The organism is Stenotrophomonas sp. YJH_SMC_69 (genome assembly GCF_059370495.1).
In genome coordinates, this window is the sequence record NZ_JCAFTS010000006.1 from 115,344 (window position 1) to 230,686 (window position 115,343).

Sequence of the window (115,343 nt, forward strand, 5' to 3'; positions counted from 1 at the left end):
GCGTGGGCGTGGTGGTGCGGCTGTACTTCGCCTCGCAGCTGGCCTCCGGCGAGCTGGTGCTGGATACCCCGGCGGGCGCGTCGTTGCAGCGTGTGGGCGACGACCGCACCGATGTACGCCAGGTCAACGGGCGCCGCTACAACGTGGTCGAACGGCGTTTCCTGCTGATCCCCGAGCGCAGCGGCGCGTTGCGCCTGGCCGGTGCCCGTTTCAGTGGGCGCAGTGCGGGTGGCTTCTTCGACGACTTCTTCGGCGGTGGCGATGGCCGCATGAATGCCACCGGCGCAGACCGCACGCTGCAGGTGCAGGCACAGCCGGCGCAGGCCCCGCAGCCGTGGCTGCCACTGCAGAGCCTGCAGCTGCGCTACACCAGTGCGCCGACCAGTGCCCGCACCGGTGAGGCCGCCAACGTGGTGGTCGAAGCGGTTGCCGAAGGCGCGACGCGCGCGCAGTTCACCGACCTGCCGGTGCCGGATGTCGGCACCAATGCGCAGGTGTTCGCCGAACCGACACAGTACGAAGAGACCTTCAACGGCAGCACGCCGCGCCTGAAGATCACCCGCCGCTATTCGATCGTGCCGCGCCAGCCGGGTTCGCTGGTGGTGCCGGGGCCGCGCCTGCCCTGGTGGGATGTGCGTAACGGCAAGGCGCAGGAGGCGAAGCTGCCGGACCTGACGCTGGCCGTCGCGGCCGGCACCGGCACCGGCACTGCCTCACCGGCGCCATTGCCGCCGATCGACACCGATGCCGCGCTGCCGGGCGCCGATGGCCAGGACAGCCGCATCGCCGCGACCGATCCGCGTGCCAGCGGCCTGTCCGAGCGTCCGTGGCCGTGGATGGCGGCGGCCATCGGCCTGGCGTTGCTGTGGCTGCTGACTCTCCTGTGGGGCTGGCAGCGAGGTCGTCGCCCGCGCGCAGTGGCGCCAGTAGCGGGCAAGGCCTCTGTGCCGACTGCGGCGAGCGGGCGTGCCGGCCTGGCAGAACTGCGCCGCGCGCTGGATGGCGAGGGCTTCGACCAGGTGGAAGCACAGCTGTGTGCGATGGCTGGTGTGGAACGCGTCGAGCAGGTCATCGCGCGGCTTGGGGATGCAGCCCAGCGTCAAGTGCTACAGGACCTGCAGCAGGCGCGGTGGGGCGGGCAGGGGGATCTGGCGCGGCTGCGCACGCGCCTGCGCGAGGTCTTCCGTGACGGACCGCACTGGTCGGCGCCTGCGGGCACCGCCGACACTGACCTGGCGCCGCTGTATCCGCCGCGGCGAACCTGAACCGGCGCCGCTTGCGCGCTTTGTTAGAGTGCATTCATTTTTCGAGGAAACCCGCGTATGACAGCAGCTGCTGCCGACAAGAAGAAGTTGCCCCTGCATTGGAAGATGGGCATCGGCTTTGCGATCGGCCTGGTCCTGGGACTGATCGTGCACGCCCTGGGCGGCAGCGTCGATGGTCTGCAGGCTGGTGCCAAGTGGGTAATGGACTACGTCACCACCCCGGCGTCGGGCCTGTTCCTCAACCTGATCTTCATGCTGATCGTGCCGCTGATCTTCTCGGCGCTGATCATGGGCGTGTCGGAGATGGGCGACATCCGCGCCCTCGGCCGCATCGGCTGGAAGACCCTGGCCTACACCGTGCTGCTGTCCGGCATCGCGGTGGGCATCGGCCTGGTGCTGGTCAACCTGCTCAAGCCGGGCGCGGGCGTCGATCCGCAGACTGCGGCACTGATGCTCTCGGAGAACGCCGAGCGCAGCAAGGAAATCGTCGCTGGCATCCACGGCACGCCGAAGGGCATGGACATGCTGCTGTCGATCGTGCCGAGCAACGTGCTGCAGGCCGCGTCGGACAACGGTGCGATCCTGTCGCTGATGTTCTTCGCGCTGATGTTCGGCATCGGCATGGTGCTGACCGACAATGAAAAGGTTGCCCCGCTGCGCCGCGCCATTGAAGGCGTGTTCGAAATCTCGATGACCCTGATCAACCTGGTCATCCGCCTGGCCCCTTATGCGGTGGCCTGCTTCATGTTCAACCTGGCCGCGCTGTTCGGCTTCGAGCTGATCATCCGCCTGGGTGCCTATGTGGGCGTGGTGGTGCTGGCGCTGGGTCTGCACATGATCGTGACCTACGGTACCGCGGTGTGGCTGTCCGGCCGCTCGCCGCTGTCGTTCTTCCGCGATACCCAGGAAGCAACGGTGATGGCGTTCTCCACCGCCTCCAGCAATGCCACCCTGCCGACCGCGCTGCGCGTGGCCGACCAGATGGGCTTGCCGCAGCGCGTGTCGCGCTTCGTGCTGACCGTGGGTGCCACCGCCAACCAGAACGGCACCGCGCTGTTCGAGGGTGTGACGGTGATCTTCCTGGCCCAGTTCTTCGGCGTGGACCTGAGCATCGGCCAGCAGATCATGGTGATGGCGGTCTGCATCCTCGGTGGCATCGGTACCGCCGGCGTGCCGTCGGGATCGCTGCCGGTGGTGGCGATGATCTGCGCGATGGTCGGTGTGAATCCGCTGGGCATCGGCCTGATCCTGGGCGTGAATCACTTCCTGGACATGTGCCGTACCGCGTTGAACGTGACCGGCGACCTGGCCCTGACCACGCTGGTGGCCAAGGGCGAGTCGCACGATGGCCCGGCGCTGGGTCCGCAGCAGGACTGAGTCCAACGCCACTGCTGGCGACCTGATCGGGGTCGGATTCCTTTCCTCAGGGGAAAGGGCTCCGGCCCCTTTTCACATGCGGAATCCGGCGGAGATCACGTCCTTGCGGGCCAGCGGCCGGCACGACCGGGCAAGGTGAACTGACCCCCCGCCCGGCGACTATGGGACAATAGGCCGCCCGCACGTCCGCGGCCGCCTCCCGATTCCGACAGAACCATGACGCAGCCTACCCGTCGCCAGTTGGCCAACGCCATCCGCTTCCTTGCCGCCGATGCGGTTGAAACCGCAAAGTCCGGCCACCCCGGCATGCCCATGGGCATGGCCGACATCGCCGAAGTCCTCTGGAACGACTACCTCCGCCATAACCCGAGCAACCCGCACTGGTTCAACCGCGACCGTTTCGTGCTGTCCAACGGCCACGGTTCGATGCTGCAGTACGCGCTGCTGCACCTGAGCGGCTACGACCTGCCGATCGAGCAGCTGAAGCTGTTCCGCCAGCTGGGCAGCCACACCGCCGGTCACCCGGAACGCCACGAGACCCCGGGCGTGGAGACCACCACCGGCCCGCTGGGCCAGGGTTTCGCCAACGCCGTGGGCTTCGCCCTGGCCGAGAAGCTGCTGGCACAGCGCTTCAACCGTCCGGAGCTGGAAGTGGTCGACCACCGCACCTGGGTGTTCATGGGCGATGGCTGCCTGATGGAAGGCGTGTCGCATGAAGCCGCTTCGCTGGCCGGCACCTGGGGCCTGCACAAGCTGGTCTGCTTCTGGGACAACAACCACATCTCCATCGACGGCAACGTCGAGGGCTGGTTCACCGACAACACCCCGGAGCGTTTCGAGGCCTATGGCTGGAACGTGGTCCGCGACGTCGATGGCCATGACCCGGACAGCATCAAGGCCGGCATCGAGGCCGCGCTGTCGCAGAGCGACAAGCCGACCCTGATCTGCTGCCGCACCACCATCGGGTTTGGTTCGCCGAACAAGGCGGGCAAGGAATCCAGCCACGGCGCACCGCTGGGCAAGGACGAGCTGGAAGCCACCCGCAAGCAGCTGGGCTGGGAATACGGCCCGTTCGAGATCCCGCAGGCGATCTACGACGGTTGGCGCGCCAATGGCGCCGGCACCCTGCGCCAGGCCGAGTGGGAACAGCTGTTCGACAAGTACGCCAGCCAGTACCCGGCTGAAGCAGCCGAACTGACCCGCCGCTCGCATGGCGAACTGCCGGCCGACTTCGTTGCCAAGGCCGATGCGTACATCGCCCAGGTGGCCGCGGAAGGCCCGACGATCGCCTCGCGCAAGGCCTCGCAGCTGGCCATCGAAGCCTATGCCCCGCTGCTGCCGGAAATCGTCGGCGGCTCGGCCGACCTGGCGCACTCCAACCTGACCCTCTGGAAGGGCAGCAAATCGGTTGCCAGCGACGACGCCAACGCCAACTACGTGTACTACGGCGTGCGCGAGTTCGGCATGACCGCCATTGCCAACGGCCTGGCCCTGCACGGTGGCTTCATTCCGTTCGACGCCACCTTCCTGGTGTTCAGCGATTACGCCCGCAATGGCGTGCGCATGAGCGCGCTGATCCCGGCGCACGCCATCCACGTCTACACCCACGACTCGATCGGCCTGGGCGAAGACGGCCCGACCCACCAGCCGGTGGAGCACCTGGCCTCGCTTCGCTACATCCCGAACAACGACGTGTGGCGTCCGTGCGATGCGGTCGAGTCGGCGGTGAGCTGGAAGGCCGCGATCACCCGCCAGGACGGCCCGAGCTGCCTGGTGTTCAGCCGCCAGAACCTGCCGCACCAGCCGCGCAGCGCCGAGCAGATCGCGCAGATCGAGCGCGGCGGTTACGTGCTGGCCGATGCCGCCGGTACCCCGGATGTGATCCTGATCGCCACCGGTTCGGAAGTCTCGCTGGCCACCGAAGCCAAGGCCCAGCTGGATGCGGCTGGTCTCAAGACCCGCGTGGTCTCGATGCCGTCCACCGACGTGTTCCTGCGCCAGGACGCGGCCTACCGTGAATCGGTGCTGCCGAACGCGGTGCGCAAGCGCGTGGCTGTGGAAGCCGGTGTCACCGGCTTCTGGCGCCAGTTCGTCGGCCTGGACGGTGCCGTGATCGGTATCGACACCTTCGGTGCCTCCGCCCCGGCCGACCAGCTGTACAAGCACTTCGGCATCACCACCGCGCACGTGGTGGAAGCCGCCAAGGCGCTGTAAGCAGCATCGCGACGTAATGAGGAAAGGCCGGCGCACGCCGTCCTTTTCTTTGCCGCAGGAAAAAGGGGACGGAGGGGATTAAGTCGTTTGTGCACAAACGACTTAATCCCCTCCGTCCCCTTTTCTCAGGCGGTGCGCGCCAGTGCCAGCCGCAGCAGGCGCGCGTCCAGGCGTTCGGCGAAATCCTTCGGTGCCTGCAGGCCCATGCGCTGCAGGTACACCGCATCGCCGTCGCCGGCCGGTTGCCGTAGTGCTGCCCAGACGGTACGCAGCTTGTCGCCGCGGGTCTGCGTGTTGGCCTTCAGCCAGCCCAGCGCTTTCACCAGCACCTGCTCGATCTCGTTGAAGTCACTGCCCAGCGGATAGTCCGGCAGGCTGCCATCGGCGCGGAATGGGGCCAGCGCCGCCGTCAGCGCCTGCGGCGTATTGCGCTGCTGCCGCTGTGGATCCGGTTGCGCGACCGCCAGCAGTTTGCGCGAGGCGTGCGCCTGCTGCAGCAGGCCGCCCTGGAACGGGGCCTCGGTGATTGCGGTCATCGCATGCACGCAGTCCTCGTCGGTCAGTCCGCGCAGGTCGGCAATGCCGTATTCGTTAAGGTAGATGTCGCGCAGGTGGCGCGGAATGGTGGTGTGCCCGTAGTTCCAGCGCACGTTGGATTCGCGTCGGCCCTTGTCATCGCGCGCGGCGCGGAACATCAGCACGCTGCGGGCTTCCGGCAGGGCATGTGCCATCGCCACGAAGTTGTACTGGCCGCCCACACCGGATACCACGCGTCCATCGTCCAGCGCGTCGGACACCGCCGCGCCCAGCGCGGTGGCCATCATGCAGGAGTTGAAGAAGCGCGCATGGCGGCGCTGCAGGCGTTCCAGCGTTTCGTTGCCGCCGTACAGCTGGTTGATCTCGCTGATGCGGCGCATGCCGATCGCACGGCACTCGTCCTCCGGCAGCGTGCGCAGCCACTCGTAGAATTCCGGCGAGCCCAGGTAGAACGCGCCGTGCAGGTACTCACCTTCGGCCGCCAGGGTGGCGTGGTCGATCGACAGCGTGCTGCCGTTTTCGATGCGCTGCATCAGCGCAAGGTCATCGTGTACCTTGCGCTTGATCACCCCGGTCTGCACCAGCCTGCGGAAGCCCTCGTTGAGCATCTCGCTGCAGCCGTACAGGCCCACTTCGAACGGGTCCACACCGCCGATCTCCTGCACCAGCGGGTGGCTGGCCAGCTGCGGATCCAGCGCGTGCAGCACGCGGCGGTAGCGCGCGTTGTCGGTGTGGCGCAGCACCAGCGCATGGCTGAGCGCGTCGGCCAGCGTACCGATGCCGATCTGCAGCGTGCCGCCATCGCGCACCAGCGTGCTGGCGTACAGGCCGATGGCGTAGTCGACATCGCCGACCGGCTGCCGCGGCAGCCCGAACAGCGCCGGGTACGGCGGCGGTGGGGTGATCACCAGATCGAAGAACGAGACATCGACCGTGGCCGAGCCGCCCAGGTAGGGCAACTGGGGATCGATCTCGGCAATCAGCAGCGGACGCGGCAGGCCACGTGCGGTCATCGCGTCCAGCGTGTCCTGGGTGATGTCGTTGTTGCACGACAGGGAAAGCCGGCGGTCGTTCGGGCGCATCGCCACTTTCTGCACGATCACCTGTGGCGCGCGCTGCGCCACCGCATCGGCGGCGTGGGTGTAGTTCAGGCTGGTATAGCTGGACTGCGCCTGGCGCGACCCGAGCAGGGCGCCGGACTGCATGTAGAACTCTTCCACCTGCACATGTGCAGGCAACGCGTCGCGCGCGATCGCATCGGCATAGGCCAGGCGCGGGAAGTCGTCGCCGAAATGGCGCTGCGCGAACGGTGCCAGGAAGCGGGCTTCCAGGCCGTTGCCCCGCGCCTTCGGCGGATTCAGCGACAGCGCGGTATACAGCTGCAGCGGCCGCGACGGATCGTGCTCGACGCGCGCGTAGAGGGCATTGAGCAGCCGATGCGGCTTGCCCAGTGCCAGCGGTGCCCCGATCCGCAGCGGCCCGTCCACGCGCGCAAACAACCAGTCGACGGCGGCGTCCAGGTCGGTGAGGTGTTCGGTCATGCGCGGCGGTCCTGCGTCGGGGGAGTGCGGGCATTACAGCATGTCGGGCTTGAACCGCCGTCGACGCGAGACTTCCGCGCCGGCCACCATGAACTGCCCATCGCCGCGGTAATGCACCGTGCGCGGCAGTTTCGGCCGGGGCGCAACATGGGCGTGCACGATTTCCCAGATGAACAGATTGCTCGCCGCCACCTGGCTGTCGTCGTACAGGCGGCATTCGAAGCACGAATGGCATTGGCCGACCAGTGGCGCGCCGACCTCGCGCGCGGGCAGTGCGTCGAGCCCGAAACGGGCGAACTTGTCGACCTCGCGGCCGCTGCAGTTGCCGATGTCCACAACGGTATCAAGCAGCTCCACCCCGGGCACGTTGATCACGCACTCGCCGCTGCCGCGCGCCAACGCGTGGCTGTGGTTTGCGTCCCAGAGGTAGGTGGCGACCAGCGAAGGCGAGAAGCCCATGACCATGTGCCAGCCCATCGTCATCAGGTTGCGCTGGCCGCGCCATGCCGTGCTGACCAGCACGACCGGGCCGGGTTCGAGGAAGCGGCGGGCCTGCTCGACCGGGAAATCCTTCTTCGGCAGTGCTTTCATCCGGGGCCAGGGGCGGGAGGAACCGATGCTGGCGCAGCCGGGATGAACCCGGAGTCGAGGGGCTTGACAGGCAGTTCGATTACGCGCGTAATCAATCTTTCGATTACGGATGTAAACCATGACCCCGATCAGCGAAGCCGAAGCCGTCGTGATGGAGGTGCTGTGGCAGCAGGCACCGCGTAGTGCCGATGACGTGGTGGCCGCGCTGGCCCATCGCGACTGGGCCGAGCCGACCATCAAGACCCTGCTCAACCGCCTGCTGACCAAGGGCGCGATCACTGCCGAGCGCGATGGACGGCGTTACCTGTACCGGCCGCTGCTGCAGCGACAGGCGTGGGTGGAGGCGCAGAGCCAGGACTTCATCGGCCGTGTCTTCGAAGGGCGCGTGGCGCCGCTGGTCGCGCACTTCAGCGAACGCGGCCAGCTGAGCGCGCAGGACATCGCCGAACTGAAGAAGCTGATCCAGGAGCTGGACCATGACTGAGCTGCTCGACGGACTGTGGCGGGCCAGCTTGTGGCTGGCCGTGGGTGTGGTCCTGCTGGCGGTGCTGCGACCGCTGCTGGTGCGGTTGGGGGGCGCTGGGCTGGCCTACCGCAGCTGGTGGCTGCTGCCGCTGCTGCTGGTGGCCCTGACGCTGCCATTGCCACAGGTTGCGGTGTTGCAGCAGGTACCCACGCTGCCGCTGAAAGTGATGCCCGGTGCCCTCGATGCCCTGAGCGGGCCCTCGCTGCCATGGGCCGGGCTGTTGTTCGCGCTGTGGGCATTGGGCGCGGGCATCCGCCTGTTGCGCGACCTGCGCGCACAACATCGTTTCGAACGGAGCATGGGCCCACTGACGCCGCGCACCGATGGCAGCTGGCAGGCCAGCGGCGATCCCGGCTTGCCCGCGCTGGTTGGCCTGTGGCGCCCACGCATCGTGGTTGGTCCCGACTTCGACCTGCAGTTCACCGCACAGGAACAGAGCTTGATCCTGCAGCACGAGCGCAGCCATCACCGTCATGGCGATCACTGGGCCAACGGTGCGCTGCTGCTGGTGCGCGCGGTGTTCTGGTTCCACCCGCTTCTGCCGTGGGCTGCGGGCCGCTTCCTGCGCGACCAGGAACTGGCCTGCGATGCCCGCACCATGGCCCCGCAGCCGGCGCTGCGCGGCCTCTACGCCAGCACGCTGCTGAAGGCGCAGCTGGTCCACCCGGTTGCGCCCGCGGTCTGCCATTGGCGCAGCCAACCCGTGTTGAAGGAGCGTATCGCCATGTTGAAGCAGTCCAAGCGGAAGGCATTGCCGTGGGTGTCCGGGCAGGTGCTGGTGGTCGGGTTGTGTGTGGGCATGGGGGCGGTGGCATGGGCCAGCCAGGGCGGCGCGGCCGGGAGCCCGGGGATCGGTGTCGAGCCGTACGCAACCGCGGAAGAGGGTGCGGCCAAGGCTGGGCTGGACCGTCCGATCCAGATCGACAGGATGCCACCGCCGTCCTATCCAAAATCCGCGTTCGAGCAGCGCCAGGTAGGCGTGGTGAACCTGCGCGTGGAGGTGGATGCGCAGGGGCGTCCCAGCGATGTCCGCGTGCTCAGTGCCACCAATCCGGGCGTGTTCGATGCGGTGTCGATCGCTGCGGCACGCAGCTGGACCTATCGGCCGGCGATGAAGAACGGTAAGCCGGTTGCAGCGGCGGTGAAGATTCCGATCACGTTCGCCATGGACAACACCGAGGACACCCAATGAAGTCCGCTGCGCTGATCATGGCGGCAGCGCTTCTGGTGGGGTGTGCGAGCCAGGACCGCCTGACCACGGTGGATACCCGCAGCGAAAATGTCGGCCACCAGCGCCTGCAGCCGCAGGCGGGCAGCGGCGGTGGACAGTCGCAGGTGTATTCGCTGGGTGCGACCGAAGGCTACCGGATGCCGCAGCTGTACGCGGCACCGGACCCGGAGGTTGGCGATCGTGACCCGCGCGCGGAACTGGCGCCGACCACGATCTGCCTGCAGGTGGTGGTTGATGCCAATGGCGCCGTGGAGCGAAGCCTGCCATTGACCGATCGTCCGGAGTGCGCGGCAGGTGCTGCGGGCGAGAATGCGCCCCTGCTGCAGGCTGCCCAGGAAGCCGTGGCGATGTGGAAGTACTCGTCCGCAGCGGTCTGCCACTTCGCGGCGGGCAAGGTGCCTGCCGACCGCGGTGACTGCCGGGGCGCCGAGCGCGTCGAGCCGGTAGCGGTCACCCTGCAGTACGCCTTCACGTTCGAGATCGTGAAGGGCCAGCACGTGGTGCGGATGCAGGGAAAATGAACGCTCGCGGTCCGTGATGGAAACCGATGGCGCCGGGCTCTGCCCGGCGTACGTCAGGCCCCGCCCTGGATATTGGCCTTTACCGCAGGCTGCATCAGCTTCGGTTCTTCCAACGTCGCATCGCGGGCCTGGCGCACGCTGACGAACTCCGCCTCGGCCACGCCGTCGTGCACGTGGATGTTGTGCGCGCGCTGTTCACCGATGGTGGTTTCGTTGGCGAAGTCGCGGCCGCCCGGGCCGTAGTCGTGGCAGACGAACACGCGGGTGGCATCCGGCAGGGCCAGCAGGCGCTGGATCGAGCGGTACAGCTGTGCGGCATCACCGCCGGGGAAGTCGCAGCGGGCAGTGCCGCCGTCGGGCATGAACAGCGAGTCGCCAGTGAACAGCGCATCGTCGATCAGGTAGGCGATGCTGTCGCTGGTGTGGCCGGGCACGGCGATCACCTGGCAGCGCAGTTCGCCCAAAGTGAAGGTCTCGCCGTCACTGAACAGGTGGTCGAAGATTTCATCGGCGCCCGGAAGCTGCAGGCCATAGCGTGGCGCAAACGTCGCCTGCACCGCGCGGATGCCTTCACCGATGGCCAGCGTGGCCTGCGGAAAGCGCTGCTTGAGCCGGCGCCCGGCCGACACATGGTCGGCGTGGGCATGCGTCTCCAGCAGCCAGCGCAGCTGCAGGCCCTGTTGTTCGATGGCCTGCAATGCCGCGCGCAGCGGTGATTCGCTGCTGGCGTCGGTGTCCGGGTCATAGTCCAGGACCGGATCGATCAGCGCCGCCTCGCCGCTGGCCGGGTCGCTGACCAGGTAGCTGAAGGTGTTGCTGTCACGGTGGAAGAACGACTGCACCTGGACCGGCATCGGAGCTCCCCTCAGCGCGTGCCGAGCAAGCGGTTCAGCGACTGCGCCAGGTTTTCACCGGCCAGCCGCAGCTGCGCTTCGGCCAGCGGCCGGTAGCGCTCGGTGTACTCGTCACCGATTTTACGCGAGGCCGGATAAACGCCAGCTTGCATGGAGATGCGGCAGCTGGCCTCGGCCCAGGCCTGCGGGTCGCGCTGCGGGTTGGACTGGCGCGCCAGCTTCGGTGCGCGCTGGCTCTGCAGCACCGGCAGGTAGCCGGCATCGTCCAGCTTGCGGGTGTTGAGCATGCCGCTGTCCCACAGCGAGTGCAGGTTGGTACCGCGGTTGCCGAACTGCAGCTGGAAATCATTGCCGCCCTTGTCGTGGGCGTAGCCGGCGTGCATCGGCTGGTGGATGTCGCCGACCAGGTGCACGACGAACTTCAGCGCCTGCAGGCGCTCGCCGTCAGTCAGGCTGCGGTCGCCCAGAATGGCGCTCTGCGCCTTGAGGGCTTCGACGATGCAGTTGCCGTTCCTGCAGTGCTTCGGTGCTTCGTAGTGGCAGTCGTCTTCGGCGATGTTGACGTAGTGCCAGCCGGCCGAGCTACGGCCCAGGCCCGGGTCCTTGGCGCGCAGCTGGTCGGCCCAGGGCGCGATGCTGGCCAGGGTGGCGTCCGGTTCGGTGGCCAGCAGGCGGTCCACTTCGGCGCGGGCGGCGGGGGTGAGGCGGGCGTCGGCGACTTCGGCGACAAGGCGGTGGCCTTGCGCGCCCCAGGCATGGGCAGGGGCGGAGACGGACAGCAGGGCCGGCGCCAGGGCGGCGGCGAGGAACAGGGAGTGCAGGGCTTTCATGCGCCCATTCTAGCGGGGTAGGTGGATTGAAGAGCGGCGCGTTCCTGTTCCGAAGTGGAAGCGTAGAGGGAGGGGCGGCGGGACACGCCGTAAATCCGTCCTTGGGGGCTCGATGGCGCCATCCATGGCGCCAACGGTCCCACCGCCCCTCCCTCTGCGCTCCCCTCCAAACATGGCCGCGGAGGCGGATGCAAACGTCAAATGCAACATCAAAAACAAATGCAGGATCAAAATCGGCCTCCTGCAATTACAGGCAATCACTGCGCCTCGGATGCACGGGTTCTGCTCTTGCCTTTGCTTGAGCTGGTACGCACGCGGTGATGGGAAGGGGCAAGGCGGGGAGCGGAGCCGGGACCGTTGGCGCCATGGATGGCGCCATCGAGCCCCCAGGGATGGGTTTACGGCGTGTCCCGGCTCCGCTCCCTGCCTTGCCCCAGCTCCGGAACCGCTTCAGTCCCAGGCACAAAAAAGCCCCGGCAATTACCGGGGCAACATGCTGCGAGGGCTTTGCGTGTAGCGGGGGAGCGGGGGCGAAGCCCCCGCGCCCAATACACCGCTTTAGAACTTGAAGACGTACGAAGCGCCGTAGACCAGCGGATCGATGTTGACCGTGCCGATCTTCTCGCCGTTCAACTTCACCTTGCTGTCGATGTCGATCCAGCGCATGTCCACGCGCAGGGCGCCCTTCTCGCCGATCGCGAAGTCCACGCCGGCGTGTGCGGCCAGGCCCCACGAATCCTGCAGCTTCAGCTTGCTGCCGGCCAGCGCACCCGTAGTGTCTTCGCTGAAGAAGGTGGTGTAGTTCAGGCCGGCGCCGACGAACGGCGACACCTTGCCCTTGCTGTTGAAGTGGTACTGCAGGGTGACCACCGGCGGCAGCTGCTTGGTGCTGCCGACGCGGCCCAGGCCGTTGATGTTGATGTCGTGCTTGAACGGCAGCGCGGCCAGCACTTCGATGCCCAGGTTGTCGGCGATGAAGTACTCGCCGGTGATGGTCGGCTTGACGTCATTGTCGACGTCGACCTTCAGGGTGCCGCCGGCCAGCCAGCCGTTGTTCGACTTCGGCGCCACCTGGTGCACGCCGGCCGAGACGGTCCAGTCGCCCTTGGACTGGGCCATGGCCGGGGCGGCGGCGAGCGACAGGGCGGCGGCCAGGCTGGCCACGATCAGGGGGGAGGTCTTGCGCATGGGGGTGTTCTCGTTGCTGGGTGGATGGCGACAGTCTCGGCCTCACGCCGCGCTAACGCTTTGATCCGGATCAAATCCTGTCCGTGGGCCGGCCGGCGGTCCCGGCTGACCCACGGTGGCCAGCGGCGGTTTGCTAGACTTGTGGGCCCTATCCATCCCGCCGCACCTGTCGCGGCCGCAGGAGCTTGAGAAATGGCAATCAAGGTTGGTATCAACGGTTTCGGTCGCATCGGGCGTAACGTCCTGCGCTCGGCGGTGCTGAACTTCGGCGACGACATCGAAATCGTGGCCATCAACGATCTGCTGGAGCCGGACTACCTGGCGTACATGCTCAAGTACGACTCCGTGCACGGCCGCTTCAAGGCCGACGTGGCGGTGCAGGGCAACGACCTGTTGGTCAACGGCAAGAAGATCCGCCTGACCCAGGAACGCGACCCGGCCAACCTGAAGTGGGATGAAGTCGGCGCTGATGTGGTGCTGGAAGCCACCGGCCTGTTCCTGACCAAGGAAACCGCGCAGAAGCACATCGATGCCGGCGCCAAGAAGGTCATCATGTCGGCCCCGTCGAAGGACGACACGCCGATGTTCGTGTACGGCGTGAACGACAAGACCTACGCCGGCCAGGCGATCATCTCCAACGCTTCGTGCACCACCAACTGCCTGGCCCCGCTGGCCAAGGTTATCAATGACAAGTGGGGCATCAAGCGCGGCCTGATGACCACCGTGCATGCGGCCACCGCCACCCAGAAGACCGTCGATGGCCCGTCCAACAAGGACTGGCGCGGGGGCCGTGGCATCCTGGAAAACATCATTCCCTCGTCCACCGGTGCGGCCAAGGCCGTCGGCGTGGTCATTCCGGAACTGAACAAGAAGCTGACCGGCATGAGCTTCCGCGTGCCGACCTCGGACGTGTCGGTGGTCGACCTGACCGTCGAGCTGGAAAAGGAAGCCACCTACGCCGAGATCTGCGCCGAAGTGAAGGCACAGAGCGAAGGCCCGCTGAAGGGCATCCTGGGCTACACCGAAGACAAGGTGGTGGCCACCGATTTCCGCGGCGAAACCTGCACCTCGGTGTTCGACGCCGATGCCGGCATCGCCCTGGACGGCACCTTCGTCAAGCTGGTGACCTGGTACGACAACGAGTGGGGCTACTCGAACAAGTGCCTGGAAATGGCCAAGGTCATCGCCGCCAAGTAAGGCCGGCGTAGATCGCAGACGAACCCCGGCCTGGCCGGGGTTCGTCGTTTAAGGGGCCCACCCTGTCGTAGCATGGGGCGGTCGACCGCTGCCGCTGTGGCGCGGGAACGCAATGGAAGCACGCAATGGAAGCACTGATCGCACTGGTCGTATTGGTCCTGTTGGCCATCCCCCTGCTGCTGGTGGTGGCGCTGGTGATGATCTCCGGCCTGCGCCGTCGCGTCGCGGCGCTGGAAAGCGCGATGGCCGCCGCGCCTGCCACCGCCAGGCCGGCCGCCAGCGCGCCCACGCCCGAACGGGCTGCGGCCACGCCCACGGCCAGTGCCGATCCACCGTTCCTGCGGCCGGTCGCCGCTGCTGCGCCGCACCCCCCGCAGCCACCGGTGCGCGAAGCAGCGCCGACCGAGGCGCCTGTTCCCCGACCTGCTGCGCCACCGCCGGTGCCACCGGTGCCGGTGCAGCCGCCGCTGCCTTCCGAGCCGGCACTGCCCAACGTCATCGAGCGCGGCATCAGTGCGGTCAAGCGCTGGTTCACCGAAGGCAACGTGCCGGTCAAGATCGGCATGCTGGTGCTGCTGGCCGGTGTCGCGGCGCTGCTGAAGTACGTCAGCGACCAGGGCTGGCTGGTGTTGCCGATCGAGCTGCGCTTGGCCGGCATCACCGTGGGCGCGCTGGGCCTGCTGGCCTTCGGCTGGCACCAGCGCGAGCGCCGGCGCCTGTTTGCGCTGGCCTTGCAGGGCGGTGCCATCGGCGTGCTGCTGCTGACCATCTTCGCGGCCTTCAAGCGCTTCGACCTGATTCCGCCGGGCTTCGCCTTCGCCAGCTCCATTGCCCTAGTGGCCGGGCTGTGCGTGCTGGCGGTGGTGCAGAACTCGCGCACGCTGGCCGTGCTGGGGATCCTGGCCGGCTTCATGGCACCGCTGTGGCTGTCCACCGGCAGCGGCAATCACGTGGGGCTGTTCAGCTATTACGCGGTGCTCAACGCAGGCATTTTCGCCATCGCCTCGTTCCGCCCTTGGCGCGCGCTGAACCTGCTGGGCTTCGCCTTCACTTTCGGCATCGGCACCTTCTGGGGCGTGCTGCAGTACGTACCGGACAAGTTCAGCAGCACTGAGCCGTTCCTGCTGTTGTTCTTCGTGTTCTACCTGCTGATCCCGCTGCTGTACGCGCGCCGCCAGCCGGCCGGCCGGCGCGATCTGATCGATGGCAGCCTGGTGTTCGGCGCGCCGCTGGTCGCATTCTCGTTGCAGGCAGGCATGCTGCACGAACAACCGATGACGCTGGCACTATGCGCGCTGGGCCTGGCCGCGATCTACGCGGTACTGGCACGGGCGCTGATCGCACGTGCGTCGTACACCATGCTGGCGCAGTCGCATGCCGTGCTTGCGGTGGGCTTCGCCACGCTGGCGGTGCCGCTGGCCTTGTCGGCGCGTGCCACCGGTGCCGTGTTTGCGCTGGAAGGTGCAGGCCTGGCCTGGTTGGGGCTGCGCCAGAAGCGCTGGCTGCCGCAGGTATCCGGCGCGTTGCTGCAGATCGGCGCCGCATTCGCCTTCGTTGCCGGTGGCGACCACTGGCACGAAGACCTGCGTTTCCTGATCAACCCGACCGCCATCGGCGCGCTGTTGCTGGCCCTGGCCGGCTTCGCGTCGGCGTGGAGCTACCAGCGCAGGCCACGTCATGAGGTCGCACTGGTGTACTACCTGTGGGGCCTGCTGTGGTGGCTGGGCGGCCTGGTCCATGAGATCACGCGCTTCTTCCCGTACCGCACCGAAGTGGACGCGTTGCTGGTGCTGGCCGCGGTCACTGCCTGGCTGGTGGCCGAAGTGCAGCGTCGCCAGCCGGCACGTGCACTGGGCGTGACCGCACTGGCCATGCTCGCGCTGGGCTTCCCGCTGGCCCTGGTGCAGAGCGATGCACACCACCAGCCGTTCGCCGGTTATGGCGCGCTGGCCTGGGCGGTGTTCGCGGTGCTGGGCGTGCGGACCCTGCTGTGCCTGCGCCAGGGCGGCGATACCGTGGCCCGCATCGCGCAGTTCCTGTGGTGGCTGCTGTGGCCGTCGCTGCTTTCGCTGCTGGCCCTGTGGGGCGGTGGCGAAGCCGATCTGGCGCAGGGCTGGACGACCCTGCTGGTGACCTTGCCATGGCTGCTGATGGCGGCACTGTCGCTGTGGCGCTGGAATGCGCTGCGCTGGCCGCTGGGGCAGGCTTTCGACAGCGTGCGCGCCCCGCTGCAATGCGTGCTGTTCGGCCTGCTGTCGATCGGCTGGCTGTTGGGCCAGCTGCTGCCGGGCGACGCTGCACCGCTGTTGTGGCTGCCGGTGCTGAATCCGGCCGAGATCGGCCAATGGTTGAGCCTGTTGCTGCTGGCGCGCTGGCTGTACAGCAATCAGGGTTCGCAGGCCCCGCAGGCATTGCTGAACATCCGCATGCCGCTGCTGGCACTGGCGGCCTTCGTCGCGCTGACCAGCCTGGTGCTGCATGGCGTGCACCAGTGGGGTGGGCTGGCGTGGAACGCGTCGATGATGCGCTTCAGCCTGGCCCAGACCAGCCTGACCGTGTTGTGGAGCGTGCTGGGCGTGATTGCCTGGGTGTGGGGTTCGCGTCGTGGCCAGCGTGTGCTGTGGATGGTCGGTGCCGTGCTGATGGGCGTGGTACTGGCCAAGCTGGTTATTGTCGATCGCCAGCACCTGGGCAACCTGCTGGGCATCGCATCGTTCATCGCCTACGGCCTGCTGTGCACGGTCGTGGGTTATCTGGCACCGGCTCCGCCGAGCGTGGCGCCGACCGTGGAGGAAAAGCAATGAGGAAGTGGAGCAGGGCGCTGCTGCCGGCGATGTTCGGCATGCTGGCCGCCGTCGTGGTGCAGGCGGCTGATTACCGCACGCAGTATGCCGAGCAATGGCCGCTCACATTGTCCAGCGCGCAGTCCGGTGCCTACCGCATCGTGCTGGAGCCGGCGATCTACCGCCGTGCCGTGAGCCCCGACCTCAGCGACCTGCAGGTGTTCAATGCAGCCAGCCAGCTGCTGCCGTCGGCACTGCTGGCGCCGGACCAGCCGCTGGCGCAACCGCCGGTGCAGCGTGAACTGCCGTGGTTCGTGCTGCCGCCGCTGGCCGATGCCCAGCGCAACGATCTGCAGCTGCTGACCGAGCGTGATACCGATGGGCGCGTGCGCCGGGTCGAAGCACGGGTGAGTGGCGGGGCGACGGCGAACGGGCAGGGCGGCTGGCTGATCGACGCCAGCATGCTCGACCAGCAGCCGCTGGCGGCGCTGGTGCTGGACTGGGCCGACAGCGGCCAGCCGCTGCAGGCGCAGGTTCAGCTGGATGCCAGTGATGACCTGCAGCACTGGCGATCGATGGGTCGCGACGTGCCGCTGGTGGATCTGCAGCGCGCCGGCAAGCGCCTGCTGCAGCGCCGCCTGCAGGTGGACGGCACTGCACGCTACCTGCGCATCCTGGCGCAGGGCGACTCGCGGCTGCCGACCCTGCGCGGCGTGTTGGCGGAACTGCCGCCAGCGCCGGCCACGCTGCCGTGGGAATGGCTGTCGCTGGAGCCGACGTCGAAGGGCAAGGGCGAATACACCTTCGAGATGGATGGCCGGTTCCCGGTGGCGCGCGCCGATGTGGCCAGCACCGACAACAGCCTGGTGCAATGGACGCTGTTCAGTCGTGATGACGAGAGTGCCGAGTGGCAGCGCCGCAGCGCGCCGTGGATCGCCTACCAGGTGCAACAGGGCACGCAGGGCCAGCGCCAGCAGTCGGCGGCGCAGCCGCTGGGCGGCGTGCACCGCGACCGCTACTGGAAGCTGGTGGCGAATCCGGCGGAATCTGCCACTGCGCCGACGCTGCGCCTGGGCTACCAACCGGAAGTGCTGGTGTTCCTGAGCCAGGGTGCGGCGCCCTACGCACTGGCGGTGGGCAGCGCGACCGCGCGCCGCACGGACGCGCCGATCGGGGTGTTGATCGAGGAACTTCGGCAGCGCAACGATCCGTCGTGGCAGCCGACGCTGGCGCGACTGGAAGGCAGCCCGGAACCGCTGGCGGGCGACGCGGCGCTGAAACCGCAGCATGACTGGAAGTCGTGGCTGTTGTGGGCGCTGCTGGGTCTGGGCGTGCTGGTGGTGGGTGGCCTGGCGCTCAGCCTGCTTCGGCAGAAGCCGACGCCTTCGGCGTAGGTTCCGGCGAACGGCGCAGCCCCTCGTGGGTGGCTGCAAAGCGCGATCCCGGGGATGGGCCGAGCGGGTGGGCTGGGCAGGGGACGCCGTGAATCCGTCCCTGGAGGCTTAGCCGCGCCATCCATGGCGCGGATACCCCTGCCCAGCCCACCCGCCCGGCCTCTGACAGTTTCCGTGTGCGTCCACCCACGGAAAGAAAAAAAGAAGAGCAAAAGCTGCTTGGCTGGGCGCTCTTTGTAGAGCCGAGCCCACGCTCGGCTGCTGCTCGCGGTAGACCCAGCCGAGCATGGGCTCGGCTCTACATTGGTTTCTCCGACATCAGAAACCGCTCTTGCTCCTGCCTTTGCCATCCGCTCCGCCTCATGAACCTGTCGAGGCCGGGATGGTGTGGGGTGGCAGGGGTGTGAGCCGCATGGATGCGGCGACCAAGCCCCCATGGACGGGTTTACGGCGTCCCCTGCCACCCCACAGCACCCCGGCTCACCCTCAGCACCAAGAAGCGCCAGCGCTTTGGCTGTTGCAGTTCGCTGTTGCCGTACGCCTCTGCCTGCCGCAGGCATCGCCACCCGATACAATGGCCGCCTGCCGTAGCCCGGCATCCCGTCCCTGAGCCAAAGAGTTGCCCATGTCCATCGTCCGCATGACCGACCTCGACCTCTCCGGCAAGCGCGTGCTGATCCGCCAGGATCTGAACGTGCCGATCGAGAATGGCCGCATCACTTCCGAACAGCGCATCACCGCTTCGCTGCCGACGCTCAAGCGCGCGCTGGAGCAGGGCGCGGCAGTGATGGTCACCTCGCACCTGGGGCGCCCGAAGGAAGGCGTGTGGAGCGAGGCCGACTCGCTGGCGCCGGTCGCCCAGCGCCTGTCCGAGCTGCTCGGCCGCGAGGTTCCGCTGGTGCGTGACTGGGTCGACGGCGTCGACGTGCAGCCGGGCCAGCTGGTGCTGCTGGAAAACTGCCGCATGAACGTCGGCGAGGGCAAGGACGACGAGGCCCTGTCGAAGAAGTACGCCGCCCTGTGCGACGTGTTCGTGATGGATGCCTTTGGTACCGCACACCGCGCGCAGGCCTCGACCCATGGCGTCATCCGCTTCGCCCCGGTCGCGGCCGGTGGCCCGCTGTTGATGGCCGAGCTGGACGCGCTGGCGCAGGCGCTGGACGCACCGGCCAAGCCGCTGCTGGCCATCGTTGCCGGTAGCAAGGTCAGCACCAAGCTGGAACTGCTGGCCAACCTGGTCGGCAAGGTCGACCAGCTGATCGTTGGTGGTGGCATCGCCAACACCTTCATCGCTGCCGCCGGCTACAAGGTCGGCAAGTCGCTGTATGAGCCGGACCTGCTGGACACCGCGAAGAAGATCGTGGCCGATGCCAAGGCGCGTGGCGCCGACATCCCGCTGCCGGTCGACGTGGTCACCGCCAAGCAGTTCATGCCGGACGCTGTTGCCGAAGTGAAGGCGGTCGACGCCGTCGCCGAGGACGACCTGATCCTGGATATTGGCCCGCAGACCGCTGCGCAGTACGCGCAGCTGATCGGAAAGGCCGGCACCGTGGTCTGGAACGGCCCGGTCGGCGTGTTCGAGTTCGAAGCCTTCAGCAAGGGCACCGAAGCGCTGGCCCGCGCCATCGCCAGCTCGCCGGCATTCTCCATCGCGGGCGGTGGCGACACCCTGGCGGCGGTCGACAAGTTCGATATCGCCGGGCAGGTCAGCTATATCTCCACTGGCGGTGGTGCGTTCCTGGAGTTCCTGGAAGGCAAGACCCTGCCGGCCGTCGCCGCACTCGACGCGCGCGGCGCATGAGTGCCGACCGTAGCAAGGATGTCCTGTTCTTCGACCTCGACGGCACGCTGATCGATTCGCAGGTGGGCATCACCGCCTGCATCGCCTATGCGCTGCAGAAGATGGACCATCCGGTGCCGCCGCAGGAGACGCTGCTGGGCTGGATCGGTCCGTCGCTGCGCACCACCTTCGCGCCGCTGTTCGTCGAACCGGCACGGGTGGAACAGGCGGTGGGCTACTACCGTGAGCGCTTCGACGCCGAAGGCTGGCGCGAACACACGGTGTACCCGCAGGTGGAAGACACGCTGCGCACGCTGCATGGCCGTGGCCACCGCCTGGCGGTGGTCACCGCCAAGAACGAGCCGCATGCGCGCCGCATCCTTGCGCACCTGGCGTTTGGCGGGCTGTTCGAGGAGATCATCGGTTCGACCCTGGATGGCTCGCGCAGCCACAAGCCGGAGCTGGTCGGGGAAGCTCTGCGCCGGCTGCAGGTGCAGCCCGCACAGTGCTGGATGATCGGCGACCGCCGCATGGACATCGAAGGCGCGCGTCACCACGGCCTGCGCAGCGTGGGTGTGCTGTGGGGCTTTGGCGGTGAGGCGGAACTCACCGCGGCCGGCGCTGGCCAGCTGGCACGCGAACCGGCGCAGCTGGAAACGCTGCTGGCCTAGCTTCCTGTAGCGCCGAGCCGATGCCCGGCTGCTCCGGCGAGTGGCCAGCCGGGCATGGGCTCGGCTCTACGGAATGCCCTGCGCCAGCGTATGTCCGGACAATGTCCGTTGCATGACCTGCGGAGTCAGGCAGCACAAGGCTGTAACCGTATACATGCGGCGTGAAGGATGTGCTAATTTCCGTTCTTTAACGGGAGAGGCCCATCCACCATGTTCGAGCGTCAGCGTCGCACCAAGATCCTTGCCACCCTCGGTCCGGCCACTGATCCGCCGGGCGTGCTGGAGGATCTTTTCCGCGCCGGCGTCAATGTGGTGCGCCTGAACTTCAGCCATGGCGATCCGTCCGGCCAGGCCAAGCGTGCCGCCGAAGTGCGTGCTGCTGCGGCCCGCGTAGGCGTGGAAGTGGGCATCCTGGCCGACCTGCCGGGCCCGAAGATCCGCATCGAGCGCTTCGCCGAAGGCAAGGTGCAGCTGAAGGCGGGTGACCGCTTCGACCTGATCGCCAGCGAGAACGCCGGCCCGGGCAACGCCAGCCAGGTGGGCGTGAGCTACCTCGGCCTGCCGCAGGACGTGGGCCCGGGTGATGTGCTGCTGCTCGACGACGGCCTGATGCAGCTGCAGGTGGTGGAAGTGCAGGGCGAGCGCATCGTCAACACCGTGCTCAACGATGGTGTGTTGTCCGACCGCAAGGGCCTGAACAAGCAGGGCGGTGGCCTGTCGCTGGGTGCCCTGACCGAGCGCGACAAGGAACTGATCGGCATCGTTGCCAAGATCGGCGTGGACTTCATCGCCGTGTCGTTCTGCCGCAACGCGCAGGACATGAACGACGCGCGCGACATCGCCCGCTCGCACGGCTGTGATGCCGCCCTGGTGTCGAAGATCGAGCGCACCGAGGCGATCGAGAACCTGGAAGAAATCGTCGAGGCCAGCGACGTGGTGATGGTTGCCCGTGGCGACCTTGGCGTGGAAATCGGCGATGCCGAGCTGCCGGGCCTGCAGAAGAAGATCATCAAGGCCTCGCTGGCGCAGAACAAGGTGGTGATCACCGCCACGCAGATGCTGCAGTCGATGGTGGAAAGCCCGATCCCGACCCGCGCCGAAGTGCTGGACGTGGCCAACTCGGTCATCGACGGTACCGACGCGGTGATGCTGTCGGCGGAAACCGCCGCCGGTGCCTACCCGGTCAAGGCGGTGGAAGCGATGGCACGCATCTGCCTGGGTGCCGAGCGCCAGTTCCAGACCGAGACCGATTTCAACGCCTCGCCGCGCAACCTGGAACGTGCCGACCAGGCAATTGCCATGGCCACCATGTTCCTGTCGCAGCATGTGGGCGTGCGCGCGATCGTGGCCATGACCGAATCCGGCGGCACCGCGCGTTACCTGTCGCGTTTCCGCGCCAAGGCGCCGGTGTTCGCGGTCACCCGCCACGACGGCGCGCGTCGCCAGATGGCGCTGATGCGCGATGTGTTCCCGATCAACTTCGACAGCCGCGGCCTGACCCCGCGCGAAGCGGCGCGCGGCAGCATCCGCCTGCTGGTCGAATCGGAACTGCTGCAGGCCGGTGACCGCGTTGTGTTCACCAGCGGCGAGCACATGGAAACCCATGGTGCCACCAACACCCTGCGCCTGCTGGAAGTGGGCGAGGATGGCCGCGCCATCGGCCTGGGCGATCTGTAAGCCCTGACGGTCGGGTCGGCGCTGCCGATCCGGGGTCAGAGCCTATGTGGGGATCTGACCCCGTACTGACCAGGGGTCAGATCCCTGAAAGGGCTCTGACCCCATGCCGCAGGACATCCTTTGTCCTGCGTAGACGTGGAAGCGTTTCCATCCTGTCCTCCACGGCGAGGCAACGGGCAGCAGGGCTATACTTACGTTTTTCCCGCACCCGCCACAGGAAATACATGAGCATCGAACAGCTGGCTGAAACCGCCCAGGCCATGGTCGCCCCGGGCAAGGGCATCATCGCGATCGACGAATCCACCGCTACCATCGCCAAGCGTTTCGCGGGCGTCGGTATCGAGAACACCGAGGAGAACCGTCGCGCCTACCGCGAGTTGCTGCTGACCACGCCGAAGCTCAACGAGCACATTTCCGGCGCCATCCTGTACGACGAGACCATCCGCCAGTCGACCAAGGACGGCGTGCCGTTCGCCAAGTACATGGCCGACCACGGCATGATTCCGGGCATCAAGGTGGACAAGGGTGCGCACCCGCTGGCCGGCTGCCCGGGCGAGCTGGTGACCGAAGGCCTCGACGGCCTGCGCGAGCGCCTGCAGGAGTATTACAAGCTGGGCGCGCGCTTCGCCAAGTGGCGTGCGGTCATCAACATCGGCGAGAGCATCCCGTCGGGCACCTGCATCGAGTCCAATGCCCATGCGCTGGCCCGCTATGCAGCGCTGTGCCAGGAATGCGGCCTGGTGCCGATGGTCGAGCCGGAAGTGATCATGGACGGCGACCACGACATCGAAACCTGCTACGAAGTCACCGAAGCCACCCTGCGCTCGCTGTTCGACGCGCTGTACCAGCAGAACGTGCTGCTGGAAGGCACCATCCTGAAGGCCTCGATGGTCATCTCCGGCAAGGACTGTGAAGAGCAGGCCGATGTCGAGGAAGTGGCCGAGTCGACCGTGATGTGCCTGAAGAGCACCGTGCCGGCGATCCTGCCGGGCGTGGTGTTCCTGTCCGGTGGCCAGAGCGACGAGCAGTCCACCGAGCACCTGAACGCGATGAACCAGCTGGGCAACCTGCCGTGGCCGCTGAGCTTCTCCTACGGCCGCGCCATGCAGCAGGCCGCGCTGAAGCTGTGGGCCAAGGACATGAAGGGCAACTACGCTGCTGCCCAGAAGACGGTGTACGAGCGCGCCAAGGACAACGGCCTGGCCGCGCTGGGCAAGTGGAACGGTTGATCCGTCCCATCGCCGGATGAACAAGGCAGCGCCGGCATCACGCCGGCGTTTGCTTTTGCGGGTATCTTTTCCGCCCCCGCGTGCCTGGCCGGTATGCGGGAACCACATGGAAGGCCAAGGAGAAACAACATGCGTTTGGCAGCAATCACACTGGCCGTTGCCACGGTCCTGGTCGCCAGCGGTTGCAACCGCATCGGCGGCGGCGCGGACGCGGGCAAGGCCGCGTCACTCGATTTCGACAAGCCGGTATCCGGCGAGATCACCTCGCGCAGCGGCATCAACTACAACGACGGCAGCCACCACCAGCTCTACCAGATCAAGCTGGAAGACAAGCAGCTGGTCGGGCTGAAGCTGACCGGTTCGCTGAGCGGCTCGATCGCCGTGTTCAACAACGGCAGCCTGGTGGCCAGCAGCAACACCGGCTACGAGCGCGAAGGCGACGTCTCGGTGGCCTTCCGTGCCAACGGTGGCGGCACCTACCAGGTGGCGGTCAACGCCAACGGCTCGACCGACTACGGTCCTTACCGCCTGCGCGCCGAGAAGCTGGTGCCGTACGACGGCAAGCCGCTGGCGGGCAGCGGCGAGATCGTCGACATGCTGGCCGGTGGTTCCCAGGACTACACCCTGCAGGTGGACAAGGCCGGCCTGTACGAGATCCGCCTGGTGTCGGATGTCTTCGATCCGGTGCTGAAGCTGTCGGGCCAGGGCGTTGATGCAGAGAATGACGATGGCGGCGACAGCACCAACTCGCGCCTGACCCTGTCACTGAAGCCGGGCAAGTACACCCTGACCGCGCGCGGCCTCGGCGACGGCGTCAGCGGCATGTTCACCCTGTCGGCCAACCGCATCGAGCTGCCCGGCAATCTGGTCGAGCGCGATGGCACGGCACTGCCGAAGTCGGGCAGCGTGTACACGATGCTCGACAACGATGGCCGTCGCCGCTTCCTGCTGTCGCTGGACCGCCCGGCCGATGTGCGCCTGGATGCGATTTCCAGCCAGGTTGATACCGTGCTGCGCGTGGTCGGTGGCGACGTCGAGCTGACCGACGACGATGGTGGCAACGGCACCAATTCGCGCCTGGAAGAGACCCTGCCGGCCGGTCATTACACGGTCGACGTGTCCAGCCTGAACAATGGCGCGGGCATGGTGGAAGTGCGCGTGCAGGTGGATGGCGCCAGCGCCGATGGGGCTGCGGCCTCGGCGGCACGCGCCGCAGCCGACGCAGCCGCCGTGGCCGATGACGCCGCCGCGGTGGAAGCTGCCAGCCGTTGAGCGTGACCCACGCCATGCGTGGCTGAGCACAACGGTGCAACGGAAAAGGCCGGGTACTGCCCGGCCTTTTTCTTTACGTCGCGCACCGGGATTCAGTGCGCGGCGGCAAAACCCGCATCACCCAGCGGCGGCAGCATCGACCCGCGCGGTTCGCTGTCCGCGCTTTGCCCGGCGGCGCTCAACGCCTGCTGGTAGGCCTTGGCCGTAGCGGTATTGAACGCCACCAGCACGATGCGCATCGGTTGCGCATGGCTGCGCTGCCACGCCAGTGTTTCGGTCACTGCGATCTGCGCCGCCTGGTACAGCGGATAGCCATAGACGCCGCAGCTGATCGCCGGGAACGCGATCGACTGCACGCCCAGCGACTCGGCCAGCTGCAGCGACTTCCAATAGCAGTTGGCAAGCAGCGCCGGTTCGTCGCGCTGGCCGTCATGCCAGACCGGGCCCACCGTGTGCAGTACATGGCGCGCCGGCAGCGCATGGGCGCTGGTGGCGCGCACTTCGCCCGTCGGGCAACGCACGCCCGGGCGCAGCTCCGGCAACTGCGCGCACTCGGCCAGCAATGCGGGGCCGGCCGCGCGATGGATCGCGCCGTCGACACCGCCGCCACCGAGCAGTGTTTCGTTGGCCGCGTTGACGATCGCATCCACCGCCAGGGTCGTGATGTCACCCTGCCAAACCTCGATCTTCATGCGTCCGTCTCCTGCCTGTGAGGTGATCCGCGCAGCATCTGCGCCGGCTGTTCCCACGGTAGGGGACAGGGCATCGATACTGCGTCATGACCGTCTCACGCGCTGCGATCCGACGGCCTTCACGCACGATGGCGGGCGACGCCTTCACGCAGGCTGAAGCAGAACGGGGTCGGATCCTTTCCCGCATGGGAAAGGCTCTGACCCCTGTCGCTGATCCACGCGGGTGGGGTCAGAGCCCTTTCCCTGCGGCAAAGGGATCCGACCCCGGGCGGTTTACGGCAGGCCGGCCAGCCAGTCGTCGTCGGAGCCTTCGTTGACATCGGCGAACAGCGGTGTGGAGAAATAGCGTTCACCAGTGTCCGGCAGCATCGCCAGGATCACCGAGCCGGGTTCGGCGCGGGCAGCCACGTCCAGCGCGCTGGCCACGGTGGCACCGGCAGAGATGCCGACGAAGATGCCTTCCTCGGCGGCCAGGCGGCGCGCGGTGGCGATCGCGCGGTCATCTTCGACCGAGACCAGTTCGTCCACCACATCGCGGTTGAGCACGTCCGGCACGAAGTCCGGGGTCCAACCCTGGATCTTGTGCGGCTTCCAGTCATCGCCCTTGAGCAGGGCGGCGCCGGCCGGCTCGGTGGCGATGATGCGGGTCTGCGGGCGCGCGACCTTCAGCACTTCGCCCACACCAGTGAGCGTGCCGCCGGTGCCCCAGCCGCTGACGAAATAGTCCAGCCGCTTGCCGGCGAAGTCGCGCAGGATTTCCGCGGCGGTGGTGTTGCGGTGATAGGCCGGGTTGGCCGGGTTGGCGAACTGGCTGGCCAGGAACCAGCCGTGCTGTTCGGCCAGTTCGGCTGCCTTGCGCACCATGCCGCTGCCGCGTTCGGCGGCCGGGGTCAGGATCACCTTGGCACCATAGGCACGCATCAGCTTGCGGCGCTCGACCGAGAAGGTCTCGACCATGGTCGCCACGAACTTGTAGCCGCGCGCTGCGGCGACCATCGCCAGTGCCACGCCGGTATTGCCCGAGGTGGCCTCCACGATGGTGTCGCCCGGCTTGAGCAGGCCACGCGCTTCAGCGTCGAGGATGATCGCCAAAGCCAGGCGGTCCTTGACCGAGCCGCCCGGATTGAACGACTCGACCTTGGCGTAAACGCTGACCTGCGGCGGTGCCAGACGCTGCAGCTTGACGATGGGGGTGTTGCCGACGGTGTCGAGGATGGAGTCGTACAGGGCCATGGAAGCGCTCCGGAGACGGGGCCGCGCCGGGCTTCGGCGGGCGAAGGGGGAGGGCTGGCTGTTCAGGCCAGCGGCTGCCGGCTGACCGTAGCGCCGGCATATGACGCCCGGAAATGACCAGATACCTTTCTTAAACAACCTTTGGTTATAAGCTGGTGACGGCAATTGACCCTAGAGTGGACCTCCGCCCCACGCCGCCTGCCTGCCCATGACGCTGACCCAGCTGCGCTACCTGGTTGCCATCGCCGACGCCGAGCTGAACATCACGCTGGCCGCCTCGCGCGTGCATGCCACCCAGCCCGGCTTGTCCAAGCAGCTCAAGCAGCTGGAGGACGAGCTGGGTTTCCTGTTGTTCGTGCGCAAGGGCCGCAGCCTGGAGTCGGTCACCCCGGCCGGGACCGAGGTGATCGCCCGCGCCCGCGCCGTGCTGGCCGAGGCCAACAACATCCGCACCTACGCCGCCAACCAGCGGCGCGAGAGCCAGGGCCAGCTGATCCTGACCACCACCCACACCCAGGCGCGCTTCGTGCTGCCGCCGGCGGTGGCGGCGATCAAGCAGGCTTACCCGCAGGTCAGCGTGCACCTGCAGCAGGCCGGTGAAGCCGACGCGCTGGATCGCTTGAACCAGGGTGACGCGGATATCGCCATCATCAGCACCGCTGGGGGAGAGCCCACCGATGGCATCGCGGTGCCACTGTTCCGCTGGCGACGCCTGGTGGTGGTGCCCAAGGGCCACCCGCTGGACCGCGCCGGGCGTGCACCGGACCTGGCCGCGCTGGCCCGGCAACCATTGATCAGCTACGAATCCTCGACCCGCCCGAATTCGTCGCTGCAGCGTGCGTTTGCCGCCAACGGGCTGGTGCCGGATCTGGCGCTGACCGCGCTGGATGCCGATCTGATCAAGACCTATGTGCGTACCGGCCTGGGCGTGGGCCTGCTGGCCGAAATGGCGGTCAGTTCCAACGACGAAGACCTGAGGTCGTGGCCGGCGCCGGACCCGATCAGCGAGTGCATCGCCTGGGCGGTGCTGCCGCGCGACCGCGTGCTGCGTGATTACGCGCTGGAGCTGGTGCATGTGCTGGCACCGCAGATCGATCCCCGCGACCTGCGGCGGGTGCTGGATGGCAACCAGGCGGCCGCGTGGCCGGTGCCACCGACCTGGGAATCACTGACCCAGACCATCACGGTGTGAGGGGGGGCGAGCAGGGCTTGCAGCCCTGCACCTGCCGCGGCATTCAAGCAACAGCAACAGCAACAGCAACAGCAACAGCAGAAGCGGCATTCCGTGGGTTGGCGGGGCGGTGCCGGAGTGCGGGGACGCTGCAAGTACGTCCCTGTAAGCTTGGCAGCCGCATCCATGCGGCTGACACCCCGCACTCCGACACCGCCCCACCTCTGACAGATCCCGGTGGCTGTTGGTAGGTGTCGACCTTGGTCGACACGGTAGATCCACGCCATGCGTGGATGAAAGCTGTCAGATGTCGAAATGCATCTGGGGTCAGATCCGTTTTCCTTCGGAAAACGGATCTGACCCCAAAGCCGTTCCAACAGACCGCAGGAAACTGTCGAAGGCGGGGTGGGTCCGGTTGCGGGAGTGTCCGCGGCATGGATGCCGCGGCCAAGCCCCCATGGATGGGTTTACGGCGTCTCCCGCAACCGGACCCGCCCCGCCTACCCACAGGAACCCGCTTTTGCTGTTGCTTCGGCTTTTGCCGTGGACGTGGCCTTTGCAGGTGCAGGGCGCAGCCCTGCCGATAAACCCCTCCTGCGACGGTTCGTCGCACGGGCAACCCTGGACCCGGCTCTACACTAGCGGGATGACCCGGCTGTCCCGCCCGCAGCGCCTTCTGCTCCAGCTTGCCGTCCTGGCGACGCTGCTGATGGTGCTTGCGCCGCTGGTCAGCCGCGCGCTGCATGCGCAGCCGATGGACCACGCTGCGATGGCCGGCATGGACCACGCGCACATGCAGCATGATGGTGCCGTAGCGGGCCAGAGCCCCTTGCCCGCGCACACGGATCCGACCCCACCGGCCGATCCCCACGCCATGCACGGCGAAGCCTGCGAATACTGTGTGCTGGCGATGCGCCTGCTGCCGTGGCTGGCCGTGCTGGTGCTGCTGTTGCCGCTGTTGTGGCGGCCGCGGCTGGTGTTCCCCTGGTCGCGGCAGGTGCTGCCCGCGCTGTGCTGGCCGGCGCATGCCGCGCGTGGGCCGCCGCCTTTCTCCATCGTTCGCTGATGTCCCTGTCGAATCTGCCGCACGACGCCTGACCGGGCGCCGTGCGCGCGTGCGTACCTTGGAGCTGTTCCGATGAAAATGACTTCCCGCCCCGCGGGCGCCTGTGCGCGCCTGCCGGTTGCCCTTGGCCTGGCCGTAGCTGCAACGCTCGCCCATGCCGCGCCCGCCGAAGAGGCGCGTACCCTCGACACCCTGGTGGTCACCGCTGCCGCACCGTCCTCGCCACTGCACTGGGTGACCGACCCACGCCTGCCGCGGCAGCCGGTACCCGCCAGTGATGGCGCCGATTACCTGAAGACCGTTCCCGGTTTCTCCGCCATCCGCAACGGCGGCACCAACGGTGATCCGGTGCTGCGCGGCATGTTCGGTTCGCGCCTGAACATCCTCAGCAATGACGGCAACCTGATCGGTGCCTGCCCGTCGCGCATGGACAATCCGCTGTCCTACATCGCGCCGGAAAGCTTCGACCGGCTGACCATCATCAAGGGCCCGCAGAGCGTGCGCTGGGGCGCAGGTGCCTCGGCTGGCACCGTACGCTTCGAGCGCGATACACCGCGCTTCGAAGAGCCGGGCCTGCGTGCCGATGCCAGTGCGCTGGTCGGTTCGCGCAACCGCAACGACCAGGTGCTGGACCTGACCCTGGGCAACCCGACCGGCTATGTGCGCGCCAGTGGCAACCGTTCCGAAGCCGATGACTACAAGGACGGCCACGGCGATGTGGTGCCGTCGAAGTGGCGCAAGTGGAACGGTGACGTGGCGATCGGCTGGACGCCGGATGCCGACACGCTGCTGGAAATTTCTGCCGGTGCCGGAGATGCGATCGCACGCTATGCGGGACGGGGCATGGACGGGGCCGCGTTCGAACGCACCAGCTATGCCGCGCGTTTCGAGAAGCGCAACCTGCCGGGTGCGTGGGACACGGTGCAGGCCAACGTGTACTACAACGAGGCCGATCACGTGATGGACAACTACACGCTGCGTGCGCCGAACCCGAACAGCATGATGCCGATGCCGATGGCCTCGAACGTGGATCGCCGTACCCAGGGCGGCCGGGTCAGTTCCGAGTGGCGCTGGCAGGACGTGCAGCTGGTGGCGGGCGTGGATGGCGAGGACAGCCGCCATCGTGGCCGCATGGGCATGGGCCGCGACACCTACCGCCAGGTGGCGTGGGAGACCGATGCCCACTTCCGCCGCTATGGCGTGTTCACCGAGTTGACCCTCGGCGCCGGCACCGATCAGCGTTGGATCAGCGGCCTGCGCATCGATCGCGCCAGCGTGCGCGACGAGCGGCAGTCGCTCCGCGGAATGATGGGCAACATGCCCAATCCGACTGCGGGCCAGCGTCGCAAGGAATGGCTCGGCAGTGGCTTCCTGCGCTACGAGCAGGACCTGGCCGACGGCCTGACCTGGTACGCCGGCCTCGGCCACAGTGAACGCATGCCCGACTACTGGGAGCTGTTCTCGCCCGACCACGGCCCGGCCGATGCGGTGAACGCGTTTGCCGGCATCCAGCCCGAGCGCACCACCCAGCTCGACGCTGGCCTGCAGTACAAGGGACCGCGCGTGCAGGCCTGGGTCTCGGCGTACGCCGGGCAGATCCAGGACTACGTCCTGTTCACCTACCACCGCAGCGGCGCGATGGGGATGAGCCAGGCCAGCAACGTCGATGCGCGCATCGCCGGTGCCGAGGCGGGGCTGGAAGTGAGCGTGGCCGAACAGTGGAAGCTGGGTGGCACGCTGGCCTATGCCTGGGGCGAGAACCGCGACCAGCAGCGTCCGCTGCCGCAGATGCCGCCGCTGGAAGCGCGCCTGAGTGCGAACTGGGAAGGCCAGCGCTGGAGCGCCGGTGCGCTGCTGCGCGCGGTGACCCACCAGCATCGTGTCGCAGATGGCCAGGGCAACGTGGTCGCGCAGGATCTCGGGCCGAGCGCGGGCTTTGCCACCTTCGCGCTCAACGCGGCGTACCGTTTCGGTTCGCAACTGCAGCTCAGCGCAGGCGTCGACAACCTGTTCGACCGCGCCTACAGCGAGCACCTGAACCTGGCCGGCAGCGCCGACTTCGGCTTCCCGGCCGACCCGGTGCGCATCAACGAGCCGGGGCGCAGCGTGTGGATGAAGCTGAACTACCGGTATTGATCCGCCGGGTGTAAAAAAAAACGGGGCCGGATCCCCGCCAGGATCCGTCCCCGCCCGACGCCCTCCGTCGGGCAGCTTCGACTCTACGATGACTGACCCGGTGGTGCACGACGGGATACACCCCGATACACGCCGACACTGCCCATGGCAGCCTTGCACGGAATGGGTTCAAGGCGCTATCGCAGCCCTGGTTCCACGCTGGTAAACGCTTGGCACATACCGCTTTCAGGGGCACTTGCCTACACTCGGCGGCCGTGGATCAATTTGGACCGTTCATGTTGGCTCGTATCGCTTCGACCCTGGCCCTTGGCCTCAGCCTGGCCGTGCTGGCCGGGTGCGCAGGCAAACAGGAGGCCGCCGCGCGTCGGCAGGGAGAAGCGGTGCCGGTCACTGCGCAGGTCGTGCAGTCCCGTCAGTGGAGCGACACCCTGCAGGCGCTTGGCACGGCCAAGGCGCGCGAATCGATCAGCGTGACCGCCAAGGTCAGTGAGATCGTCGAGAAAGTGCATTTCGAAAGCGGCCAGCACATTGCTGCCGGTGCGCCGATCGTGACCCTGCGTGGGCAGGCCCAGGAGGCCGCACTGGTGCAGGCGCAGGCGACCTTCCATGAAGCCGATCAGCTGTACAAGCGCCAGCGCGAGCTGGCCGCCCAGCGGCTGGTGTCCAGCGCCACGCTGGATACGCAGAAGTCGATCCGCGATGCCGCCGAAGCGCGCGTGATGCAGATGCAGGCAGACATCGGTGATCGCCGTGTGCGCGCGCCGTTCGCCGGCGTGCTCGGCATCCGCCAGGTCAGCCCTGGCTCGCTGGTGACTCCGACCACGGTCATCGCCACGCTCGATGACATCGAGCACATGCACATCGATTTCCAGGTGCCTGAAGTGGAACTGGCTGCGCTGGGCGTCGGTGACAAGGTCAGCGCCACCAGCGTGGCCTGGCCGGGCCGCACCTTCGAGGGCGTGGTCAGCACCATCGATGCGCGCATCGACCCGGCCACCCGTGCCGTGACCGTGCGCGCCGACTTTGCCAACGGCGACCATGCGCTGCGTCCTGGCATGCTGCTGGACGTGCGCCTGTTCCGCCCCGAGCGCCCGGCGCTGGTGATTCCGGAAATCGCCGTGGTGCAGGTCGGTCGCGATACCTTCGTGTACCGCATCAAGGCTGACGACAGCGTCGAGCGTGTGGACGTGGTAACTGGCGCGCGCCGTGCCGGCGTGGTCGAGATCAGGCAGGGTCTGGAAGCGGGCCAGCGCATCGTGGTCGATGGCACCGGCAAGCTGCGTCCGGGCCTGAAGGTTGCCGCCAAGGACGCAGCGCCCGCCAGTGGTGCAAAGCCCGCTGAAGACGCTGCGCCGGCCGCGGCCGAGGGCCACGGCGGATGAAGCTGTCCGACATCTCCATCCAGCGGCCGGTGTTCGCCGTGGTGATGAGCCTGTTGCTGCTGGTGCTGGGCGTGATGTCCTTCACCCGCCTGACCCTGCGCGAACTGCCGGCCATCGACCCGCCGATCGTCTCGGTCTCGGTGGACTACACCGGCGCCTCGGCGGCGGTCATTGAAAGCCGCATCACCCAGGTGCTGGAAGATGCGCTGGCCGGCATCGAAGGCATCGATACGATCAACGCGCGCAGCACCAACGGCCGCTCGCAGGTCAGCATCGAGTTCACCTCCAACCGCGATATCGAAGCGGCGGCCAACGACGTGCGCGATGCGGTCAGCCGCGTGGCCGACCGCATGCCGGAAGAGGCGCGGCCACCGGAGATCGCCAAGGTCGAAAGCGATGCCGACCCCATCATCTGGTTCAACATGGTCTCCTCGACCATGGACACGCTGGAGCTGAGCGACTACGCCGACCGTTACGTGGTCGATCGCTTTTCCAGCCTCGATGGCGTGGCCCAGGTCCGCATCGGCGGCCGCCAGCGCTATGCGATGCGGATCTGGCTGGACCGGGACCAGCTGGCCGCACGCGGGCTGACCACCGGCGACGTGGAAACCGCGCTGCGCAACGAGAACGTGGAGCTGCCGGCCGGCCGCATCGAGTCGACCGACCGTGATTTCACCCTGCGCGTGGAGCGCAACTACATCAAGCCCGAAGATTTCGCGACCATCCCGCTGGGCAAGGGCCGCGACGGTTACGTGGTGCGCATGGGCGACGTGGCGAAGATCGAGCTGGCCTCGGCCGAACGCCGCGCGTACTACCGCAGCAATGGCGAGCCCGGCATCGGTCTGGGCATCGTCAAGACCTCCACCGCCAACTCGCTGGACGTGGCGCGTACCGCGCGCGCTGAAGCCGAGCGGGTGGCGCTGACCCTGCCCAAGGGCACGCAGATCTTCGTCGCCTTCGACAACACCACCTTCATCGAAGCGGCGGTGGACCGCGTCTACGCCACGCTGGTGGAAGCGATGATCCTGGTGCTGGCGGTGATCTGGCTGTTCCTCGGCAGTTTCCGCGCCGCGTTGATCCCGGCGGTGACGGTGCCGGTCTGCTTGGTCGCGGCGTTCATCGCGCTGTACGCGTTCGATTTCTCGATCAACCTGCTGACCCTGCTGGCGCTGGTGCTGTGCATCGGCCTGGTGGTGGACGATGCGATCGTGGTGGTGGAGAACGTGCAGCGCCGCATCGACCTGGGTGAGCCACCGCTGGTGGCCTCCAAGCGCGGCACCGCGCAGGTCGCCTTCGCGGTGATCGCCACCACCGCCGTGCTGGTGGCAGTGTTCCTGCCGGTCGGCTTCCTGGAAGGCAACACCGGGCGCCTGTTCCGCGAGCTGGCAGTGGCGCTGGCCGCCGCCGTGGCGTTGTCCGCGTTCGTGGCGCTCACACTGACGCCGATGATGGCCTCCAAGCTGCTCAAGCCGCACACCGGGCAGGCGCCACGTGGCCTGCACGGCTTCATCAACCGCAACCTGGAACGCCTCGCGGGTGCCTATGGGCGGGTGCTCGATCACCATGTCGACCGCACCTGGATCTACCTGCTGGTGATGGTGGCCGCGCTGGTCGCCAGCTGGGGCCTGCTCAAGCTGCTGCCCTCGGAACTGGCGCCGGCCGAAGACCGCGGTTCGTTCCAGATCATGATCGACGGCCCGGAAGGTGCCGGCTACGACTACACCGTGCAGCAGGTGCAGCAGGTGGAGGCGCTGCTGGCCCCGCATGTCGGCCCGGACAAGCCGATCGTGCGTGCCAACCCGCGCGTGCCCGGTGGCTTCGGTGCCAGCGAGGAAATGCACACCGGCCGCGTCAGCATCTTCCTGCAGCCGTGGCGCCAGCGCAGCGAGGCCACGCCGGACGTGGCCAACGAACTGCAGAAGGAACTGGACACCATCCGTGGCGTGCGTGTGCGTACCCAGGTCGGTGGCGGCCTGGTGCGCAGCGGCGGGCAGCCGTTCCAGATCGTGCTGGGTGGGCCGGAATACGCGGAGATCGCGCAGTGGCGCGACCGCATCCTGCTGCGCATGGCCGACAACCCCGGCCTGGTCGGCCCCGACTCGGACTACAAGGAAACCCGGCCGCAGATGCGGGTCAACATCGACCGCCAGCGTGCGGCCGATCTCGGCGTGCCGGTCACCGCGATCGGTTCGGCGCTGGAAACCATGATGGGCTCGCGCCGCGTCACCACCTTCGTCGACAACGGCGAGGAGTACGACGTGCTGGTGCAGGCCGGACGTGACGGTCGCGCCAGCCCGGCCGACCTGGCCGCGATCCGCGTGCGCGCCACCTCTGGCGAACTGGTGCCGCTGTCCAACCTGGTCACGTTGAGCGAAGTGGCCGAGGCCGGCACCCTGAACCGCTTCAACCGCCTGCGCTCGATCACCATCAGTGCCGGCCTGGCGCCGGGCTATCCGCTGGGCGAGGCCATTGCCTGGGCGCAGAACGTGGCCCAGGAAGAGCTGCCGCAGTACGCGCAGGTGAACTGGAAGGGTGAATCGCGCGAGTACCAGAGCGCCGGTGGCGCCGTGCTGCTCACTTTCGCCATGGCCCTGCTGGTGGTCTACCTGGTGCTGGCCGCGCAGTTCGAGAGCTTCATCCACCCGCTCACCATCATGCTGACCGTGCCGCTGGGCGTGCTCGGCGCGCTGGTCGGGTTGTGGGTGAGTGGCGGTACGGTGAACCTGTTCAGCCAGATCGGCATCGTGATGCTGGTTGGCCTGGCCGCGAAGAACGGCATCCTCATCGTCGAATTCGCCAACCAGCTGCGCGACGATGGGCGCAGCGTGCGCGAGGCGATCATTGAATCGGCGATGGTGCGCCTGCGCCCGATCCTGATGACCTCGATCGCCACCGTGGTCGGCGCCATTCCGCTGGTGGTGGCCGGTGGTCCCGGTTCGGCCAGCCGTGGCACGATCGGCATCGTGATCATCTTCGGCGTGACCCTCTCGACCTTCCTGTCGCTGTTCGTGGTGCCGGCGTTCTACGCGCGGCTTGCCCCGTACACCCGTTCGCCGGAAGCGGTGAAGCGCGAGCTGGAGAAGCAGGAAGCGGAATCGCCGTCGGTGGGCGGCCATGCCTGACCGGCACACCGACGGGATCGGGTCCCTCGCTGACGGGGTCGGGCCCCTTTCCCAAAGGGAAAGGGCTCTGACGCCACTTCGAGGCGACGGCTTCCAGCTGCGCCCCTGGCGCCCGGATGATCTGGAATCGCTGCTGCGCCACGCCAACGATCCCGAGGTGTCGCGCGGCCTGCGCGACCGTTTCCCGTACCCGTACACGCGCACCGATGGCGAGGCCTTTCTCGCCGGCCGCGTGCTGGCCCCCGGAACCCTGAATCTGGCCATCGAGATCGACGGCCAGGCCTGCGGCAGCGTCGCTGCCCAGCAGGGCATGGCCGAGCGTGGGCACACCGCCGAACTGGGCTACTGGCTGGGCCAGGCCTATTGGGGGCACGGCGTGATGACCCGTGTGGTCGGGCTGTTCGCACCGTGGGTGCTGGACGAGCTGCGCCTGTTCAGGCTGCAGGCCACGGTCGTCGACTTCAACCTCGGCTCGGCGCGGGTGCTGGAGAAGAACGGCTTCCAGGAGGAGGGCGTGGAGCGCTGCGCGGTCTACAAGCGCGGCGTGCTGCACGACCTTCGCCGTTTCGCCCGGGTACGCACCCAGCTGCCGTGAACACGCGGGCTGGCTGTTGTAGAGCCGAGCCCATGCTCGGCTGCCTCCTCGGGGGGCCAAGCCGAGCATGGGCTCGGCTCTACAAAACAGCGCTACCGCAGCGGCCTGCGATCAGGGAGAATCGACCGGTCCCTTCCAGCCGACGGGACGTCCTTACAACCCGCCGACTGGAGAGAGCGCGCGTGGAAGCAACCGTACACTTCATCAACAGCATCATCTGGAGCAAGGCACTGATCTTCGTGTGCCTGGGCGCCGGCCTGTTCTTCAGCCTGCGCACGCGCTTCATGCAGATCCGCGGCTTCTTCGAGATGTGCCGCCTCACCGTCAAGGGTGAGAAATCCGACGCCGGCGTGTCCTCGTTCCAGGCCCTGGCCATGTCGATGGCCGGCCGCATGGGCATCGGCAACATCGCCGGCGTGGCTACGGCCATCGCCTTCGGCGGCCCCGGTGCGATCTTCTGGATGTGGGTGATGGGCTTCCTCGGCGCGTCCACGTCGTATGTGGAATGCACCCTGGCGCAGATCTACAAGACCAAGGACGCCGAAGGCCGCTACCGCGGTGGCCCGGCGTACTACATCGAAAAGGCCATGGGCCTGAAGTGGTACGCGCTGGCCTTCGCCATCGCCACGATCATCGCCGCCGGCTTCCTGATGCCGGGCGTACAGGCCAACGCCATTGCCGACAGCATCATCAACGCCTGCCGTGGCACCGCGCTGTGCGGCCCGCTCGATGGCCAGGCCTTCGGCATGGAATCGGTGCAGGCGCTGAAGCTGGGCATCGGCATCGTGGTGGCGCTGCTGCTGGGCGTGGTGATCTTCGGTGGCGTCAAGCGCATCGCCAACTTCGCCGAAGTGGTGGTGCCGTTCATGGCCGCCGGTTTCATCCTGATGGCCATCATCATCATGATCATCAACTACGACCGCGTGCCGGAAATGTTCGGCATCATCTTCAAGAGTGCCTTCGGCACGCATGCCGCATTCGGCGCGATGATGGGCCTGGCGGTGGAGTGGGGCATCAAGCGCGGCATCTATGCCAACGAAGCCGGCCAGGGCTCGGGCCCGCATGCAGCGGCCGCCTCGGAAGTCTCGCACCCGGCCAAGCAGGGCTACGTGCAGGCCTTCGCGATCTACTTCGACACCATGATGGTGTGCACCGCCACCGCGTTCCTGATCCTGGCCAGTGGTACCTACAACGTGTACTCGCCGGTGGAGGGCGCCGCGCCGATCTTCCAGGGCCTGGCCGGTATTCCCGAAGGTGCGGGCTACGCCCAGGCCGGCGTGGAAGCGGTGCTGCCGGGCTGGGGTTCGGCGTTCGTGTCGGTGGCCATCTTCTTCTTCGCCTTCACCACCATCATGGCGTACTACTACATGGCCGAGACCAACCTCAGCTATGTGAACCACAACAGGAAGCGCCCGCTGACCGTGCTGGTGCTGCGCCTGGGCATCATCGGCATGGTGGTGTTCGGCGCGTTCCATAATGCGACCCTGGCCTGGGCGCTGGGTGACATCGGCGTCGGCCTGATGGCCTGGCTGAACATCATTGCCATCCTCATCATCCAGAAGCCGGCGATGCTGGCGCTGCGTGACTACGAACGACAGAAGAAGCTGGGCCTGGATCCGGTGTTCGACCCTGATGCCCTGGGCATCAAGAACGCCGATTTCTGGCGCCAGCGCAAGCAGGAGAGTGTGTAAGTGAACAACCCCTGGAACAACCGCCGCCCGTCCGCCCGTCCGCCGCGCGCAACGCCGTTGCCGCGCCCGGAGGTGCCGGCCACGGGCGGTGGTGGGCGCGGTGGCAGCGACGAGCTGCGCCTGTACGGCCTGAATGCCGTGCTGGCCGCGTTCGAAGCGCGGCCACAGGCGCTGCGCAAGCTGTACCTGCTGGAGGCGCGCATTCCGCGCCTGCAGCCGCTGCTGAAGTGGTGCGTGGCCAACCGCGTGGGGTATCGCGTGGTTGAAGACGGCGATCTGAACAAGCTTGCCGGCACCACCCACCACGAAGGCGTGGTGGCCGATGTGCTGCGCGCACCGGCGCTGCCGCTGGCGCAGTGGCTGGAGCAGGTCGGCGACGGCCCGGCGCTGGCGCTGTGGCTTGATGGCGTGGGCAACCCGCACAACCTCGGTGCGATCCTGCGCTCGGCCGCACACTTCGGCGCCAAGGCGCTGCTGCTGCCGGCCGGCAGCACGCTGGCGCTGTCCGGTGCCGCCGCGCGCGTGGCCGAGGGCGGTGCAGAAGCGGTGCCGCTGGTGCAGCTGCCGGAGACCGCCCAGGCGATGACGCAGCTGCGTGCGGCCGGCTTCGGCCTGGCGGCGACCCTGGTGGAGGGCGGTGACGACGTGTTCCGCACCTCGCTGCCGGCCCGCCTGGTGTATGTGATGGGCGCCGAAGGCGAGGGCATGGACCGCAGCCTGGCGGGAGCGTGCGACCAGCAGGTCTCGATTCCCGGCAGCGGCGCGGTGGAGAGCCTGAACGTGGCCTCGGCCACGGCGGTACTGCTGGCGCAGTGGGCGAGTCGCCGCGGCTGATCCGGTATCCCGGGTCGGATCCCTCGCCGCAGGCGAGGGCTCTGACCCCTTCCAGGGTCCGTAATTGCGTCAAGCGCGCATGATGTTTTGAAAGTTTCCTTATTGGTCAGCCGCTTCCGGCAACGCAGGGTGGAACTCCATCCCACGTTGTCCAGAAGAGGCTGCCATGCATCACCCACGCTGTATCCTCATCGCATTGCTGGTCCTGACCAGCGTCCTTGCCAACGGCCGTGCCGCAGCCAGCGAACGCAGCCTGGACGGCGTCAGCTTCACCGGGCCGCTGATCACCCCCAACCCGGCTGGCCTGCCGCAGGGCAACTGGTACATCGAACCCTATCTGGTGCGGATCGACAGCCGCGATCATTACGACGATGGCGGCCATCGCCGCCGCAGTGGGCAACGCAGCGGCGCATGGGCAACGGTGGTACCGATCATCTACGGCTTCAGCGACCGGGTGATGGGGCAGGTCAATCTCAGTGCATCGCGTGCCGAACAGGGCGGCGCGCGCAGCAGTGGTTTCCGTGCCGGTGACACCACCGCGCGCCTGCAGTACCTGTTGCAGGCGCCCAATGCCGATGGCACGCGTCCGGCCGTCTCGGTTGCGCTGGTGCAGCGCTTCAGCACCGGCAGCCATGACCGCATCACCGGCAATCCGCTCGATGCGCAGGGCGACGGTGTGCAGCGCACCACTGCCGCATTGGGCGTGCAGCAGGTGGTCTGGCTGGGTAACGACCGCCCGCTGCGCTGGCGTGCCCAGCTCAGCGCCGGGCCTGCGCCGTCGCGGACGGCGATCTCCGGGGCCAGCGTCTACGGCACCGACGACAGCTTCCAGGGGCACATCTCCCGGGGGTCGGTGCTGGGCCTGTCGGTCGGCGCCGAGTACAGCTTCAATCCGCGCTGGGTGGGCGTGATGGAAGTGGCCGCCAGCCGTGAGACCGGCCAGCGCCTGAGGGGTTTCGCGCGCAACCCCAGCGGTGGTTTCGAACGCATCGACGAGCATCGCCCGGCCAGCCGCAGCGTCACCCTGGCGCCGGCCGTGGAGTACCACTTCAGCCCGTCACTGGGCCTGATCGCCGGCGTCGAGTTCAGCGTGGCCGGCCGCAACACCGGCCGCATCATCAGCCCCCAGGTCGCCCTGGGCATGTTCTTCTGAGGGGCCGCCGATGAACATCGAATCCATCGTCAACGCGATCCTCGGCGTCGTCTGGAGCCCCTACCTGGTGGTGCTGTGCCTGCTCACCGGCCTGTACTTCAGCGTACGCACGCGCTTCATCCAGCTGCGTGCATTGCCGGACATGCTGCGCCTGATGTTCCGCCATGAGCGCTCCGATGCCGGCGTGTCGCCGTTCCAGGCGTTGTCCCTTTCGCTGTCCAGCCGCGTGGGCGTGGGCAACATCGCCGGCGTCGCCATGGCCATCGCCTTCGGCGGGCCCGGCGCGATCTTCTGGATGTGGATCGTCGCCTTCCTCGGCGCATCCAGTGCCTTCATCGAATCCACGCTCGCACAGATCTACAAGGAGCGCGACGGCAAGGGGCAGTACCGGGGTGGCCCGGCGTACTACATCGAAAAAGGCCTCGGCCAACGTTGGTATGCAGTGCTGTTCGCATTGGTGACGGTGCTGGCGGGCGCGATGCTGGCCGGCACGCAGTCCAATGCGATCACCAGTGCGGTGAACGAAGCCTGGGACGTGCCGGTGATGACCACCACGGCGGTTCTGCTGGTGGTGCTGGGTGCCATCCTCATCGGCGGTGTGCGGCGCATTGCGCGCGTGGCCGAATGGGTGGTGCCGCTGATGGCCGTGGCCTACCTGCTGGTCGCGGCGCTGGTGATGGTGCTCAACGCGGACAGGGTGCCGGAGGTGATCATGCTGGTGCTGCGCAGTGCATTCGGCGTGGATGCGGCGTTCGGCGCGATGATCGGCACCGCCATCCAGTGGGGCGTGCGCCGTGGCGTGCTGTCCAACGAGGCCGGCATGGGCAGTGGTGCGCATCCGGCCGCCGCCGCGGAAGTCTCGCATCCGGTCAAGCAGGGCCTGGTGCAGTCGTTCTCGGTCTACATCGACACAATGGTGGTGTGCAGTGCGACCGCCTTCCTGATCCTGTCCACCGGCCTGTACAACGTCTACGACCCGGCGGTGAACGGTATTCCGGATGAGGCGCGCCTGCTGCTGGGCAATCTGCCGGGTGTCGAAGCCGGGCCACGCTTCGTGCAGCACGCGGTGGAATCGACGCTGCCGGGCTTCGGCCGTTCGTTCGTGGCGCTGGCGATCCTGCCGTTTGCGTTCACCACCATCCTGGCGCTGTATTACATGGCCGAGACCAACGTCAGCTATCTGTGCCGCGATCGGCCGGCGGCGTGGCTGATGGGCGTCTTCCAGTTGCTGTTCCTGGCAGCGACCGGCTACTCGGCGGTGAACAGTGCCACAGTGGCCTGGTCGCTGGGCGACATCGGCGTCGGCCTGATGAGCTGGCTGAACATCATCGCCATCCTGCTGTTGCAAAGGCCTGCCCTGGCCGCACTGCGCGACTACGAGCAGCATCGCCAGGCTGGCAAGGATCCGCTGTTCAACCCGAAACTGCTGGGCGTGCGCAACACCAGCGTGTGGGAAGGCTGACAGGATCGGGGTCAGATCCCTCGCCAGGGCGAGGGCTCTGACCCACGCCATTGCCCGGTGGGTGCGAACCTCGGTTCGCACCGCTCTTCCCGCTGCACTCGCCGGGCATGGCCCGGCGCCAGCGCATCACTCGTTCGGCGGCGTGGTCGCCTTGGCCTCGCTGCCGAAGCTGCCGTCGGCTTCCGCCGCCAGGTAGGCGAACACCGTATACGCGGCCACGTTCTGCGCCAGTGCCTTCGGGTCGATCTTGTCCAGCGTGTCGTCGGCGGTGTGGTGCAGGTGGAAGTAGTCCGAGCCGTCCTGCGCCAGCCACGCCCACGCACCGCCCTTGGCGGCCAGCGGGCCGACGTCCGGGCCCGGGCCACCCTTGTCGGCCTGGTACTCGATGCCCAGCGGCTTCATTACTTCGGCAATCTGCTTCGTCGCTTCACGCGAGCCTTCCGGATTCGGTGAACCGGTATTGAAGGCGTAGATGCGGCCTGCGCCGAAGTCGCTCTCGGCGGCCAGCTGGTGCAGGGCCACGTCCTTCGCGTGCGCTTCGGCATAGGCCTTGCCGCCGTAGAGGCCCTGTTCCTCGTTGGCGAAGGCGATCACGCGGATGGTGCGCTTCGGTGCCTGCTTGAGCTGGCCGATCAGGTGGCCGGCGGCCATCGTGATGCCCACGCCCGCGCCGTCATCCACGGCGCCTGTGCCCAGGTCCCACGAATCCAGGTGACCACCGATCACCACCACTTCCTTCGGCAGGCTGCGGCCGGTGATCTCGCCGATCACGTTGTACGAGGTGGCGGTGCCGTCCCAGCCGCAATCCAGTGCCACCTTCACCGTGGTGCTGCCACGCGCCAGCAGGCGGGCCAGCTGGTCGGCATCAGGCACCGACAGCGCGGCCGACGGCACCGGGGTCAGGCCGTCATCGAAACGGGTGATGCCGGTGTGCGGCACGCGGTGCGAGTCGGTACCGGCCGAGCGCATCAGGAAGCCGACCGCGCCCTTGCGGATGGCTTCGGATGGGCCCTTGCTGCGGATCGCACCGCCGCGGCCGTAATCGCGGCCATCGCGGAAGGGCAGCATCTGGTAATCGACGAAGGCGATCTTGCCCTTCAGCGAACCTGCCGGTGCGGCCTGCAGCGCGGCCAGATCGGCGAAGCGCACCACCTCGGCTTCCACGGTGCCACCCGGGCTGCCGCCCAGTGCGGTGATCTGCAGCGGCTGCGGGTTCCTGCCGGTCACGGCGGCGTGTTCGCTGCGGCGCTCCCATTTCGGGAACGTCACCGGCTCCTTCCAGACCTTGTCGAAGCCCAGGGCCTTGAACTTGGCTTCGGCCCAGGCAACGGCGCGGGCATCGGCTTCGCTGCCGGCGATGCGCGGACCAATCTCGGTGGTGAGCGACTCGACCACCTTCCAGCCGGTGTCATCGGCCAGCGCCTGGTCGCGCAGCTGCGCGGCGGTCGCCAGCGAGGCGGGGGGCAGGGTGGTGGTGCGCGGTGCCGCGAAGGCCGGGGCGGCCAACAGGGCGAGGGAGGATGCGATGGCAAGGACGCGGCGACGCATGGACAACTCCGGGAAGGGACCTAAGCCTTGGAGCTTAACAGTCGTTCAGCCCGGCGCATGGGCGGGAGGTCATGGCTGGCGCGGATGCTGTTTTCCGCCAGATGCAGCAAAGCGAAAGCCCCGCCGGAGCGGGGCTTTCGCCTGCTTCTGTAGAGCCGAGCCCATGCTCGGCTGCCTTTTGCAGATCAGCCGAGCGTGGGCTCGGCTCTACAGGTGGGAGGGGCGCCCATAGGCGCCCGGTACCCTTACTTCTTCAGGCTGTCGCGGATCTCGCGCAGCAGCACCACTTCTTCGGCCGGCGCCGCCGGTGCCGCTTCCTTCTTGCGCGACAGGCGGTTGATCGCCTTGACCACGATGAAGATCGCGAAAGCCACGATCACGAACTGGATGACGGTGTTGATGAAGTCGCCGTAGCCAACCACCACCGCCGGGATCTCCTTGCCATCCGGTCCGAGCCGGGCTGGCGACAACGTCCAGGCCAGGCTGGAGAAGTCCACGCGGCCGATCAGGTAGCCCAGCGGTGGCATGATGATCTTCTCGACCAGTGCGGTCACGATCTTGCCGAAGGCCGCGCCGATCACCACGCCGACGGCGAGGTCGATGACGTTGCCGCGCATCGCGAATTCCTTGAACTCGGTGAGCATTCCCATTGTTGTTTTTCTCCGGTGGGGAAGTGGACAGCGCGCAGGGTAGCGCAGGTGATGTCAGCCGGCGATCACGCCGTGGCGTTCGGCCACGTTTTCCAGGCGCGCGCTGAAGCGGTCGCCGGGCTTGAGCGCGGCCACGCCAGACGGCGTGCCCATGAACACCAGGTCGCCGGCACGCAGCTGCCACAGCTTGGACAGCTCATGCAGGATCTCCGGCACGTTCCAGATCATCTGGTCGAGCAGTGCCTGCTGGCGCACCTCGCCGTTGACCTCCAGCGACAGGTTCAGCGCGGCCAGGTCGCCGACTTCCTCGGCGTGGACGATTTCGCTGATCGGCGCGGAGGCGTCGAAGCCCTTGGCCGCGTCCCACGGGTGGCCCTTGTCCTTGGCCGCGGCCTGCAGGTCGCGGCGGGTCAGGTCCAGGCCGACGGCATAGCCGTAGACCAGTGCGTCGGCGTCGGCCACGGCCAGCTCGCCGGCGGGCGCATCGCGGCCGATCGCCACCACCAGCTCCACTTCGTGGTGCAGGTTGGCGGTCGCTGGCGGGTAGGGGATTGCATCGTCGTGGCCGACCACGATCGCATCGGCCGGCTTGCTGAAGAACATCGGGCGGCCACGGTCATCGGCCGCCGGCACCGCCGCACCCATTTCGCGGGCGTGGTCGGCGAAATTGCGGCCGACGCAGTAGATACGGTGCACGGGGAAACTGCCACCACCGGCTACCGGCACACGCGGCAGGGCTACGGCAGGGATCACATCGGAGACATCGGACATGCGGGCATCCAGGAAGAGCGTGCCCGCAGTCTAGAACGCATGGCGCCCGCCGTCAGCGGGCGCGCAGGAGGTGGATCAGCGCGAGGCCGGCAACACCGGCTTGCGTACCACGCGGTACTCGCCTTCGACCACGGTCGGGTCGACCGGGCGGGCAACACCCGGCTTGCGCGAGGCCAGCAGCTTCCACGCCAGGCCGACCAGGATCATCGCCGCACCGACGAACACACCGATGAACACCATCGCGGCCAGGATCGCCAGGCCAAGCAGGCCCACGGCAACGCGCACCAGCGGGTGGCGCGGCTTGCGCGGCGCGAACAGGGTGCGGAACTGGTTGAAGGCGGATGCGCGATTGAACATGGCGGCTCGATAGGCTGGGATCAGCGAAACCAGAGTATCGGGACGCGCCACTGTCATTGAGTGAAAAACTCGTTAAATATAGCCTGTGCTTATTACGGATCAATGACTTGTGTTCATGTCGCAGCCAGTCACCTGAGTGGGCATGCGACAATGCGGGTTTACCGTACGAGCCTTCGCCATGACTGCCGCTGCTGCCCTGATCGCCCTGGATGCCATTGCCGATGGCGCGTTTGCCGAGGTCGAAGCGGTGGTCGATGGAGATGCTGAATCGCTGGTGCTGTACCGCGACGGCGCGCAGGTGCGCGCATTCCTGAACATCTGCCCGCATGCCGGCCGCCGCCTGGACTGGGCGCCGGGGCAGTTCCTGAAGAGCCGCGAGGGCCACCTGGTGTGCGCCGCGCATGGCGCGTCGTTCGCGCTGGACAGTGGCGACTGCATCGCCGGCCCGTGCAAGGGCGACCGCCTGCGCGCGGTGCCGGTGGACGTGCGCGACGGGCAGGTCTACCTGGCCTGAGGCTGGCTAGAGGGCGGATCCGTTTTCCGGAGGAAAACGGCTCTGACCCCATCACGCCAGGAGCAGTCGAGCACGGCTCGACGCTACAAAAGCCGTGTCGACCAAGGTCGACACCTACCAAAGCGATGCACGACGCCGTTCTGACAGATCGCGGCAACCTGCCATGCCACCGAATGCCAGCCTTTGACGTTGACGTTGATTCGGCGGGTGCAGGGCGCAGCCCTGCCAACAAACCCCAACCCTCAGAACATCAGGTTGATCATCAGCACCACCACGCAGGTGTAGATCAGCGACAACGGGCCGCCGACCCGCCACATCTCGCGCGGGGTGTAGTTGGCCGGGCCGGTGATCATCGAGATCACCGGGTTGGAGGCCGTCATCAGGTTGTTGGACGCCGACAGCGCCACGATCAGTGCGAACGCGGTCGGGTTGCCACCCGCCGCCAGTGCCAGGTTCACCGCAATGGGGACCATCACGATGGTCGCGCCCACATGGCTGATCACCAGCGAGAACGCCGTGGTCAGCAGCGCCAGCGCCACCTCCAGCACCCACACCGGAATGCCGGTCGGCAGCTTGTCGATGGTATGGCCGGCCACCCACGCGGCCGCACCGCTGGAGTCCATCGCCCAGCCGAGCGGAATCAGCCCGGCCATCATGAACACCGTCTTCCAGTTGATCGAGGCATAGGCCTCGTCCATGCGCAGCACGCCGGTCAGCAGCATGCCGGCCACGCCGGTCATCAGCGTCAGCGCCACCGGCAGCTTGCTGGTCAGCGCGATCAGGATGGTCAACGCGAAGATCGCCATCGCGATCTTGAACTTGTGCGGGCGCTGCTCGCCGGTCGGGTAGTCGGTCACCACCACGAAGTCGCGGCTCTTGGCAGCCTGCGCCAGGTCGGTCCAGATGCTGTGGAACACCAGCATGTCACCGGCGCGCAGCTGCACGTCACGCACGTCCTCGCGGATCACCTGCTTGTCACGGTTGATCGCCAGCAGGCTGATGCCGCGCTCCTTGCGCAGGCGCAGGTCGGCCGCACTCTTGCCGATCACGTTCGAGGTCGGCGGCACCACCGCCTCGGAAATGCCGGCGCGGCTGGGGTTGAACAGGTCGCCCAGGTGCTTCAGGCGCGAGGACATGCGCAGGAACTGGTTCTGCGCGAAGTCGCTGATCTGCTGGCGCGGGCCCATCGCACCGAGCACGCTGCCGACCCAGATGCGCATCTCCGCCGGCGGCGCCAGGCGGGTGTCATTGCCGGTCTTCAGGGCCAGCAGCAGTGGCGCATCGTGCAGGGTCTCGGCCTCGCCCAGGGTCATGCCGACCAGCGGGCTTTCGGCGCTGACCACCAGCTCGAACACATCGCCTTCGATGCCGTAGGTCTTGGCAAAGTAGCTCTCGGTTCGCGCCGGGGTGACCCCGTCGTTGACCAGGTTTTCTTCCTCGATCAGCTTGCGGTCGCCGTAGTAGCGGAAGTACAGCAGCGAGGCGACCAGCAGTGCCACGCCGATCGGCAGCGGCGCGAACATGCGCAGCGGCTCGATGGTGGCCAGGCCGGAGGGCAGGTTGTTGTTGGCCGAGGCCAGCAGATCGTTCAGCAGGATCAGCGGCGAATTGCCGACCATGGTCAGCGCGCCGCCCATCACGATCGCCGCCGAGATCGGCAGCAGCAGGCGCTGCATCGTCAGCCCGGTGCGCGCTGCCAGTCGCGAGGCGACCGGCAGGTACAACGCCATCACCGACGGGTTCTGCATGAAGGATGAGTTCAGGCCGGCGATGGCCGTGGTCATCATCAGCAGCCGCTGCTCGACACCGTGGCCGCGCCGCAGCAGCCAGGCGGCCAGCCGGTTCAGCGCCCCGGTGCGGTCCAGACCCGCACCGAGGATGGTGGTGGCGATGATGCTCATCACCGCGTTACCGGAGAAACCGCCGAAGATTTCCTCCGGCGCGATCAGTCCGGTGACACCGAGCACCACCAGCACCACCAGCGCGACCACGTCGGCGCGGATGCGCTCGAACAGGAACATCGCCATCGTGAAGCCGACCAGCCCGAGCACGAGCTTCATGTCGTTGGTCAGCGTCAGCGCGGTATCCATGTGGGGCGCGGCGTCCTCAGGCGATCGTCAGGTGCGGTCGTACAGCAGGTCCCAGACGCCATGGCCGAGCTTCTGGCCGCGGGTCTCGAAGTGGGTCTGCGGGCGCCAGTCCGGGCGCGGCACGCTGCCACGCGGGCCGGCACGGTTGACCAGGCCGGCGGTGGCATCGAGCACATCCCACATCTGCTCGGCGTAGTCTTCCCAGTCGGTCGCGCAGTGCAGGCGGCCACCCGGGCGCAGCTTGCGCACCAGCAGTTCGGCGAACGCCGGCTGCAGCAGGCGGCGCTTGTTGTGGCGCTTCTTGTGCCACGGGTCCGGGAAGTAGATGCGCACTTCATCGAGCGCGCCGTCGGCGATCTCGTTCTGCAGCACTTCCACCGCATCGTGGTGGTACAGGCGCACGTGGTCGGCATTGTCCTCGGCCAGCGCGTTCAGCAGACGGCCCACGCCCGGGGCGTGCACCTCGATGCCGATGTAGTCGCGCGACGGGTCGTGCTGGGCGGCGAAGCGCAGCGCGGCACCGTTGCCGAAGCCGATTTCCAGCACCTTGTGTGCCGGGCGGCCGAAGGTGGCGTCCAGGTCACGCAGCTGGCCGTTGTAATCGATGCCGAAGCGCGGCCAGCGTTCGTCGAACGCGCGCTGCTGGGCAGGGGTGAAGCGGCCCTGGCGCAACACGAAGCTGCGCACCTCGCGGCGGCCCTCGCTCACGGTGAAGGGCTTGGGCGGGGCCTTGGAACCGGCGCTGTCAAAAGGATTGGTCATCAGCCGATCAGCCCATCCACCGGCGAGGAGGCGCTGGCGTAGCGCTTGCGCGGGATGCGCCCGGCAAGGAAGGCCTCGCGACCGGCCTCGACCGCCTTGCGCATCGCACTGGCCATCAGCACCGGGCTGCGCGCACCGGCAATGGCGGTGTTCATCAGCACGCCGTCGCAGCCCAGCTCCATCGCGATCGCCGCATCCGAAGCGGTACCGACGCCGGCGTCGACGATGATCGGCACCTTGGCGTCTTCGATGATCTGCAGCAGGTTGTACTTGTTCTGGATGCCCAGGCCCGAGCCGATCGGCGCGGCCAGCGGCATCACCGCAGCGCAGCCGATCTCTTCCAGGCGCTTGGCCAGGATCGGGTCGTCGGAGGTATAGACCATCACCTCGAAACCGTCCTTGACCAGCTGCTCGGCGGCCTTCAGGGTCTGCATCACGTCCGGGTAAAGGGTCTTCTGGTCGCCCAGCACTTCCAGCTTGGTCAGGTTGTGGCCGTCCAGCAGCTCACGGGCCAGCCGGCAGGTACGCACGGCGTCCTCGGCGGTGTAGCAGCCGGCGGTGTTGGGCAGGATGGTGAAGCGCTCCGGCGGCAGCACGTCCAGCAGGTTCGGCTCGCCCGGGTTCTGCCCGATGTTGGTGCGGCGGATGGCCACGGTGACGATCTGGGCGCCAGCGGCCTCGGTGGCCACGCGGGTTTCTTCCAGGTCCTTGAACTTGCCGGTGCCGGTCAGCAGCCGCGAGCCATAGGTCTTGCCGGCGATCACCAGCGAATCGGGGGAGACATGAACGTTCATGGCGCGATTATCGCTTATCCGCCTGAAGATGGGGTCACGCAGAGGGCGGGGTCGAGCGTGGGGTCAGATCCCTTTGTCATCGGCAAAGGGATCTGACCCCTGAACAGCCGCGCAGGCCTCAGCCCCCGCCCAGCGCGTGCACGATCTCCACCACGTCGCCTTCGGCCAGGACGTGCTCGCCATGGCGGCTGCGGCTGACGATCTCGCCGTTGACCTCCACCGCCACCCGGCGCTGCAGCAGCTGCTCGGCCTGCAGCAGGTCGTGGAGGGTCGCCGAAGCGGGCAGGGTACGGGGTTCGCCGTTGAGCTGGATGTTCATCGCCGCATTGTCGCCGATGGCCTGCGCGGATCGGAACCCTTGCAAATTTCGTTGATCGCCAGCCCCGGCACAGCGTGGTCCAGCGCCCTCAGGCGACAATCCATGCGGCGGCGCAGCGTGAGCAAAACGCGGCGCAGTGGAACCATTCACCGTGCGCCGGCGTACGTCCGCCGGGTCCTCAACGATATCCCCACAGGAGTTTTTTACATGCTGCTCAGCAAACGCCCGATCCGCTCCCTGATGGCGGCCGCGATCGCGCTGGCCGCGCTTCCGGCCATGGCAGGCGAATCCCCCTATTCCAAGGCCGTGTTCTTCGGTGACAGCCTGACCGACGCTGGCTATTTCCGCCCGCTGCTGCCGGCCGATGTGCGTCCGGTGACCGGCCAGTTCACCACCAACCCGGGTTGGGTGTGGGCGCAGCAGGTCGCCAACTACTACGGCCTCAACGGCACGCCCAACGGCAATGGCCAGAACGGTGACAACTACGCCGTCGGCGGCGCCCGTGTATCGGCCGACGAAGCGGGTGGCCTCGGAGCCATTCCGTCGCTGAAGTCGCAGGCGACCCGTTACCTTGCTGCGAATGGTGGCAAGGCTGACGCCAATGCCCTGTACACCGTATGGGGCGGTGCCAATGATCTGTTCGCGGCCACGCGCGCAGCGGCCGGTGGTGCCTCGCAGGCCCAGGTGCAGGGCATCATCGGCGCCGCGGTCATCGACCAGATCGCGCTGGTGGGCGCCCTGAAGCAGGCCGGTGCCCAGTACGTGCTCGTGCCGAATCTGCCGGACGTGGGCATCACTCCGCAGTTCCGTGGCCCCAACGCCGCCGCCGCCACTGCACTGTCGGCCGGTTACAACAAGGCCCTGTACGGTGGTCTGAAGCAGGCGGGCATCGAGTTCATTCCGCTCGACACCTTCAGCATCCTGCGTGAAGTGACCGCCAACCCGGGCATGTACGGCTTCACCAACGTCACCAGCACCGCCTGCAAGATCGATCCGGCCAACTCGACGCAGAGCATCCTGACCTGCAACCCGACCAGCTACGTCAGCCCGGATGCGGCCAACACCTACCTGTTTGCCGATGGCGTGCACCCGACCACTGCCGGTCATCAGCTGCTGGGCCAGTACGCGGTCTCGGTGCTGGAAGGCCCGCGCCTGCAGCAGGTGCTGAGCCACTCGGCACAGACCATCGGCCGCTCGCGCGCCGACCAGGTCAGCATGCACCTGGGTGGTCGGCCGGCTGACGGCCTGTCCTGGTGGGGGGGCGTGCGTGGCGACCTGCAGCGCTACGACCACGCCGACCTGTACGACGGCCTGGCCCCGGCCGGCCTGTTCGGTATCGACTGGGCCCGCGACGGCATGGTGTTCGGCGGTTTCGCCGGCTTCGGCCGCCTCAGCGCCGACTTCGGCAACAGCCGTGGCGACTTCACCCAGAAGGACACCACCGCAGGTCTGTTCGCCGGCTGGTACGGCGATCGCATCTGGGTGAACGGCCAGGTCAGCTACACCTGGCTGTCCTATGACGTTAACCGCAAGGTCCAGCTGGGCCCGGCCACCCGTGAGCATGGTGGTTCGCCGGACGGCAGCAACCTGACCGCCGCCCTGAACGCCGGTTACGAGTTCGGCACCGAAGGCGGCTTCCGCCACGGCCCGATCGCCTCGGTGATCTGGCAGAAGGTGAAGATCGACGGCTACACCGAAAGCGCCGCGGCCGGCACCCTGGCCACCGCACTGGGCTACGACCGCCAGAACGTCGATTCGACCGTCGGCCGCCTCGGCTGGCAGGCCCGCTTCGATGGCGGCGCCGTCAAGCCGTACGCGCAGGTGACCTACGATCACGAGTTCGAGGACACCAAGCAGGCCAGCGCCTGGTTGAAGACCCTGCCGGAACTGGGCAGCTACCGCGTGCCGGGCCTGAAGTTCGACAAGAACTACGCCACCGTCGTGCTGGGCGCCCGCACCGAGCTGTTTGGCCTGCAGAGCAACTTCGGCCTGAGCGCTTCGACCGGCCAGAAGCGCGCGCAGGACGCTACCCTGTTCGCCAACTTCAGCGGCACGTTCTAAGCAGCACCCGCCGGGGTCGGATCCCTTTCCGAAAGGAAAGGGCTCTGACCTGTTGCGCCGGGGGTCGGATCCGTTTCCGCCAGGAAACGGCTCTGACCCCATTGCGGCATGCTGCCATTGCGCAACACTGGCCCAACCGCATAGACTTTCACCGCGCACTGCGGGCGTAGCTCAATGGTAGAGCTGTAGCTTCCCAAGCTACTGACGTGGGTTCGATTCCCATCGCCCGCTCCAATCGCGCCACGCGCGTAGACAGAAGGCCGCTCATCAGCGGCCTTCTTCATTTCTGATTAGTTTCATATCCACGCCCATACGCGCCCGGTTAGCGTTGCCGCATTTCCTACACGGAAGCAGCGCATGGAAACGAAGGACGACGTCGTCGGCAGCCTTCATGAGATCTACAAGAACTCCGGTGCCGGCACCTCCCGCCAGCTGGAGGCAGTGCGCGCACTGGGTCGCGCCGGTGGGCCGAAGGCCGCGCAGCTTCTGTGGCAGATCTATGAGGGGACCTCGGCCGGATCGGTCACGCAGATGGCCTGCATCGCAGCGCTGGGTGAATCCGCGCGCGGGTTCTGAAGCGGAACCAGCCCGCATGGTGATGCGGGCCTGTGGTGTATCCGGCGACGGTTACTCTTTCGCCGGAATCGTCGCCGCAGGAGCCGGCCACTACCGGCGCAGGCAGCACGGGCCAGGCATCATCCACCCGCCACACGCCCGCGCTATGCTTCGCGCCTGCCGACCGATCCCACCGCGATGAAGCTCGCCATCCTGTCCCGCAACAGCTCCCTGTATTCCACCCGTCGGCTGGTCGAGGCGGCGCGCGCGCGCGGCCACACCGTGCGCATCCTGGACCCGTTGCGCTGCTACATGCGCATCGCCGCCGATGGCTTTTCCATGCACTACAAGGGCCGGCCAATGACCGGCGTGGACATGGTCATTCCGCGCATCGGTGCCTCGATCACCCGCTACGGCACCGCGGTGCTGCGCCAGTTCGAGCTGATGGGCGCGCGCACGCCCAATCCGTCCGACGCCATCCTGCGTTCGCGCGACAAGCTGCGCGCGCACCAGCTGCTGGCGGCCAAGGGCATCGACATGCCGGTCACCGTGTTCGGCGACAACCCCGACGACACCGTCGACCTGCTGTCCATGCTGGGCCCGCCGCCGCACGTGGTGAAGCTCAATGAAGGCACCCAGGGGCGCGGCGTGATCCTGACCGAGAAGGCCAGTGCCTCGCGCGGCATCGTCGAAGCGCTGCGCGGCCTGTACGCCAACTTCCTGATGCAGGAATTCATCGGCGAGGCCAAGGGGGCCGACCTGCGCTGCTTCGTGGTGGGCGACCAGGTGGTGGCGTCGATGCAGCGGCAGGCACCGGAGGGCGACTTCCGCTCCAACCTGCACGCCGGGGGTACCGCCGTGGCGGCCAAGGCCAGCCGTGCCGAGCAGCAGGTGGCGGTGCGTTCGGCGAAGGCGCTGGGCCTGTCGGTCTGCGGCGTGGACCTGATCCGTTCCGCGCGCGGCCCGCTGGTGCTGGAGGTCAACTCCACGCCCGGGCTGGAAGGCATCGAAGCGGCCTGCGGGGTCGACGTGGCGACACGCATCATCGAGCACGTAGAGAAGATCAAAAAACCCTGATTATCCATGGGGTTATGATTCTCACCGGCAAATGATCCGGGCCTTTAACGAGGCTTTAATCGGATCGGGCGTAGGCTTCAGCGAACCGCAGCTCTGCCTCTCAGCAGGATCGGTATCGGGATACGACTTCAGGCCCAGGCGGGTGCACCGTCTGGGCCTTTTTTATGCCTGTCGGCCCCATGCCCAAGGTCTCTTGTGGAGGCCGCGTGACGGTCGTAGAGTTGGCCCTTCGTTCCGGGATGGATCGGGAGGTTGGCGATGTACCGCATCATGATGATCGCGTTGCTGCTGGGCCTGTCTGGCGCTGTTGCCGCCAAGCCGGAGAAAGTGGCTGTACAGATGGACCGGCAGGGGTCGGTCGCCGAGCAGATGCGTCAGGTGGAAACCGCCCTGGCCGCCCCCGACTATGCCGAACTGTCCGCCGAGGATCGCGGCCAGGTGCAGCAGTCGCTGTCGCGTATCCGCCAGCACATGGGCGAACGCCAGACCGTGCAGGAGCTGCCGCCGCAGCTGCAGGCCGAGGTCTTCAACGAGCAGGAACGCATCAACACCCTGTTGGCGCGTGGCCATGAAGACAGCCGGCAGATCTGCAGGTACGAACGCACCACCGGCAGCAACATGCCCAAGAGCCGCTGCCTGACCGTGGCCGAACGGCGCCGGATCGAAGAGAAAGGCAAGGCGCTGATCAACGACCAGCGCAGCTACAACACGCTCAGCCCACCGCCCGCCGGGCGTTGACCGCACCGCCCTTCGGCCCATCGAGCGTGCTGTGACGGCGCATCGGTGGCACCGCAGGATCGATGTTCCACTCATGGAAGAACCTGGAGGTAACGATGCAGCGCATGACCCCCTTCGCCCTGATGCTGGGCCTGGCCCTGGCCACCACCGCCAACGCCAAGCCCGAGAAAGGGCAGGTGAAGTTCGACGCCAACGCACCGGTGGCCGAACAGATCCGCAACGTTGAGACGGCGATCAACAGCGAGGACTACAGCGAGATCGGGCTGGAAGACAAAAGCCGCGTGCAGCAGGCGCTGGGCCGCATCAAGATCAAGATGGGCGACCACGAACGCGTGGAGCAGGTCAGTCCGCAGGACCGCACCGAGATCTTCAACGACCAGGAAGTGATCAACACGATCATGACCCGCGCCCACGCCGACAGCCGCATGGTCTGCCGTCGTGAACGCACCACTGGCAGCAACATGCCGCAGAGTGTCTGCCTGACCGTGGCCCAGCGCCGCAAGGCGCAGGAAGACAGCCGCAAGGCGCTCAACGACAACCAGCGCTTCAACAACTACAAGCCCTGATCGCTGCCGGACCGATCGCATGCCGCCATCGGTCACCTGCCGTGCGTCCCTTGTGGGCGCATCGGCGGAATCGTAAAGTCGAGACCCTATTCATGGACGAACATGGAGCTCGTCATGTACCGCAATACGACACTTGCCCTGATGCTGTCGCTCGGCCTGGTAGCCACCGTGCAGGCCAAGGCGCAGAAGGACACCGTGCAGATGGATGCCTTCACCCCGGTGTCCGAGCAGATCCGCCGTGTTGAAACGGCCATGGGCAGCGAGGACTACAGCGAGATCGGGCTGGAGGACAAGAGTCGCGTGCAGCAGGCACTGAACCGGATCCGGATCAAGATGAATGGCCGGGAGAAGGTGGATGAGCTGGCCCCGCAGGAGCGCAACGACCTGTTCAACGAGCAGGAGATCGTCAACACCATCATGACCCGCGCCCAGGCCGACAGCCGCATGATCTGCCGCCGCGAGCGCCTTACCGGCAGCAACATGCCGACCAGCGTCTGCCTGACCGTGGCCCAGCGTCGCAAGGCCCAGGAAGACAGCCGCCGGGCGTTGACCGACCAGCAGCGCATCAGCCGCTGACCGCTCGCCGAGGGGGCTTTTGCCGGTGTCGGCCCTTCGGTACGAAATGTTAAGAATGGAACCTGTATCGTTCAGCAGGTAGACGTCGCGTCCACCCACGCAGGGGCATCCTGAGCGGGTGGGCCTGGCCCCCCGACGACCCTTCAAGAACCAGAGGTCCCAGTGCGCATTCTCGTAATCGAAGACAACAGCGACATCGCCGCCAACCTTGGCGACTACCTTGAGGATCGTGGCCACACCGTGGACTTCGCCGCCGACGGCGTGACCGGCCTGCACCTGGCCGTGGTCCACGAGTTCGACGCCATCGTTCTGGACCTGAACCTGCCGGGCATGGATGGCATCGAAGTGTGCCGCAAGCTGCGCAACGAAGCGCGCAAGCAGACCCCGGTGCTGATGCTGACCGCCCGCGACTCGCTGGACAACAAGCTGGCCGGTTTCGATTCCGGCGCCGATGACTACCTGATCAAGCCGTTCGCGCTGCAGGAAGTGGAAGTGCGCTTGAACGCGCTGTCGCGCCGCGGCAAGGGCGTGCAGACCCGCGTGCTGGAAACCGGCGACCTGGAATACAACCTGGACACGCTGGAAGTGCGCCGCCAGGGCAAGCTGCTGCAACTCAACCCGACCGCGCTGAAGATCCTGCAGGCCCTGATGGAGGCCGCGCCGGCCGTGGTCACCCGCCAGGAGCTGGAAACCCGCGTGTGGGGCGAGGAGCTGCCCGACTCGGATTCGCTGCGTGTCCACATCCACGGCCTGCGTGCGGTGGTCGACAAGCCGTTTGAAGTGCCGCTGATCCAGACCCGCCATGGCATCGGATACCGCATCGCCACCCCGGAAGCCTGATTCCGTGGCAACCAAGGGGGAGCGCCGGCGTTCGCCGTATCGGCGGCGCCTGCGCAGCCGCATCATCGTCTCGTTCGTGTTGTTGGGCTTCTGCCTGACGACACTGTTCGCGTTTGCCACCAACTGGGCCCGCATGCGCGTGGAAAACCAGCTGGTGGAAGACGTGATGAACCGCAACATCAACGAGTACGTGCGGCGGTTCTACGAGAGCCCGGATCGCAACCCCGACCTGCCCGTGCAGCAGATGCGTGCGCGCCTGATCAAGCCTGACAAGTTTGACGCGCTGCGCGAGGAAGAGCCGGACTGGTATGAGTTCAAGGATGGCCTGTACAACATGGGCGGCGTGGACGAGCGCGGCCAGCGCTATTCCTACAAGCTGGCCGTGCGCAAGACGCCCGACGCCTGGGCGTTCCTGGCCTATGACATGACCGACAGCGTGCGCGGTGGGCAGCAGCTCAACCGCGCGCTGGTGCTGTCGGTGCTGGTGTTCAGCCTGTTGTCGCTGGTGCTGGGCTGGTGGTCGGCATCGAAGGTGATGAAGCCGGTTTCGGACCTGGCCGCGCGGCTGCGTGCCTATCGCGGCGGCACCAGTGATCCCGAGCCGCTGGCGCCGCGTTTCCCCGACGACGAAGTGGGGCAGCTGGCGCAGGCGCTGGATGATTATTCGTCGCGACTGACCGAAGTGGTGCAGCGCGACCGCGAGTTCAATGCCGACGTCAGCCACGAACTGCGCACGCCGCTGGCGGTGATCCGTGGCGCCACCGAACTGCTGCTGACCCGGCCCGGCCTGGATGAGAAGGTGCTGCAGCGGCTACAGCGCATCCAACGCGCCGAACAGCAGTGCAGCGACCTGATCGGCGCGCTGCTGCTGCTGTCGCGCAACGAGCGCGGGCAGGGCACCAGCAACGTCGCGCGCGTGGCCGAACAGCTGCTGGACGCCCACCGCGCCCAGCTGGGTGGCAAGCCGCTGGAGCTGGCGCTGGAAGGCGAGCGCAACCTGGTGATCGATGCGCCGGAGGCGGCCTTGTCGGTGGCGCTGGGCAACCTGATCGGCAACGCGGTGAAGTACTCGCAGGATGGCGAAGTGCGCGTCTTTGTCGGCAGCAATTCAGTGTCGGTGACTGACAGCGGCCCGGGCCTGAGCGAAGAAGACGCCGCCAAGCTGTTCCAGCGCGGCTATCGCGGCACCCATGCCGGCCATTCGCAGGGCGGTGGCATCGGCCTGTCGATCGTCAGCCGCCTGTGCGATCTGTACGGCTGGCAGGTAAGCGTGCGCCCCGGTGGCGAGCGCGGCGTGATCGCCACGCTGACGTTCTCGCCGAAGCCGTTGTAAGGGCCCCTGCTTGGGTGGGTGCTCCACTTGTAGAGCCGAGCCTGCGCTCGGCTGCCGTGGCTTCCCGAAGCCGAGCATAGGCTCGGCTCCACAGCGGGTTCGTGTCGCGCCCTCTGTCGCTTGTGCCACCGAATTCCCCTCGCAGGAAGGATGGGCCAGAAGCCCAACACGACATCACCGTGACCGTTGCCACGTAGCGCGCGTGTCCGCATGCACGCATTCGTACACCCAACAGCGGCTTGAGAATTTCCTTACAGATCACAGCGCTGCGTGATGGCCAGATGGGGCGGCCGGGGCAGGTGCCCTGGCCGGGATTGGCGTCCTGAAAAAAACCAACATTCAGCTCTCTTCGACGGCCCCTCGGCCAGTCGTTGAAAATGCACCGCGTGCCTTGCTTCGGCGGGCGGTGCGTGGGGATTCATCAGAATCCGCTGGAGTATTTTTGCTGAATGTCGGATCTCCGGTACGCCAACCCGCACCGTCCGCCACCTCGCATCCGCAGGTGGCTCGTCGTCTGCGAGGAGATTCACCATGTCCGCACGCCCCGTGTTCCCTCAACTGCACGCCCTGATCGGCGAAGCCGCTGACCTGCTGCCGGCCGACGTCGCCGCGCGCATCGAAACCCTGCTCGATGATCCGAAAGATCTGCTGCCTGCGTTGCTTGCCCGCATGGACGGCCGCGATGCCGCCGACGGCCGGCGACTGGAAGCGCAGGGCCTCAGCCCTGCCCAGGCGGCCACCATGGCCGGTCTCAGCCGCACCCTGGCCGGCTTGAATGCACTCATGCAGGTGCTGCACGCCGCCGAAGCCGCCCGCGAACAGGGCGGTGCCCACCAGCAGCTGAGCCCGGATGTCGTCGACGGCCTGCTGCTCGGCGCACGAGAACTGGCCCGTTATGCCCGCCTGCAGCTGGAGTAGGTCCACGCAATGCGTGGATGCGCGAGCTGCTGCCGCAACTGCCTTGGGTCGCGCGTACGCTTTCTGTGGTCCGCTTGTGGCGCGCTTCGCGCGCTGCTTGGGGGGGGGGCACAAACTGCTGTTATGTCGTGCTACCCCTAACGATGGGCAGATGCGATGAACTCGCTTGCCACGATGAGGCGGGAGGGGGTTGCAGCTCAATTGCCACAATCCAATACTCCGTCTCTGAACGCGCCACGAAGGTTTCACAGGAAGCTTCTCCTGTGTAGAGTCAGAAGGAAGCTGTGTACAGGCTTTCGGAAGACTAATGCTTGGACTTGGGCGCGCTCTTACAGCGTTGCGTTCTTTCGCTTTTTTCCACAGGGAGGTGGTTGTGGCTGTTCTGTGTTTAGATTCGACCGGATGCGCGCTAGCCGCAACGACGCGAGACCACCGCGGGCGCCTCATTGAAAGATCGGGTTGCGCATCTGTGCCGGACTGCAACGGCTTTCGGATTTCCTGACTTGATCCCGATGCTAGGTGGGATCTTCTCACTCAATGCAAACGCTCAGGAGCGGGTAACGAGAGACTGCTACGAAAGGCATTTCTCAAGACTTTACGAGGCGGATGCCGAGCTTCGGCGGGGGCTCTCCCATTCAGCTATGAAAATTGGTGCGGTCTCGTCAGTGGGAATCGTTGGCCAAAGGCGGTGGAATGCCACGGCGAGTTACGTCATTGCGCAAAGCAGTCTCTTGGGTGCTGGTGTCAGATGGAGTAGCTGCGAATGCCCTTAGAATCCATATTCGAATTGCTTTGTGTATTGGCAGCCGTGATGCTAATGATCGCGATCGCTTCAAGGCTTATTCTTGTTTGGGAGTTAAAAAGAAATTCCCCGGAGCTGTGGATCTCACTTGGGAGGCCTGCGATTCTGGAGCGGGATCACTTGATGCGGAAGTATCCATTTTGTGGCTGGCGGCAGGTGTTCTGGGTGGCTTCTGGTGCCCGAAGGATGCTTCTTGCGATATTCTGGTTGTCATTCTCTACCTATCTCGTCGTGTTGATTCCGTTGGTCTGGATTTGGGTCATTCGGTGAGGGGGCTTGTCTCTAGCTGGAGTTTGAATTGAATCTTGATTCAGGCCCGAGCTGTTGAACGCCGAGCTAAAGGCCAACATCGACCAAGGGTTCATGTGAATCGGCACCTTGCGCACGTTACGGCCGGTAACCGTGGCTTGCTGGGCGCTTGGGAAGACCCCGTTGGCTATGCTGGCCCGTAGTGGGCGGTGAAGTGCGCAATCATATTGCGGCGAGTGAATGCTCCGTCGTTGAATCCTGGGCTGGAGATTGCCTGAAATGCTGGCAGGTGGATCCGAAAGCGCGGTAGGGCGCTCTCCAGGTGCGCGCCCGGTAGTTGGAGCTCTTTATGCCAATGGCGGAATCTTTGACGCGAATTAAGGAATGAAGATGCTCGCCTTGCGTATTTTCGGATGTCTCGTGGGTGTACTGATGGTCGTGTATGGCGTTGCAGTCATGGACGATGCATTGATTGGGACGGGTCCTTGCCGAGCGAACTGTGGTCTGTATAGCGCCTTGATTCGTTTATTCGGACAGTCGGCCTACAACAGATTGATGGGCTTTTCCTGGGTTGTTGCGGGAGTGATGTTCATTTTTGTTTCTGTTGTGGTTTGGCACGGAAAGGGCTCAGCGGAAAGGCGTAGGCAAAAAAAGGGACGCCGACGTCGATAGGGATGAGCGGATGAAATATCTCAGAAGATCCAAGTCATGCGTAAAAGCGCTTCCGCGCATTGCGAGCACCTCAGTCCCTAGCGAGCCTCGGATGGCGTCCATGTAGAGGTTCGAGCTGCGCCTGCAGGCCTTCCCATTGGACATCGTTGATCACCGCATCGTCGGCCGATGCCGAGCGCCGCACGCGACTGACCTGGGCGAAAGTGATCTAATAGGCGTAGAGCTGGGAGAGTGCATCTGAAGGCGCGAGAATTTCGTTGCTTGCAAAGGAGGCCGTCGCTATATGAAGTTGAACTGGTAAAGGTGCGTTGATTGCAATGCGCGCATGCCCGATTGCATCATTCTGGTGTTCGTATAATCCGCTGCTCTATTCGTGGAAGTTGCCAATCATCGGTGGAAGTGATGCATCCTGAGATTGAAGTGAAATTGACGGCTTCGGTAGCTGGCTGTGCTAGCTGTGACTTGATGGCGCAGCTGTCGCTCGAAGTGAATGAGCTGGATGCTGCGGATGTTCTGATCAGGAAAGTCATTGATTGTCGCGGGGCGGCAAGCCTGTCCGAGTCGACCCATCAGACTCTTGAGGTCGATGTGCGAGTTCGGGCAGGCGAGGGAGATAGGGCGTGTCTGAATCTCTCTTCCGCAACCCTTGAAAAGATGGCATCTATATCTGCTTCATTGAATTTTGATCCCGAGTTGACTGGAGGCGGAGGCGCAGATGGATTGGAATTGGGGGAGGACAGTGCTCCATCGACGCGCCCTGAGCTGGTTGTCGTTCTCGTTGGTGACTCTCCTGTGAGTGGTGAAGAAGTCATCCTTTCCAGAGTCGAGCGCCAGCAATACAGAACTGGCGACATCCAGGAGGGAGTTCATGAAGCGTTGCAGCGCGGCCTTGAGAAGGTGGGAGGAGAGGCGAAGGTGTGGGCGCTGGAGGTGGGAGTACGCCTATCGAGTCAGCGCGGGGTGTGGCCGGGTTTCAATCTTTCTTGTGACGTGATCAGACTGATGGCGTCTAGTGGAGTCTCATTGGATTTCGATCCGTATGTCTAGCTCGGTCCTGTTGGTGGCCAGCAGTTGGAAATCCGAATCGACCATCCCGTATGGCGCTATCCGAAGGCATGCTTGAGCTCGAAGCCCGCTCTGATCTCGTCGACATTCATGGGCTTCCCTGAGTGCTTCCTATGAACTACCCGGATGGGGAAAAGGTACTGCTTGGCGACACCGTTGATCTAGGTGGCGGAACGCGCGGGATCGTGGTTGCCGTGATCGATGATGAGTCCTATGCAGTTGGCTTTTCCGCGGAAGAGTGGCGGTACCTCGGACGAGGTGCGTTGTTGCGAGCGCCTGGATTCGGTCTACTGCATTGTCCAGATACAGAGCACGACTTCACTTTGATCGAGCGCGGTCGATCAGGAAGTCCTGCGTCGTAGAGCTGGGGGGCTTGATTCAATTGTATGGCTTGATAAGCAACGTCCTTTTCAGGTGGGAAGTGCATGATCAAGTTGATCCCGTGCAAATGGTTGGTGCATGATCGTTTGCAGATGAGTGTCGATCATGTCCGGTGTCATGTGGGGGCTTATCGACGGCGTTGGTCTGCCTTATTGGTGATGATTCATGGATAGAAGTGCGTATCTGGAAATGATGGAATTCCCGACCAAGTGGTGGGAGTACGACTTGTTGCGAGCGGAGTTGATCGATCAGCTCATGGCTACATATCAGCCTGGGATGGAGAGCGCCTCAGAACATGATAGGAACAGTGTCTTCCATTGGTGGTTGAGAAAGTCGCCAAGTAAGGATCTGCTGATGAAGTTGGTTGAGCTTTCTTTCTTGGACCCTGATCAGGCAATGGCGGGTGATGTCAGAACGTACATCGCCCAAAGCGTCTTCTTTGATCGAGACGTGGCTCTGTTTATTCGTGGCGGCCGCTGATTTCCTGATTGATTAGTGATGTGGGTCAGAGCTGCAATGACCCACTGGATCAGCTGAAATTTGTAGGTACATCCGAGCCACGGCCAAGTATTGAGCGCATTTCCCCGTGGCTTATTGGAGGCTGAGTTGGTGGTTCGAAGTCCATTGGAGGCGACGGGACTTCATGACTCGTCTCTCGATTCAGTGCAGGTGTCGATCCTGGATAAATCCTGCCTGATACGGACTGTTGGCGTATGTGGTGACCTTGCGGAAGGAGCATTGGCTGACATTGGTTGCCATAACCTAGAATCGTACTTCCTGCTGTCCGACAGTCAGGAGCTGTCGGACAACGCTTGGCCCGGGAACATTCAGGATGGCCATTTTGATGGGTTGGGCTGCACTGGCGTACTTCGGCTTTATCTGGCCGGAGGCATGCTGGAGGCGGGGGGGCAGTCTACTCAGGTCGGAGCTCCCTGCGCTGTCTGGACATTCTCCACGACCCAGCGTGTCCGCGGCCTCTGGAACACGACTCGATGGAGTTGCTGCCGGGCGGCTGAGTTTCGCTGTCTTGACGGGGTTGAGCCATTCCGTAGGCAGCAAGCAGTTCTCAGCTCAGCTGTTGGTGCTGAGGGATACAGATGTCATCTGCTTGCCAGACGTGCCTGAGCGCATTCCCGTGTCTGTCTGCTTCGAGGGCGTCAAGTCGTGCGCGGTGAGGTTTGATGAAACCGCAATGGAGTGGAGCGAACGTCTTGGAAATGTTGCGAGCTGCATCGTCGACGAAAAGCGAGGAGTCTGCTGGTTATACCTGCGAAACGGGATAGTCATGATCGAGGCCCGCGCCGCAGTGATGATGTCCGATTAGATTGAGTCGAAGAAAACGCAAGAAAGTTCGGCTGCGATCATCAAGCCGAGCATAGGCTCGGCTCTACAGTGGATCCACGCCATGGGGCGATGCGCTTCGGTAGTGCCGGTCGCTGGCCGGCAGCCAGGCCTCAGCCCCCAGCCAACCCCAGATACCGCTCATGCAGCGCTTCCACCTGCGCCTGCAGCTCTTCCGGGTGACCATCGTTGACCACCACATCATCGGCCAGTGCCAACCGCTGCGCGCGGCTGGCCTGGGCGGCGATCATCTTGTCGGCCAGCGCGGCGTCGATGCCGTCGCGCTGCATCAGCCGGGCGTGCTGCACGGCTTCGGGCGCATCCACCAGCAATACCCGGTCCAACCACGGGTAGGCCTGCCGCCCACCGACCTCGGTCAGCAACGGAATGGCGGCAATCGCATAGGGGCTGGCGGCCTGCTCGCACTGCTGTTGCATCAGCAGGCGGATGGCCGGGTGGGTGATCGCTTCCAGCGCCGCCCGTTCGGCCGGGTCGGCGAACACGTGGGCCCGCAGGCGTGCCCGGTCCAAGCTACCGTCCGCCTGCAGCACGCCGGCGCCGAAGCGCTCGGCGATACGGTCCAGGGCCGGGCTGCCGGCGGCAACCACCGCGCGGGCGGCCAGATCGGCGTCGGCCACCACGATGCCCAGCGCGTCGAAGCGCCGGGTCACCTCGCTCTTGCCGGCGGCAATGCCGCCGGTCAGGCCAACCACATAGCGGCTCATGGGGATTCCCCTCAGCGCAGTCCGCTCAACACCAGGTACTGCTCCACCACGGGCGCGCCCCACATGAAGTACAGCCAGCCCGCGATCGCCAGGTAGGGGCCGAACGGGATCGGCGTGGCGCGGTCACGGCCCCGGGTGTACAGCCAGATCGAGCCGATGATGGCGCCCAGCACCGACGACAGCAGGATGATCGGCAGGATGCCCTTCAACCCGCACCAGGCGCCGAGCGCGGCCAGCAGCTTGAAATCGCCGTGGCCCATGCCCTCCTTACCGGTCAGCTGCTTGAACAGCCACCAGACCATCCACAGTGACAGATAGCCCACCGCCGCGCCGACCAATGCTGGCTTGGCCGGCATGTACAGGTTGTCGATGTTGCCTATCAGGCCCAGCCACATCAGTGGCAGGGTCAACTGGTCGGGCAGCAGCTGGGTGCGCAGGTCGATGCCGGACAAGGCGACCAGGAAGCAGGTCAGCACGATGGCGCCGAAGCCCTGCCAGCCGAAGCCGAACTGCCAGACGCAGGCCAGTACCAGCACCGAGGTCAGGGCCTCAACCAGCGGGTACTGCAACGAGATCGGCGCCTTGCAGTGGCGGCACTTGCCGCCCTGGATGATCCAGCTGAACAGCGGGATGTTCTCGTACCAGCTCAGCTTGTGCTTGCAGTGCGGGCAGTGCGAGGGCTCGACCACGATCCCCGGTGGCGGGGGTTCGTAGAAGTCCGGTTCTTCCAGGACCTCGCGCGCATCGCGCTTCCACTGCCACTCCAGCCGCTTCGGCAGGCGCAGGATGACGACGTTGAGGAAACTGCCCAGCAGCAGCCCCAGGGCGGCCGCGGCGGGGTAGCCGAGGCCGGGATGCTGGTCTAGAAATGCCATTGCTTATCCTACCGCTCCTGCGAGCTTGAAGATCGGCAGGTACATGCCGATCACGATGCTGCCGACAATTCCGCCAATGATGACCATGATGAAAGGTTCAAGCAGACTGCTCAATGCGTCCACGGCGTTGTTGACTTCCTGCTCATAGTACTCGGCGACCTTGAACAGCATGGCGTCCAGAGCACCGGCCTCCTCGCCGATGCCGGTCATCTGGATGACCATATGAGGAAATAGGTTCAGCTGCTTCATGGCCATGTTCACGGGATAGCCGACCGACACGTCGTCACGCATCCGCAGTACGGACTCTTCGTAGACCTTGTTGCCGGTCGCGCCGGCGACAATGCCCAACGCCTCCACCAAGGGCACGCCGGCCTTGAAGGTAACTGCAGTGGTACGTGCAAAGCGGGCAATTGAGCTGTTGTGCATGATCTGGCCGATCACTGGCACCCTCAGGATCAATCGGTCCATCGTGTGTTGCAGCTTCGGAGAGCGCTTGTAGGCTGCGATGAAGCCAACTATCGCCCCCACAAAAGTGAACAGGATCAGCCACCACCAAGACACCAAGAAGCGAGAAACGCCAACAATCAGCTGGGTGAAAGCGGGCAATTCGGCTCCGAAGCCTTTGAAGACATCTTCGAATTGAGGGACCACCCAGACAAGTAGGATGCCACTGACCAGGATGGCGACTGCCATGACCATGATCGGATAGAACAGCGCCTTCTTGATCTTGCCCTTGAGTGTTTCGATGTTCTCCTTGTAGTTGGCCACAGTGTCAAGCACGGTCTCCAATACGCCAGCGCCTTCGCCCGCACGGACCAGGTTGCGATACAGTTCGTCGAACTGCACTGGATGTCTGCTGATCGCCTCATATAGGGATGAGCCGCCCTCGATATCGGCGCGGATCGTTCCGATCATCCTCTTCATCCGAAGGTTCTTGTGCCCTTCGCCAATGATCTCGAGTGAAGAGACGATAGGCACACCTGACTTCATCATGGTTGCCATCTGGCGACTGAAGAAGGCAATGTCCTTCGGCGTGATCCTGCTGCCTGTGCTGCCGAAAATGGGCTTTGGCTTCGCCTTCACCGCTTTGGGCGTGATGCCCTGGCGTCTCAATTCTGCGCGCAACAGATTGGCGTTCTTTGCCATCTGCTCGCCTTTCATCTTCACACCCCGCTTGTCGGTCCCCTCCCATACAAACGGCTGCAGTTCCGTGGTGCTGCGCGCCACGGGTTCTTTCTTCATTGCACTGCCACTGACAGACATATCGGCTCCCCAAGACCCGCCATCCCCAGGCGGGTGTCTAGCTCAAGATGGTAGCCGGTTCAGGGCCGTCTGGGCAGCGGGAGAATGGCGGGCTGTGCGATTTCGTGCCGGTCGCTGACCAAAGGTGACGCACTGCGTCACATTGCCGCCTCCATCGCAGATTGGAGTAAGGGGGGTTCCCATCCGCGAAATTGCTGCCATCATTGGCGCGGGGAAATCCAGGGGGAGGCGTGCCGGGGTTGGCACGCAACCTGCGTTGAACCACCCGCAGGGGGCAGGGCCCGCTCAACCGGCCATGGGCCGGGTCGAACCTGTCCGCTGACATCAACCACCACCATCTTGGGGATGTACCAAATGAAGAACCAGAAGGGCTTCACCCTTATCGAACTGATGATCGTTGTTGCGATCATCGCCATTTTGGCTGCGATTGCGATCCCGGCCTATCAGGACTACGTCGTTCGTTCGCAGGCGGCTTCCGCCCTGGCTGAGATTACCCCCGGCAAGGTCGGCTTCGAACAGGCGACCAACGAAGGCAAGACTCCGTCGACCACCGCAACCGATGCGGGCTTCATCGGCGTTGCTGCCAGCACCTCCTACTGCAATGTGGCCGTGACTGCCACGACCATTGCCTGCACCACTAAGAACGGCAACGCTACCAAGTTCAACAGCAAGAACATTACGTGGACCCGCGACGCCAACAGCGGCCTGTGGTCCTGCTCCACCAGCCTCGACGCGAAGTATCGTCCGGGCCAGTGTGGTGCCGCCGCCGCTCCGGCGCCGTAATCGGTTGCAGCGCTGACTGAGACAACAAGGGCCCCGCACTGCGGGGCTCTTGCTTTGTAGGGGTAGCCGTTAGGGGGGATGGGGCCACTCGCTGCTGGGAATTGATGTCGTTGGCCGCGCAGATTCCGATCTCATCGACTCAAGGTGGCTTCCGAGTAGTGTCACAACAGGGGGGGGGGCAGTCGAATGATCGGTCCGGGGTTGAACTTCGACGTTGCCGCACAGTTCCAGAGCGCTATATCCGGGCTCCTTCCGGAGATAGGAGCATTCCTGCTATTGGCTGCGATCGTCAATCGCAACGATCTTGTGGGCGTCGTGCGCCGTTTACTGCCTGCCGGGTGCCATGTCAACGTCCTTTCTTTTCTGCTGGACGCGCTGCTGGTTGCGCCGCTTCTGGGGATGGGTATGGTGTTGATGCAACGTTCAGTCGCATGGGCATGGACCGGGGCACTGGACGCGATGTGGGCTGAATTTCCAAAGTGGCTGCTGCTCCTGGTGGTGCTCTTTGTTGGGGATGCAATCGGCTACTTCCGACACCGGCTCGAGCACTGCAAGTGGCTATGGCTGTTTCACGAGATGCACCACAGTGATCGCAGGATGACTTGGTTCTCTCTCTACCGTTTTCATCCCATCAATCGTTTGACAACGGTATTCATAGATATGGGAGCGCTTCTGCTCTTCGGGTTCCCGCTGTGGGTCATCTTTATGAACGCGCTCCTGCGTCATTACTATGGCTTGTTCATTCACGCGAACCTGCCATGGACCTATGGCGCCTTGGGTCGCTTATTCGTGTCGCCCGCGATGCATAGATGGCATCACGTGCGCAACGGGGAAGGGGTGGGTAGCAATTTCGCCACAGTGTTCTCGGTGTTTGACCAGTGGTTTGGTACTTGGTATGTGCCCTCTTCGTGCGGCGCACCTCTGGGTGTGACCGGTGGCGGTCACGATTCCTTCTTGCATCAGATCTTCAGTCCCTTCGCCCGCTTGTTTAGATTGAGGCGTCCCTCCGGTGTCGGGAGCGATGCTGTTCCTTAGGCAATCGGGGAGGTTGGGGCGAAGGCTCGTCATAGTGCGCTCTCTGGCTGCACCAGCAATGGACTATCCTCTCCAATGTGGGGCGTACCGGGAAGCATGATTCACGGGTGCACGGTACGAAATTCGATATCACCGGCGTTGACAGGCAAGAGACCAGTAGATGAACACCGTAACCACCGCCAACCTCGTCGGCATCACCGGCCTGGCCCGTCGCCTGGTCCAGGATGGTGCGCTGGACGAGGCTTCCGCCCGCGACGCCATGGCCAAGGCCGCTGCGGCCCGCCAGCCGCTGCCGACCTGGTTCGCGCAGAACAAGGTGGTCGGGGCGGCCCAGTTGGCGGCGGCCAACGCGGTCGAGTTCGGCATGCCGCTGTTCGACGTGTCCACGTTCGACGCCAGCCAGAACGCGATGAGCCTGGTCAGCGAGGAGCTGCTGCGCAAGCACAACGTGCTGCCGCTGTTCAAGCGCGGCGGCAAGCTGTTCGTGGGCACCAGCAACCCGACCCATTCGCTGGACGAGATCAAGTTCCACACCAACCTGGTGGTGGAGCCGATCCTGGTGGATGAAGACCAGATCCGCCGCACGCTCGAGCAGTGGCATGCCAGCCATGACACGCTGGGCGACGCGCTGAGCGGTGACGACGATGGCATTGGCAACCTGGATGTGTCCGGCGGTGACGAAGACATTTCCGGAGCCGGCGACTCCGGCATCGATGCCAAGGGTGATGACACCCCGGTGGTGAAGTTCGTCAACAAGGTGCTGGTGGACGCGATCCGCAAGGGCGCCTCGGACATCCACTTCGAGCCCTATGAAGACGACTATCGCGTGCGCCTGCGCATCGATGGCCTGCTGAAGATGGTGGCGCGCGCGCCGGTGAAGCTGAACCAGCGCATCGCCGCGCGCCTGAAGGTGATGGCGCAGCTGGACATCGCCGAGAAGCGCGTGCCGCAGGACGGACGCATCAAGCTCAACCTGTCCAAGACCAAGCAGATCGACTTCCGCGTGAGCACGCTGCCGACCCTGTTCGGCGAGAAGGTGGTGCTGCGTATCCTGGACGGCAGCGCGGCCAAGCTGGGCATCGACAAGCTGGGTTACGAGCCGGACCAGCAGAAGCTGTTCCTGGACGCCATCCACAAGCCGTACGGCATGGTGCTGGTGACCGGCCCGACCGGTTCGGGCAAGACGGTGTCGCTGTATACCGCGCTGGGCATCCTCAACGACGAGACGCGCAACATCTCCACCGCCGAAGACCCGGTGGAAATCCGTCTGCCCGGCGTCAACCAGGTGCAGCAGAACAACAAGCGCGGCATGACCTTCGCCGCGGCACTGCGCTCGTTCCTGCGACAGGATCCGGACATCATCATGGTCGGCGAAATCCGCGACCTGGAGACGGCCGAGATCGCGATCAAGGCGGCGCAGACCGGCCACATGGTGCTGTCCACGCTGCACACCAACGATGCACCGCAGACCATCGCGCGCCTGATGAACATGGGCATCGCGCCGTACAACATCACCAGCTCGGTGACGCTGGTGATCGCCCAGCGCCTGGCGCGCCGGTTGTGCAACAACTGCAAGCGCCCGGCCAACCTGCCAGAGCACGCGCTGCTGGCTGAAGGCTTTACCCAGGCGCAGCTGGATGCGGGTATCGAGCTGTACGAGGCGGTCGGCTGTGACGAGTGCACCGAGGGGTACAAGGGCCGCACCGGTATCTACCAGGTGATGCCGATGACCGACGAGATCGCCACGATCGTGCTGGCCGGTGGCAATGCGTTGCAGATTGCCGAGGCCGCACAGCAGATCGGGGTGAACGATCTGCGCCAGTCGGCGTTGAAGAAGGCGGCGGCGGGTGTCACCAGCCTGGCCGAGATCAACCGCGTTACCAAGGATTGAGGTAGAGCCGAGCCTATGCTCGGCTGATGGTTCGAAGAGCAGCCGAGCGTGGGCTCGGCTCTACAGTAGATCTGCGTCGTGCGTGGATGGGGTGGCCCGCGTCGGGCCCTCCTTACTCCATCCCCAGCTTTTTCAGCTTGTAGCGCAGCGCGCGGAAGGTGATGCCCAGCTGCGCGGCGGTGCGGGTCTTGTTCCAGCGGTTCTCTTCCAGCGCGCGCTGGATGGCGCTGCGCTCGAGCTGTTCGATGTACGAGGGCAGGGCGGCGCTGCCGGGCTGCAGGTCCACCACGGCCTCGGCGTGTGCTGCGCTGCCGGGCGTGCGCGGGGCATGCTGCGGCAGGCGCAGGTCGTCGGCGCCGATGCGGTCTTCTTCGGCCAGGGCCAGCGCGCGTTCCAGGATGTTCTCCAGTTCGCGCACGTTGCCAGGGAAGGCGTACTGGGCCAGTGCGTCCAGCGCCGACGGCGCCAGCAACGGCGTCGGGCGGCCATGGCTGCGGGCCAGCCGTGCCAGTACCGATGCGGCCAGTTCCGGCAGGTCCTGGCGACGCTCACGCAGCGGCGGCACCCTCAGTTCGATCACGTTGATGCGGTAGTAGAGGTCGTGGCGGAAGCGCCCGTCCTCGACCAGCTCGGCCAGGTCCTTGTGGGTGGCCGAGAGGATGCGCACGTCCACCGGCTCCTCGGTAGCCGCGCCCACCGCGCGCACCGACTTCTCCTGGATCGCGCGCAGTAGCTTCACCTGCATCTGCAGCGGCAGCTCGGCCACTTCGTCGAGGAACAGGGTGCCGCCATGCGCGGCCTGGAACAGCCCGGGCTTGTCGGCGTGGGCGCCGCTGAAGCTGCCTTTGCGGTGGCCGAAGAATTCGCTTTCCATCAGCTCGCCGGGAATGGCGCCACAGTTGACCGGCACGAACGGGCCGGCCGCGCGGGCGCCCTGGGCATGGATGGTGCGTGCGACCAGCTCCTTGCCCACGCCGGATTCGCCGAGGATGTAGACCGGCGCCTGGCTGCGCGCGACCTTGCCGATGGTGGTGCGCAGCACGTCCATGGCCGGCGAATCGCCCAGCAGGCGTGCGCCCTGTTCGGCGGCGGGGCCGGGTGCAGGGCGCTCAGTGTTGTTCAGTTCCAGCGCGTGCTTGACCAGGCCGCGCAGCACGGCGATATCCACCGGCTTGCTGACGAAGTCGAAGGCGCCGGCCTTCAGCGCTTCCACGGCCAGGTCCATGCTGCCGAAGGCGGTGATCATCGCCACTGGCGTGCGCGGGTAGTGCTGCGCGATCTCGCTGACCAGCTCGATGCCATTGCCGTCCGGCAGGCGCATGTCGGTGATGCACAGGTCGTACGGATTGCTGGCCAGCAGCTCGCGCGCTTCTGCAAGGTTGGCTGCCGTACTGATGCGCAGCCCCATGCGGCCGAGCGTCAGTACCAGCAGTTCGCGGATGTCGCGTTCGTCGTCGACGACGAGGGCGCTGCGGGTTTCGTTCATGGGCGTGAAAGATAAACGAGGGGGCCGGAAGCGACAAATGTTTGACGCACAGAATCGAGATCAGGTGGGTAACAGCGTATGCGGGCCGGGCAGCACCAGGCGGAAGCAGGAGCCTCCAGCGGGAACCGGGATGTAGTCCAGCCGCGCCTGGTTGGCCCGGCACAGCTCGCGGGCGATATACAGGCCCAGCCCGGTGCCATGCTCGGACGTGGTGAAGAACGGCCGGAACAACTGTGCGGCCACACTCTCGGGAATACCGGGGCCACGGTCCATCACGTCGATGACCGCACTGCGCTCGTGCTGCGCCACGCGCAGGCGCACCCGCGCCGGCTGCTGGCCGATGCGGCCATATTTGAGCGCGTTGTGCACCAGTACGGTCAGCACCTGGTAGAGGTGCTTGGTGTCGACCTGGGCCAGCACCGAGGTGTCGTTGATGATCGGCTCGATGCTGTCGGTCTCCAGCGTCTGGCCCTGCTTGTACTCCAGCACGAAGCGGCGCACGAAGGCGGCCAGGTCGACGTTCTCCGGCGTGGCGCGCTCGCGCCGGGCCAGGCCCAGCACGCTTTCGACGATGCCGTTGGTGCGCTGGCACTGCTGGCGGATGATCTGCAGCAGGCGGCGGTCGCTTTCGTTGAAGCCGGTGCCTTCTTCCAGCAGCTGCACCGCGTAGTTGATCGCGGCCAGTGGGTTGCGGATCTCGTGGGCGAGGCTGGCCGAGAAGCGGCCCATCGCCGACAGGGTGAGCGATTCGGCGCGGCGCGAGACCACGCTGGAGTCGTCCAGGAACACCAGGGCCAGGTCGCTGCCGGCCAGCAGGCGGGCAAAGCGCGGCTGCACTTCGGGCTGGTCGGGGTTGAGCTGCAGCGGTAGTTCGTCCTGCGCCCAGCCATTGCGCCAGCGCTGCAGGCGACGGGCGAGTTCCGGGGCGGCGCTGGCCAGGTCCAGGCGGCCGCTTTCGCCGCTGCCATCACTGTCACCGAGCAGCATCGAGGCGGCCTCGTTGGCCAGGGTGACGCGGTTGTCGGCGTCGACCACCAGCACGCCGGTACGCATGCGGCGGATGATCAGCTCGTTGATCTGGAACAGGTTGGCCACTTCATCGCCGCGCTGGTTGGCCAGCTGCTGGTTGCGGCGCGCGCGGCTGCCGACCTGGTAACTGATGAAGGCCAGTGCCAGGTAGCTGGTGGCGAACATGGCCAGTTCGGCCAGGGTACGGGTGGGGTCGCCGCCTTCCAGCAGCTTCCAGGTGTACTCCACGCCGGTGGCGAGGCTGGCGGCCAGGGCCAGGCCCAGCCCCAGGCTGAGCGGCAGCAGGGTGGCGGCGGCGGCGATGTTGAACAGCAGCGACATCGAGATGCCGGCGCTGGCACCGGGCAGGGCATGCGACAACAGGGTGGCGGCGACGATATCCACCAGCACGCCGCTGACCACGATCGGGCGCAGCCAGCGTTCGTTGCGGCCGATCACCAGGGCCAGCAGGGACAGCACCAGGTAGATGGCGGCGACGGTGTCGGCCAGCCGCGGGTGGTGGGCTTCGCCGACCATGGCCGACAGCGGGCTGTAGAGCAGGGCGGCGATGACCGAGGCGATCAGCACCCGGTACAGCGCGAAGAAATACAGCTCACGCCGCGGAATCGATTCGATGCGGTCGATCAATGAAGCACTGGGTGACACGCCGGAACTCCCCTTCTGGCTGCCTGGGTCTGGAATCTGCGGCAGGCCTGCCCGGCTTCCCCTGAGGCCGGGCGGGCACGTCGCTTCGATGTGGCCTGCGGTGGAAGCAGCAGGGCAAGCCCGACTCTACACACCTTGGTCGGCCAGTATAGGGCCCCAGGCAGGGCGCCGCCGGAGCCGCCCGGATCGCGCATTTGGCCCGGGATGGATACCGGTGGCCAGTGGGCCGCCGGGCGCAACTGCCTGAATGACCGCGGAAATCTGGCCGGGTCTGGCGTTTTGTACAGACTTCTTTGCGCCCCGGCGCCGGCTCGGCCACAATAGTGGGCCCGCCGCGGTCCATGCCGGCGCCCCGCCGGGGCCCTGAGGAATTGCGTGCGGTCGTTCCTATTCCCACGGTGACGCATGAATTTCCACGAATACCAGTCAAAACAACTGCTTGCCGAGTACGGCATCCCGGTCCCGGCCGGCAAGGTCGCTGCGACCCCGGACGAAGCGGTTGCCGCTGCCAACTCCCTGGGCCAGGGCCCCTGGATGGTCAAGGCGCAGATCCACGCTGGCGGCCGCGGCAAGGCTGGCGGCGTCAAGTTCTGCAAGACCACCGACGACGTGAAGGCCGCTGCGGCCAAGATGCTCGGCACCAAGATGGCCACCTACCAGACCGCAGGCGTTGAACTGCCGGTCAACCTGGTGCTGGTGACCACCGCCGGCGAGATCGTCAAGGAACTGTACCTGTCGGTGCTGGTCGACCGTGGCACCAAGACCATCACCTACATCGCCTCTTCGGAAGGCGGCGTGGAAATCGAGCAGGTCGCTGCTGAAACCCCGGAGCTGATCCACTCGCTGAACGTCGACTTCGTCGAAGGCGTGCAGGGTTACCACGGCCGTGATTTCGGCTTCAAGCTGGGCCTGACCGCCAAGCAGGCCGGCCAGTTCGCCAGCATCATGGTGAACCTGTACCGCCTGTTCAACGAAAAGGACCTGGCCCTGGTTGAAATCAACCCGCTGGCCATCCTGGACGACGGCAACCTGTACGCGCTGGACGGCAAGTTCGACAGCGACGACAACGCCGCGTTCCGCCAGAAGGCCCTGGTCGCCATGCGCGACAAGACTCAGGAAGATCCGACCGAAGTGATCGCTTCGGAGCTGGACATCAACTACGTCACCATGGACGGCAACATCGGCTGCATGGTGAACGGCGCCGGCCTGGCCATGGCCACCATGGACGTCATCAAGCTCAACGGCGGCGAGCCGGCGAACTTCCTGGACGTGGGCGGCGGTGCCAACAAGCAGCGCGTCATCGAGGCGTTCAAGCTGATCCTGTCCTCGGACAAGGTTGAAGGCATCTTCGTCAACATCTTCGGCGGCATCGTCCGCTGCGACATGATTGCCGAAGGCATCATCGCCGCCGTGAAGGAAGTGGGCGTCAAGGTTCCGGTCGTGGTGCGCCTGGAAGGCACCAACGTGGAAGAAGGCAAGCAGCTGCTGCGCGACAGCGGCATGGCCATCATCCCGGCTGACAACATCAACGATGGCGCCAAGAAGATCGTTGAAGCTGTCAAGAACGCTGCCTGATTCGACACCAAGGAATTCCCATGTCTGTTTTGATTAACAAGAACACCAAGGTGATCGTGCAGGGCTTCACCGGCCAGCAGGGCACCTTCCACGCCACTCAGATGATCGAGTACGGCACCCAGGTTGTTGGCGGCGTGACCCCGGGCAAGGGTGGCACCACCCACATCGACCTGCCGGTCTTCAACACCGTTGCCGACGCCGTGCAGAGCACCGGCGCCAACGCTTCGGTCATCTACGTGCCGCCGCCGTACGCGGCCGACGCGATCCTGGAAGCCGCTGCTGCCGGCATCAAGGTCATCGTCTGCATCACCGAAGGCATCCCGGTGCTGGACATGCTGCGCGTCAAGAACGTGCTGACCCGTTCGCATCCGGACACCGTGCTGATCGGGCCGAACTGCCCGGGCGTCATCACCCCGGGTGAGTGCAAGATCGGCATCATGCCGGGCCACATCCACCAGCCGGGCAAGATCGGTATCGTGTCGCGTTCGGGCACCCTGACCTATGAAGCGGTCAAGCAGACCACCGAAGTCGGCCTGGGCCAGTCCACCTGCATCGGCATCGGTGGTGACCCGATCAACGGCCTGAACTTCGTCGACTGCCTGAAGCTGTTCAACGAAGACCCGCAGACCGAAGGCATCATCATGGTTGGCGAGATCGGCGGTGACGCTGAAGAAGCCGGCGCCGAGTACATCAAGAACCACGTGAAGAAGCCGGTCGTCGGTTTCATCGCCGGTGCGTCGGCTCCGGCCGGCAAGCGCATGGGCCACGCGGGCGCGATCGCCTCGGGCGGCAAGGGCACTGCCGAAGGCAAGTTCGCCGCCATGGAAGCTGCCGGTGTTGTCACCGTCCGCTCGCCGGGCGATCTGGGCGCTGCCATCGCCAAGCTGGTGAAATAAGATCGACTGCCTCCGGCAGACGATGCTGTAGAGCCGGCCGCTGGCCGGCCGCTTGAACACAGAAAGGCCGCCTCCGGGCGGCCTTTCTGCGTCTGGTGTGGGGCCAGATCCCTTTTGCTGCGCAAAACGGATCTGACCCCGGCGTTACAATGGCGGCATTGCAACCACAGGCTGGAATCCCATGGCTTCGATCCGCATCGCGATGGCGCAGTTCGACTTCCCGGTCGGCGATGTCGCCGGCAACACCGAGCGCATCATCGAGATGATCGGCCAGGCGCGCGACGAGTACGGCGCCGAGCTGGTGATGTTCCCCGAGCTGGCGGTGAGCGGCTACCCGCCGGAAGACCTGCTGCTGCGCCCGGGCTTCCTGTACGAGTGCGAGCAGGCGATGGCCCGCATCGCTGCCGCCTGCCGCGGCATCACCGCCGTGGTCGGCTGGCCGCAGGCGGCTGGCGCGGTGGTCTACAACGCCGCCAGCGTGCTGCGTGACGGCCTGGTCGAGCAGACCTACCGCAAGCGTGAGCTGCCCAACTACGCCGTGTTCGACGAGCGCCGCTACTTCGATGTCGATCCGGATGGCGGCAGCTGCGTGTTCGAGGTCAACGGTATTCCGGTTGGCCTGCTGATCTGCGAGGACCTGTGGTTTGCCGAGCCGCTGGCCGACACCATGCGCGCCGGTGCGCAGCTGGTGGTGGTGCCGAATGCTTCGCCGTACGAGCGTGGCAAGCATGCCCAGCGCGACGCCGTGCTGGCTGCACGTACCCGCGAGAGCGGGGCGGCGATCGCCTATCTCAACGTGGTTGGCGGCCAGGACGCGCTGGTGTTCGATGGCGCCTCGGTGGTGGCCGACGGTGATGGCACGGTGCACCCGGCCGCTGCTGCCTTCGTCGACCAGTGGCTGGTGGTGGAGTACGACGGCGCCAGCCGCCGCTTCATGCCGCACGTGTGGATGGACGACGGCGACGAGAGCATGGACGCGCTGGCCTGGCGCGCGGTGACCCGTGGCATCCAGGACTACTGCCGCAAGAACGGCTTCAAGAAAGTGTGGCTGGGCCTGTCCGGCGGCATCGACTCGGCGATCGTGCTGGCCATGGCGGTCGACGCGATGGGCGCGGAGAACGTAACCGCCGTGCGCCTGCCGTCGCGCTACACCGCGGGCCTGTCCAACGACCTGGCGGCCGAGCAGTGCCAGGCGCTGGGCGTGAAGCTGGAGACGGTGTCGATCGAGCCGGCGTTCAAGGGCCTGATGGAAGCGTTGGCGCCGATGTTCGAGGGCACCGCGCCGGACGTGACCGAAGAGAACCTGCAGTCGCGCAGCCGCGGGGTGATCCTGATGGCGCTGGCCAACAAGTTCGGCGGCTTGCTGCTGACCACCGGCAACAAGAGCGAGTACGCGGTCGGCTACGCCACCATCTACGGCGACATGTGCGGTGGCTATGCGCCGCTGAAGGACCTGTACAAGACCGAAGTGTTCGGCCTGTCCAAGTGGCGCAATACCGTGGGCGGCGCACCGGTGATCCCGCCGGCGGTGATCAGCCGCCCGCCGTCGGCCGAGCTGCGCGAGAACCAGCTGGACCAGGATTCGTTGCCGGCCTATGACGTGCTGGACGGCATCCTGTACCGCTACATCGACCAGGAGCAGTCGCGCACGGAGATCGTGGCGGCCGGCTATGACGCGGCCGTGGTCGACCGCGTGCTGCGGCTGGTGCGCATCAGCGAGTGGAAGCGGCACCAGGCCGCGCCGGGGCCGAAGGTCTCGCGCCGCGCCTTTGGCCGCGAGCGTCGTTACCCGATCAGCAACGGCTACAAGGGCTGAGGCAGCGGTTGGCAGGTAGTGCCGGCCGCTGGCCGGCAACGCCCTATAGCGCGTATCCACGCATGGCGTGGATCTACTGCATTCGGTAGTGCCGGCCGCTGGCCGGCAACTTCCTGGATCGCGTATCCGGCATGGCGTGGATCTACCGGGCTTCGTCGAGCCGTTGTTCGAGGCCTGCGATCTCCGCAGCGTCGTTGAAGTGGTCGCCCTCCAGTCGTGCACGCACGAACGCCAGGGCATCCGCCGCCGCCGCATCCAGCGTGCCGCGATGATCGACCGGGTAGCGCCGGAACGCGACCGGCTCACCTCGCAAGGCCAGGCTTGCGGCGTACAGCAGGGTGGTCAGATAGGGCACGTCGCGGTCCTCGCTGCCATGGGCCAGCATCAGCGGCTGGCTGAAGCCGCGGCGCGGTACACCCAGATAGTCGTACAGCACCGCCCAGATGCCCGGCACGCTGGTCAGTGGTGCAGTAAACATGCTGCCGGTATCGGCGCCGTCCAGCGTGGCGGTCAGTTCGCTCAGGCACTGCTCGCGGGCCACTGCCACACGGGCACGGCCTGCGTCGCTGAGGACGCGGTCGATCTGAGGCGCGGCCTGCAGCAGGCCGTCGAGCAGATACGCGTGATATGCGTTGGGTGCGCCAGGATTGGCGGTGCGGTTGCCGGGATTCATCACCAGCGCGGTCAGTTCGACTGCGGTGGGCGTTCCGGCGGTGAAACTGCCGCGGTACTGCAGGGATGGGCCGCCATGGGAGGCGGCCAGATGGCCTGCTGTCAATGCGGCCGCGCCCCCCTGCGAATATCCGACCGAGACCCAGCGCGGCGACAATGTTGCCGTCCCCAGGTACTGGCGGCTGGCCTTGACCATGTCGATGGCGTTGCGCGCCGCGGTACGCACGTGCAGGTAGGCATGATTGCCTGGGCTGCCCAGGCCCTGGTAGTCGGCGGCGGCGACGGCATAGCCCTGGGCCAGGAACACGTCCAGGAAGCGTCCGTCGCGTTCGGCATGGGTGGGGCCGGAGACCGAGGGCGCACAGCGATCCGCAATGCCCTGAGTGCCATGTGCCCAGGACACCACCGGCCACCCGCCCGCAGGCGCCGCGCCGGCGGGCAGGTACAGCAGGCCGGTGCCTTCGGCCAGCTGGCCGCGGTGGTCCGGGGTGCGGTAGTGCAGCTTGTAGGCCTGCGCGGCCCTGGACGGCACCCATGACGCGCGATAGGGGGCAGCAGACAGCAGATCGCCCGGCGCGGCCGGTGCAGCGGCCAGGGGGCGCGGGGATAGCGCCAGCAGGGCGGTGGCGATGAGGCAGGACAGGGGACGGAAACTGCAGCGCAGTGGGGCCATGGGACGCTCCGTGATGGCCGGTGTGGCCGTTGCGCCGCAGTGTGGAGCGCCTCACCCAGGCGGGCTGCGACCGGCGTCGCATCCGCGCTGGATTCGTAGCATTCCTAGGTTCGGGCCTAGGTGGCGGCCCCGGCGCGGGGAGGCGGATGAGGAAAGCAGTCGAGCGTGGCTCAACTCCACAAAGAAGAAGGGCCCCTTTCGGGGCCCTCTCTTATTTCTTTTCCAGTCGCGCGTTGCGCTGGCCGGTGCTGGCGGACTTCTCGCCGGCGAACGGGTTCAGCTTGCGGATCATCCACGGGTACTTCGGCCACTTGCCTTCCAGCCACGGGTGATCCGGCTGGTTCAGCTGCAGGACGCGACGGGCGTCGTCGGCCAGGGTCTTGTTGCCCAGGTGGGTGTAGGAATCGGCCAGCACGGCCACGGCGTCGTACTGGAAGGCGCTCTGCGGGTAGGTTTCCAGCAGGTAGTTGGCGCGGCCCACGGCCGAGACCCAGGCGCCGCGGCGCATGTAGTACAGGGCGTTGTCCAGCTCGTGCTGGGCGAACACGTCACGCAGCTCCAGCATGCGCTGGCGCGCATCGGCGGCGTAGCGGCTGTTCGGGTAACGATCAACCACGATGTTGAAGTCCGAGTACGCCTGGTGCGGCGTGGACAGGTCGCGGCGGCTGGCATCCAGCGACCATACGCGGCGCAGGAAAACCGTACTGCGGTTGGAGTTGGCCAGGCCACGCAGGTAGTACAGGTACGCAATGTTGCGGTGGGTCGGGTAGGTGCGGATGAAGCGGTCGATGCTGGACACCGCGTCATCGTGCTTGCCGGCCTTGTACTGGGCGTAGGCGGTTTCGATCATCGCCTGCTCGGTGTACGGGCCGTACGGATACTGGGCCACCAGGCGGCGGAAGCTGGCTTCGGCGCCGCTCCAGTTGCCGCCCTGCATCAGCTTGTGGCTTTTCTCGTACAGCTGTTCGACCGGCACGCCTTCGTCGGGGCGATCACCCTTCTTGGCGCCGCGGTGGCAGCCGGTTGCGGCGATGACCAGCACCAGCAGCAGGGCGGTGAGGCGGACGGGCGCGGAGAGCATGGCGGAGCGTCGGATCATGGGGTCGAGGCGGGACGCGGCTGGAATACGAAGGGTCGATGATAGCCTAGTGTCCTGTCCAGCGACTGAAACCGGCCGCCGGGACCCCAAAATTTCAAAGAATGCCCCCTGCCATGTCTGAACAACCCTCTGAATCGGCCCGCCAGGCCATCGTCCCCGACACCGCTGCCGGCCGTCGTTTCGATGCCGTCGTGGCCGAACTGTTCCCCGAATATTCGCGTTCGCGCCTGACCGAGTGGATCAAGTCCGGTGACGTCCTGCTGGACGGCGCCCAGGTGCGCCCGCGCGATCCGCTGCGCGGCGGCGAGGTGGTGACCCTCCATGTGGTGCTGGAAACCCAGACCGACGCCCAGCCGGAGGACATCCCGCTGGACGTGCTGTTCGAGGACGAGCATGTGCTGGTGATCAACAAGCCGGTCGGCCTGGTGGTCCACCCCGGCGCCGGCAACCACAGCGGCACCCTGGTCAACGCGCTGCTGTTCCGCGACCCCTCGGTGGCGGTGCTGCCGCGCGCGGGCATCGTGCACCGCCTGGACAAGGACACCAGCGGCGTGATGGTGGTGGCCAAGACCCTGGAAGCGCAGACTGCATTGGTCGAGCAACTGGCGGCCCGTGACGTGCACCGCCAGTACCTGGCCATCGTGATGGGCGCGCTGGTGGCAGGCGGTACCGCCGATGCCCCGATCGACCGCCACCCGCGCGACCGGCTGAAGATGGCGGTGCGCGAAGACGGCAAGGAAGCGGTGACCCACTACCGCCTGCGCGAGCGCTTCCGTGCGCACACCGCGCTGGAGTGCCGCCTGGAAACCGGCCGTACCCACCAGATCCGCGTGCACATGGCACACGTGCGCCATCCGATCATCGGCGACCCGCTGTACGGCGGTGCGCTGAAGCTGCCCAAGGGTGCCAGCGACGAGCTGGTGGCCGCGCTGCGCGGCTTCAAGCGCCAGGCCTTGCACGCCGAGACCCTGGAGTTCATGCATCCGATCACTGGTGAGCCGGTGCGCAATACCGCGCCGGTGCCGGAGGACATGCTGCACCTGATGAAGGTGCTGCGCGAAGACAGCGAAGCCTTCGCCGCCCGCGAGCGGGATCGCTGGTGATGGCCGCCGCGCTGCCGTTGCTGCAGGCGGACTGGCCGGCGCCGGCAGGCGTCCATGCGCTGACCACGCGTCGGCATGGCGCGGGCATCTCGCCGGCGCCGTTCGCGCAGTTCAACCTCGGCAACCGGCACGCGGCCGATGGTGATACCCCGGCCAACGTGGAGCACAACCGCAAGCTGCTGCAGGAGGGGCTGGCACTGCCCTCGGCACCGCACTGGCTGCGCCAGGTGCACAGCAGCACCGTGCTGCGCTTCACCGCGCCACCGGTGCCCGGCACCAGCGAACCGGTGGCCGACGCCGCGGTGACTTCGGTGCCGGGCGTGGTGCTGGCGATCCTGACCGCCGACTGCCTGCCGGTGGTGTTTGCCGCGGCCGATGGCAGCGAGGTGGGTGCGGCCCATGCCGGCTGGCGTGGGCTGGCTGACGGCATGCTGGAGGCCACGGTGGCCGCCCTGCAGACGCCGCCGGCGCAGCTGCGGGCCTGGCTGGGCCCGGCCGCCGGGCCGTCCGACTATGAGATCGGCGAGGAGGTCTATCACGCCTTCGTCGGCCATGATCCGGCCGCCGAAGCGGCGTTCGTGGCGACCCGGCCGGGCCACTGGAAGGTGGACCTGTTCGCGCTGGCGCGGCAGCGGTTGCAGGCGGCGGGGATGGACCCGGCGCAGGTGTATGGCGGCACGGTGTCGACCATGGCCGATCCTGACCTGTATTCGCACCGGCGCGACCGTCGTACCGGGCGCATGGCGACCCTGGCCTGGATCGCGCCCTGACCCCGCCGCTGTTTGCGCGGGTGCTGGGGCCGGCCTTCGCCACTCTGGCAGCGCCGGTGCAGGCGCTGCATGCCGCGCCGTTGCCCTGCCGTTACGTGGGGCAGGCGCGCATCGTGAGGGGGCGGCACTGGCTGGTGCCGCTGCTGGCCACGTTGGCGCGGTTGCCGAAGGACGGCGACGCGCTGCCCACCGAAGTGGCGTTCAGTGCACGCGGGCAGGGCGAGCAGTGGGCGCGGCGGTTTGGCCGCTGGCCGATGGTGTCGCGGCTGTGGGCGCACGAAGGGCTTCTGCGCGAGCAACTGGGCGCGGTTCGCTTCGAGTTCGCACTGCAGGCCCGCGAGGGTGGTATCGACTGGTCGGTGCGGCGGGTCTGGGCGTTCGGGCTGCTGCCGCTGCCGACGCGTTGGTTCGGCGGTGTGCGCTGCCGTGAAGCCTGGCGCGGCGAGCGTTACACTTTCCTGGTCGATGTGACGCTGCCCTGGGCCGGAGCCCTGATCCGCTATGAAGGCTGGCTCGAACCACAGTGACGGCGCCGCCGGGACTGGCAGCGCGGTGATCGTGTTCGACGGCGTGTGCGCCCTGTGCAACCGCTGGGTGCGCTTCCTGCTGCGTTTCGACCGCAAGGGGCGTTACCGTTTTGCGGCGATGCAGGGGCAGCAGGGCAGCGCGATGTTGCGCGCGCACGGGCTGGACCCGCAGGACCCGATGTCGTTCCTGCTGCTGGATGCGCAGGGCACCTGGACCGATACCGATGCCATCCTGCGTGTACTGGCCGGGCTGGGCGGTGGATGGCGCCTGAGCGGCGTACTGAAGGTGCTGCCGCGCGGACTGCGCGACGCGGCGTACCGCGCGCTGGCCCGCAACCGCTACCGCTGGTTCGGGCGGCATGATGCCTGTCATCTGCCCGCACCGGAGCAGGCAGCGCGATTCCTGGATTGAAGAAAAAGGGGACGGAGGGGATTAAGTCGTTTGTGCACAAACGACTTAATCCCCTCCGTCCCCTTTTTCCTCAGCCTTCCAGTGCGTCCAGGTAGCTGCGCCGCCAGTGGTTGATGTCGTAGGTGCGCAGGTGCTCCATCATGGCGTGCCAGCGCTCCTTGCGCTTGCGCAGCGACATCGTCGCCGCGGTGGCGATGGCGTCGGCAACGCCATCCAGGTCGTGCGGGTTCACCAGCAGTGCCTGCTTGAGTTCGTCGGCGGCGCCGGCCAGCAGCGACAGCACCAGCACGCCCGGGTCCTCCGGGTCCTGCGAGGCCACGTATTCCTTGGCCACCAGGTTCATGCCATCACGCAGCGGCGTGACCAGCCCCACCGCCGCTGCACGGTAGAAACCGGTGAGGGTGGCATGGGTGAAGTTCTGGTTGACGTAGCGCAGCGGCGTCCAGTCCGGCTCGGCGTGGCCACCGTTGATGTGGCCGGCGATCTGCTCCAGCTGGCTGCGCAGCTGCCGGTACTCGGTGACATCACCGCGCGAGACGGGGGCGATCTGCAGGTAGGTCAGCGACCCGCGCTGGTCGGGATGGCGCTCAAGATACCGTTCAAAGCCGAGGAAGCGCTCGGGCAGGCCCTTGGAATAATCCAGGCGATCAACGCCGATCGCCAGTTGGCGATCACGCAGGCTCGCGCGCAGGTTCTTTACGGCGGCCTTGGTGGCGGCGGTACCGGCCTGGCGCGCGATCAGCTCGGTGTCGATGCCGATCGGGAACGCCGCCGCGCGGAAACGACGCCCGCCGGGTGCTTCCAGCTCGCCGTTGGCGAGTACCCGACCGCCGCCGAACAGGCGCAGGTAGGTCTGGAAGCGATCGGCATCGCGCTGGGTCTGGAAGCCCACCAGGTCATACGCGTAGAGCGCGGAGAACAACCGCAGGTGGTCGGGCATCGCCTGCAGCAGGTCGGCCGAGGGCATCGGGATGTGCAGGAAGAAGCCGATGCGGCAGCCGATGCCACGCTCGCGCAGCAGTGCGCCAAGCGGGATCAGGTGATAGTCGTGGATCCAGACGATGTCATCCTCGCGCAGCAAGGGCGCGAGCTTGTCGGCGAACAGTGCGTTGACCTTGTGGTAGGTCTCGCGGGTGGCACGGTCGTAGTCGACCAGATCCAGGCGGAAGTGCAGCAGCGGCCACAGCGTGCGGTTGGCAAAGCCGTTGTAGTAGCCGTCCACCTCGCGCTTGCTCAGGTCCATGGTGACGTAGTCGATGTCACCGTCTTTCTGCCGGTGCAGCGTGCCGCTGCCGTCCTTTACCGTCTTGCCGCTCCAGCCGAACCACAGGCCGCCGCGTTCCTTCAGGGCGGCCAGCAGGCCGACCGCCAGGCCGCCGGCGCGGTTCTCGCCGGGTACGGCCACACGATTTGAAACCACCACCAGACGACTCACGATGCCTCCTGCCAGGACCGCGACAGGCGCATCGCGGCAGTGATCAGGCCGACGTGCGAATAGGTCTGCGGGAAATTGCCCCAGGCCTCGCCGCTGTCGAAGGCCAGATCCTCCGACAGCAGGCCCAGGTGGTTGCGCTGCTTCAGCAGCAGCTCGAACATCTCGCGCGCCTCGTCCATGCGCCCGATCGCTGCCAGCGCATCGATGTACCAGAACGTGCAGATGGTGAAGCTGGTTTCCGGCTCACCGAAGTCATCCGGCGCGACATAGCGGTACAGCGAATTGCCATGCTTGAGGTCGCGGCCGATCGCATCGACGGTGGCGATGAAGCGGGCGTCCATCGCATCGATGAAGCCGATGTCGGCCAGCAGCAGGAGCGAGGCGTCCAGGCGATGGCCGCCGAAGGTATCGGTGAAGTGGCCCAGTTCCTCATTCCAGGACTCGGCCATGATGCGCGCATGGATGGTGTCGGCGCGCTCGCGCCAGTAGTGTGCACGGTCATCGCGCTTCAGGCGCACGGCGATCTTGCACAGGCGGTCGCAGGCGGCCCAGCACATCGCGCTGGTGTAGGTGTGTACCTCGGTGCGGCCACGGAACTCCCACAGGCCCGCATCGGGCACGTCATGCAGGGCGAAGGCCTGTTCGCCCAGCGGTTCGAGGCGGGCGAATGTGTGCGCGTCGCCGGGATCCTGCAGGCGGCGGTCGAAGAACAGCTGCGTGGAGGCCAGCACCACGCTGCCGTAGACATCGTGCTGGCGCTGCACCCAGGCCAGGTTGCCGCGGCGTACCGGGCCCATGCCGCGATAACCGGACAGGCTGGGCACTTCGTCTTCGTCCAGCTTGGCTTCAAAGCCGATGCCATACAGCGGCTGCAGCGTGCCGTCGGTGGTGGCCAGGTTGAAGATGTAGCCGAGGAACTGTTCCATCGTGCGCGTTGCGCCGAGACGGTTCAGCGCCCGCACCACGAAAGCTGCGTCACGCAGCCAGCAGTAGCGGTAGTCCCAGTTGCGCACGCTGCCGGGTGCTTCTGGAATGGAAGTGGTCATCGCCGCGATGATCGCGCCGCTGTCCTCGTACTGGCACAGCTTCAACGTGATCGCACTGCGGATGACCGCGTCCTGCCACTCCAGTGGAATGGACAGGTAGCGCACCCATTCGCGCCAGTAGTCGCGGGTGCGCTGGAAGGCTTCCTGCACGTAGCCGCTGATCGACCGGTTGAGCGACTCATCCACGCCCAGGATCAGGTGGATGGGATGGTTGAGCACGAACGGCAGGCCATCGCGCACGAAGCGCACCGGCACATCGGTGGTCAGCCGCAGCACGTGCTCCGGCAGGATCCAGCGCACATGGTTGCTGCCCCAGGTCGACTCTGGCACGCGTGCGCCCCAGTCGGCCAGCGGGCGCGCACGCACGGTGATGCGCGGGCTGCCAGCCAGCGGACGCACCTGGCGGATCAGGCTGACCGGCCGGTAGAAGCGGTCGTTCTGCCGCCAGCGGGGGGCGAAATCCAGGATTTCCAGTTCGCCGCCGTGCGCGTCGCGGAGCACCGTGCGCAGGATCGCCGTGTTGGTGAGGTATTCCTGCTCGCTGCTGGCGAAGTCTTCCAGCTCGATGGCGAAGTCGCCACCGGTCTGCTGGTTGGGGCCGAGCAGCGCACAGAAGGTAGGGTCGCCGTCGAAGGTGGGCAGGCAGCTCCAGACAACACGGGCACGTTTGTCGACCAGGGCGCCGAAGCTGCCGTTGCCGACCACGCCCAGATCAAGATCGGGTTGGGTCATCACGCGGTACATCTCGGTTGCGGCCGTGGGGGTTGGCCGGGTCAATAGGCATTCTCACGCAGCCAGGCGTGCACGCTGCGTATGTCGGGCAGCGCGAACACCGCCGCGCTGGGTTCACGTTCACCCACCAGCACGCTCCAGCCATGCTGGCTGTTGGCGGCATCGAAGCCGAATTCATCGGTGAGGTCGTCACCGAGAAACACCGGCAGGCGGCCGCGGAAGGGCAGGTACTGCATCATCCGGCGCACGGCACGGCCCTTGTCGGTGCCGACGGGCACGAACTCGACCACATGGTCGCCGGGTTGCAGGCGGTAACTGGCGCGGCCCCGCACGTGGCGATCGGCGAAGGCGCGCACATCACTTGCCGCGTGCGGCGCACCGCGCCAATGCAGGGCCAGGCCGACGCCCTTGTCTTCCACCAGCACGCCGGGATGGCCGTGGGCAAAGCGCATCGCCTGCTGGTGCAGCGCGTGCAGCCACTCGGCGGTGTCGTCGTCGTGTTCGTCGCGCAGCACACGACCATCCTCGCCGCGCAGTTCGTGCCCATGCAGGCCGGCGGCAGGCAGCTGGAGGGGAGCGAACAGCTGGTCCAGCTGTTCAAGCGGTCGGCCACTGACCAGTGCCACGGCGCCTTCCAGGCGGTCACTGATGCGGCCGATGGCTTCGCGCACATCCGGCAGGAGCTGCACGGCATCCGGTCGTGCAGCGAATTCGATGAGGGTGCCATCGACATCGAGGAACAACGCACAGGCGTCGTCCAGCAATGGCGGTGGCGGACGCAGGGGGAGCGGTTCAGCCATGACGACCAGCCTGCCAGCCTGGGCGTGTACGTGGGGTCGAGGGCAGGCTGCGGATCAGCTTCGGTGGGTGCCGACCGTTGGTCGGCACGGCAGGTCAGCCTGCATCCAGCCCAAACAGCGCGGACCAACGGTCCGCACCCACCCAATGCGATCAGAACGTATAGCGGACGCGGCCGTAGTAGTACGCGCCGTTGCTGCCGATCGGCGACAGCACGTCGTACGGCAGGTTGCCGAAGTAGTGGATATCGCTGTTGGATCGATCCGGGTAGTTGTCGGTCAGGTTCTGGCCACCGATCGCCACGCTCCATTGCGGGGTAATGCGGTACTCGACTTCGGCATCCAGCTGCCATTCGGCCTGGTAGGTCTGGCGCGGGATGTAGCCATCACCGAAGTTGAACACCCGGGTGGCGCTGCCGTAACGGTTCACGCGGGTGCTCAGCGACCAGTGGTCGTTGCTCCAGGCGGCCGAGAAGCTGCCACGCGTGCGCGGGGTGGCATCGGTCAGGGTGTTGGTCTCCTCGATGCCGAACAGTACGTAGTCCGGGTTCAGCGCGCGCAGCTGCGCCGGCGTGGCCAGCACATTCTTCAGCGTGGTCTTGGTGTAGGCGTAGGTGCCGGTCAGCAGCAGCTGGCCATCGCCCAGCGACTGCCGCCAGTTGCTTACCAGCTCGGCGCCACGGGTGCGGGTATCGGCGGCATTGACGAAGAAGCTGGCGCTCTGCAGGCCACTGACGCCGTAGCTGGCGGCCACGTAATCGGTCAGTGCATCGCCGGTGATGCTCTCCGACAGCGCGATGCGGTCGTCGATATCGATCTGGAAGAAGTCCAGCGACAGGTCGAAATGCTCGCCGATGCGGCTGGTGAAGCCCAGCGAGGTGTTGATCGACTTCTCCGGCTTCAGGTTCTGCGCACCCAGGCCACGCGCGATCGGATTGTTGACCGACAGCAGCCGGCCCTGCACCAGCTGGCCGCCGGCGTTGTAGCCGGTGGAGGTGGATTCGTAGCCGATCTGCGCCAGCGACGGAGCGCGGAAATTGTTGGAGATGGCACCGCGCAGTGCGAACGCCGGGGTGAATTCGTAGCGCAGGCCGAGCTTGCCGGTCAGTTCGCCGCCAAAGTCGTCGTTGTGCTCGTAGCGCGCGGCCAGGTCGGTGGAGAACTTCTCGCCGAACTGGCTGGACAGGCTGGCATAGGCGCTGGCCACGTCGCGCGACAGGGTGGCGGCGTCCTGTGGGGTCAGGCCGCCACCGGCCTGCGAGCCGGTCGGGCGGTCGGTGTACGGGCCCGCCGCATAGCTGGCCGGGTCGCCGGGGCGGGTCTGGTAGCGCTCATGGCGCGCTTCCACGCCCAGGCCCAGCGTGTGGCTGATGCTGTCGCTCTGGGTGAACACGCGGCTCAGATCGAGGTTGCCCACGGCCTGCGCGTACTCGTAGTCGGCGGTCTTGAAGCGGGTCGGGCTGGTCGGGCCCAGCGATGCGTTGAGCGAATCACGCAGGCGGTAGGTGAAGTCGTTCTGGCCGTAATCCAGGCTGCTGTCGTAGCTCCACTCGCCCCACTGGCCGCGCACGCCGGCCACGGCCTGTACGTCGCGGTTCTCGCCTTCGGAGATCGGTCGGTAGCCGTTCGGATAGACCTGCTTCCAGTTGGCATCGCCATCGGGATAGCGGAAGTAGTTGGCGCCTTCGGTATCGCGCTGGTTGAAGGTGCCGAACGCGTAGAACGTCGAGGTCTGGCCCACCGGAATCTCGGTGTTCAGCCACAGGTTGATGTCCTTGCTCTTGCCATCGCCCAGCACATAGTTGCGCTTGCCCTGCAGCGCCAGGTTGTCCGGCGTCTGGTCCCACGGCGGAATCTGGTCGAAGCCGGCGCGGTTGGTGCCGTTGCGGTGCTTGTATTCCAGGCCGACGCGCAGGAAGCCGCCGTCCTCGCCCAGCGAAGTACCGACCTTGGCGCTGACGTTGCCGGTCTGGCCGTCGGTGAGGGTGCGGCCGATCGGCTTGAGGTCGGTGTGGTTGGCACCGTAGCTGGCCTCGATCTCGCCACCGTCGCCGCCGTTGTCGAGGATCACGTTGATCACGCCGGCCACGGCGTCCGATCCGTAAAGCGCACCGGCACCATCGCGCAGCACTTCGATGCGCTTGATCGCGCTGACCGGGATCGCATTGAAATCGACCGGGGTGGTGCCCTTGCCGATCTTGCTGTCGGTGTTGACCAGTGCGGTGTGGTGGCGGCGCTTGCCGTTGACCAGCACCAGCACCTGGTCCGGCGACAGGCCACGCAACTGCGCCGCGCGCACGTGGTCGGCGCCACCGGAGTTGGACTGGCGCGGGAAGTTGAACGACGGCAGCAGCGCCTGCAGCGCGCTGCCCAGTTCACCGTTGACTACGCCGGCCTTGCGGATGTCCTCGGCGGTGAGCACATCCACCGGCGAGGTGGATTCGAGCACGGTGCGATCGGCGGCGCGGGTGCCGGTGACGATCACGGTGTCCAGGTTGGTGGCGTCCTGGGCCAGGACCGGGACGGCAGCGGAGGAAAGCACGAGGGCGATGGCGAGGCCGAGCGGCGACGCGGGCAGGCGGGCGGACATGGGGGCTCCAGCAACAACGACGACGGGGAAGGGGGAGATAGTTTCACTTACATCCATCCGGATGGAGCGATATATTATCTTCGCGTGATGGCCGGTGCCGATGCAAGTCCCTGCCGGTCCGGCATGAGCTGATGCCCGGTTGGCATCAGCACGCCGGGCCAGTGGCGCTGTACGCTGCCGGCTCGCCCTGTTCCCCTTCCCCGGAGCTGTACCGATGAAACACTTTGGCCTCGTCTTCGCCGTGCTGCTGGCCACCAGTGGCTGCGCCAGCCTCTCTTCGCAGGCGCCCAGCGCCTATGCCACGGCCACCACCGCCGAACTGAAGGGCGATGCCGCGCGTCCGTCCGCCGGCCACGGCTGGGTGCGCAGCGAGCTGTACTTCGGCGTAGGCGAAGAGCAGGGCGCCGGCAACCGCCCGCAGGCCGACACCATCAGCGAGGCGCAGTGGCGCACCTTCCTGGACAAGGAAGTGACCCCGCGCTTTCCGGATGGCCTGACCGTGTTCGATGCCTACGGCCAGTGGCTGTTCCGCGGTGATGCCTCGCCCAACCGTCTGCGCACCAAGGTGCTGGTGGTGCTGCACGAAGACACCCCGCAGCGCCGTGCCGATATCGAAGCCATCCGCCTGGCGTGGAAGCAGCAGACCAAACATCAATCGGTGCTGTGGTCGCGGCAGCCGGTCGAGGTATCGTTCTGAGTTGAAGGTGCCGCCGCGGTGCTGCAGGGAGCAATGATGAACTACAGGGAATGCCTGCTGGGCCTGGCATTGGCAGGCGTACTGGCACCGACGGCGCAGGCGGGTGGGGACGACGGCGAAACGCTGCGCTTCCAAGTGGCCGCGCACGTGCAGGCGCACGCCGATCCCCAGCAGGACGGCAGCATCGCGGTGCAGCTGTTACCGTCAGGCAAGCGCCAGACGCTTGAGGGCGCGGCCGATGCCGACGGCAATTCGCGATGGTCGCTCGAGGATGTCGATTTCGATGGCTACCCGGAACTGGTCGCGCGCGCCTCGGTGGGCATGGTCAACGAAGCGGTGACGGTGTACCGCTTCGATCCGGCCAGTGCCGGGTTCCGCGCGCTGCAGGCCGACACCCACGGCAAGGACAGTTGCGGTGACCTGATGGGGCTGACGGTCGACCGTCCGAGCCGCACGCTGACCAGCAGCTGCCGCAGCGGCCCGATGTGGTACACCGACCAGTACCGGTTTGCAGGCGCGAAGCTCTATCTGTACCGCGCCGAGAGCGTGCTGATGCTGGGCGATACGTTGAACGCCGCGCTGCAGTGGGAACAGACCGGCGAGCAGGGCCCGCTTGCCGTCTGGCGCACCTATGATGCCGCCGGCCGGGTGCTGGAAAGTGCCATCGCCGATGGCCTGGGTGCACCGCCGGATGGACCGTTGCGTGGCCAGCAGGCCACCGTGGTACCCGCGCGGCTGTTCCTGTTCGATCGACCCGGCGCATCCAGCACCAGGCGTTACCTGGTGCAGGGAGACCGCGTGGAGATGCTGGATGAACAGGATGGCTGGGTGAAGCTGCGCTACCGCAACCCGAAGGAGGGCGCGGTGGAGGGCTGGATCAACGTCAACGATTGACTCGATCTCCGCCGGTAGTTTGCCTATCGAGGTGATGTGCGCCTTGCCCACGGAGGCATCACTTCTTCGGGTCTAGCCTCGGATGCTCTCCCCTCGAGGATGTATCCGATGAGCAAGCGCGTTGCCGAGATCGTTGTCGATACCCTGCAGCAGGCGGGCGTCCGCCGCTGTTACGGCATCGTTGGCGATACCTTGAATCACGTCACCGATGCCCTGCACCGCAGTGAAATCGACTGGGTACATGTACGCCACGAAGAAGTGGCCGCCTTCGCTGCCGGCGCCGATTCGCTGGTGAGCGGCGAGTTGACCGCCTGTGCGGGTTCTTGTGGTCCCGGTGGCCTGCACTTCATCAACGGCGTCTTCGAGAGCAATCGCAACCGTGCACCGATGGTACTGATCGCCAGCCAGGTGGTGACCAGTGAGCTGGGCATGGAATTTCCGCAGGAAGTGGACTTCAAGGCGGTGTATGCCAGTTGTTCGGTGTTCTGCGAGCAGGTGCACAGCCCGGAGCAGGCGCGGCGCGTCGTGGCCCTGGCCTGCCAGGCCGCGATCAGCCGCCGTGGCGTGGCGGTGGTGATCCTGCCGGCCGACATCAGCCAGGCCGAGGTGAAGCACGATGTGCCGTTCTCGGTGCACTACACCCAGCCGGTGCTGCGCCCGTCCGATGCCGAGCTGCAGCGCATCACCGAACTGCTGGGGCAGGGCAAGCGCATCGGCATCTATGCCGGTGCCGGTTGCCAAGGCGCGCACGCGCAGCTGCTGGAGCTGGCCCGGCGCCTGCAGGCGCCCATCGCGCATACCTCGCGCGCCAAGGATTTCGTCGAGCCGGACAACCCGTACAACATGGGCATGACCGGCATCTTCGGCATCGAATCCGGCTTCCACACGCTGATGGAGTGCGACACGCTGCTGCTGCTCGGCGCCGATTTCGCCTGGGGCCAGTTCTACCCGGACAAGGCCACGATCATCCAGGTCGACCGCGATGGCAGTCACCTCGGCCGCCGCCACCCGGTGAGCCTTGGCGTGGTCGGTGACATCGCACCGACGCTGGACGCGCTGCTGCCGATGCTGCCGCCGCGCGAGGACAGCAGTTTCCTGGACGAGTGCATCGGGCGTCGCGACAAGGCGCTGAAGAAGCGCGAACAGGAAGAACAGCCGGGCGAGGGTGAATTGATCCACCCGCAGCATCTGACGGCATTGCTGTCGAGGCATGCCAGCGACGATGCGCTGTTCACCGCCGACGGGGGTTCGCCGATGGTGTGGGTGCTGCGCCATATCCGCGTCAACGGCCGCCGCCGCACGCTGACCAGCCTGCTGCACGGCACGATGGCCAACGCGATGCCGCAGGCGCTGGGCCTGCAGAAGGCCTTCCCCGGCCGGCAGGTGATCTCGCTGTCCGGTGATGGTGGCCTGGCGATGCTGCTGGGTGACCTGCTCACGGCAGTGCAGGAGAACCTGCCGATCAAGGTGGTGGTGTTCAACAATGGTTCGCTGAACTTCGTCGAGCTGGAGCAGAAGGTGGAGGGCCTGCTGGACAACTACACCGACCTGAAGAACCCGGACTTCGGCCGCCTGGCCGAGGTCATCGGCTTCCACGGCCGCACGGTGACCCGCAGCGAGGATCTGGAAGAGGCGGTGCTGGATTTGCTGTCCCAGCGCGGCCCGGCGCTGCTGGACGTGCATACCAGCCGCGCGGAGCTGGTGATGCCGCCGCAGATCGAGGCCAAGCAGGTGGCCGGTACGGCGTTGTACGCGGCCAAGGCAGTGTTGAACGGCCGCTTCGACGACGTGAAGCATCTGCTGGTGGACAACTTCCTGAAGAAGTAGAGGGTTGGTCGATGCAGGGCTGCGCCCTGCACCCGCGGTAGTGCCGGCCGCTGGCCGGCCACTCAGAAGCAACGGCGGCCATCCGTGTGGTAGGTGTCGACCTTGGTCGACACGGTAGATCCACGCCATGCGTGGATGAACGAACGAATGATCGAAATAATCTTCTGTAGAGCCGAGCCATGCTCGGCTCAGAGCCTTCGCGTACAGCGGGCGAGCATGGGCTCGGCACTGCAGCGAGAGCCTGCCTTGGCTTTGGATCTTTTGATCTTCTTCCGTGGCTGCCGCGCGCAGGAAACTGTCAGGGGTCGGTCGGGTGGGCTGCGCAGGACCGTTGGCGCCATGGATGGCGCCATCGAGCCCCCGTGGGTGAGGGCGCTTTGCTTGCGAAGCCCTGCTTCGCAAGGCCCGAACGCACAGCCGCCAGCGGCTGGGCCGGTCTGGGGATTTACGGCGTGTCCTGCGCAGCCCCCCCGACCGGCCGAACTCGCAATGCCAGTCGACTAACAGTCGACTCTACCCGCGACCAGCCACGAGGGGCCCCGCCGTTGGCTGGAACCCATCATTCCACGACGGAATTGGCGCGCCGGCCTCGCTGGGCCTACCATCGGCGCTCCCCACCCCCACCGCCCCTTCCATGTCCGCTCCCGCTTCCGCCGTACCGCGTCGCTGGTTCGTCGCCGGCGACTTCAACGGCTTCTTCGGCCTGGTCGTCGACAACCTCTCCATCCTCGGCTTCATCGCCATGGCCCTGGTCGGGATCTTCCAGTTCCCCGCCGACGTGGTGTTCGGCCGAATGTTCCCCGGCACCGCCTTTGGCGTGCTGGTCGGCAACCTGCTGTACACCCTGATGGCGCGCCGGCTGGCGGCACGTACCGGCCGCGACGATGTCACCGCCATGCCGCTCGGCCTGGATGCCCCCACCAGCATCGGCATGGCCCTGCTGGTGCTCGGCCCGGCCTTCCTCGCGTTCAAGCAGCAGGGCATGGACCCGCACGCTGCGGGCATCGCCACTTGGCAGCTGGGCATGGCCGCGCTGGTCATCATGGGCGTGCTCAAGTTCGTGCTGTCGTTCTTCGGTGAAGCGGTCACCCGCGCACTGCCGCGAGCTGCGCTGCTGGGTTCCATCGCCGGCATCGCGCTGGTGCTGATGGGCCTGCTGCCGCTGCTGGAAACGCTGCGCTCGCCGCTGGTCGGCTTCACCACGCTGGGCCTGCTGCTGTATGTGCTGATCGCCAAGGGCAAGCTGCCGGTGCGTGGCCCGGGCGTGCTGCTGGCCTTCGTGTTCGGCACCGTGCTGTATTACGGCCTTGGACTGGCCGGGCTGGGCGCGCCCGGCTTCCATGTGCCGGAATGGGTGCCGCCGCAGGTGGTGCTGCCGCTGCCGACGCTGGGCTTCCTTGAGGGCCTGCCCACGGCGATGACCTACCTGCCGCTGCTGCTGCCGTTCGGCCTGCTGATGGTGGTCGGCGGCATCAATGTGTCTGAGAGCGCACGCGCGGCTGGCGATGACTACCGCACCCGCGACATCCTGCTGGTGGAAGCGGTGGCCACGCTGGTGGCGGGTGTCTGTGGCGGTGTCGCGCAGACCACGCCCTACATCGGCCAGCCTGCCTACAAGCACATGGGCGCGCGCAGCGGCTACACGCTGCTGACCGGCCTGTTCGTCGGCATCGGCGGCATGCTCGGCATCATCTCCGGGCTGGTGCAGTGGCTGCCGCTGGCGGTGCTGGCACCGATCATCGTGTACGTGGCCATCGACATCACCACCCAGGCCTTCCAGGCCACGCCGCGCCACCATACCGGCGCGATGGTGTTCGGTTTCCTGCCGTCGGTGGCTTACCTGCTGGCGATCAAGGCGCCGGGCTGGATCGCACCGGACCAGCTGCCGCAGCTGCTGACCAAGCTCGACGGCCACGGCCTGCCCGAGCTGGCGGTGATCTTCACCCTGGGCAATGGCTTCATCATCACCTCGATGCTGTGGATCTCGGCCGTGGCGGCGATGGTCGATGGCCGCCTGCGCCGTGCCTGTGGCGTCCTGCTGGTGGCCGCCGGGCTGACCCTGTTCGGCCTGATCCACTCGGTGGACCCGCGCGGTGGCATCTACCTGCCGTGGGACCTGGAAGGATTGGCGCGCATCATCAGTTTGCAGTTTGCCGGCGCCTACGTGGCCCTGGCGGTGCTGCTGGGCCTGCTTTCGCTGCAGAAGCAGCCGGTGCAACCGCTGGGTGATCGCACCGATCATTGACCGGTGACGCCGGGCATGGCCCGGCGTTACCGCTCCTTCCACTTCTGGTGCTCTGTAGAGCCGAGCCTGCGCTCGGCTGCTCTGAGCCGAGCATGGCTCGGCTCTACAGGGGCGTGTTGCAGGCGGCGAATGATCACAGCGCGCTCTGCCGGTCAGCGGCCGGCACTACCGTTCGGCGTCCAGTTCCGGGTAATGGCGGAAGATGCCGTTGGTGTTGAACGGCAACCGCCGCTCAGACGCCAGATAGGCGGCGATGTTGGGTCGTTTCGCCACTCGTTCCTGCAGCGCGCGCAGCCGGGGCAGGGTGGGGCCGAGCGCCTGCATGCGGCGCGGAAACATGTAGTCCAGCCCGCTCAGCAGCTGGAACAGTGACAGATCCACATAGGAGTGCTCGCGCAGTGCATGGCGGCCACCGTTGGCGGCCATCACCTGCTCGAAATAGCCGAGGAACTTGGGCAGGCGCTCGCTGCGCAGTGACGCGGCTCGTGCCCTGGCCTCGGTCTTCTGCTGTTCGTAGTACTTCGATGCGGCGATCGGATGGTGGGTGTCGTGCACCTCGGCTACCAGGTCGGCGATGGTCAGCTGCAGTTGCAGCGCCTGCATCCGCCGCGATGCGGCCTGCGGCACCAGGTCCAGCGTCGGGCCGAGGAAATCCAGGATCGCCGCGACCTGCGCGATGACCTGGCGGCCGGCCTTCAGGAACGGCGGCGCAAAGGGCTGTGCCCCTTCGTTGCGACCCTCCAGAAACGGCTGCATCACCGCATCGCCGTGCACCCGCGCCATGTCGATGTAGTCGGCGCCGGCATCTTCCAGCGCCAGGCGCACGAACTCGCCACGGCCCTGGATGCCGGTCCAGTAGTACAGCGCGTACTGCATGGCAGAGTCTCCACGGGACAGGACTCCTAGCCTCGCGCGGATGGCGCAAAGCAGACGTGAGCGCGGCCTTGCTGCAGGTCTCAACCCGAACGGCAGCGGAACAGGCGGGGAACCGGCTGCACTCGATGGGGTCACACCTTCTCCATGCGTGTGAAACGAGGTGCTGCATCATGCAGAGTGGAAAGGCGGTCTGGCCCTGGGTGTTGGGTGTGGTGGTGATCGGTGGCGCGGGCGGCTGGTTGTTCCGCGATCAGCTGAAGAGCCTGGCCGACGGTGTCCCGGTGCCGGTGCAATCAACCCCTGCCAGTACCAGTGCACAACCGCAGGCGGCCGCAGAGCCCGCGCCAGCACCACCATCGATCAGGCATCCGCTGGATACCGAGGCCGCCGCCGACCCGGCGCTGCCGAAACTGGCTGACAGCGACGCCGCGGCCTGGGGCGCACTGAGCCAGCTGTTCCAGGGCGAGGGGCCGCTGACCCTGCTGCTGCGTGATCACCTGATCCAGCGCCTGGTCACCCAGGTCGACAACCTGGACAAGCCCAGCGTGCCGCCGACCGCGCTGGCCGCGCGGCCGCTGCCGGGCAACCTGCAGGTCGATACGGGCGAAGGCGGCGAACGCATCGCCGCCAGCAATGCGGCACGCTATGCGCCTTACGTACAGGCGTTCACTGCGCTGGACCCGGCGGCAACGGCTACCGCTTACAAGCGCTTCTATCCGCTGATCCAGCAGGCCTATGCCGACCTTGGCCGGCCCGAGGGCTATTTCAACGACCGCCTGGTCATGGTGATCGACCACCTGCTGGACACCCCGGAACTGGCCCAGTCGCCGCAGGTGCAGCGCGATGAGCGCGGCCGCTATCGCTTCGTCGATCCCACCCTGCAGTCACGCTCGATCGGGCAGAAGGCCCTGCTACGCATGGATCCTGCACAGGCGCGGGCGATCAAGCAGCAGCTGCGGGCGATCCGCAGCGCGATCACCCGCTGAGCCCGTCCACCGTGCGGAACTGATCGGGATCAACGCGCCGACCACACGCGCTCCGGCATGCTGGCCGCAGGCTGACTGGCCCCGGGGTGCAGTCGCAGCCACCCTTGAAACCGGGTGGGGCAACCGCATCTTTCCAGCATTGCCGGCCCAGGCCGGCCCTGAAGACCGATGAGGATTCGCAATGCGGATGGACAAGCTCACCTCGCGTTTCCAGCAGGCGCTGGCAGACGCACAGTCGTTGGCCGTGGGCCGCGACAACAGCATCATCGAACCGGTTCACCTGTTCAGCGCGCTGCTGGACCAGCAGGGTGGCAGCACGCGCCCGCTGCTGGCCCAGGCCGGGGTGAACGTGCCGGTGCTGCGCGAGCGCCTGACCGAGGCGCTGGACGCACTGCCCAAGGTATCCGGCCAGGCCGGCAACGTCTCGATGGGCAACGATCTGGGGCGCCTGCTGAACCAGACCGACAAGCTGGCGCAGCAGCACGGGGACGCCTTCATTGCCAGCGAGTGGTTCGTGCTGGCGGCGCTGGACGATGGCGGCACGCTGGGCATGGCGCTGCGCGCCGCTGGTGCCGACAAGACGCGCCTGCAGGCGGCGATCGACAAGCTGCGTGGCGGCGAGAACGTGCAGTCGGAGAATGCCGAGGAGCAGCGGCAGGCGCTGGAGAAGTACACCATCGACCTGACCGCGCGGGCCGAGAGCGGCAAGCTCGACCCGGTGATCGGCCGTGACGAGGAAATCCGCCGCACCATCCAGGTGCTGCAGCGCCGGACCAAGAACAACCCGGTGCTGATCGGCGAACCCGGCGTGGGCAAGACCGCGATCGTGGAAGGGCTGGCCCAGCGCATCATCAACGACGAAGTACCCGAGGGCCTGCGCGGCAAGCGCGTGCTGTCGCTGGACATGGGCGCGCTGATCGCCGGGGCCAAGTTCCGCGGCGAATTCGAGGAGCGCCTGAAGGGTGTACTCAACGACCTGGCCAAGAACGAAGGCCAGATCATCCTGTTCATCGATGAACTGCACACCATGGTCGGCGCGGGCAAGGCCGACGGCGCGATGGATGCCGGCAACATGCTGAAGCCGGCGCTGGCACGCGGCGAGCTGCACTGCATCGGTGCGACCACGCTGGACGAATACCGCAAGTACATCGAGAAGGACGCTGCGCTGGAGCGCCGCTTCCAGAAAGTGTTCGTCGGTGAGCCGTCGGTGGAGGACACCATCGCGATCCTGCGCGGGCTGAAGGAAAAGTACGCCGTGCACCACGGGGTGGAGATCACCGACCCGGCCATCGTGGCCGCCGCCACGCTGTCCAACCGCTACATCACCGATCGCCAGCTGCCGGACAAGGCCATCGACCTGATGGACGAGGCGGCCTCGCGCCTGCGCATGGAGATCGACTCCAAGCCGGAGGAGCTGGATCGCCTGGAACGCCGGGTGATCCAGCTGAAGATCCAGCGCGAGATGCTGAAGAAGGAAAAGGACGAAGCCTCGCGGCAGCGGCTGGCCGACCTGGAGAACGACATCGACGGGCTGGAGCGCGAGTTCTCCGACCTCAATGAAATCTGGAAGTCGGAGAAGGCTGCGCTGCAGGGCGCCACCAAGATCAAGGAGCAGGTCGAGCAGGCCAAGCTGGAACTGGAAGCCGCGCAGCGCCGCCAGGATTTCGCCAAGATGAGCGAGATCCAGTACGGCCTGTTGCCGCAGCTGGAAAAGCAGCTGGCCGCCGCCCAGGAAGCCGAACACAAGGACTTCAAGCTGGTGCAGGACCGGGTCACCGACGAGGAGATCGCCGAGGTCGTGTCGCGCTGGACCGGCATTCCGGTCAACAAGATGCTCGAAGGCGAGCGCGACAAGCTGCTGCGCATGGAAGAAGTGCTGCACAACCGTGTGGTCGGCCAGGAGGAAGCGATCAAGGTCGTCTCCGATGCCGTGCGCCGTTCGCGTGCAGGCCTGTCCGATCCGAACCGTCCGGCCGGCTCGTTCCTGTTCCTCGGCCCGACCGGCGTCGGCAAGACCGAGCTGTGCAAGTCGCTGGCCGAATTCCTGTTCGACAGCGCCGACGCGATGATCCGCATCGACATGAGCGAATTCATGGAGAAGCACAGCGTCGCCCGCCTGATCGGCGCCCCCCCGGGTTACGTGGGCTACGAGGAAGGCGGCTACCTGACCGAGGCGGTGCGCCGTCGCCCGTATTCGCTGATCCTGCTGGACGAAGTGGAGAAGGCGCATCCGGATGTGTTCAACATCCTGCTGCAGGTGCTGGACGATGGCCGCCTGACCGATGGCCAGGGCCGCACCGTGGACTTCCGCAATACCGTCATCGTGATGACCTCGAACCTGGGCTCGCACCAGATCCAGGACATGAGCGCCGACGACAGCCCGGAGGCCTACACGCAGATGAAGGCAGCGGTGATGGGCGTGGTGCAGGCGCACTTCCGTCCGGAGTTCATCAACCGCCTGGACGACATCGTGGTGTTCCACCCGCTGGACAAGCAGCAGATCAAGCAGATCGCGCGCATCCAGATGCGCGGGCTTGAGAAGCGGCTGGCCGAGCGCGGGTTGAAGCTGGCGGTCTCCGATGCGGCGTTCGACCTGCTCGGCAACGTCGGCTTCGATCCGGTGTACGGCGCGCGCCCGTTGAAGCGTGCGATCCAGTCGCAGCTGGAAAACCCGCTGGCGCAGCAGATCCTGTCCGGCGCCTTCGTCAACGGCGATACCATCGAAGTCGGCAACGACGGTGGTCGCCTGGTGTTCGCCAAGGCTTGAACCGGTGGCGCCCCGGCCATGGCTGGGGCGCCATCCGAGCCTTGGCAGCGCACGATGGTCCTGTTTCACTTTCGCAAGGATGAGGAGAACCGCATGGACGTTGCCCGCAGGGCTTCACTCTGCATGACGCTGGCGTTGGCTGCTGTTTGTGGACACGCCGCGGCCGCCGAACAGGTCCAGCTGCCGCCGATGAAGGGCTACCAGCAGGCCCACCAGAGCACCGACGCGCAAGGCAACCGCATCACCGAGTACGTGCCACAGGGCCAGACCGTGCACGACTGGACCGACATGGTCACCGTCAACGATGCGCCGAACAGTGGCCATGTGAGTCCGCGTGAGTTCCTCGGCATCATCGAGGCGGGGTGGCGCATCGCCTGTCCGGCGGCGCAGAGCCACTGGATCCGCGAAGGTGAAGAAGGGGGACGGCCATTCGCCCTGCTGATGCTCAGCTGCCCGCGGAATCCGGGGACAGGCAAGCCGGAGTTCACCTGGATCAAGGGCGTGCAGGGCAGGCAGGGCTTCCACACCGTGCAGAAGTCGTTCCGCTCCGAGCCGGAGAAGGAGGACGTCGTGCAGTGGATCGGCTGGCTGCGCGAGGTCGGGTTGTGCGGCAACGGCGACGCACCGGCCTGCCGCTGACCGCAGAGGGAAAGGGCGCCCAGCGGCGCCCTTCATGCATCAGAAGCGGTGGGTGTAACCGCTCATCAGCCCGAACTGGTTTGCCTTCTGCACGATCGGGCTGTTGGCCGCATCGCCGAGCAGGCGCGTGCCTTCGGCCGAGATGTACCAGTTGCCGTTGCGGCCCACGCGGTGGCTCCACTTCAGGCCGACACCGGCACTGACCAGGCCGGCCTTCGGCCTGTGCTCGGCGAAGCCCGTGCGTTTGGCCTGTTCCGGGCTGACGCCGTACCAGGTCTGCATGTAGCCGCGGTTGCCGTAGTCGGTGGAAACACTGCCGCTGACCACGCCACCGGCCAGGTCGAACAGCGGCATGCTCAGGTTCAGATGGATCTGCTGGGTGGCCAGGCCGTTCTCGGCCTTGTCCTCGTCCTTGCGGGTGAACTGCCAGGAGCCGCTCAGCACGGCTTCGCCCAGCGTATAACCAGCCGAGACGCCGACCAGGGGACGGGTATCGATATCACCCATGCCGCGCAGGAAGTCCGAACCGCCCAGCAGCGAGTACTTGTCCTTGCGGATGCCGCTGGCGCCGACATAGGCACGCACGCGCGTGTGCTCGCCGAGGGAGGTGCCCCAGCCGATGCCACTGGTGCCCAGAAACCATCCCCCCGGCGAGGTGACATCAAAGGACAGCGACGGCGTCGCACGATACTCCTCGCTGCCGCTGTAGCGCGGTGCCACGCCGCCGCCGGCGGCGAGCTCGAAGGTCCAGTGGTCATCCTTGGCGTGGGCGATCGGGGCGGCGAACAGCGGCAACACGGCCAGGCAGAGCAGGGCGGGGGAACGGCGAAGCTGGGACATGGAAACTCTCGGCAATGGGAGGAAAGCAGCGCGCGCATCCGGCGAGTGCTGCAGGGTTGCCAGCGTGGCGATATGCCGGCGACCGATCCGTCCGCAGTTGTGCGGGAGTTGTAATCAACTGTAATCGCGCCCTTGGGCGTTCAGCTGGCAGCCAGCGGCCAGTGCATTTCCAGGCGCGCGCCGCCCAGCGTGGCGCGACTGATGCGCAGCTCGCCGCCGTGGCGGGCTGCAATGCGGCCGACAATGGCCAGGCCCAGGCCGAAGCCGCCGGTATCGCGGCTGCGGCTGTCGTCCAGGCGGGTGAACGGGCGCATCACCTTCTCCCGATCGGCTTCGGCGATGCCCGGGCCGTCATCGTCCACGCGCAGGCAGGCGCGGCCGCTGATACCGACCAGCGAGACCTCCACCTGCGAACGCGCGTGGCGCAGCGCATTGCCGACCAGGTTGCTCAGCGCCAGCTGCAACAGGCGTGGCTCGGCATCCACTCGCGGCAACGCGCTGGGCTGCACGCGCAGGACAATGCCGGCACGTTCGGCATCGCGGCGGGCATCGGCCAGGCAGGCCTGCAGCCAGTCGTTGGCTTCGATGCGCTGCATCGGCTCGCCCTCGCTGGGATGCTCCAGCCGTTCGTAGGCCAGCAGTTCGCTGACCAGCCGGTTGAGCTCGGCCAGGTCGCCGTGCAGGCCCTGCGCCAGCCGTTCGCGGCGTTCGCGGTCATCGCTGTCCTGCATCAGGTCCAGGCCGAAGGCCACCCGCGCGATGGGCGTGCGCAGTTCGTGCGAAATGGCATGGGTCAGGTCGCGCTGGCGCTGCACCAGTTCGGCCACGCGTGCCGCCATGCGGTTGGAGTGTTCGACGATGACCCGGATCTGCGAGCGAGGCGAAACCTGCGCACGTGCCTGCAGGTCGCCGGAACCGATGCGGTCGGCGTGCCGGCGCAGTGCTTCCAGGTCGCGCCAGAGCAGGCGCACCCAGGCATACAGGCTGGCGCCCACCAGCAGCAGGATGCTGAGGTAGGCGGCGATGGTCATGTACGTCGTCATCTGCACCGCGCCGGGCAGGCGCAGGTGCAGCCAGCGGCCGCCGATGCCGTCGATGGGCAGCAGCACCTGCTGGTACTGATCGCGCACGACGAAGCCATCGGCCTTCACGGCCTCCTGTTCCTGCGCGTCGAGCGCGGGAGGTTTGTCGAGCAGGGTCAGGGCGATGCCGTAGTGTGGCTGCCACTGTTGCAGGCGCTCACGCTGCTGGACGGCGTCCAGGCCGGCCAGGCCACTGCGCAGGGCGTACACCTGCCCGCGCACCTGCTGCACGAACACGCGATCCTGCACGGGCGTGTAGATGCCATCCAGGATGTGGTTGAGAAAGAACACCGACACCAGGAAGCAGGCGCCGGTGATGAACCACAGCCACAGGAACAGCCGCTTCATTCCGACCAGGCCGCAGGATTGAACTGGTAGCCGCGCCCCCACACGGTCTTGATCCGCCGCGGTTCGCGCGCATCGTCGCCGAGCTTGCGGCGCAGCTTGCCGATGCAGACGTCGACGCTGCGGTCCAGACCGTCGAAGCCGATGCCGCGCACCGCCTGCAGGATCTGGTCGCGCGACAGGATCTGCCCCGGCTGGCTGGCCAGCAGCCACAGGATCTCGAATTCCGTGGTGCCCAGCTCGACCGGCTGGCCGTGCAGGTGCACCTCGCGCTGCATGCGATCGATCAGCAGCTCACCATGCATCAGCCGGCTGGGCGTGCCGGTATTGCTGCTGCCGTGGCGGCGGCGCAGCAGGGCGCGCAGGCGGGCCAGCAGCAGGCGTGGCTCGATCGGCTTGTGCACATAGTCATCGGCACCCGATTCCAGGCCCAGCACCTGCTCGATGTCGTCCTCACAGGCGGTCAACATCAGGATCGGCACATCGGAGAAGCTGCGGATCTGCCGGCACACATCGATGCCCCCCAGGCCGGGCAGCATCAGGTCCAGCACCACCAGTTCCGGTGCATGCTGGCGGCAGGCGGCGCTGGCGAGGTCGCCGCGTGCCACGTGCTGCACGGCGAAGCCATGTTCGTGGAGATAGTCGCTGACCAGTTCGGCCAGGCGACGGTCGTCCTCCACCAGCAGGACCGACGTGGGCGAACTGCTGGCAGGGGGAGTCCAGGGGGATGGCTGCATGCGTGGGGCCTCCGTTCCCAGGCAGGAGCGCCCGGCGGCGCAGCCTAGCAACGCCCCATGACGACTGCCTGAATCGCGGCCAACCTGATAACCGCGGGTACGGACGTCATCGCCAGCGGCTTTCAGCGGGCGGCCCCGGCTGGCCTATGGTGGCGGTTTCCCGGATGGAGCCTGGTGCAATGAGCGACCCGCAGTGGCAACTGGAAACCCTGGCCGTGCACGGCGGTTACCGTCCCGACCCGACCACCCGCGCGGTGGCGGTGCCGATCTACCAGACCGTGGCGTATGCCTTCGATGACACCCAGCACGGCGCCGACCTGTTCGACCTGAAGGTTCCGGGCAACATCTACACGCGCATCATGAACCCCACCACCGACGTGCTGGAGCAGCGCCTGGCCGCGCTGGAAGGCGGCATCGGCGCGCTGGCGCTGGCCTCGGGGCAGGCCGCGATCACCTATGCCATCCAGACCATCGCCGAGGCCGGCGACAACATCGTCGCCTCCAGTGCGCTCTACGGTGGCAGCCTCAACCTGCTGGCGCACACGCTGCCGCAGTACGGCATCCAGGCGCGCTTTGCCGATCCGGCCGACCCGGCCGCGTTCGCCGCGCTGATCGACGACCGCACCAAGGCGGTGTTCGTCGAATCGATCGGCAACCCGCGCGGCAATGTCACCGACATCGCTGCGATCGCCGAGGTCGCGCATGCCGCCGGGGTGCCGCTGATCGTCGACAACACCGTGGCCACGCCGTTCCTGCTGCGCCCGTTCGAGCACGGCGCCGACATCGTGGTGCATTCGCTGACCAAATACCTCGGGGGACACGGCAACAGCCTGGGCGGCGCGATCATCGATTCCGGCCACTTCGACTGGACCGCACAGCCCCAACGCTTCGCACGGCTCAACCAGCCCGACCCCAGTTACCACGGCGTGGTCTATACCGAAGCCCTGGGGCCAGCGGCCTACATCGGCCGCGCGCGGGTGGTGCCGCTGCGCAATACGGGCGCTGCGTTGTCGCCGTTCAACGCGTTCCTGATCCTGCAGGGCATCGAGACCCTGGCCCTGCGCATGGAACGCATCAATGCCAATGCGCTGGCCGTTGCGCAGTTCCTGAAGGCGCATGCCAGGGTCGCCTGGGTGCGCTACGCCGGACTGGCCGACGACCCCGAGCATGCCGCCGCGCAGCGCTATCTGGGTGGACATGGCTCGGGCGTACTGACCTTCGGTCTGCCCGGTGGGCGCGAGGCCGGCGCCCGCTTCCTCGATGCGCTGAAGCTGTTCACCCGCCTGGTCAACCTGGGGGATGCGAAGTCACTGGCCACCCATCCGGCTTCGACCACGCATCGCCAGCTGGATGCAGCGGAGCTGGCCAAGGCCGGTGTCAGCGAGGACACCGTGCGGCTGTCGATCGGCATCGAGCACATCGGCGACCTGCGCGCGGACCTGGAACAGGCCCTGGCCGGCGCCTGATAGCTGCGCGCTTGGTCGTCATCGCCACAGGCGATCACCGCCGGCACCGCGATGGGTTACGGTGGAACTGCCTCTCCAAGGCGTGGCAACGTGGCGATCCAGATCCCCGGTCGATGCGGGTCGACCGGGGATTTTTTGTTTCCGGGGTCAGATCCGTTTTCCTGTGGAAAACGGATCTGACCCCGCGCGCCGCCGTGTCGACCAAGGTCGACATCCACCAACAGCAGCGGGGAACTGTCGAAGGCGGGGTGGGTCCGGTTGCGGGAGTGTCCGCGGCATGGATGCCGCGGCCAAGCCCCCATGGAAGGGTTTACGGCGTCTCCCGCAATCGGACCCACCCCGCCATCCCACGCTATGCCCGCTTTTGCCGTTGCCGTTGTTTCGGCAGGTGCAGGGCTGCAAGCCCTGCCGCACGCACACCCCTCACACCACCGGAATGCTGTGCTGCCCCAGGTTCCGGTACGGCGGCGTGGACATGATCATCTCCGCCAGCGAATACGCCAGCTCGCGCTCGGCCATCACCGTGCCATCGGCGCCGTGCTCCAGCAGATGCTTCACCTCGGCATCGCTGTGCGCGCGCGCCAGCAGGGTCAGGTCCGGATTGATCGCCCGCAGCTTGGCCAGCGCCTCACCGGCTTCCAGCGGCTGCGGAATCGCCAGCACCGCGATCTTGGCGCGCTCCGGATGGGCCTCGGCCAGCACCCGGTCGGCGGCGGCACTGCCGCGGATCGCCGCCAGGCCCTTGGCATGTGCCTGCTCGACGTGTTCCTTGTTGTCATCGATCACCAGCACCGGCACGCCACGGTCGCGCAGCACCTGCGCCAGTTCGCTGCCGACGCGGCCGTAACCGATCACGATGGCGTGGTCATGCAGGTCGCGCGACGGGCCGATCGCTTCGGGCGGCTCGGGTACCTGCGGAGACTGCTCCTGCTTGGCCTGCCAACGGTCCAGCAGGCCGAACACCAGCGGGTTGAGCATGATCGACACCAGCGCGCCGGCCAGCACCAGCGACTGGCCTTCCTTCGGCAGGATCTGCAGCGCCACGCCGAGGCCGGCGATGATGAAGGCGAACTCGCCGATCTGCGCCAGGCTGGCCGAGATGGTCAGCGCGGTGCTGGTCGGGTGGCCGAACGCACGCACGATGAAGAATGCCGCCGCCGACTTGCCGAACATGATGATGGCGACGGTGGCCAGCACCTGCCACGGATGCTGGACGAGGATGTTGGGGTCGAACAGCATGCCGACCGACACAAAGAACAGCACCGCGAACGCATCGCGCAGCGGCAACGAATCATGCGCGGCCTTGTGGCTCAGCTCCGATTCGTTGAGCAGCATGCCGGCGAAGAACGCGCCCAGCGCGAACGAGACGCCGAACAGCATCGCCGAGCCGAACGCCACGCCCAGCGCGATCGCCAGCACCGACAGGGTGAACAGCTCACGCGAACCGGTACCGGCGATGCGCTCGAGGATCCACGGGATGACCCGCCGACCGACCACCAGCATCACCGCCACGAACAGGCCCAGCTGCACGAAGGTCCAGCCGATGTCGGCCAGCACGCTGCCGAGCGAGTGCGATTCCTTGGCCGCGTCAGGACCGAACACACCGGCCATCACCGGCATCATCACCAGCGCCAGCACACAGGCCAGGTCTTCCACGATCAGCCAGCCGACCGCGATCTTGCCACGCATCGTTTCCAGCAGGCGGCGTTCCTCCATCGCCCGCAGCAGCACCACGGTACTGGCGGTGGCCAGCGAGAAACCGAAGATGACGCCATGGATGGCCGGCCAGCCCATCAGCGAGGCCACGCCCCAGCCGAGCAGGGTGGCCACCGCGATCTGGCCGATGGCGCCGGGGATGGCGATCGCCTTGACCGCCATCAGGTCCTTCAGCGAGAAGTGCAGGCCGACGCCGAACATCAGCAGCATCACGCCCAGTTCGGCCAGCTGGTTGGCCAGCGCCTGGTCGGCGACGAAGCCGGGAGTGAACGGGCCTACGCAGATGCCAGCAACCAGGTAACCGACCAGGGGAGACAAGCGGAGCTTGTTGGCCAGCGCGCCGAAGATGAAGGCGAGCCCCAGGCCAACGGCAACGATGTTGATCAGGTCGGTGTCATGGTGCATCGGCACTCGCAGGCAATCGGGGGATGCCCCGATTTTCACCGATGCGGTCACATACGGCAAACCTGGCCAGCGTATCGGATCGTTGCGTGGGCGGCTTGTACGGGCGAGATATCAAGCCTTGTTGAGAGATGGCAGGCCCTGACGGGCCGAATGGTGCCTACCTATGGGGGGGCTCCAGGCGTAGCCGTCGATGATCACACCATCTGCCGGCGCTGGGTCTCTTCCAGGGCAGGCTCGGCCTGCTGCGGCGAGGCGGCCAGCTGCTTGTCCAACTGATGAATCTGCCGCAGCGACTCCGCAACGGGTGGCTGAAGGGCCGTTTCAATGTTGATGTGGGCACGCAGATGGCCCGGGTCATCCAAGGCTCCTTGAATGACGAAGATGTTCTCCGGCCTTGGGGGCTGACCAGCCGGCAAGCCCAATACCACATGGTCGATCCGTTCCAGACCTTGTGCCCGGGCAAGTTGGGTGAGGCTGGCCGCCATGCGTTGGCTGGCTTCATCAGATGCGCGACCCAACGATGCGTCCAGCGCGTGGACGCCGGCGAGTGCCTGCTGGTGAAGCGATGCCGAGGCATCGCTCAGCGATGGGATGCTGGTTTCCGGCCGTTCGGTTGCCGGTTGCGGCTGCGAAGGACTGGTGGGCCGCACGCGCTCTGCCTTGCGAATGGACTCGATCAGCTCCCGCGGTGTATCGGTGAACAGCAGTTCGCCTGCATCCAGGGACTGCCCGGTAACCTTGTTCACGGTACTGGTCGCCCACGATGCGCAGGTATTGCCATATGACCAGGTGACATTTTCGCCCAAGGCCTGGTCAAGTCGCTTGATCTGCTCGGGAGTCAATTCGTAATAGCGTGAGGCCGAAGGTGTGGCCCGGGCTTCCATGCCTTCGCGGATGTCCGAACCTGGGCCATTGTCCTCAACGAGTGGATGGTTGTCTGGCCACAGGCCATGGAACGTCGTATGGCCGTTTCGCGTCACCGAGATCCAGGCGTGGCCGTCCACGAACTGATTGAACGACCCCTGTGTATTGGGGTCTACGTGACTATGGATGCCGAGGACGACCTTGTCGCTCATGGGATGCCCTTACGGAAAAATCTGTGTTTCGCCATCGGCGTACAGCATCACCACGCGCGGCGCCATCAAGGGAATTTCCTGACGGGCCGGGCCAGCAGGTCCGGGCTTCACGTCGCGCCGCAGCATGGTTGTGCATTGGCCGGATATGGGGCAGCGATCAACAACGACTTTCATGGTGTCCCCTTCCACGACATAGCTCATCCCTGCCGCGTAATACATGCTTTCCATCGGTTCATTGAACTGGACCTGGAGCTTCGACGCGGAGAGCTGGGTGACGACGACCGGCTCAAGGCTCGATTTGGAATAGCTGGGTTTCACGTGATCTCCTGAACACCCTGACAGGGGGGCCGCCAGCGCAACCCACGCGAGCGCAGCGTACACATGGCGGCGAGTGATGCAGGCTCTCGTCACGGAGCGGCTCCTTCGTTGGTCCGCTGATTATGCACGGGACGACCTATGAGGCGCGTGCAACAGAGCACAGCCTGGAAACCGGGTGCAGGAGCTGGCAACGGTATACGGTCAGGGCCGCACCTGCCCCGAGGCCGCGGGCGGGTGTGTGGAGCAGCGCCGGGCAGGGCCCGGCGCACCCATTACCCCTTACCAGGTGTACTTGATCCGCCCGTACACATACGCGCCGTTGAAGCCGAACGGCGAGTAGTTGCTGTACGGCAGCATGCCGAAGGTGGAGTTCTGCAGGTCTTCGGTGCGGTCCGGGTACTTGTCCAGCAGGTTGTCGGCACCCACGGTCAGGGTCCAGTTGCTGCTGGGCTTGTAGCTGGCCGAGGCATCCACCACCCAGGCGTCGCCGTAGGTCTGGTCACGCAGCGCGGTGGCCGAGTTGCGCACGGTGAATTTGCCGTAGCGGGTGGCGGCCAGGCCCAGCTCCCAGTGGTCCGAACGCCAGGTGCCGCTCAGGATCGCCTTGTCGCGCGGGTAGCTGTCCTCGATGCGACCGATCTCATCACGGCCGATCAGCGACTGGGTCAGGCCCAGCGTGCCGAACACCGGCGGGGTGCCGCCAACGCGGCGCACTTCGGTGTCGTTGTAGCTGTATGCCGCGGTCAGCTCCAGGCTGCTGGCGCTGAACGGTACCGTGTAGCTGGAGACGAAGTCGACACCGCGGGTGCGCGTATCCAGGCCGTTGGTGAAGTAGGAGAACGCGGTCACCTGCGGCAGGCCCAGGGTGCCCAGCAGCGCGCTGGTCGCGGCATTGGTGGTGATGCTCGACGACAGCGCGATGCGGTCATCGATGTCGATCTGGTAGGCATCGACGGTGATGTACAGGCGGTCGACCGGCTGCAGCACCAGGCCCAGGCTGTAGGAGGTGGAGGTCTCGGCCTTCAGCGGCGAGGCGCCCAGCGCCTGCGCGGCCTGGCTGGTGGTCGGGAAGGTGCCGCGCTCGACGAATACGCCATTGAGGAACTGGCTGGTCACCGCCTGGTAGCCCTGCTGCGCCAGCGAGGGCGCGCGGAAACCACTGGAGGCGGTGGCCCGCAGCGCCACCTTGTCGGTGAACGCGTAGCGCGCCGACAGCTTGCCCGAGAAGCGGTCGCCGAAGTCCGAGTAGTCCTCGTAGCGGCCGGTGATGCCGGCCGAGAACTTGTCGGTCAGGTCCGCTTCCAGGCCGGCGTAGACCGCGTAGTTGTGGCGGTCGGCATGCACTTCATTGGTCGGGGTGAAGCCGCCGAAGCCCTGCGCGCCACTGCCCGTGTACGAGTTCAGTTCGCCCGGGTTCTGGTCCCACTTCTCCTTGCGGTACTCACCGCCGAAGGACAGCGTGACCGGGTAGGCCAGGCCCCAGTCCAGCGACTTGGTCAGATCGGCATTGAAGATGTCCTGCTGGTACTTCAGCGTGCCGTCGTAGAACGAGCGCGGGCTGGTCGCACCGAGGCTGTAGTTGATGCTGTTGCGGGTGTGGAAGTCCAGGGTGTTCTCGCCGTGGTTCAGGCTCAGGTCCCAGGTCCAGCCGTTGTCGGTGTTGCCCTTGACCCCGGCCACCAGCGAGCGGTCCTTGGAATACTGGTTGATCTCCGGCACGTAGCCGTCCGGGTAGGTCTGCGCCAGCAGCGCGCTCTGCCCGCTGTGGTTGCGCGAACGGTAGAACGCGAACGAGGTGATGTCGCGGTTGCTGAGCAGCGCGCTGGCGTAGCCGGTCACGTGGTCGCTGAAGTCGAAGCTGGCGTTGGCCGAGGCCGCGGTGGCATCCACGCGCGGGTCGCCGACGATGAAGGTCTTCTGGCCGATGCTGGGGAAGTTGCCGGTGTTCGGCGTGGTGCCGCGGTACGGGCCGGCGCGGTTGCTCTCGTCCTGCTGGCTGATCTGGCCGGCCACGTGCACGCGGCCGCGGCCGTTGCCGAACTCGACGCCGGTGTCGCCGGACAGCTGGTACTTGTTGCCGTCGCCGGCCGAGTACTGGCCGTAGTCCACTGCCAGGCTGCCGCCACTGCCGCTGCCCTTGAGCACGATGTTGATGACGCCGGCGATGGCGTCCGAGCCGTACTGCGCCGAGGCACCGTCGCGCAGCACTTCCACGCGCTCGATCGCGGCGATCGGGATCGCGTTGATGTCCACCGCCGACGAGCCACGGCCGATGCTGCCGTTGACGTTGATCAGCGCCGAGGTGTGGCGGCGCTTGCCGTTGACCAGCACCAGCACCTGGTCCGGCGACAGGCCGCGCAGCTGCGCCGGGCGCACGCCGCTGGTGCCGTCGGTCAGCGCCGGGCGCGGGAAGTTCAGCGAGGGCAGGGCGCGCGACAGTGCGGTGGCCAGTTCACTGGTACCGGTGGACTGCAGCACTTCGGGGGTGATGATGTCGATCGGCGACTGCGATTCGGCGACCGTGCGGTCGGCCACGCGGGTGCCGGTGACGATCACCGTGTCCAGGGTGTTGGCGGCGGTGCCGGCCTGCTGTGCAGCGGCGACGAACGGAGAGCCACCGAGTGCGACAGCGACGGCGGCGGCGATCAGGCGGGTCTTGCGGGTCATCGGGATGGGCTCCGGTTGGCGGGGGCGGCACCGGAATCGACATCACGAGCGTGAGGCGGACGGCGGTTGTTGCGGTGCGCAATACAGCAATTAACGGGATATTCAGTGCCTGTCAAATGCCAGGCGTCAGAAAAAACGTTGCAGCAGCAACCATTTAGCCCGGATCAGCGCTGGCAGGAAGGGACCCCGGGACGCGCGCGGCGGGGACGTGGGAGAGAGGAACGTCGGCCACTGCGCATCCCGGGACGCGTCAAGTATTCGTTAACGCTAGAATTGCGTCGCAGGAACAGTGCTTACCAGCACATTCCATCCGGTTATATGGACCCCTCCCCCGATGATCTCCCTTCGTAATTTCGCCTTGCGCCGCGGCGAGCGGCTGCTGTTGTCCAATGTCGACCTGACCCTGCACGCCGGTTACCGGGTAGGTGTGGTCGGCCGCAACGGTGCTGGCAAGTCCAGCCTGTTCGCGGCGGTGAAGGGCGAGCTGGAGGCCGACAAGGGTGACGTCGACCTGCCCGGCAAGGTGCGCATCGCCAGCGTGGCCCAGGAAACCCCGTCGCTGCCCGACCCGGCGCTGAGCTTCGTGCTCGGCGGCGACCTCGAGGTGGCCGCGGTGCTGGCCGCCGAGGCCGACGCGACCGCCCGCGAAGACTGGGAAGCGGTGGCCGAGGCGCACACGAAGATGGCCGAGCTCAACGCCTACGACGCCGAGGCGCGCGCCGGCAAGCTGCTGCACGGCCTCGGTTTCCCCGCAGAGACCCACCACCGCGCGGTGTCTTCGTTCTCCGGTGGTTGGCGCGTGCGCCTGAACCTGGCGCGCGCGCTGATGATGCCCAGCGACCTGCTGCTGCTGGACGAGCCGACCAACCACCTGGATCTGGACGCGGTGTACTGGCTGGAACAGTGGCTGCTGAAGTACCCGGGCACCCTGCTGCTGATCTCGCATGACCGCGAGTTCCTCGACAACGTGGCCACCCACACCCTGCACCTGCATGGCGGCGGCGCCAAGCTCTACCCGGGCGGCTACACCGATTTCGAGCGCCAGCGGGCCGAACAGCTGCGCCAGCAGCAGATCGCGCATGAAAAGGAACAGGCCGAGCGCGCCCACCTGCAGAGCTTCATCGACCGCTTCAAGGCGCAGGCCAGCAAGGCCGCGCAGGCGCAGAGCCGCATGAAGCGCCTGGCCAAGCTGGCCGGCACCGAAGCGGTGCGCGCCGAGCGTGAGTTCCGCATCGAGTTCGCGCCGCCGGCCAAGCTGCCGTTCTCGCTGATCCGCCTGAACCACGTCGAGGCCGGTTACGGCAAGGACGCGGTGATCCTGCACAACGTCGGCTTCGGCCTGGAAGCGGGACAGCGCATCGGCCTGCTCGGCCCGAACGGTGCGGGCAAGACCACCCTGGTGAAGACCCTGGTGGGCGAACTTGCACCGATCGTCGGCGAGCGCATGGCGCACCCGGACCTGAAGATCGGCTACTTCGCCCAGCACACCGTGGAATCGCTGCACGAAGGCCAATCGCCGATGGAGCACTTCCGCGAGATCGCCCCGGACGCACCGAACCAGTCCTTCCGCGATTTTCTCGGCAAGTGGAACTTCCCGGGCGATCGTGCATTCGAGCCGGTTGATGGCTTCTCCGGTGGCGAGCGCGCGCGCCTGGCGCTGGCGCTGATCGCCTGGCAGCAGCCGAACGTGCTGCTGCTGGACGAACCGACCAACCACCTTGACCTGGAAATGCGCGAAGCACTGGCCGAAGCGCTGGCCACCTTCGAAGGCGCGATCGTGATGGTCTCGCATGACCGCCACCTCATCGGCCTGGTCTGCGATACCTATTGGCGCGTGGCCGATGGTGTGGTCGAACCGTTCGATGGCGACCTGGACGCGTACGCCGCGTGGCTGCGCACCCGCCCGCAGGCGCAGGGCACCAAGGCGCGCATGGAGCAGGTGGAAGAGCCGGTGGTGGTCAAGACCGCACCGGTGGCGCAGGTGGTGCAGAAGAAGCCGGTGAACCCACACAAGCTGGCGGCTGCCGAGGCCAAGGTGGCCGAACTGGAGGGCGCGCTGGCCGAGCTCGACCGCCAGCTGGCCGACCCGGCCAACTATGCCGATGCCACCCGCATGGCGGTGATCGGACGTGACCGCGAAACCACCGCCGCGCAGCTGGAGAAAGCCGAAGCGGCGTGGATGGAGCTGCTGGAGTCCTGATCACGCAAAAAAAAAGGGGACGGAGGGGATTAAGTCGTTTGTGCCACAAACGACTTAATCCCCTCCGTCCCCTTTTTTGTTACGTGCCCTGCGCCTGCAGCCATTCGCGGAAGCGCTTGGCTGGTTCGCGCTCGGCGCGCGAGCGCAGCCGCGTCAGCCAGTAGCGGCCCAGCTCCAAGGTGGTGCCGAAGGGCTGCAGCAGGCGGCCTTCGGCCAGTTCCTGCTCGAACATGCACAAGGGCAGCAAGGCCACGCCGGCGCCCCCGGCGGCGGCCATCGCCACCGTCAGTGAGGAATCGAACACCGGCCCGCGGGCTTCCACGCCGCTCACCCCGGCCGCCTGCAACCAGCGCGGCCATTCGTCGCTGCGGTAGGAACGCAACAACGGCAGTGTGGCGAGGTCGCGCGGTTGCTTCAGCCGCCGCGCCAATGCGGGGGCGCACAGCGGTGCGAAGGGCGCATCGAGGATTGCCGTGCAGGCCTGGCCCTGCCAGTCGCCATCGCCGAAGCGGATCGCCAGGTCCAGCCCTTCGCCGGCCAGGTCGATACGGTTGTTGTGGGTCTGCAGGCGCAGCTCGATGTCCGGGTGCGCGGCTTCGAACGCCGCCAGCCGTGGCAGCAGCCAGCCGGTGGCGAAGGTACCGACCACGCCCAGCGTCAGCACCTCGCGTGCCGGGCCACCGGTATAGCGCGCGATGCTGGCGGAAATGCGCTCGAACGCTTCGTTGAGCACCGGGTACAGCGCTGCCCCTTCATCGGTGAGCGCCACGCCGCGTGGCAGGCGATGGAACAGGCGGATGCCAAGCCGGTCCTCCAGCCCACGGATCTGATGGCTCAGCGCGGCCTGGCTGACACACAGCTCGAGCGCGGCACGGGTGAAGTTCTGGTGGCGGGCGGCGGCTTCAAAAGCGCGCAGCGCGTTCAGCGGCAGGGTAGGGTGCAACATCGAAAAGCCGTGAGCCAGGATGATGGCTGATCGTACTCGTTCAATGAGGAATTTCGTAAATCTCAATGAGTTGATCGCGACAGGCATGAATTCCACTTATGGCTTGCCTTGATTTTTCGCGCTGGTCGGCTGCAGGGGAGGCGCCAATAATCGAGCGGTCACCAGGAGAACCCCTATGCTCGCCCGTCGCCGATTCCTGCAGTTCAGTGGTGCTGCCGTTGCGTCCTCGCTGCTTGCCCCGGCGCTGGCGCAACCGGTTTCCGCCTCGTCTGGCATACCCGCCGCGAACGCCGCCATTGCCGGCGCCGCCGATTTCGCCGCGCTGGAGAAAGCCAGCGGTGGCCGCCTGGGTGTCACCGTGCTGAACACCGGCAACGGCCGTCGCATCGGCGGGCATCGGCAGGATGAGCGCTTCCCGATGTGCAGCACGTTCAAGTCGATGCTGGTCGCCCATGTGCTGAGCCTTGCCGATGCAGGCCGCGTTTCGCTCGACACCCGTGTGCCCATCGCCGGGAAGGATCTGCTGTCCTACGCTCCGGTGGTGCGCCGCCACGTGGGCAAGGATCTGACCGTGCGCGACCTGTGCCGGGGCACGCTGACCACCAGCGACAACACGGCGGCCAACCTGCTGCTGGAGGTGGTGGGCGGGCCGTCGGCGCTGACGGCATTCCTGCGCGGGCAGGGCGACAGCATTACCCGCAATGACCGCAACGAGCCGGACGTGAATCTGTTCGCGAAGGGAGACCCGCGCGATACCACCAGCCCGGCCGCGATGGCCACCAGCCTGGCCCGCTTCGCGGTGGGCAATGGCCTGCAGCCTGCATCGCGCCGGCAGTTCGCCGATTGGCTCATCGACAACCAGACCGGCGATGCCTGCCTGCGCGCCGGGCTGGGCAAGCGCTGGCGGGTGGGGGACAAGACCGGCAGCAACGGTGATGACACGCGCAACGACATCGCCGTGCTGTGGCCGCATGCGGGCGGCACCGCGTGGGTGGTCACCGCCTATCTGCAGGGCGCATCGGTCGATGACGACCAGCGCGCAGCAGTGCTTGCACGGGTGGGGGCGCTGGCCGATGCGATGATCGAATGAGGTAACCGGGGTCATCGGGAAATGGCTTGCCGGATCGGTCGGGCACGCGCATCCTGCGCGCGTTCGAACCCCACGGAAGACCCCGATGAGCCATGAGTTGATCTACCTGCTGCTGATCTTCGCGCTGCTGGTGATCCCGCGCGCACTGCAGCGATTCAGCCTGCCGGCGCCGTTGACCTGCCTGCTGTTCGGCATCATCGGCATGCTCTGGCTGGGCGACCAGGCACACGACGCGGTGATCGGCCTGCTGGCCACGCTGGGCATTTCCTCGCTGTTCCTGTTCGCGGGCCTGGAAGTGGATCTGCAGGCGCTGCGGCGTGGCATGTGGCCGCTGCTGGCGCACCTGGTGATCCGTACCGGCACGCTGTTCGGCGTGGGCTGGCTGGCCTGGCGCTATGCGGGGCTGCCATGGCAGGCCGCTGGGCTGCTGGCGCTGGCGCTGCTGACGCCCTCCACCGGCTTCATCATGGATTCGCTGTCGCGGCTGGGCCTGAGCGAGGACGAGCGGTTCTGGGTCACCAGCAAGGCCATCGCCGGCGAACTGCTGGCGCTGGCGGCGTTGTTCATCGTGCTGCAGGCCGGCGACCCGGGCCACATGGCGCTGTCCAGCCTGGCCCTGCTGGCGATGATGATCGGCCTGCCGCTGCTGTTCATCGCGCTGGGCCGCTGGGTGGCGCCGCACGCGCCGGGCTCGGAGTTCTCGCTGCTGGTGATGGTCGGCATGGTGGCGGCGTACATCACCTATCTGCTGGGCGTGTATTACCTGGTGGGCGCGTTCATCGCCGGCCTGGTCGCGCGCCTGCTGCACCAGCGCATGCCGCTGCTGGCCTCGCACGAGAACCTGCACGCGCTGCGCCTGTTCGCCTCGTTCTTCGTGCCATTCTATTTCTTCAATGCCGGCACCAAGGTGCCCAGCGAAGCCCTCAGTTTCGAGGCGCTGGGGCTGGGCATCGTGATCACCCTGGTGGTGCTGCCGCTGCGCATCGGCGTGGTCTGGCTGCAGCGCCGGGTGATGTTCGGCGAGAGCTTCCGCAGCAGCCTGCGCGTCTCGCTGGCGCTGGCCCCGACCCTGATCTTCACCCTGGTGCTGGCGGCGATCATGCGCGAGCGTTTCCAGATTCCGGCGGTGCTGTTCGGCGCGCTGCTGCTGTACGCCGCACTGACCACACTGTTGCCGTCGCTGGTGTTCCGCACACCCTTCGACGTCGATCCGGTGGAGCAGGAGCCGGCGGGCGAGGGCGAGTCCGCGCCGGTAGCGGCCACCGAGACGCGGCCGGAACCTCACATCGCCGAACGCTGACCGGTTGCCGCGCGCGGTTTGCGCCCGTCGGCCATGGCCGTTAGGGTTGGGGCATGAAACTGCCTGCCGTTGTCACCGCTTCCGCCCTCCTGCTCAGCCTCGCTGCCTGCTCGCAGCGTTCCGATACGGTCGCGCATGATCTGGCGACCGCACCG

At 66.5% G+C, this 115,343-nt stretch carries 94 protein-coding genes and 1 tRNA gene (2 of these 95 cut by a window edge); 60 read left to right on the forward strand and 35 right to left on the reverse strand.

Annotated features, from left to right (window positions below; all coding sequences use genetic code 11):
• The 3 genes from AC5P8F_RS12395 to tkt form a co-directional block, all read left to right on the forward strand.
• Positions 1 to 1,265, forward strand: partial view of a BatD family protein gene (locus tag AC5P8F_RS12395; protein WP_495228274.1) — the 3' portion only. Its footprint begins 451 nt before the window's first position; only the last 1,265 of its 1,716 coding nucleotides appear in the window; its start codon lies beyond the left edge, outside the window; it ends in the stop codon at positions 1,263 to 1,265.
• 57 nt (positions 1,266 to 1,322) lie between these two features.
• Positions 1,323 to 2,642 (forward strand): dicarboxylate/amino acid:cation symporter, encoded by a 1,320-nt coding sequence (locus AC5P8F_RS12400; RefSeq protein ID WP_014648249.1) that lies wholly within the window; start codon positions 1,323 to 1,325, stop codon positions 2,640 to 2,642.
• A gap of 216 nt (positions 2,643 to 2,858) precedes the next feature.
• Positions 2,859 to 4,856, forward strand: a complete 1,998-nt coding sequence (tkt, locus tag AC5P8F_RS12405; RefSeq protein ID WP_014648248.1) for a transketolase — start codon at positions 2,859 to 2,861, stop codon at positions 4,854 to 4,856.
• Between the two features lie 125 nt (positions 4,857 to 4,981).
• Here the strand turns inward: tkt and AC5P8F_RS12410 are convergent, their stop codons facing one another.
• Together AC5P8F_RS12410 and AC5P8F_RS12415 are read right to left on the reverse strand one after the other, a co-directional pair.
• Positions 4,982 to 6,934 (reverse strand): acetyl-CoA hydrolase/transferase C-terminal domain-containing protein, encoded by a 1,953-nt coding sequence (locus AC5P8F_RS12410; protein ID WP_346601873.1) that lies wholly within the window; start codon positions 6,932 to 6,934, stop codon positions 4,982 to 4,984.
• 33 nt (positions 6,935 to 6,967) lie between these two features.
• Positions 6,968 to 7,525 carry a flavin reductase family protein gene (locus AC5P8F_RS12415; protein WP_049440445.1) on the reverse strand — a complete coding sequence of 186 codons (558 nt, stop codon included), beginning with the start codon at positions 7,523 to 7,525 and terminating at the stop codon, positions 6,968 to 6,970.
• Between the two features lie 118 nt (positions 7,526 to 7,643).
• Here AC5P8F_RS12415 and AC5P8F_RS12420 point away from each other — a divergent pair, with 118 nt between their 5' ends.
• Genes AC5P8F_RS12420 through AC5P8F_RS12430 form a run of 3 tightly spaced genes read left to right on the forward strand, consistent with a single transcriptional unit; the run spans position 7,644 to position 9,803 of the window.
• Complete coding sequence (locus tag AC5P8F_RS12420; RefSeq protein ID WP_014648244.1) at positions 7,644 to 8,009, forward strand: BlaI/MecI/CopY family transcriptional regulator; 366 nt, start codon at positions 7,644 to 7,646, stop codon at positions 8,007 to 8,009.
• The gene (locus AC5P8F_RS12425; RefSeq protein ID WP_288496522.1) at positions 8,002 to 9,243 is read left to right on the forward strand and encodes a M56 family metallopeptidase; all 1,242 of its coding nucleotides are present in this window, start codon (positions 8,002 to 8,004) and stop codon (positions 9,241 to 9,243) included. Before AC5P8F_RS12420 ends, AC5P8F_RS12425 begins: the two co-directional genes overlap by 8 nt.
• A complete protein-coding gene (locus AC5P8F_RS12430) occupies positions 9,240 to 9,803 on the forward strand; it encodes a hypothetical protein (RefSeq protein ID WP_014648242.1) in 564 nt (187 codons plus the stop codon). The genes AC5P8F_RS12425 and AC5P8F_RS12430 overlap by 4 nt, the downstream gene beginning before the upstream one ends.
• Positions 9,804 to 9,856: 53 nt before the next feature.
• Here the strand turns inward: AC5P8F_RS12430 and AC5P8F_RS12435 are convergent, their stop codons facing one another.
• The 3 genes from AC5P8F_RS12435 to AC5P8F_RS12445 all read right to left on the reverse strand — a co-directional run bounded on the left by AC5P8F_RS12435 (position 9,857) and on the right by AC5P8F_RS12445 (position 12,675).
• Positions 9,857 to 10,657, reverse strand: coding sequence for an MBL fold metallo-hydrolase (locus AC5P8F_RS12435; protein ID WP_014648241.1), 801 nt, complete (start codon positions 10,655 to 10,657; stop codon positions 9,857 to 9,859).
• An 11-nt stretch (positions 10,658 to 10,668) separates the two neighbouring features.
• Positions 10,669 to 11,487 (reverse strand): S1/P1 nuclease, encoded by an 819-nt coding sequence (locus AC5P8F_RS12440; RefSeq protein ID WP_495228275.1) that lies wholly within the window; start codon positions 11,485 to 11,487, stop codon positions 10,669 to 10,671.
• A gap of 558 nt (positions 11,488 to 12,045) precedes the next feature.
• Entirely contained in the window at positions 12,046 to 12,675 is a 630-nt protein-coding gene (locus AC5P8F_RS12445; RefSeq protein WP_014648239.1) for an OmpW/AlkL family protein, read from the reverse strand.
• A 192-nt stretch (positions 12,676 to 12,867) separates the two neighbouring features.
• On the opposite strand from AC5P8F_RS12445, the gene gap reads away from it, so the two are divergent.
• The 8 genes from gap to AC5P8F_RS12485 all read left to right on the forward strand — a co-directional run bounded on the left by gap (position 12,868) and on the right by AC5P8F_RS12485 (position 24,678).
• Entirely contained in the window at positions 12,868 to 13,872 is a 1,005-nt protein-coding gene (gene gap / locus AC5P8F_RS12450) for a type I glyceraldehyde-3-phosphate dehydrogenase (RefSeq protein WP_005414333.1), read from the forward strand.
• Between the two features lie 125 nt (positions 13,873 to 13,997).
• Positions 13,998 to 16,676, forward strand: coding sequence for a DUF2339 domain-containing protein (locus AC5P8F_RS12455; RefSeq protein WP_495228276.1), 2,679 nt, complete (start codon positions 13,998 to 14,000; stop codon positions 16,674 to 16,676).
• Positions 16,673 to 18,049 carry a DUF3999 domain-containing protein gene (locus AC5P8F_RS12460; protein ID WP_032962132.1) on the forward strand — a complete coding sequence of 459 codons (1,377 nt, stop codon included), beginning with the start codon at positions 16,673 to 16,675 and terminating at the stop codon, positions 18,047 to 18,049. Before AC5P8F_RS12455 ends, AC5P8F_RS12460 begins: the two co-directional genes overlap by 4 nt.
• Before the next feature lie 625 nt (positions 18,050 to 18,674).
• Complete coding sequence (locus tag AC5P8F_RS12465; protein WP_014648236.1) at positions 18,675 to 19,850, forward strand: phosphoglycerate kinase; 1,176 nt, start codon at positions 18,675 to 18,677, stop codon at positions 19,848 to 19,850.
• Complete coding sequence (locus AC5P8F_RS12470; protein WP_495228278.1) at positions 19,847 to 20,500, forward strand: HAD hydrolase-like protein; 654 nt, start codon at positions 19,847 to 19,849, stop codon at positions 20,498 to 20,500. The genes AC5P8F_RS12465 and AC5P8F_RS12470 overlap by 4 nt, the downstream gene beginning before the upstream one ends.
• A 210-nt stretch (positions 20,501 to 20,710) precedes the next feature.
• Entirely contained in the window at positions 20,711 to 22,177 is a 1,467-nt protein-coding gene (gene pyk, locus AC5P8F_RS12475) for a pyruvate kinase (RefSeq protein ID WP_014648234.1), read from the forward strand.
• 224 nt (positions 22,178 to 22,401) lie between these two features.
• On the forward strand, positions 22,402 to 23,406 hold the full coding sequence (locus AC5P8F_RS12480) for a class I fructose-bisphosphate aldolase (RefSeq protein WP_014648233.1): 1,005 nt from the start codon (positions 22,402 to 22,404) through the stop codon (positions 23,404 to 23,406).
• A gap of 129 nt (positions 23,407 to 23,535) precedes the next feature.
• Entirely contained in the window at positions 23,536 to 24,678 is a 1,143-nt protein-coding gene (locus AC5P8F_RS12485; RefSeq protein WP_014648232.1) for a hypothetical protein, read from the forward strand.
• A 92-nt stretch (positions 24,679 to 24,770) separates the two neighbouring features.
• On the opposite strand, the gene AC5P8F_RS12490 is transcribed toward AC5P8F_RS12485, so the two are convergent.
• Both AC5P8F_RS12490 and cysK read right to left on the reverse strand, forming a co-directional pair.
• On the reverse strand, positions 24,771 to 25,370 hold the full coding sequence (locus AC5P8F_RS12490) for an O-acetyl-ADP-ribose deacetylase (protein WP_014648231.1): 600 nt from the start codon (positions 25,368 to 25,370) through the stop codon (positions 24,771 to 24,773).
• Positions 25,371 to 25,643: 273 nt separating this feature from the next.
• Entirely contained in the window at positions 25,644 to 26,603 is a 960-nt protein-coding gene (gene cysK / locus AC5P8F_RS12495) for a cysteine synthase A (RefSeq protein ID WP_046432270.1), read from the reverse strand.
• 208 nt (positions 26,604 to 26,811) lie between these two features.
• Between cysK and AC5P8F_RS12500 the strand changes: the two genes are divergently transcribed.
• The 10 genes from AC5P8F_RS12500 to AC5P8F_RS12545 all read left to right on the forward strand — a co-directional run bounded on the left by AC5P8F_RS12500 (position 26,812) and on the right by AC5P8F_RS12545 (position 41,215).
• On the forward strand, positions 26,812 to 27,795 hold the full coding sequence (locus AC5P8F_RS12500) for a LysR family transcriptional regulator (protein WP_010481448.1): 984 nt from the start codon (positions 26,812 to 26,814) through the stop codon (positions 27,793 to 27,795).
• 625 nt (positions 27,796 to 28,420) lie between these two features.
• Positions 28,421 to 28,840 carry a DUF2946 domain-containing protein gene (locus AC5P8F_RS12505; RefSeq protein ID WP_014648228.1) on the forward strand — a complete coding sequence of 140 codons (420 nt, stop codon included), beginning with the start codon at positions 28,421 to 28,423 and terminating at the stop codon, positions 28,838 to 28,840.
• 72 nt (positions 28,841 to 28,912) lie between these two features.
• On the forward strand, positions 28,913 to 30,976 hold the full coding sequence (locus tag AC5P8F_RS12510; protein ID WP_495228280.1) for a TonB-dependent copper receptor: 2,064 nt from the start codon (positions 28,913 to 28,915) through the stop codon (positions 30,974 to 30,976).
• A 275-nt stretch (positions 30,977 to 31,251) separates the two neighbouring features.
• Complete coding sequence (locus AC5P8F_RS12515) at positions 31,252 to 32,358, forward strand: efflux RND transporter periplasmic adaptor subunit (protein ID WP_032957171.1); 1,107 nt, start codon at positions 31,252 to 31,254, stop codon at positions 32,356 to 32,358.
• On the forward strand, positions 32,355 to 35,480 hold the full coding sequence (locus AC5P8F_RS12520) for an efflux RND transporter permease subunit (RefSeq protein WP_014648225.1): 3,126 nt from the start codon (positions 32,355 to 32,357) through the stop codon (positions 35,478 to 35,480). The genes AC5P8F_RS12515 and AC5P8F_RS12520 overlap by 4 nt, the downstream gene beginning before the upstream one ends.
• A complete protein-coding gene (locus tag AC5P8F_RS12525; RefSeq protein WP_495228281.1) occupies positions 35,473 to 36,075 on the forward strand; it encodes a GNAT family N-acetyltransferase in 603 nt (200 codons plus the stop codon). Before AC5P8F_RS12520 ends, AC5P8F_RS12525 begins: the two co-directional genes overlap by 8 nt.
• A gap of 182 nt (positions 36,076 to 36,257) precedes the next feature.
• A complete protein-coding gene (locus AC5P8F_RS12530) occupies positions 36,258 to 37,766 on the forward strand; it encodes an alanine/glycine:cation symporter family protein (protein ID WP_049440417.1) in 1,509 nt (502 codons plus the stop codon).
• Complete coding sequence (locus AC5P8F_RS12535; RefSeq protein ID WP_046432259.1) at positions 37,767 to 38,600, forward strand: TrmH family RNA methyltransferase; 834 nt, start codon at positions 37,767 to 37,769, stop codon at positions 38,598 to 38,600. It begins immediately after the preceding gene.
• Between the two features lie 166 nt (positions 38,601 to 38,766).
• On the forward strand, positions 38,767 to 39,753 hold the full coding sequence (locus AC5P8F_RS12540; protein ID WP_262093309.1) for a hypothetical protein: 987 nt from the start codon (positions 38,767 to 38,769) through the stop codon (positions 39,751 to 39,753).
• Between the two features lie 10 nt (positions 39,754 to 39,763).
• On the forward strand, positions 39,764 to 41,215 hold the full coding sequence (locus AC5P8F_RS12545; protein ID WP_049440414.1) for an alanine/glycine:cation symporter family protein: 1,452 nt from the start codon (positions 39,764 to 39,766) through the stop codon (positions 41,213 to 41,215).
• Between the two features lie 126 nt (positions 41,216 to 41,341).
• Here the strand turns inward: AC5P8F_RS12545 and AC5P8F_RS12550 are convergent, their stop codons facing one another.
• The 4 genes from AC5P8F_RS12550 to AC5P8F_RS12565 form a co-directional block, all read right to left on the reverse strand.
• Positions 41,342 to 42,763 carry a M28 family peptidase gene (locus AC5P8F_RS12550; RefSeq protein ID WP_032957185.1) on the reverse strand — a complete coding sequence of 474 codons (1,422 nt, stop codon included), beginning with the start codon at positions 42,761 to 42,763 and terminating at the stop codon, positions 41,342 to 41,344.
• Between the two features lie 245 nt (positions 42,764 to 43,008).
• Entirely contained in the window at positions 43,009 to 43,413 is a 405-nt protein-coding gene (mscL, locus tag AC5P8F_RS12555; protein WP_005418809.1) for a large-conductance mechanosensitive channel protein MscL, read from the reverse strand.
• Between the two features lie 54 nt (positions 43,414 to 43,467).
• Entirely contained in the window at positions 43,468 to 44,184 is a 717-nt protein-coding gene (locus AC5P8F_RS12560; RefSeq protein ID WP_019660190.1) for a fumarylacetoacetate hydrolase family protein, read from the reverse strand.
• A gap of 75 nt (positions 44,185 to 44,259) precedes the next feature.
• Positions 44,260 to 44,541, reverse strand: coding sequence for a hypothetical protein (locus tag AC5P8F_RS12565; protein WP_005410817.1), 282 nt, complete (start codon positions 44,539 to 44,541; stop codon positions 44,260 to 44,262).
• Between the two features lie 178 nt (positions 44,542 to 44,719).
• Here AC5P8F_RS12565 and AC5P8F_RS12570 point away from each other — a divergent pair, with 178 nt between their 5' ends.
• Entirely contained in the window at positions 44,720 to 45,055 is a 336-nt protein-coding gene (locus AC5P8F_RS12570; protein WP_012511947.1) for a Rieske (2Fe-2S) protein, read from the forward strand.
• Between the two features lie 242 nt (positions 45,056 to 45,297).
• On the opposite strand, the gene AC5P8F_RS12575 is transcribed toward AC5P8F_RS12570, so the two are convergent.
• From AC5P8F_RS12575 to thiS, 4 genes are all read right to left on the reverse strand, one after another.
• Positions 45,298 to 47,145, reverse strand: a complete 1,848-nt coding sequence (locus AC5P8F_RS12575) for an SLC13 family permease (protein ID WP_032957191.1) — start codon at positions 47,143 to 47,145, stop codon at positions 45,298 to 45,300.
• A 27-nt stretch (positions 47,146 to 47,172) separates the two neighbouring features.
• Positions 47,173 to 47,907, reverse strand: coding sequence for a tRNA (guanosine(46)-N7)-methyltransferase TrmB (gene trmB / locus AC5P8F_RS12580; RefSeq protein ID WP_014648215.1), 735 nt, complete (start codon positions 47,905 to 47,907; stop codon positions 47,173 to 47,175).
• A complete protein-coding gene (locus AC5P8F_RS12585; protein ID WP_495228283.1) occupies positions 47,907 to 48,701 on the reverse strand; it encodes a thiazole synthase in 795 nt (264 codons plus the stop codon). The genes trmB and AC5P8F_RS12585 overlap by 1 nt, the downstream gene beginning before the upstream one ends.
• Before the next feature lie 118 nt (positions 48,702 to 48,819).
• Complete coding sequence (gene thiS, locus AC5P8F_RS12590) at positions 48,820 to 49,020, reverse strand: sulfur carrier protein ThiS (protein WP_005418796.1); 201 nt, start codon at positions 49,018 to 49,020, stop codon at positions 48,820 to 48,822.
• A 207-nt stretch (positions 49,021 to 49,227) separates the two neighbouring features.
• Here thiS and AC5P8F_RS12595 point away from each other — a divergent pair, with 207 nt between their 5' ends.
• The 13 genes from AC5P8F_RS12595 to AC5P8F_RS12655 all read left to right on the forward strand — a co-directional run bounded on the left by AC5P8F_RS12595 (position 49,228) and on the right by AC5P8F_RS12655 (position 61,333).
• On the forward strand, positions 49,228 to 51,081 hold the full coding sequence (locus tag AC5P8F_RS12595) for an autotransporter outer membrane beta-barrel domain-containing protein (protein ID WP_495228285.1): 1,854 nt from the start codon (positions 49,228 to 49,230) through the stop codon (positions 51,079 to 51,081).
• 160 nt (positions 51,082 to 51,241) lie between these two features.
• A tRNA-Gly gene (locus AC5P8F_RS12600) sits at positions 51,242 to 51,315 on the forward strand.
• 123 nt (positions 51,316 to 51,438) lie between these two features.
• Entirely contained in the window at positions 51,439 to 51,657 is a 219-nt protein-coding gene (locus AC5P8F_RS12605; protein ID WP_049440387.1) for a hypothetical protein, read from the forward strand.
• A 177-nt stretch (positions 51,658 to 51,834) separates the two neighbouring features.
• Positions 51,835 to 52,713 (forward strand): 30S ribosomal protein S6--L-glutamate ligase, encoded by an 879-nt coding sequence (gene rimK / locus AC5P8F_RS12610; protein ID WP_005418651.1) that lies wholly within the window; start codon positions 51,835 to 51,837, stop codon positions 52,711 to 52,713.
• A gap of 258 nt (positions 52,714 to 52,971) precedes the next feature.
• Positions 52,972 to 53,451, forward strand: a complete 480-nt coding sequence (locus tag AC5P8F_RS12615; protein ID WP_032957208.1) for a hypothetical protein — start codon at positions 52,972 to 52,974, stop codon at positions 53,449 to 53,451.
• A 95-nt stretch (positions 53,452 to 53,546) separates the two neighbouring features.
• Positions 53,547 to 54,017, forward strand: a complete 471-nt coding sequence (locus tag AC5P8F_RS12620) for a hypothetical protein (RefSeq protein WP_197621383.1) — start codon at positions 53,547 to 53,549, stop codon at positions 54,015 to 54,017.
• 114 nt (positions 54,018 to 54,131) lie between these two features.
• The gene (locus AC5P8F_RS12625) at positions 54,132 to 54,593 is read left to right on the forward strand and encodes a hypothetical protein (RefSeq protein WP_014648206.1); all 462 of its coding nucleotides are present in this window, start codon (positions 54,132 to 54,134) and stop codon (positions 54,591 to 54,593) included.
• A gap of 162 nt (positions 54,594 to 54,755) precedes the next feature.
• Positions 54,756 to 55,433, forward strand: a complete 678-nt coding sequence (locus tag AC5P8F_RS12630) for a response regulator transcription factor (protein WP_005410804.1) — start codon at positions 54,756 to 54,758, stop codon at positions 55,431 to 55,433.
• Positions 55,396 to 56,766: a sensor histidine kinase gene (locus AC5P8F_RS12635; protein ID WP_032957212.1), complete on the forward strand. Its 1,371-nt coding sequence runs from the start codon at positions 55,396 to 55,398 to the stop codon at positions 56,764 to 56,766. The genes AC5P8F_RS12630 and AC5P8F_RS12635 overlap by 38 nt, the downstream gene beginning before the upstream one ends.
• A 531-nt stretch (positions 56,767 to 57,297) precedes the next feature.
• Positions 57,298 to 57,684 carry a hypothetical protein gene (locus AC5P8F_RS12640; protein WP_032957214.1) on the forward strand — a complete coding sequence of 129 codons (387 nt, stop codon included), beginning with the start codon at positions 57,298 to 57,300 and terminating at the stop codon, positions 57,682 to 57,684.
• Positions 57,685 to 58,419: 735 nt separating this feature from the next.
• Positions 58,420 to 58,788: a hypothetical protein gene (locus tag AC5P8F_RS12645; protein ID WP_126411299.1), complete on the forward strand. Its 369-nt coding sequence runs from the start codon at positions 58,420 to 58,422 to the stop codon at positions 58,786 to 58,788.
• A 1,021-nt stretch (positions 58,789 to 59,809) separates the two neighbouring features.
• Entirely contained in the window at positions 59,810 to 60,454 is a 645-nt protein-coding gene (locus AC5P8F_RS12650) for a hypothetical protein (protein ID WP_495228287.1), read from the forward strand.
• Between the two features lie 564 nt (positions 60,455 to 61,018).
• Positions 61,019 to 61,333, forward strand: coding sequence for a hypothetical protein (locus AC5P8F_RS12655; protein WP_198282880.1), 315 nt, complete (start codon positions 61,019 to 61,021; stop codon positions 61,331 to 61,333).
• A 974-nt stretch (positions 61,334 to 62,307) separates the two neighbouring features.
• Here AC5P8F_RS12655 and coaE read toward each other — a convergent pair.
• The 3 genes from coaE to AC5P8F_RS12670 are packed head-to-tail and all read right to left on the reverse strand — an operon-like array spanning position 62,308 to position 65,057.
• Positions 62,308 to 62,919, reverse strand: coding sequence for a dephospho-CoA kinase (coaE, locus tag AC5P8F_RS12660; RefSeq protein ID WP_495228289.1), 612 nt, complete (start codon positions 62,917 to 62,919; stop codon positions 62,308 to 62,310).
• A gap of 11 nt (positions 62,920 to 62,930) precedes the next feature.
• Positions 62,931 to 63,794 (reverse strand): prepilin peptidase, encoded by an 864-nt coding sequence (locus AC5P8F_RS12665; protein WP_262216840.1) that lies wholly within the window; start codon positions 63,792 to 63,794, stop codon positions 62,931 to 62,933.
• A gap of 3 nt (positions 63,795 to 63,797) precedes the next feature.
• Entirely contained in the window at positions 63,798 to 65,057 is a 1,260-nt protein-coding gene (locus tag AC5P8F_RS12670) for a type II secretion system F family protein (RefSeq protein WP_049416954.1), read from the reverse strand.
• A 354-nt stretch (positions 65,058 to 65,411) separates the two neighbouring features.
• Between AC5P8F_RS12670 and AC5P8F_RS12675 the strand changes: the two genes are divergently transcribed.
• The 3 genes from AC5P8F_RS12675 (at position 65,412) to pilB (ending at position 68,766) form a co-directional block, all read left to right on the forward strand.
• Complete coding sequence (locus tag AC5P8F_RS12675; RefSeq protein ID WP_049416952.1) at positions 65,412 to 65,840, forward strand: pilin; 429 nt, start codon at positions 65,412 to 65,414, stop codon at positions 65,838 to 65,840.
• Between the two features lie 201 nt (positions 65,841 to 66,041).
• A complete protein-coding gene (locus AC5P8F_RS12680; RefSeq protein WP_168708240.1) occupies positions 66,042 to 66,875 on the forward strand; it encodes a sterol desaturase family protein in 834 nt (277 codons plus the stop codon).
• Positions 66,876 to 67,035: 160 nt separating this feature from the next.
• The gene (gene pilB, locus AC5P8F_RS12685) at positions 67,036 to 68,766 is read left to right on the forward strand and encodes a type IV-A pilus assembly ATPase PilB (protein ID WP_111206599.1); all 1,731 of its coding nucleotides are present in this window, start codon (positions 67,036 to 67,038) and stop codon (positions 68,764 to 68,766) included.
• Positions 68,767 to 68,878: 112 nt separating this feature from the next.
• Here the strand turns inward: pilB and AC5P8F_RS12690 are convergent, their stop codons facing one another.
• On the reverse strand, positions 68,879 to 70,252 hold the full coding sequence (locus AC5P8F_RS12690; protein ID WP_014648199.1) for a sigma-54-dependent transcriptional regulator: 1,374 nt from the start codon (positions 70,250 to 70,252) through the stop codon (positions 68,879 to 68,881).
• 60 nt (positions 70,253 to 70,312) lie between these two features.
• The gene (locus tag AC5P8F_RS12695; protein ID WP_014648198.1) at positions 70,313 to 71,926 is read right to left on the reverse strand and encodes a sensor histidine kinase; all 1,614 of its coding nucleotides are present in this window, start codon (positions 71,924 to 71,926) and stop codon (positions 70,313 to 70,315) included.
• A gap of 405 nt (positions 71,927 to 72,331) precedes the next feature.
• Between AC5P8F_RS12695 and sucC the strand changes: the two genes are divergently transcribed.
• The 3 genes from sucC to AC5P8F_RS12710 all read left to right on the forward strand — a co-directional run bounded on the left by sucC (position 72,332) and on the right by AC5P8F_RS12710 (position 76,213).
• On the forward strand, positions 72,332 to 73,501 hold the full coding sequence (sucC, locus tag AC5P8F_RS12700; protein WP_004154430.1) for an ADP-forming succinate--CoA ligase subunit beta: 1,170 nt from the start codon (positions 72,332 to 72,334) through the stop codon (positions 73,499 to 73,501).
• Between the two features lie 20 nt (positions 73,502 to 73,521).
• Positions 73,522 to 74,397 carry a succinate--CoA ligase subunit alpha gene (gene sucD / locus AC5P8F_RS12705; protein WP_005410793.1) on the forward strand — a complete coding sequence of 292 codons (876 nt, stop codon included), beginning with the start codon at positions 73,522 to 73,524 and terminating at the stop codon, positions 74,395 to 74,397.
• Positions 74,398 to 74,578: 181 nt separating this feature from the next.
• Complete coding sequence (locus tag AC5P8F_RS12710; protein ID WP_111206597.1) at positions 74,579 to 76,213, forward strand: NAD+ synthase; 1,635 nt, start codon at positions 74,579 to 74,581, stop codon at positions 76,211 to 76,213.
• 142 nt (positions 76,214 to 76,355) lie between these two features.
• On the opposite strand, the gene AC5P8F_RS12715 is transcribed toward AC5P8F_RS12710, so the two are convergent.
• Both AC5P8F_RS12715 and AC5P8F_RS12720 read right to left on the reverse strand, forming a co-directional pair.
• Complete coding sequence (locus AC5P8F_RS12715; RefSeq protein WP_111206595.1) at positions 76,356 to 77,558, reverse strand: lipase family protein; 1,203 nt, start codon at positions 77,556 to 77,558, stop codon at positions 76,356 to 76,358.
• A 211-nt stretch (positions 77,559 to 77,769) separates the two neighbouring features.
• Positions 77,770 to 78,657, reverse strand: coding sequence for an outer membrane protein assembly factor BamD (locus tag AC5P8F_RS12720; protein WP_032960726.1), 888 nt, complete (start codon positions 78,655 to 78,657; stop codon positions 77,770 to 77,772).
• 113 nt (positions 78,658 to 78,770) lie between these two features.
• Between AC5P8F_RS12720 and rluD the strand changes: the two genes are divergently transcribed.
• The 4 genes from rluD to AC5P8F_RS12740 are packed head-to-tail and all read left to right on the forward strand — an operon-like array spanning position 78,771 to position 81,469.
• Positions 78,771 to 79,760 (forward strand): 23S rRNA pseudouridine(1911/1915/1917) synthase RluD, encoded by a 990-nt coding sequence (rluD, locus tag AC5P8F_RS12725; protein ID WP_014038257.1) that lies wholly within the window; start codon positions 78,771 to 78,773, stop codon positions 79,758 to 79,760.
• Positions 79,760 to 80,530, forward strand: coding sequence for a peptidoglycan editing factor PgeF (gene pgeF / locus AC5P8F_RS12730; RefSeq protein ID WP_111206593.1), 771 nt, complete (start codon positions 79,760 to 79,762; stop codon positions 80,528 to 80,530). The genes rluD and pgeF overlap by 1 nt, the downstream gene beginning before the upstream one ends.
• A gap of 20 nt (positions 80,531 to 80,550) precedes the next feature.
• On the forward strand, positions 80,551 to 81,057 hold the full coding sequence (locus tag AC5P8F_RS12735; RefSeq protein WP_049440363.1) for a DUF4166 domain-containing protein: 507 nt from the start codon (positions 80,551 to 80,553) through the stop codon (positions 81,055 to 81,057).
• A complete protein-coding gene (locus AC5P8F_RS12740) occupies positions 81,032 to 81,469 on the forward strand; it encodes a thiol-disulfide oxidoreductase DCC family protein (protein ID WP_111206591.1) in 438 nt (145 codons plus the stop codon). The genes AC5P8F_RS12735 and AC5P8F_RS12740 overlap by 26 nt, the downstream gene beginning before the upstream one ends.
• A gap of 70 nt (positions 81,470 to 81,539) precedes the next feature.
• On the opposite strand, the gene otsA is transcribed toward AC5P8F_RS12740, so the two are convergent.
• The 4 genes from otsA to AC5P8F_RS12760 all read right to left on the reverse strand — a co-directional run bounded on the left by otsA (position 81,540) and on the right by AC5P8F_RS12760 (position 88,069).
• The gene (gene otsA / locus AC5P8F_RS12745; RefSeq protein ID WP_014648191.1) at positions 81,540 to 82,904 is read right to left on the reverse strand and encodes an alpha,alpha-trehalose-phosphate synthase (UDP-forming); all 1,365 of its coding nucleotides are present in this window, start codon (positions 82,902 to 82,904) and stop codon (positions 81,540 to 81,542) included.
• Positions 82,901 to 84,682: a glycoside hydrolase family 15 protein gene (locus tag AC5P8F_RS12750; RefSeq protein WP_032960733.1), complete on the reverse strand. Its 1,782-nt coding sequence runs from the start codon at positions 84,680 to 84,682 to the stop codon at positions 82,901 to 82,903. The genes otsA and AC5P8F_RS12750 overlap by 4 nt, the downstream gene beginning before the upstream one ends.
• 41 nt (positions 84,683 to 84,723) lie before the next feature.
• Positions 84,724 to 85,482, reverse strand: a complete 759-nt coding sequence (gene otsB, locus AC5P8F_RS12755; protein WP_014648189.1) for a trehalose-phosphatase — start codon at positions 85,480 to 85,482, stop codon at positions 84,724 to 84,726.
• A gap of 151 nt (positions 85,483 to 85,633) precedes the next feature.
• Positions 85,634 to 88,069 carry a TonB-dependent receptor plug domain-containing protein gene (locus AC5P8F_RS12760; protein ID WP_329768496.1) on the reverse strand — a complete coding sequence of 812 codons (2,436 nt, stop codon included), beginning with the start codon at positions 88,067 to 88,069 and terminating at the stop codon, positions 85,634 to 85,636.
• Positions 88,070 to 88,283: 214 nt separating this feature from the next.
• On the opposite strand from AC5P8F_RS12760, the gene AC5P8F_RS12765 reads away from it, so the two are divergent.
• From AC5P8F_RS12765 to AC5P8F_RS12780, 4 genes are all read left to right on the forward strand, one after another.
• Positions 88,284 to 88,766, forward strand: a complete 483-nt coding sequence (locus AC5P8F_RS12765; protein WP_126411289.1) for a DUF3574 domain-containing protein — start codon at positions 88,284 to 88,286, stop codon at positions 88,764 to 88,766.
• 36 nt (positions 88,767 to 88,802) lie between these two features.
• Positions 88,803 to 89,660, forward strand: coding sequence for an XAC2610-related protein (locus AC5P8F_RS12770; protein ID WP_180835132.1), 858 nt, complete (start codon positions 88,803 to 88,805; stop codon positions 89,658 to 89,660).
• Positions 89,661 to 89,768: 108 nt separating this feature from the next.
• Entirely contained in the window at positions 89,769 to 91,487 is a 1,719-nt protein-coding gene (locus AC5P8F_RS12775) for a thiamine pyrophosphate-dependent enzyme (RefSeq protein WP_014648186.1), read from the forward strand.
• A 634-nt stretch (positions 91,488 to 92,121) separates the two neighbouring features.
• Positions 92,122 to 93,732 carry a SulP family inorganic anion transporter gene (locus AC5P8F_RS12780; protein WP_126411287.1) on the forward strand — a complete coding sequence of 537 codons (1,611 nt, stop codon included), beginning with the start codon at positions 92,122 to 92,124 and terminating at the stop codon, positions 93,730 to 93,732.
• Between the two features lie 165 nt (positions 93,733 to 93,897).
• Here AC5P8F_RS12780 and AC5P8F_RS12785 read toward each other — a convergent pair whose 3' ends face one another.
• Positions 93,898 to 94,608 carry a glutathione S-transferase gene (locus AC5P8F_RS12785; RefSeq protein ID WP_053495831.1) on the reverse strand — a complete coding sequence of 237 codons (711 nt, stop codon included), beginning with the start codon at positions 94,606 to 94,608 and terminating at the stop codon, positions 93,898 to 93,900.
• A 170-nt stretch (positions 94,609 to 94,778) separates the two neighbouring features.
• On the opposite strand from AC5P8F_RS12785, the gene AC5P8F_RS12790 reads away from it, so the two are divergent.
• The 3 genes from AC5P8F_RS12790 (at position 94,779) to AC5P8F_RS12800 (ending at position 99,000) form a co-directional block, all read left to right on the forward strand.
• Positions 94,779 to 95,594 carry a DUF3014 domain-containing protein gene (locus AC5P8F_RS12790; RefSeq protein ID WP_329768495.1) on the forward strand — a complete coding sequence of 272 codons (816 nt, stop codon included), beginning with the start codon at positions 94,779 to 94,781 and terminating at the stop codon, positions 95,592 to 95,594.
• A gap of 181 nt (positions 95,595 to 95,775) precedes the next feature.
• Entirely contained in the window at positions 95,776 to 98,361 is a 2,586-nt protein-coding gene (clpB, locus tag AC5P8F_RS12795; RefSeq protein ID WP_012481080.1) for an ATP-dependent chaperone ClpB, read from the forward strand.
• Positions 98,362 to 98,454: 93 nt separating this feature from the next.
• Positions 98,455 to 99,000 carry a hypothetical protein gene (locus AC5P8F_RS12800; protein WP_227864321.1) on the forward strand — a complete coding sequence of 182 codons (546 nt, stop codon included), beginning with the start codon at positions 98,455 to 98,457 and terminating at the stop codon, positions 98,998 to 99,000.
• 39 nt (positions 99,001 to 99,039) lie between these two features.
• Here the strand turns inward: AC5P8F_RS12800 and AC5P8F_RS12805 are convergent, their stop codons facing one another.
• The 3 genes from AC5P8F_RS12805 to AC5P8F_RS12815 all read right to left on the reverse strand — a co-directional run bounded on the left by AC5P8F_RS12805 (position 99,040) and on the right by AC5P8F_RS12815 (position 102,004).
• Positions 99,040 to 99,840 carry a MipA/OmpV family protein gene (locus tag AC5P8F_RS12805; RefSeq protein WP_346601530.1) on the reverse strand — a complete coding sequence of 267 codons (801 nt, stop codon included), beginning with the start codon at positions 99,838 to 99,840 and terminating at the stop codon, positions 99,040 to 99,042.
• A 140-nt stretch (positions 99,841 to 99,980) separates the two neighbouring features.
• Positions 99,981 to 101,270, reverse strand: coding sequence for an ATP-binding protein (locus tag AC5P8F_RS12810; protein WP_049407037.1), 1,290 nt, complete (start codon positions 101,268 to 101,270; stop codon positions 99,981 to 99,983).
• A complete protein-coding gene (locus tag AC5P8F_RS12815; RefSeq protein WP_014648178.1) occupies positions 101,267 to 102,004 on the reverse strand; it encodes a winged helix-turn-helix domain-containing protein in 738 nt (245 codons plus the stop codon). The genes AC5P8F_RS12810 and AC5P8F_RS12815 overlap by 4 nt, the downstream gene beginning before the upstream one ends.
• 179 nt (positions 102,005 to 102,183) lie before the next feature.
• On the opposite strand from AC5P8F_RS12815, the gene AC5P8F_RS12820 reads away from it, so the two are divergent.
• On the forward strand, positions 102,184 to 103,470 hold the full coding sequence (locus AC5P8F_RS12820) for an O-acetylhomoserine aminocarboxypropyltransferase/cysteine synthase family protein (RefSeq protein ID WP_288496513.1): 1,287 nt from the start codon (positions 102,184 to 102,186) through the stop codon (positions 103,468 to 103,470).
• A gap of 423 nt (positions 103,471 to 103,893) precedes the next feature.
• Here the strand turns inward: AC5P8F_RS12820 and ybaL are convergent, their stop codons facing one another.
• The 4 genes from ybaL to AC5P8F_RS12840 form a co-directional block, all read right to left on the reverse strand.
• Positions 103,894 to 105,591 (reverse strand): YbaL family putative K(+) efflux transporter, encoded by a 1,698-nt coding sequence (gene ybaL / locus AC5P8F_RS12825; RefSeq protein WP_041863753.1) that lies wholly within the window; start codon positions 105,589 to 105,591, stop codon positions 103,894 to 103,896.
• A gap of 194 nt (positions 105,592 to 105,785) precedes the next feature.
• Positions 105,786 to 106,667 carry an XVIPCD domain-containing protein gene (locus AC5P8F_RS12830; protein ID WP_329768492.1) on the reverse strand — a complete coding sequence of 294 codons (882 nt, stop codon included), beginning with the start codon at positions 106,665 to 106,667 and terminating at the stop codon, positions 105,786 to 105,788.
• 9 nt (positions 106,668 to 106,676) lie between these two features.
• Entirely contained in the window at positions 106,677 to 106,985 is a 309-nt protein-coding gene (locus AC5P8F_RS12835) for a hypothetical protein (RefSeq protein ID WP_005418535.1), read from the reverse strand.
• A 279-nt stretch (positions 106,986 to 107,264) separates the two neighbouring features.
• Positions 107,265 to 109,652 carry a TonB-dependent receptor plug domain-containing protein gene (locus tag AC5P8F_RS12840; protein WP_046432169.1) on the reverse strand — a complete coding sequence of 796 codons (2,388 nt, stop codon included), beginning with the start codon at positions 109,650 to 109,652 and terminating at the stop codon, positions 107,265 to 107,267.
• Positions 109,653 to 109,986: 334 nt separating this feature from the next.
• On the opposite strand from AC5P8F_RS12840, the gene AC5P8F_RS12845 reads away from it, so the two are divergent.
• Entirely contained in the window at positions 109,987 to 111,852 is a 1,866-nt protein-coding gene (locus tag AC5P8F_RS12845) for an ATP-binding cassette domain-containing protein (RefSeq protein WP_164167716.1), read from the forward strand.
• Between the two features lie 79 nt (positions 111,853 to 111,931).
• Here AC5P8F_RS12845 and ampR read toward each other — a convergent pair whose 3' ends face one another.
• Entirely contained in the window at positions 111,932 to 112,798 is an 867-nt protein-coding gene (ampR, locus tag AC5P8F_RS12850) for a LysR family transcriptional regulator AmpR (protein WP_049440344.1), read from the reverse strand.
• A gap of 175 nt (positions 112,799 to 112,973) precedes the next feature.
• On the opposite strand from ampR, the gene blaL2 reads away from it, so the two are divergent.
• The 3 genes from blaL2 to AC5P8F_RS12865 all read left to right on the forward strand — a co-directional run.
• A complete protein-coding gene (gene blaL2 / locus AC5P8F_RS12855; RefSeq protein ID WP_346601433.1) occupies positions 112,974 to 113,888 on the forward strand; it encodes a L2 family extended-spectrum class A beta-lactamase in 915 nt (304 codons plus the stop codon).
• Between the two features lie 85 nt (positions 113,889 to 113,973).
• Positions 113,974 to 115,188, forward strand: coding sequence for a cation:proton antiporter (locus AC5P8F_RS12860; RefSeq protein WP_032958940.1), 1,215 nt, complete (start codon positions 113,974 to 113,976; stop codon positions 115,186 to 115,188).
• Positions 115,189 to 115,241: 53 nt separating this feature from the next.
• Positions 115,242 to 115,343: the start of a hypothetical protein gene (locus tag AC5P8F_RS12865; protein WP_014648171.1), read on the forward strand. The gene runs 540 nt beyond the window's last position; 102 of the gene's 642 nt are visible here — the first part of the coding sequence; its start codon is at positions 115,242 to 115,244; the stop codon falls past the right edge of the window.

Coding starts and splice junctions, on each gene's coding strand:
- AC5P8F_RS12540 (WP_262093309.1), top strand. CDS start 38,767: ATGCATCACCCACGCTGTATCCTCATCGCATTGCTGGTCCTGACCAGC.
- AC5P8F_RS12435 (WP_014648241.1), bottom strand. CDS start 10,657: ATGCCGGTCCAGGTGCAGTCGTTCTTCCACCGTGACAGCAACACCTTC.
- ybaL (WP_041863753.1), bottom strand. CDS start 105,591: ATGCACCATGACACCGACCTGATCAACATCGTTGCCGTTGGCCTGGGG.
- AC5P8F_RS12570 (WP_012511947.1), top strand. CDS start 44,720: ATGACTGCCGCTGCTGCCCTGATCGCCCTGGATGCCATTGCCGATGGC.
- AC5P8F_RS12415 (WP_049440445.1), bottom strand. CDS start 7,525: ATGAAAGCACTGCCGAAGAAGGATTTCCCGGTCGAGCAGGCCCGCCGC.
- AC5P8F_RS12775 (WP_014648186.1), top strand. CDS start 89,769: ATGAGCAAGCGCGTTGCCGAGATCGTTGTCGATACCCTGCAGCAGGCG.
- AC5P8F_RS12605 (WP_049440387.1), top strand. CDS start 51,439: ATGGAAACGAAGGACGACGTCGTCGGCAGCCTTCATGAGATCTACAAG.
- gap (WP_005414333.1), top strand. CDS start 12,868: ATGGCAATCAAGGTTGGTATCAACGGTTTCGGTCGCATCGGGCGTAAC.
- AC5P8F_RS12470 (WP_495228278.1), top strand. CDS start 19,847: ATGAGTGCCGACCGTAGCAAGGATGTCCTGTTCTTCGACCTCGACGGC.
- AC5P8F_RS12750 (WP_032960733.1), bottom strand. CDS start 84,682: ATGACCCAACCCGATCTTGATCTGGGCGTGGTCGGCAACGGCAGCTTC.
- mscL (WP_005418809.1), bottom strand. CDS start 43,413: ATGGGAATGCTCACCGAGTTCAAGGAATTCGCGATGCGCGGCAACGTC.
- AC5P8F_RS12425 (WP_288496522.1), top strand. CDS start 8,002: ATGACTGAGCTGCTCGACGGACTGTGGCGGGCCAGCTTGTGGCTGGCC.
- pilB (WP_111206599.1), top strand. CDS start 67,036: ATGAACACCGTAACCACCGCCAACCTCGTCGGCATCACCGGCCTGGCC.
- AC5P8F_RS12480 (WP_014648233.1), top strand. CDS start 22,402: ATGAGCATCGAACAGCTGGCTGAAACCGCCCAGGCCATGGTCGCCCCG.
- AC5P8F_RS12785 (WP_053495831.1), bottom strand. CDS start 94,608: ATGCAGTACGCGCTGTACTACTGGACCGGCATCCAGGGCCGTGGCGAG.
- AC5P8F_RS12455 (WP_495228276.1), top strand. CDS start 13,998: ATGGAAGCACTGATCGCACTGGTCGTATTGGTCCTGTTGGCCATCCCC.
- AC5P8F_RS12715 (WP_111206595.1), bottom strand. CDS start 77,558: ATGGCCCCACTGCGCTGCAGTTTCCGTCCCCTGTCCTGCCTCATCGCC.
- AC5P8F_RS12670 (WP_049416954.1), bottom strand. CDS start 65,057: ATGTCTGTCAGTGGCAGTGCAATGAAGAAAGAACCCGTGGCGCGCAGC.
- AC5P8F_RS12485 (WP_014648232.1), top strand. CDS start 23,536: ATGCGTTTGGCAGCAATCACACTGGCCGTTGCCACGGTCCTGGTCGCC.
- AC5P8F_RS12800 (WP_227864321.1), top strand. CDS start 98,455: ATGGACGTTGCCCGCAGGGCTTCACTCTGCATGACGCTGGCGTTGGCT.
- blaL2 (WP_346601433.1), top strand. CDS start 112,974: ATGCTCGCCCGTCGCCGATTCCTGCAGTTCAGTGGTGCTGCCGTTGCG.
- AC5P8F_RS12650 (WP_495228287.1), top strand. CDS start 59,810: ATGCATCCTGAGATTGAAGTGAAATTGACGGCTTCGGTAGCTGGCTGT.
- AC5P8F_RS12545 (WP_049440414.1), top strand. CDS start 39,764: ATGAACATCGAATCCATCGTCAACGCGATCCTCGGCGTCGTCTGGAGC.
- AC5P8F_RS12510 (WP_495228280.1), top strand. CDS start 28,913: ATGAAAATGACTTCCCGCCCCGCGGGCGCCTGTGCGCGCCTGCCGGTT.
- AC5P8F_RS12820 (WP_288496513.1), top strand. CDS start 102,184: ATGAGCGACCCGCAGTGGCAACTGGAAACCCTGGCCGTGCACGGCGGT.
- tkt (WP_014648248.1), top strand. CDS start 2,859: ATGACGCAGCCTACCCGTCGCCAGTTGGCCAACGCCATCCGCTTCCTT.
- AC5P8F_RS12525 (WP_495228281.1), top strand. CDS start 35,473: ATGCCTGACCGGCACACCGACGGGATCGGGTCCCTCGCTGACGGGGTC.
- AC5P8F_RS12770 (WP_180835132.1), top strand. CDS start 88,803: ATGAACTACAGGGAATGCCTGCTGGGCCTGGCATTGGCAGGCGTACTG.
- AC5P8F_RS12420 (WP_014648244.1), top strand. CDS start 7,644: ATGACCCCGATCAGCGAAGCCGAAGCCGTCGTGATGGAGGTGCTGTGG.
- AC5P8F_RS12655 (WP_198282880.1), top strand. CDS start 61,019: ATGGATAGAAGTGCGTATCTGGAAATGATGGAATTCCCGACCAAGTGG.
- AC5P8F_RS12625 (WP_014648206.1), top strand. CDS start 54,132: ATGTACCGCAATACGACACTTGCCCTGATGCTGTCGCTCGGCCTGGTA.
- AC5P8F_RS12515 (WP_032957171.1), top strand. CDS start 31,252: ATGTTGGCTCGTATCGCTTCGACCCTGGCCCTTGGCCTCAGCCTGGCC.
- coaE (WP_495228289.1), bottom strand. CDS start 62,919: ATGAGCCGCTATGTGGTTGGCCTGACCGGCGGCATTGCCGCCGGCAAG.
- AC5P8F_RS12520 (WP_014648225.1), top strand. CDS start 32,355: ATGAAGCTGTCCGACATCTCCATCCAGCGGCCGGTGTTCGCCGTGGTG.
- thiS (WP_005418796.1), bottom strand. CDS start 49,020: ATGAACATCCAGCTCAACGGCGAACCCCGTACCCTGCCCGCTTCGGCG.
- rimK (WP_005418651.1), top strand. CDS start 51,835: ATGAAGCTCGCCATCCTGTCCCGCAACAGCTCCCTGTATTCCACCCGT.
- AC5P8F_RS12805 (WP_346601530.1), bottom strand. CDS start 99,840: ATGTCCCAGCTTCGCCGTTCCCCCGCCCTGCTCTGCCTGGCCGTGTTG.
- cysK (WP_046432270.1), bottom strand. CDS start 26,603: ATGGCCCTGTACGACTCCATCCTCGACACCGTCGGCAACACCCCCATC.
- AC5P8F_RS12845 (WP_164167716.1), top strand. CDS start 109,987: ATGATCTCCCTTCGTAATTTCGCCTTGCGCCGCGGCGAGCGGCTGCTG.
- AC5P8F_RS12780 (WP_126411287.1), top strand. CDS start 92,122: ATGTCCGCTCCCGCTTCCGCCGTACCGCGTCGCTGGTTCGTCGCCGGC.
- AC5P8F_RS12830 (WP_329768492.1), bottom strand. CDS start 106,667: ATGAGCGACAAGGTCGTCCTCGGCATCCATAGTCACGTAGACCCCAAT.
- AC5P8F_RS12575 (WP_032957191.1), bottom strand. CDS start 47,145: ATGGATACCGCGCTGACGCTGACCAACGACATGAAGCTCGTGCTCGGG.
- AC5P8F_RS12640 (WP_032957214.1), top strand. CDS start 57,298: ATGTCCGCACGCCCCGTGTTCCCTCAACTGCACGCCCTGATCGGCGAA.
- AC5P8F_RS12505 (WP_014648228.1), top strand. CDS start 28,421: ATGACCCGGCTGTCCCGCCCGCAGCGCCTTCTGCTCCAGCTTGCCGTC.
- ampR (WP_049440344.1), bottom strand. CDS start 112,798: ATGTTGCACCCTACCCTGCCGCTGAACGCGCTGCGCGCTTTTGAAGCC.
- AC5P8F_RS12665 (WP_262216840.1), bottom strand. CDS start 63,794: ATGGCATTTCTAGACCAGCATCCCGGCCTCGGCTACCCCGCCGCGGCC.
- AC5P8F_RS12445 (WP_014648239.1), bottom strand. CDS start 12,675: ATGCGCAAGACCTCCCCCCTGATCGTGGCCAGCCTGGCCGCCGCCCTG.
- AC5P8F_RS12585 (WP_495228283.1), bottom strand. CDS start 48,701: ATGAACGTTCATGTCTCCCCCGATTCGCTGGTGATCGCCGGCAAGACC.
- AC5P8F_RS12710 (WP_111206597.1), top strand. CDS start 74,579: ATGGCTTCGATCCGCATCGCGATGGCGCAGTTCGACTTCCCGGTCGGC.
- AC5P8F_RS12740 (WP_111206591.1), top strand. CDS start 81,032: ATGAAGGCTGGCTCGAACCACAGTGACGGCGCCGCCGGGACTGGCAGC.
- AC5P8F_RS12500 (WP_010481448.1), top strand. CDS start 26,812: ATGACGCTGACCCAGCTGCGCTACCTGGTTGCCATCGCCGACGCCGAG.
- AC5P8F_RS12595 (WP_495228285.1), top strand. CDS start 49,228: ATGCTGCTCAGCAAACGCCCGATCCGCTCCCTGATGGCGGCCGCGATC.
- rluD (WP_014038257.1), top strand. CDS start 78,771: ATGTCTGAACAACCCTCTGAATCGGCCCGCCAGGCCATCGTCCCCGAC.
- AC5P8F_RS12410 (WP_346601873.1), bottom strand. CDS start 6,934: ATGACCGAACACCTCACCGACCTGGACGCCGCCGTCGACTGGTTGTTT.
- sucC (WP_004154430.1), top strand. CDS start 72,332: ATGAATTTCCACGAATACCAGTCAAAACAACTGCTTGCCGAGTACGGC.
- AC5P8F_RS12810 (WP_049407037.1), bottom strand. CDS start 101,270: ATGAAGCGGCTGTTCCTGTGGCTGTGGTTCATCACCGGCGCCTGCTTC.
- pgeF (WP_111206593.1), top strand. CDS start 79,760: ATGGCCGCCGCGCTGCCGTTGCTGCAGGCGGACTGGCCGGCGCCGGCA.
- AC5P8F_RS12460 (WP_032962132.1), top strand. CDS start 16,673: ATGAGGAAGTGGAGCAGGGCGCTGCTGCCGGCGATGTTCGGCATGCTG.
- AC5P8F_RS12760 (WP_329768496.1), bottom strand. CDS start 88,069: ATGTCCGCCCGCCTGCCCGCGTCGCCGCTCGGCCTCGCCATCGCCCTC.
- AC5P8F_RS12565 (WP_005410817.1), bottom strand. CDS start 44,541: ATGTTCAATCGCGCATCCGCCTTCAACCAGTTCCGCACCCTGTTCGCG.
- AC5P8F_RS12560 (WP_019660190.1), bottom strand. CDS start 44,184: ATGTCCGATGTCTCCGATGTGATCCCTGCCGTAGCCCTGCCGCGTGTG.
- AC5P8F_RS12675 (WP_049416952.1), top strand. CDS start 65,412: ATGAAGAACCAGAAGGGCTTCACCCTTATCGAACTGATGATCGTTGTT.
- AC5P8F_RS12490 (WP_014648231.1), bottom strand. CDS start 25,370: ATGAAGATCGAGGTTTGGCAGGGTGACATCACGACCCTGGCGGTGGAT.
- AC5P8F_RS12620 (WP_197621383.1), top strand. CDS start 53,547: ATGCAGCGCATGACCCCCTTCGCCCTGATGCTGGGCCTGGCCCTGGCC.
- AC5P8F_RS12840 (WP_046432169.1), bottom strand. CDS start 109,652: ATGACCCGCAAGACCCGCCTGATCGCCGCCGCCGTCGCTGTCGCACTC.
- otsB (WP_014648189.1), bottom strand. CDS start 85,482: ATGGCTGAACCGCTCCCCCTGCGTCCGCCACCGCCATTGCTGGACGAC.
- AC5P8F_RS12440 (WP_495228275.1), bottom strand. CDS start 11,487: ATGAAAGCCCTGCACTCCCTGTTCCTCGCCGCCGCCCTGGCGCCGGCC.
- AC5P8F_RS12815 (WP_014648178.1), bottom strand. CDS start 102,004: ATGCAGCCATCCCCCTGGACTCCCCCTGCCAGCAGTTCGCCCACGTCG.
- clpB (WP_012481080.1), top strand. CDS start 95,776: ATGCGGATGGACAAGCTCACCTCGCGTTTCCAGCAGGCGCTGGCAGAC.
- AC5P8F_RS12400 (WP_014648249.1), top strand. CDS start 1,323: ATGACAGCAGCTGCTGCCGACAAGAAGAAGTTGCCCCTGCATTGGAAG.
- AC5P8F_RS12860 (WP_032958940.1), top strand. CDS start 113,974: ATGAGCCATGAGTTGATCTACCTGCTGCTGATCTTCGCGCTGCTGGTG.
- AC5P8F_RS12430 (WP_014648242.1), top strand. CDS start 9,240: ATGAAGTCCGCTGCGCTGATCATGGCGGCAGCGCTTCTGGTGGGGTGT.
- trmB (WP_014648215.1), bottom strand. CDS start 47,907: ATGACCAATCCTTTTGACAGCGCCGGTTCCAAGGCCCCGCCCAAGCCC.
- AC5P8F_RS12465 (WP_014648236.1), top strand. CDS start 18,675: ATGTCCATCGTCCGCATGACCGACCTCGACCTCTCCGGCAAGCGCGTG.
- AC5P8F_RS12635 (WP_032957212.1), top strand. CDS start 55,396: ATGGCATCGGATACCGCATCGCCACCCCGGAAGCCTGATTCCGTGGCA.
- pyk (WP_014648234.1), top strand. CDS start 20,711: ATGTTCGAGCGTCAGCGTCGCACCAAGATCCTTGCCACCCTCGGTCCG.
- AC5P8F_RS12550 (WP_032957185.1), bottom strand. CDS start 42,763: ATGCGTCGCCGCGTCCTTGCCATCGCATCCTCCCTCGCCCTGTTGGCC.
- sucD (WP_005410793.1), top strand. CDS start 73,522: ATGTCTGTTTTGATTAACAAGAACACCAAGGTGATCGTGCAGGGCTTC.
- AC5P8F_RS12690 (WP_014648199.1), bottom strand. CDS start 70,252: ATGAACGAAACCCGCAGCGCCCTCGTCGTCGACGACGAACGCGACATC.
- AC5P8F_RS12720 (WP_032960726.1), bottom strand. CDS start 78,657: ATGATCCGACGCTCCGCCATGCTCTCCGCGCCCGTCCGCCTCACCGCC.
- AC5P8F_RS12790 (WP_329768495.1), top strand. CDS start 94,779: ATGCAGAGTGGAAAGGCGGTCTGGCCCTGGGTGTTGGGTGTGGTGGTG.
- AC5P8F_RS12765 (WP_126411289.1), top strand. CDS start 88,284: ATGAAACACTTTGGCCTCGTCTTCGCCGTGCTGCTGGCCACCAGTGGC.
- AC5P8F_RS12615 (WP_032957208.1), top strand. CDS start 52,972: ATGTACCGCATCATGATGATCGCGTTGCTGCTGGGCCTGTCTGGCGCT.